Source organism: Collinsella sp. An7 (genome assembly GCF_002159335.1).
In the GTDB taxonomy this organism is placed as follows: domain Bacteria; phylum Actinomycetota; class Coriobacteriia; order Coriobacteriales; family Coriobacteriaceae; genus Coprousia.
In genome coordinates this window covers 115,343-230,685 of the sequence record NZ_NFHP01000005.1, presented here as the reverse complement: position 1 = coordinate 230,685, position 115,343 = coordinate 115,343, and the positions used below count along the sequence as shown (strand labels likewise).

The following is a 115,343-nucleotide window of genomic DNA, read 5'->3' as shown; positions in this document are numbered from 1 at the left end:
AGTTCGAGCTCGAACGACGCGGTCGCGAGCGCGGCGTGGGTGGCGTGGGCCTCGAGCTTACGCTTAGAAACAACCTCGACCAGCGGGCCATCGCTCGCGAGTGCGCTGAGTGGATCCGGGGCAAGGGCTCGTTCCGGTCGGCGCGGCAGAGGGGCATGATCCAGCCGGGCGGCACCTACGTCGTCGAGAACCCCGACGGGAGCATGCAGGGCTTTAACGGGATGATGGCGAACTTCACCCAGGAGGGACTCGGCTACGAGCACCGTCCTGGCACCATCACGCTCGTCAACAACTATGAGGGGGCGTCCGAGACCGCCCAGCTCAAGACCATCTTCGATTTCGTCTGGGATAACCCCGACATGGTCGAGGGCGTGACCGAGCACGTCGCCGAGCAGGTTGAGACGCTCTACCGCGAGAACCCGCCCGAGTTCATCTACTTCCTGACGCTCTACCACCTTTTCCGCGATTACATGGAAGACGAGGAGGACAACGGCATCCGCTCCGGCCTCAACTTCGAGGAGTCGGTGGTGTGGAGCAAGCTCTACGACTTCCAGAAGGACGCCGTGGTGGGCGCCATCCGCAAGCTCGAGAAGTACAAGGGCTGCATCATCGCCGACTCAGTTGGCCTGGGCAAGACCTACGAGGCTCTGGCAGTCATCAAGTACTACCAGGAGCGCAACGACCGCATCCTCGTGCTGTGCCCCAAGCGCCTGCGCGAAAACTGGACGCTGTGGACCAACGACAACGACGACCGCAACCCGCTCGCCGACGACCGCTTCAGCTACACGGTGCTCAACCACACCGACCTCTCGCGCTATTCCGGCATGAGCGGCGAGGTGGACCTCGAGCACCTGAGGTGGGGCAACTTCGACCTGCTGGTCATCGATGAATCCCACAACTTCCGCAACAAGAGCACGGACGCCGAGAAGAAGGACCGCTACACGCGCCTCATCGAGGACGTGATCAAGAGCGGGCGGCGTACCAAGGTGCTCATGCTCTCGGCGACGCCGGTCAACAACAGGCTGCTCGACCTGCGAAACCAGATCGAGCTCATCACCGAGGGCGACGACGCCTACCTCGCCGACACCGACGGCATCCCCTCCATCACGCAGGTGACGCGCGTCGCGCAGCAGCGCTTCAACGAGTGGAGCAAGCTGCCCGACGAAGAGCGCACCACCGAGAGCTTCGCCGAGACGGTGAACGCCGACTACTTCAAGCTGCTCGACGTGCTCACCATCGCGCGCAGCCGCAAGCACATCACGAAGTACTACGGAGCGGAGAGCGGCACCTTCCCCACGAGGCGGCCGCCGATTTCGTTCCAGACGCCGATCGACCTTTTGGGCGAGCTGCCGCCCATTGCCGAGCTCAACGACATGATCGCGCAGCTCACCTTCGCCCAGTACCAGCTGCTGGGCTACGTGAGGCACAACCTGCGGAAGAAGTACGAGGACCGCTACGGCGACACCTGGGGCAAGGACTTCGACAGCCAGGTGCACCGCACCGCCGCCGTGGCGAACCTCATGCGGGTGAACGTGCTCAAGCGCATGGAGTCCTCGGTGAACAGCTTCCGTATCACGCTGCGCCGCATCCTCGAGGGCTGCGAGAGCCTGCTCGCCCAGCTCGACGCGCTCGACAGCGGAGGGGCGGCATCCGCCGGGACGACCGGCTGGGACGGCGGCTTCGACGACGATGACGACGCCGCCGAGGAGTTCGAGGCTGGCTCCAAGGTGCAGGTGGATCTTCGCGACGTCGACCGGCTCAAGCTCCGTCCCGACCTCGAGTTCGACGTGACCGTGCTGCGGGCGCTGCTCGAGTACGCCGACGCCGTGACGCCCGAGCGCGACGCCAAGCTCGCCAAGCTCAAGGAGTTCATCGCCGAGAAGGTCTCGCACCCGTACAACCCCGACAACCGCAAGGTGCTCGTGTTCAGCGCGTTCTCCGACACGACGACCTACCTCTTCGACCAGCTCGCCCCGTGGCTCAAGGACGAGCTCGGCATGGAGTGCGCCGAGGTGAGCGGCGACCGCAACCGCACCTATTCGCTCAAGCTCAGGCGCACCTCGTTCGAGAACATCCTCGCCCGCTTCTCGCCGGTCTCCAAGGAGCTGCCCGACGCGCAGCGCGCGCAGGGCGAGATCGACGTCGTGCTCGCCACGGACTGCATCTCCGAGGGCCAGAACCTGCAGGACTGCGACTGCCTGGTGAACTACGACATCCACTGGAACCCCGTGCGCATCATCCAGCGCTTCGGCCGCATCGACCGCCTGGGGTCGCGCAACACCCAGATCCAGCTCGTCAACTTCTGGCCCGACATCGCGCTCGACGAGTACATCCAGCTCGAGGGGCGCGTGAAGGGGCGCATGGCTCTTCTCGACGCATCCGCCACCGGCGAGGAGAACGTGCTCGAGTCGAAGGCCTCGGGCGAGATGAACGACCTCAAGTACCGCCGCCAGCAGCTCAAGCAGCTGCAGGAGGAGGTGCTCGACCTCGAGGATATCTCGGGCGGCATCTCCATCACCGACCTGCAGTTCGACGACTTCCGCGTGGAGCTCCAGCGCTACGCTAAGGAGCACCCGGGCCTGCTGGAGAACGCGCCCATGGGCGTGCACGCCGTGGCGCCCATCCCCGACGAGCTGCGCGGCGAGGTTGAGCCCGGCGTCATCTTCTGCCTCATGCAGAACGACGACGCGCGAAACCCCATGGACGCCAACCCTACCTTCCCGTACTACGTGGCTTACGTCACCGCCGACGGCACGTGCGTCACCAAGCACACGCAGCCGAAGACCGCGCTCGACATCATGCGGGCGGCATGCGCCGGCCACGCAGAGCCCATTGCCGACCTCTGCCGCGCGTTCAACCGCGAGACGAAGGACGGCCTCCGCATGGGCGCATACACCGACCTGCTCAACACCGTGGTCTCCTCGATCACAGGCGTGCAGGAGGAGAAGGGCGTCGACTCGCTGTTCAGCCTGGGCGAGGTCGGGGGCGGCGCGGTCTCCGGGTTCGACGACTACTCGCTCGTGAGCTTCGTGGTGCTGCGATGAGCGTTGAGTGGAACGACATATTCCGGCTGCCGTCTGCCGCTCTCGCCGGCAGGCGCGTCCCCAAGACAACGCTCACGAAGAACGCCCACCTCACTCGGCTCGAGCAGAAGGCGCTGGACAAGGTCTCCTTTATCGAGCACTGGGCCACCGTCCAGAAGTCCTCGACGCGCATACCGCCGCACGTCGACGAGGAGCGCGACATCCAGGCAGTCGTGTTCCTGCGCTGCGAGCTCACGGGCCGCTCCGCCGCCTACGCCGAGCTGGCGCGCGTCATCCATCCGTGCTTCCCCAACCCCACGGTGTTGCTGCTCGAGAACGGCGGCGAGGTGTGCCTGAGCTGCGCCGTCACAAGGATGAGTCAGGCGGAGCGCGGCGCGACCGTGGTGGAGGACGTCACGTCGACGGGAGGGTTCGACCCGGCCGACCCGCTCTACGCGTCGCTCCTCGCTGACCTGGCGCTCAATCGGATGCCGCAGGGCGACCTCTACGAGTGCGTGCGGGAGCTCTCGTGGCTCCTACGTTTGGGGCGCCTCACGGGCTCGCTCGGCTTCTACCCGAGCTGCGCACCCGCGCAGCGGGTGCGCCTGCTCGAGCTCTCCTCCGAGCGCGACGAGCTTGTGGCGAGGCGAAACACCATCGCCGAGCAGCGCCGCAGCCGAGACCTCACGCTCAACGAGACAGCAAAGTTGCGCATGGAGCAGCACGAGGTCGAAGGAATGGCCGAGCGTTTGTTTGAAGAAATCAACGAGATTTGCTCGAAGGGAGCTACGTCTTGAGCATTATCGATACTTACCTTTCCGAAGCTAGGAGCGCGCTTGCGACGGGCGACCCCCGCGAGGTCGACCGGATCGCCCGGGAGATCGTCTCGGCGTTCCATGGCGAGATCCCTCACCTCTCCTCGTACAGGGGCGCCCGGATCATCGGTGACGGACGCGACATGCACAGCCCCGATGACCTTAGGAAGCTCGTCGGAAAGCTCCGCGTCCTCAGGGAGGAAAAGGACAGGGAGCTCTACGGCCCTTATGGCCTTGATACCATCTCTGAGCATATCCGCCTTCTTGAGGACGCGATGGATACCGGCATAGAGGGCGATGAACTAAAGGCACTATACGAGCGCGTTGACCACGTGTATGCAAACTACTACAAATCGTATGTTAGCGGGCTTTGCGGTTGGAAATATCAGGACGATGACCCCAGCGACGAGCAGACTGAACTCAGGATTGAGAAGCTCAAGCATTTTCGTGATGACGAGCTGAGAAAGATAAGGATAGCCGAGGCACAAGGTGCGAACCTTAGCGTCAGCGCCACAAGCGAGAGTTCGTCAACCTCGAGTGCGAGCATCCAGATGTCTGTTGCCATCGAGCAGATCGACAACCTTCCCGACTCCAGTCTCGCCGAAGACGAGAAGATCGTGTTGAAAGGCATGATGGCTGACCTGCAGACGAAAGACGCAGGGAAGCGGGAAGGGAAGCTGCAGAAGATATTGGGTTGGCTCGCGAACAAGGGTACCGACGTCTTCATTGCTGCCATGCCCTATATCGTTCAGGCAGTTCAGTCGCAAATGTGATAATAGGAGTGCAACTATGGCTGAAATCGAGAAAATGAACCTTGTGTCCCTTGACGTCATCGACGAGCGTCTCGAGCGTATGCGCGAGCTGTTCCCTGAGATCTTTACTGAGGGAGGCATCGACTTCAATAAGCTGAGGCTCGAGCTGGGTGACGAGGTCGATGACGGCGACGAACGCTACGCGTTCTCCTGGAAAGGCAAGCACGATGCGATTCGGCTCTCCCAAACACCGAGCGCCGGGACGCTTAGGCCATGCCCAGAGCTGAGCACGAACTGGGAGGCTACGGGGAACCTCTTCATCGAGGGAGAGAACCTCGAGGTCCTGAAACTCCTCCAGCGTTCGTATCACGGCTCAATAAAGCAGATATACATTGATCCCCCTTACAACACCGGAGGCGACTTCGTTTACTCCGACTCCTACAGCGATCCAATCAGGCACTACCTAGAGCTTGCCAACTTGCAGGAGCAATCGAACCCCGACACCAGTGGGGCGAACCACACCCGTTGGTGTAACCTGATGTATCCGCGCCTCAGGCTGGCTAGAGAGCTCCTTTCGAATGACGGTGCGATCTTTATTAGCATCGATGACCATGAGTATAAGAACGCCATCGAAATATGCCACGAGATCTTCGGGGAGGCGAACTACATCGCCACCATCGTTCGCAACACCAACAGTTCGAAGAACCAGAGTCTCTTCGTGTCCGTCAGCCATGAGTACTGCCTCGTCTACGCCAAGAACATTGACGTCCTGAAGGAGAAGCACGCGGACAACAAGTGGGCAGTCGAGAAGAACAACGTTGACGAGTACGTCGCCAAGGTGAAGCAGCTCCAGAAGATGGGGCTCTCCGCGGAAGAGATCACTGAGGAGCTCAAGACCCTCACGAAGTACCCCCGCTTCACCGACTTCGTCAACTACTGGTACTTTGACGAGCGCGGGCTTTACCGTAAGGGAGATATGGGCGGCGTTCCAAACGGAAACCCAGAGCCCATTTTCAATCCCTTGACCGAAAAAAACGACCCTGTTCCTCCTGGTGGCTTTCGCTACAAGCCCGATACAATGAAAAAACTAATCGATGAGGGTCGCATTCACTTCCACACGGACGGAAGCCTCCCCACCGTTAAGCGTTATCTTTCCGAGAACATGGCCCAGAGACCAAAGTCCATCATGTCGGATGACCAACGTCCCGACGTCAACATGCTGAACAAGGAGTTCGAGACTCCGTTCGACAACCCCAAGCAGCTCAGCTTCATCGAGCGAATTGTGAGCATTTCGGATCCTGACGCCATCGTGCTCGACTTCTTCGCGGGGTCGGCAACCACCGCGCATGCCGTCATGAAGCTGAATGCGGAAAAGGGGGCCGAGCGCAGGTTCATCATGGTGCAGATCCCCCAGCCGTGCCCCGCCAAATCGGACGCATCGAAGCTCGGCTTTCACAACATCTGCGAGATTGGGGAGGAGCGCCTTCGCAAGGCGGCGAGCAAGATTGCCTCCGAGTGCGCGGGCTCCAGCGAATCAGACATGGGTTTCAAGGTATTTAGGCTCGACTACTCGGGAATCGAGAAGCCCAAGCCCGGGCAGCTCACCCTTAACGTGATGAAACCGGATCGATCGGAACTGGATATCGTCTACGAGATGATGCTCAAGTGGGGGCTCGAGCTCACCCTTCCCGTCGAGCAGGAGGAGCTGGCTGGCTACCCCTGCTACACCGTCGCCTACGGCGAACTCGTGTGCTGCCTGGCCCCCGGCCTCGCCATCGACGTGCTCGAGGCGATCGCGAAGATCGAGCCGCGCCGTGTACTCATGCTCGACAGCATCCTGGACGATTCGCTCAAGCTGAACGCCGTCCAGATATTCAAGCGCGTCGAGGAGCGCACCGGACGCGAAGTCGAGCTGAGGACGGTTTAGCATGGCTACACTCGAGCTTAAATTCTCCGCTGACCAGCAGTACCAGATCGACGCCGTGGGCAGCATCTGCGACCTGTTCCGCGGGCAGGAGTTCATGAATGGTGAGTTCCTGGCGGAGGCGGCCGGCGAGCGAGGCCTCTTCGACACCGTCGGCCACTCCAACGGCATGCGGCTGTCCGCCCAGCAGCTCGAGGCGAACCTCCACGGCGTCCAGGAAGAGAACGCTCTCGCGCCCACCGACGTCCTCACCGACGGCAGGCTGCGGGACTTCACCGTCGAGATGGAGACCGGCACCGGCAAGACGTACGTGTACACCCGTACCATCTTCGAGCTGAACCGTCGCTACGGACTCACGAAGTTCATCATCGTTGTGCCCTCCGTTGCCATCCGTGAGGGCGTTCTCAAGAGCTTCCGGAGTACGAAGAGCCACTTCGCGACGCTCTACGACAACGCGCCCATGGACGTGTTCATCTACGATTCCAAGAACATGGGGCCAGTTGGCAACTTCGCAACCTCGAGCACGATTCAGGTTATGATCATCAACATCGGCAATTTCAACAAGGGCTTCCAGAACGATGGCGACGCTGATGAAGGGAACATCTTCCACCGCCCGAGCGAGGATCTCCCCAGCGGGCGCAGCCCGCGCGAGCTCGTCGCGGAGTGCCGACCGATCGTCATCATCGACGAGCCCCAAAGTGTCGACAATACCGCGAAGGCCAAGGCCGCAATCCGCAGCCTGAACCCGCTGTTCGTGCTGCGCTACTCCGCCACGCACAAGGAGGAGTACAACAAGGTCTACACGCTCACCCCGACGGACGCCTTCCAGCAGGGGCTCGTCAAGGGCATCTGCGTCGACTCGGTCCTCACGCAGGAGGACCTCAACGGCTCCTACGTGCGCCTCGAGTCGACCAAGAAGGATCCGTTCTCCGCCCGCCTGACCATCGACGTGAAGCAGAGGGACGGAAGTCAGAAGCGCAAGGCGGTGACCGTGAAGCCCGGGCGCAGCCTCTACGACGCCAGCAACGAGAACCCCGACTACGAGTCCGGCTGGATCGTGAGCAACATCTCCGCCGCCGAGGACGACCAGTTCGTCGAGTTCCTCAACGGAGAGCGCATCGAACTCGGGCAGGCCGTCGGCGACGTCGCCGAGGAGGCTATCAAGCGCGCCCAGATCCGCCGCACCATCGAGGACCACCTCCAGAAGCAGCTCGAGCTCTACCCACGGGGCATCAAGGTCCTGTCGCTGTTCTTCATCGACAAGGTCGAGCGGTACCGCCTCTACGACCCAGTCCGCAGCGGCGAGTACGCGCAGATGTTCGAGGAGGAGTACGCCGACGCCGTCGAGAAGTGGCGACCGCGCTACGAGAAGGCTGGCGTCCCCCTCGACAACGACCCGGCGGCCGTCCACACCGGCTACTTCGCTCGGGACGGTAAGAAGCGGTTCAAGAACTCCACCGCCTCGGCGAGCACCGCGGCGGACGTCGAGACCTTCTCCCTCATCATGGAGGAGAAGGAGACGCTGCTCTCCTTCCCTGCTGCGATGGACACCGAGGAGGAGCGCGCGAAGAAGCGCGTCCAGTTCATCTGGTCGCACTCCGCGCTCAAGGAGGGATGGGACAACCCAAACGTCTTCCAGATCTGCACCCTCGTGGAGACCAAGGACACCATGACCAAGCGCCAGAAGGTCGGGCGCGGCCTCAGGCTCTGCGTCGACCAGAACGGCGAGAGATGCTACGACGAAGACGTCAACGTGCTCACGGTCGTCGCCAACGAGAGCTACGACACCTTCGCGCGGCAGCTCCAGAACGAACTCGAGAAGGACGGCGTGAGATTCGGCATCATCACGCCCGAGACCTTCACCGCCGTCACCATCGAGAGGGACGGTTCCGAGGAGCGCATCGGCTACGCCGGGTCCAAGGCGATATTCGACTCCTTCCAGCAGGCGGGTCTCATCGACAAAAAGGGCAACGTCTCGCCCGAGCTCAAGCTCGCCGCCGAGCTCGGCACGGTCGAGCTGCCGGCCGAGCTCGAGGGCGCCAAGGAGCAGGTCGAGGCGCTGATCGTGCATAAGGCCCAGAAACTTCAGATCAAGGACAAGTCCAACGAGGTCACCGTCGAGCTCCGCAAGGACGTCAGCGAGGACCCCGCCTTCCAGGAGCTCTGGGAACGCATCAGGAAGAGGACGCGCTTCGAGGTCGACGTGGACTCCGACAAGCTCGTCTCCGACGCCATCGAGTCGGTGCGGGGCATGCCCCGCGTCGAGGCGCCTCAGGTCCTCTCTACGCGCGCCGACATCAGCGTCGACGACACGGGCGTGGGCGCCGAGGCGACGGCAACCTCAATCGTCCAGATAGGGGGCCGGCGGGTCTACGACCTCCCTGACCCGATTGCCGAGCTGCAGGACGCTGTGGGGCTCACCCGGGCAACCATCAAGCGGATCCTCGAGGGCTGCGGGCGCTTCGATGAGTTCTCCGTCAACCCGGCGCAGTTCCTCGCACAGGTCGCGACCAAGATCAACAAGGCGAAGAACGAGGCGGTTGCCGAGGGAATCAAGTACACCAAGCTGCCAGATGACGAGTGGTACACGATGGAGGACCTGGAACCCGGCGAGCTGAAGGCATACCTCGGACAGAACGCATGGGAGCCCCGGAACGGCAAGAGCCTCTACACTTATGTCGTCTACGACTCGTCGAGTGTGGAGAAGCCCTTTGCGGTTGAGCTTGACCAGGCAGAGGAGGTCAAGGTTTTCGCCAAGCTTCCCTCCCGCTTCAAGATTGACACGCCTTTGGGCGGCTATAACCCCGACTGGGCCTACGTCGTTGAGAAAGATGGCGAGCACCGCGTCTACTTCGTCACCGAGACGAAGGGCGGCGGCAACAACGACATCCGCGTCAGCAAGAAGGAGGACACGAAGATCAGATGCGCGAGGAGGCACTTTGAGGCGATCGGTTCGCCCGACCTCGAGTACAACGTGAGGACCACGTATCACTCCATCGGCTTCTAGGGCTGCTTCGAAACGAACGTGGCAGACCGACTCTGAAAAGCAAACTTGCGACATGCCTGCGCCCTGCCCGAGACGTCAGGGCGCAGGCCTTTTCGTTGCCCACCAGTTGGGGGTCGGTGCGCGCATTAAGTAGGGTGGGGGCCAGGGTGAACGGGGCGCGACAAGGGTGGGGCTCGCCGCTTCGTCACGCGGCCGCAGCGCGCGCAGCAATGTTCCCATCCCCCGAGGATTACTCAATTGAAAAAAGAGAGAGGGTGCTTCGCCGCTGCGGCTGCTGCGGCGAAGCACCCAATCACTAGAGGGCGGGCTCTTATAGCTCCGGGCCCGAGCAAGCCCTTGAGCGAGGCTTGACTGCAACGTCTTCGTCCTCGGCGAGCTCGAGATACATGCGGGAGACCTCGAGATGTCGCGCGTTGCGAGACTCGCTCTCGTGGAGCCTGACCGCGGCGTTCGGGCAGACCGATTCGTCGGCGCCCCCCCCGCGGTCTCGCCACCGGCCCGGGTCTCGCCGCTCTCATGCGCATCGCGTCGAGTGGCCTCGAGCCTCTTCAGCAGGAGCAGTCGCTCGCGGCGCCCCGCGCGATCGGCGTCCTCGTCCGGCGGCGTCGCCGCGCACCGCCGCTCGTGGGCGCGCATCCGGGTCACTCCGAGCCGACGGGGAGCGCCGCGGGGTCGTCCTCGTCGGCGAGCTGCGCCTCTGCCTCGGCGATGTTGCGGCGCAGGCTGCGGTACGCGCGCAGAGCGTCCTCCGTCCCCGGGGTGGGCCCGGCGACCATGAGCCCCTCGCGGCGCGGCTTGAGCTCGGCGAGCAGCAGCACGAGCTCGTCAGGGTCGAGCGCGTGCCAGTCCCCAAACCAGGCGAGCACGAGCTCTCCGAGCGTCGTGCACGCGCAGGCACGGGCAGAGCGCTCGCGCCGTTCGTGTTTCGCGATCTCGTCGCGGCGCTGCGCGCGGAGCTGCTCGATGCGCGCGTCCAGGCTCTCGATGGACTCCTCGTACGTCATCTTCGACATGGGCTACTCCGACCAGACGATACCGTTTACCTGCCTATATTCTAGCACTTTACTTGACTAAAGTACATAAGAAAGGTAGCATATCAGGTGGGGGTAAAGCGCACTTATATGTCACCGCTGCGTGGCGACGTGCGGCCTCCCGGCGGGCCCTGCGGGGCTGGCCGATGACGGCGAGGGGTGCGGCGGTGCACGCTTACATGGATTACAAAAGGTCGTGTAACCAACGTTTCCGCAGTTCAGAGGGCATGTTCCCGGAAAAAGACCCAAAAAGCCGTGTAACTAATAAAACCGCAGCTCAAAGGGCGTTTTTTTCGGATAATTACACGGGTTACACGTTTTCGGCCGTTATTCCCTTCCACGTTAACAAACGGTCTTTTGCTTTCGCGCACGTCTAAAACCTTCGAAAACGTGTAACTTGTGTAATATTCGGACTTTTTAGCCTGTTTACCTGCGGTTTTGTTAGTTACATGAACACTTGTTCGCTTTTAGGGTAAAAGTGCTGTTTACCTGCGGAAACGTTGGTTACACTGCGATTTGTAACTTGTGTAATCAGATGTGCGGAAAGGGCCGTTCGGAGACGTCTCCCCGGAACGCCGCTTCGCAGCCCCGCCCTCACCCGCACCACCTTGCGTCATCCCTCACCGGCGGCCCGCCCGCGCAGCGGGCGGCGGCCGCAGCCCCCGGAGACGGGCCGCCGCGACCGCCCCAGCGACGCCACGGAAAAGGGCGCCCGCCCCGGTCTCCCGGAACGGTCGCCCCGCCGCGTCCGCCTCGATCGTCGCTATGCCAGAAACTCGCCCGTATCGAGGTCGACGAAGTCCGCGAGACAGGTTTTCGCGTGGAAGTCGTCGCCGTACTCGCCGGCCCTCGTCTGCTCGTCGAACTTGAACGAGACGTTATAGAGCCGCCCCGCCTTAGTTCGCCTGACGAGTCCGTGGCCCAGCAGGAACCCGATCGCGCGGCGGTGCGCCTCGGCGTCGTCTCCGTTGAGGTAGAAGCAGCAAACGCCGGTACCGGCGCGCGACAGGGCGACGTGCTTCGCCGTGCTGCGCTTCGCCTCGATGACCGCGCCCGTGACGACGGCCTCGCGCACCAGCTCGTCGGCGCGCTCGAGGTCGGCCGTCATGTACATCCACTTGCCGCAGCGCTTCGGGTCGAGCTCGCCCACGCGCGCGGCGTCGATGTAGTAGACCCAATGTGGGTTCTCGTCGCGGACGACGCCGTCTGCGATGACCTCGATTCCCATGTAAATCACTCCAATCCAAAGATGGCTGCCTGTCTACCGAGCCGCGCCCGTCGTCCGTCATGAACGTCCCGCCTCCTGCTCGACTCGAGCGCGGTCCTCGCGCATGAGCAGCTTCACGTACCCCGACCGCGTGAGCCCGAGCTCGCGCGATCGGCGGTCGAGCCACCTGCGCTCGTCGACCGTCAGCGACATCTGCCAGCGGGTGCGCTCGGCCCTCGGCTCCGGCATCGGCGCGCCGTCGCGTATCGCGTCGGCGACCGTCTCCTGCTCGTCGCGGTTCCGCTTACCGAAACGCTTGACTCCGTCCGTCATGCCAGCACCTCCCCGACGACGACCCCGCACAGCTCGTCGACCGCCACGGACACCCGAGCGCGCCGGTTGAGCTCGACGACGCTCTTGCGCGTCTCCTCGGCCTGGACGACCAGCTCGGCCTGCGGCACGTGGAACACGTTCCAGCCCCGGGCGTCCCACTCGTCCTCGTGGCGCCTGAACGAGCGCGCCGTGCGGAAGCGGTTCCAGCAGTTGACCACGAGGAAGCCCGCAGCGCCCTCGCAGACGTCCTCGACGAGCCCGAGCATGCGCTCGGTGGCCGTGACGCCGCGCTCGCTCGGCCTCACCGGCACGACGACCGCGTCGGCCTCGGTGAGCACGTCGCGCAGCTCGGCGCGCAGCGCGCCCGGCGTGTCGATGATGCGCACGCGGGCGCCCTCGACGTCGTCCGAGGCGTGGGACATGCCGCCCTGCGGGTCCAGCTCCACGAGCTCGCAGGGGACGTCGTTGCGGTCGCACCAGAACGCGAGCTCGTCGGCGATGAAGCTCTTGCCGACGCCGCCCTTCTGGTTCACGACGGCGATGGTGGGGATGTGGTTCGTCTTGGTCATATTCACCCCGTATCAACTGCTATTATGCGATTTAATTATACCACTGGCTAATATATTCCCATTCAGCATGTCATGACTTTTTCAGCATTTTTTTCGCACTAAAAGCGCTGTAAGTCAGCTGTTACTCCGCCGATTTTCCGCCGCGTCCCGTCAAACGCCCCGCAAACGGCCCTTCATCGTCCACCGCTCCTCAAAGCGCCATCGAGCGTCCCTCAAAGCGCCCATCATCGGACACCCCCCGCCCTGCGCGCCCCGTATCCGTTCAGCGTCCCGTCAAACGCCTCGCAAACGACCATTGAGCGGACGCGCCCGCCCCGCGCCGCCGCCGCGTCCATTCAACGGCTCCCAATCGTCCCTTTAACGTCCACGAGGGCCCCGCGTGCCCGCGCGGCCACGGACGGCCCCTCGACGGCAATCGGAGAGAGGAGCCAGCCATGCTCACGTTCACCACGATTCAGATCCGGGTCCCGGGCGCCCCCGCGCTCACGCCCGCGCTCGGCCGCTACGAGGCCAACGGCCGCCCTGCGGTCCTGCTCTACGAGCTCGAGCCCGAGGACGAGTTCGACGACGGCCTGTGGTGCGACCTGACAGTCAACCTGCCCGAGCAGGCGCTTCCCGGAGACGACTGGGCGTTCGTCCCCACGGACAACCTCATGTACCTGCGCGAGCTCGAGCGCCTGGGCCTCGCCGAGGTGGGCACTGCCGTGCGCTACGGCAACTTCGGCCAGATGGCGGTCATGGCGCGCCTCGCGCCCGCGCTCATCGCCGAGGAGGGGTGAAGATGCAGGCGCGGGCCTGCTTCCAGGCGGCGCACCGCATCAAGAGAATCGTCTCACGAGGTCAGGAGGGATGACCATGGGCAACGCAATCGGATCCGAGGCCATGAGCCGGGTCCTCGACGTGACCGACGAGCTCAGGGCGTGCGTCCGCGACGAGTTCGAGCCGTACGAGGGCGTCTACCGCCTGAATGACATGGGCGAGTACGTCGCCGAGGAGGACTGGCTGAACGTCTGGGCCGCCTACCCGAGCTGGTGGCCCCATGCGTGGATACTCGCCGACAACGGGCAGTTCACATCCGACGAGGTCAGCCGCATGAGCGTCAAGGAGATCGAGGCCGCCTACGGTGACCCGGCCTTCGAGCCGGAGTACGCCTTCTACACGGAGGCGGGCGAGGACGGCCTGATGTAAACCATGGTTTCACCTCGGCCGCGCCCGGGGCGCTACGCTCGTGCGCGACCGAGGGGAGGTGAGACCATGGACGCGAGGACCTACGTTCTGCACCTGCTCGAGGACCTGGCGCACGTCACGAGCGGCGAGGAGCGCGACGCTTTCGACCCCGCGTGGCTGCGCGGCTATGTCGCCGGCGTCGCCACGGCGGCGCAGTACGCGCTCGAGGGGGGGGGATAACGAGAAAGTAGACGAATAGACGAAACCCCTGCCCAGACGTAGCGTCTGGACAGGGGTTTCGTAATTGCTCGAACATATCAGACGACTGACAATGCTTCTGACCAATCGTCGGGAATACTTGCCGCTGGATAATACTGAAGGGGGGATTCGTTGATTTCTGTGACAACCGACCCCGAAATACCACCGCGTTTTATCCAGCTTTTTCCATCTGCCTGAAATGCCACTTCATATAATCGACATCTATCGTCATTTCCAGCCTGCAAACATATTGTCTCAATCAAAGAAGACCAGCTGTCTGGAACCTTCATTTGATAAGAACCACGGTTAAGGAACCTAATCTTGATTCGCTTGTTTTTATCATTAATCATCTCTCCGGCACTTGTGTTTGCATATGTGCCTGTGCGTAGTTGCTCAGCAACATAGGTGATTACAACGTTTTCAATTCGATCAAACGAAAAGTTGTTGATTTGAATGCAATCTGTCTTATCTTTAGCCCGGCAGATAGTAATATTGCGAACTTTGTCAGTAACTGCATCACGTGATCGAATATACCATCTCAAAATTAGCATCACACCAGCTAGGAAAAGCAAGGAAATGCTGGACATGGGAAGGGCTATCTCTCGGCCAACACGCACATCCGCAAGCACAGAGATGATGAGAAGAATGAATGCACCACCGATAATGAGTCCGGAATATGTTCGAACGAAGTATTCCAAATAATCGAGAAAGAAATGGAGAATCGCCCAAACAACTATTGGGAGGCCAAGAATCGCTCCAAATATGCCCAGGTCAAGATTGTCTGTATCAATCCCCATAAGTCTTGCGACGATGAAAATAACGAAAACGATGGCGACTGCAACGACTGATAGTCCTCCCGCTATTTCTTTGATATCTCTGAGCGTGTTGCTTTTCTCGTTCTTCTTCTCCATTAGGCTTTTCTCCTCAACTTTTCTCCTCAAACCTTAACGGATTCCTTAAGTCAAATCTTACCTTCCGCGCGCGAAACGGAAAAGTCCGCGGTCCCTGACTATCGCCCAGCTAGGGGCCGCAAAGCTCGCGTCCAGCAATCGGCCGCCCAGCATCGGCCTACTCGCCTGCATCCGCAACGTAAGCCTCGTCGATGCCGATCATCGCCTCGCGAAGCTGCACGGCGGCGTGGAGCTGCCATGCGATGTAGTCGCCCCACATCTCGGGCTTTCCCTTGACGTCGCAGTTCTCGCGGTAGAAGCGTATGCCGCACGACTTCTTGGCGTCGTAGGGCTCGCCTTTTGCGCCGAGCAGCTGTTCGAGCTCCTGCCGGTGGTCGAACACCACTTTGCCGAAGTCCTTGTCGTTCGATATGCAGACCTCGACGCCGATGCGCCGCCCCTGCACGACGGCGAGCATGCACAGGTGGTACCTCGACGAGCCGACGTTGACGTCTGACCAGTGCTGAGCACGCGCCTTCCGCGGGCGCATGACCTTGGAGAAGTCCGGGTCGGAAAGGGCTGCCTCGCGATATGCCTGCCAGTAGCCGAGCTGGGCCGATTTCGTGTCGCTGAGCCCGTCCTTCGCCTTCTCGGCGCGTGCCCACTCGTTCGGCGACTCGACCACGTTGAACCTCGGCGCCATCGGAGAGTCGCCGATACGCCACACCTCGATCTCGACGAGGAAGAATGAGCACTCGTCGTCGGTGTGCTCGTTCAGCCACTCAATCGCCCTCCGGTGCTCGTCGCGGGCGCGGGCGACGACCCAGATGACCACGTCAGCGCCTTTGCCCGCAGCGTAGGTGATGATTTTGCCGAGGTGGTCGTGGTTGGTGTCCTCGAGTTGGTTCTCGATGACGACGCGGCGGTCGGAGCCGGTCTCCTTCGCGAAGATGTCGACGGCGAACGACCCCACGGCGCTTTCCGTGTCCACGAGCTCGAGGTCAATCGAGCAGGCATCCCCGAGCTGCGCGAGGTTTTCCTCTTCGGCGAGCCACTTCGTGAAGTTAAGCGCCTCGTGCGGCCATACCTCGCGGACGGGCACCGGCTCGATTTTCCCGAGTTTTACCTGTGGCATCTGCATCAACTCCCTCGACGTTTATTGAAGGCATTATCTCACGTCGCATATAAACGCGCATTTGCGCAGCGCTTACACCATGTGAGGGCTCTGCAGGCACGTAGAAAGCCCGCGAGCCCCCGGCACTAGCACAGGGGGGCACGCGGGCTCAATCACGCCGTCAGCGGGCTGTGAATCCGTCCAGACGCTACAGCCAGTCCTTATGCGCGGCCACTTTCAGACCGTCCGGGCCGCCGGTGACGTGACCCGGCCCGTCGTCGCGGGAGCGGCCCGCCTGCGCCGCGTCGTCGACCTCGCGGACGGCCGCGTCGCGGCGGGCGTCGCGCGCGAATGCCCGCGCGAACGACCTCGCGACGCGCTCCTGCACGCGCCCGGACAGCGTCTGGCCGAACGGGCGGCCGACCGCGTCCTCGCTCATCTCGTTGATCGCGTCCATGCAGACGCGCGCCGCCGAGGCGAACCGCTCGCCGCCGACGCCCATCTCGACCATCACGCTGAGCGTGCGGTAGGCGATGTAGCCCACGTCGCCCACGACCCGACTCAGGAAGCCCGTGATGCGCTCCTCGGCGCGGTCCGTGATGCCTCGCAAGGCCTCCTCGCGCTCGGCGCGGGCCTCAGCGCGCGTGCGCTCGGCGTCGGCCTCGGCCTCCCTGCGCGTAGCCTCGGCATCCGCTTTCACCTGCGCGACGTAGGCGTCGGCCTCCCTGACGTGCTCGACGGCGCCCTCGAGCCAGCGGGCCTTCTCGTCGGCCTCGGCGCCGAGGCGGGCCGCCTCGGCGCGCCTGGCCTCGATCTCGGCGTCGAGCGCGTCGACCACGCTACGGCGCTTCCCCGCCAGGCGCTCGAAGGCCGCCTCGCGCTCGCCGACGACCCGGTCGCGGCGCTCGACGTCGGCGCGGGCGGCCTCCACGGCGGCCTCGCGCTCGTCGATGCCGGGGTGCGGCACGGTCGGGTCGAGCCCGAGGACCTGGGCGTCGGCGATGCGGAGGCTCGCCTCGTCCCACCACTTCTCCGACCAGTAGAGCCTGTCGTCGTCGGTGAGCTCGTCGACGCTCTCGACGTCCTCGTAGCCGTCCTGCTGGCGCATGAACTCGAGCGGCGGAGTGACGAGCCACACGCCGTCCCCGTCAACATAGGCCTGGGCATAGCCGCGCTCACGGGCGAACTCGTCGGCGAGGTCGTCCACGCGCTCGTTGGCCGCGTCCAGGTCGGGCTCGCCGTCCTCGCCCAAGAGGTCGCCGGGGATGTCGCCGATCGCGTCGTCGCCCTCGTCGCCGTCGGTGAGGCGCCACAGCGCGCGCAGCTCAGGCGGCATGGCGGCGGGCGGCACGAGCTCCACGCCCGCCGGGGGCTCGTAGCCGTGGAGCGCGACCTCGGCGCGGGCGCGCATGCGGTCGGCCTCGCGCTTCGCACGGTGGACCCGCTCGAGGTCGCGGTCGGCCTCGCGCCTCGTGTCGGCCGCCTCGCGCCTCGCCTCGTCGGCGTCGGCGCGCGCGGCCTCCACGGCGTCCTCGACCTCGTGGAGCTCGCGACGGACGCCCGCGAGCTCGCCGCGCGCCCTCTCCGCGCGCTCGGCGGCGCGCTCGCGGTCGCGCCGCGCCTGGAACTCGTCGACCGCGAGGTGGCGCTCGTGGTTGCCCTTGAACTCGCGCCCGACGTCGTGCGCCTTCATGATCGGCACCATCACGTCTTGCCTGATGTGCTCGTAGAGCTCGGGCATGGCGCCCTTGCCCTTGTAGCCGCCCTGCTCGAGCGCCTTGGTGAGCCCGATGCGCCGGCGCATGCCGCGCGTGTAGCCCTCCGCGATCGGGCACACGGCGACGTGCAGGTGCGGCGTGCCGCACGGCTCGTCGTCGTGCAGCACGACCATCATGACCTTGAACCCCTTCGGGATCGGACGCCTGCCCGTCCTCGGGTCGGGCCTGTTCTCGATCAGCGCGCGGGCGACGTCCTTGAGGATCGCGACCGCCTTGTCGTGCGCCTCGGCCTTGAGGCCCTTGGCGAGGTGCGCGGCGACGTAGTCGCTCGCCTCGTCCTCGCGCCCGTCCTTCTTCATCTGCGACCAGCGGCGGCCGTCGAAGTGAGTCGCCTCGTAGTCGTCGGCCCGGTGGCCGCCGTCGGCGCGGTCGGCCGCCTGCGCGGCCTCGAACTCCTCGTCGTCGAACGGGTCGTCGCACACGCCGCACGTCTCGCGGCTGCCGACGCCGATCACGAACTCGTAGACGGGCTCCTGCTGCGCGCTCGAGGCGACCTCGCCGTAGTAGTCGAGCGACTTGTGCCGCTCGACGCGCCTCTGCGCGGCATTGTACGCGAGGACGTCCTCGCGGAACTCGGCGTTGATCGCCTCGCGGTAGTCGCCGACGTCATGGATGATGACGTTGCGGCCGCCGAGCGACCGGTCGGCGTTCTTGGGCGTATACTCGCGCCTGTCGTGGCGCTCGGCGACGTCCCCCGAGGAGACGTGCGCGCTCGCCTTGCTCAGTGCCTGCGCCATGTCGGCGCACCCCCTTTCTGTCAATCTATCCGGCGCGAACCTGCGCGCCGTGTGCCTGCGGCCTGATGGCCTCGGTTTCCGAGTTCCGACGCGGAGCGGCGGAACTCGCCCAAAGGTGGTTTTGGCGGAGCCAAAACCCCTTTGGGCCCATTCGGGGGAGCGGGGCCTCCGGCCCCGCGCTTGCGCCGCCGCCCGGCCTCGCGCATGCGCGCTCGCCGGTCGCGGCTGGGCCGGGTGCGCCCGCCCGCGAGGGCGGGGCGGCACCCTGCCTAGCGCAGGATGCCCCCGTCCCCGACGACGGGTCCGGGCGCTCCCGCCCCCTGCGGGCGCGCGGTCGCGGTCTCGGCGGGAGCCTCGTCCGCGCCCTCGCCGCCCGCAGGCCCGCCCGCCGCGTCCCGGCCGCCTGACGCGCCCGGGACCGGCTCGGAGCCGACCGCGAGGTCGACGCCGGCGAGCTTCGCGGTCATCGCCAGCTCGAGCGCGAGCTCGTCGCGCGCCCTGACCGCGGCGGCGTAGCGGGCGCGGGCCCGCCTCGCCTTCGCCTCGGCGGCCGCCTTGCGCTCGAGCATGAGCTCGACCTCCGCTTCGGCCTCGGCGACCCTGCCGCTCAGCTCGCCCACGCGCTCGGGCGTCGCCGCCTCGAGCATCTGCGCGAGCTTCGCGCCCGCCGCGCCCTCGATCCTGATCTCGGCCATCTCTCGCTCACCCTCCAATGCGTCGCTTGCCTTGGCCACCGGGGCCTGTGCTCAGGCCTTCGAGAGGTCGTAGCGCACGCAGCCCCTGCTCAGGCCGAGCCGCAGCCTCTCGGCCTCGGCCTCGTCGCCTCGTGCCGCGCGGGCGCAAAACTCCGCCTCGCTCTCGGCCATCACGAGCATGCACTGCGGCGCGCGAGGCTCGTCGCCCACCAGCCACAGCCATTCGTCAACGTCCAGGTCGGCGGGGTCGCCGACGTCGATGATGAAGGTGAGGTCGCTGAAGTCGCGACCGGTGGCGAGGAGGTCACGCAGCATGCAGGAGCTCAGAGACAGGATCGGGCCCTTGCGAATCTTAGTCATGGCTCTTCATTCCTTTCATCCAATGCCCGCGGCGGCGTTTTCCGCCGTGGGCTCCCGGTTGGCTTGCGCGCTCGACTTGTCTTTGTCGCGAGCTTCCAACCACTTCCAACGTTCCCCGAGTCCGGGCCGGGGCGTAAGCGCGCGCCCCAGGCCCGGCCACGGGCATATCGACACGCAGGGAGAGCCTGCGGGGTCGTCGTCACTCGATCAGCGGCAGGCGCTCGCCGTCGATCACGACCGTCCCGCGAAGGCTCGTCGGCCCCCCATAGGCGGCCCACTCGTCCTCGTCGATCACCTCGCGGCAGACCGTCGTGCCCTCGGGCCCGCCGTCGAGGACGACGTAGCCGCCCGAGTGCTCCACGGCGCCCTCGGCGTGGCGAACAAACGCCTCGTAGCCCGGATCGGGCGCGCCCGGGGCCTCCTCGGCCGCGTCACCGCCCTCCACGGTCGCAGGCGCGGCCGAAACGGGCGCCTCAGCGGGCGCTGACGGCCCGTTCGCGGCCGGGGCCCTGTCCGAGGGCGCGGGGGCCTCGTGCGCGCCGTCAGCGGGCGCTGAGGCACCGCACGTGCCCTGAGCTGCGGTTTCGTCGGGCGTTTTCACGCCCTCGGGGGCGTCCGACGAGGTCGGCGCGGCGCCGGGGCCGGGCGTCGGGTCGTCGTCGGGGTCGTCAAGCCCGTCCGGGTCGTCATCGGGGAGGTAAACCCCGAAAAGGACGCGGTCGTCGCGGACGATGAAGCGGGAACGTGTGCGGCCGACGAGGGCCCCCAGCTCCTTCAGGTGGCCGTACGAGAAGGCGCCCTCGGGCACGACCCCGGTGGGACATCCCTGCAAGACCCACTCACCGTAGGTCGGCACCGGATAGGGCAGGCCGGTCTCCGACAGCGCCTCCCCGTAGGTGGCCCTGGCCTCACCGTCTCCGTTGGCGCCGAAGGAGCCGAAGTCACCGAAATCCGGGCCGTAAGAGCCGGTGCCGCAGAAAACCAGGCTGTGCACGAAGTTCCCGTAGGCCTCCTTGCCCGAGTCGGCGGCGTCGGCCCAGTGGCGGGCATGCTCCTCGGCGCGCGCGGCGAGGTGGGCCTGAGCGGGGGTGACGCCGTCCTCCTCGTAGCGCTCGAGCGCCGAGCGTCGGTAGAGCACGCCGCGCACGGAGCGGCGGAGCAGACCCTTCGAGCCGTTCAGGGCGTCGCCCGCGAGTTCCTGACCGTTCACCCAGCGCATGAGCCGCTGGTTTGAGTAGATGACCTGGCCGTCGCGGTCGTGGCCGCGCGTGGTGGTGTAGCGCGCGAGCACGCCGTGCAGGCGCTCCGGCTCGAAGAAGCCCCGGCGCAGCGTCGAGGTCTTCCATTGGCCGTGCTCGTCCAGCTCGGCCTCCCAGCCCAGCTCGTCGGCGATCTGGACGAGCGAGAGCTTGAACTCGCCGTCGAAGGAGGCAGACGCGCCCCGCTGGGAGATCTTCTCTCGGAAGTAGTCTTTGAACGCCTCGTGGAGCGCCGGCATCGGCACGCAGTCCACGTCGGCCTCGTCGAGCTCGGCGGCGAACTGCCGCATGAACAGGCGCACGTAGTCGTTGGCGTCCACGAACTCGTCGTGGGCTTGCTTGAGGACGCGGTTGCCCTCGATGTCGTAGTGGCCGAACAGGCCGTTGCAGCGGATGGCCGACTGCTGGGTGGCCCAGCGCTTCCATTCGGGGTCGTCCGGGAGTTCGCCGGTGACGTGCTCGTTGTGCGTCTTGTCCTGGTAGAAGCTCTTCGTAAACGGGCAGATGACGAGGCGCGACGCCACGGCGCCGGAGCGGTCGTCCGTGCGCGGCCTCTGGTTGCCAGCCTGGATGAACGAGGCGTGGGTCACGAACTTCTTGCGGGTCTCGTAGAGCGGGTCGACCGAGACGGTGCCCTGGTCGACGGCGTTCTTGAAGCGACGCGTGCCCGTGCCCTTGATCTTCTCGTCGGGCGCGTTGTCCTCGCCAATGACGGCTGCCTTGCCCGGGATCGTCGCCACGGCCTTGTCGTTCCCGAAGTCGCCGAGCGAGAGCTCGGCGAAGTCGCCGCCGCAGAGGCTCTGGCACGTGCGCACGATGAACGACTTGCCCGCGCCCGCCGGCCCGAACAGGTAGGGGCTCGTGCGGTCCGTGAACGACCTGTTGACGAACTGCTCGAGGACCTGCCAGACCATGGCAACGCCGTCCTCGCGGTCACGCTCCTCAAACATGTTCGCGAAAAGCTCGCTCGCGCGGATGTGCTGCATGTTGCCCTCGGAGTCGGGGAAGTCCCACTCCGGCTCGTCCACGACGACCGCATGACCCGTGCCGTCATCCTCCATGTGGACGCCGAAGGCCGTCTTTTTGTACGCGAGCTCGCGGACGTCGCCCGTCGGGTCGAAGAGCCCGAAGGTCCTGCGGTGCCAGATCTTCGCGCCCTCGTTCGTGATCGAAAGGTACGGATCGACCTCGCCGGCCTTGATCATGGCCTCGATGTTCACGACCTCGACGTGGTTTCGCACGTACGCGCGAAACTCCTTGAACTGCCTGTCGCCCTTGCCGAAGCACAGCTCGTCGAAGGCACGGCGGATGTAGCCGATCACGTTCGGGCCGTCGGCGTGCTCGGCCATCTCCCAGCGGTGGGTCTCAGGATCAAAGTGCCAGAGGTAGCCCTGCGCGGCGGCGTCCTCGGAGATCTCGTCGGAGCCCTGCGTGGGCGCCGCGACCATGACGAGCTTGCCGTTCTCGGGGTTGGCGTGCCAGCCCAGGAGCATGATGGCGCCCTCGATGCCGTTGGGGCCGGTGTAGTCGTACTTCCAGCGGCGGCGGGACCTCTCGGCGTTGCTCCCGACGCTCACGAGCCGCCGGTCGTTGCAGATCTCGGTCCAGCGCTCGAGCTCGCTCGTGAACGCGGAGGCCACGAGGGCGAGGCTGTTCGTCAAGTCAGCGGGGGACGCCACGCCGTCGGGGCCGCCGAACTCGCCCGGCTCCGCCCCGATGAGCTCGTCGAAGACCCTCACGCCCGGCCTCGCGACGACCGTCGCGATGTGGCTCGCGACGGCGCGCCTGAGCTCGGGCAGGGAACGCGCGAACATCATCGCGTGGCGGTCGCGGTCGACCGACACCACGCGCGGGGGCGCGACGGGGACCTGGTCCCCGGCTCCGCCATCGGGCGCTGCCACGCCCTCCTGAGCCGGAATTTCGTCGATATTCGCTTCGGTAATAAGTTGCGTGTCACCATGCGGCATGGTGATATCGTTGGTGACATCGTTGGAAGTTGTGGCCGTCCCGAGGGCGCTGGCAGGCGCTGGGGCGGCCTCTTCCTTCTCCGGGGGCCTCTCCGGCGTCGTCATCTTCTCGTCAGACATGAGAATCACCCGCCTCCCTAGTCGCTCAGGATCGCGACGAGGTCGCGGCGCTGCTCGGGCGTCATCGCCGGGGCGAAGGACGCCGCGCGCTGGACAAGGTCCTCGTAGACGTCGGCGATGCGCACGCCGTTCTTACGCCCGTTCACGTAGTCGCGCAGGTCCGTCGCGCAGACGTAGAGATTGGGGCCGACGTGGACCGCGCGCACGCGGCCGTTGCCCACCAGCCGGGTGATGGTCGAGCGCGAGGCGAGCGCCTTCGCGGCGTCGCAGCCAGCTGGGATGTAGTCGTAGGGAACGGGCTCAGGGGTAACGTCCGGCGCGAGCGGGTTCTCGACCTTGACGGTGCCGACGGCGCCGGCAGCCTCGTCGAGCAGGGCTTCTGCCATGATGGCCTCCTAACAGTTCAAATTAACGTGACTGGTGTAGGAGGTCTCTTTTTTTTGAAAATGAATCGAAAGCGAAAGAGACCTGTGGGGAGGCATGCGCGAAAATCGCGCCCGAAAACGTCGGGCGAGGGCTCATGCTTCTGGTGTAGGTGAAGGCCTCTTAGATCGGAGACCCGCCGCCGAAGCGAAAGGGGCGGCTGGTGTAGTTCGCATCCGCCCTCCGGGGGCGACGCGCGTCGGCACGGTGGCCGACGAAAGGTGTAGAGGGCGTTGGACCCTAGGCGTCTGAGGCGACGCGATGTGAACGACCACGCGAAGTGATCATATCAGTATCATAACACGTTCAGAACCGGGAGGCCCCCGGATTTTTTGACCACCTTTTTCGCTTGTTCAAGCTCGTCACGGCTGTATCAACTTGTTCAGTCGCAGGTGGTCATCGGGCGTCAGTCGGTATCGTAGTCGCCCCTCTGCGGGCCGCAGGCGACGTCGAACGGAGCTGCGACGTACTGGCGCTCGCGGTCCACATAGGGGCGCCCGAGGCGCGCGACGTAGGCGCCGGCTCCGAGGCCGTCGGTCTGGGTTTCGGTCTCGGTGATAGCCCAGGGGGTGTCCTGGTGAGGCGGCACGACGGGGCCGCCATGGGCTACAATAGCCATAGCTGTTCCTCTCTATCTAATGCGTGTGACGGGAACCGGCTCGGCGGCTCCTTGATGCCGGTCAGTGGGCCGCCCTATCTATATTTCGCTGTGGCGGTCCCCGACCCCGATGAGCATGCGTCCCGTGGCTCATCCTGTGCCTCCCTAGGCGATCCCGAACTGCTTAAGCAGCTCGTCGCGATTCACCCTCCACTGTCCGCCCACTTGGACGGCGCGTATCTTCCCCTTCTTGCAGAGCCGAGTGATGGTGCGCGGGCTCACGTTGAGCAGCTCCGCGGTCTGATCGCTGTCGAGCAGCAGGGGGAGATGCAGAAGGGTGGGGAGAGGAAGACGGGCTTCGGCGTCAGTACTGATTGCTTCGCTCACTTCTTGCTCCTTTCGATCCTCTTTTTGCGCTAACGATGGTTCTAGCTCGAGACTGGTCCTCTCTGCTGTTCGCCATGCGCGCCCTTCCGGACAACATGGACTATACCCAGCGCAAATATGCCTGTCCACCTGCGGTTTTGAGGAGAACTTGATTGATTTTGGGAAAACGAAATCATCTCGTTGGTTCGGTTTCTGATCTTTTCGATGCGGAGTCATTTGACATGAAGAAAAGGAAAACGGCGCAACTTTTTGAGCAGTTGCGCCGCTAAGTTTTCCCGAGTATATATGATGAGATTGTGTAGACCCGGCTCTATTCGTGAATCTCCGTGTACGCATTGAGAAGCGCGACCGTGGATGGATCCCACTCCGCGCCCGTGTGGAGCCCCAGGGCATCGAAGCTTACGGAACTGGCCGCTCGCCTTACGTTCTCTTCGAGATCATCGCCTTCGACGAAGCGGGCTGCATTTGGGTCGAACTCGCTTTCTGGCTTTGCCTTCCGCTGGCGGAGCGCGAGTTTAAAATCGTATTCCTTCTCAGGGTCTGCCAGCAAGCGACATAGATCGTGCTCGCTCACCTCGTCTCCGAAGTTTGTTTTGGACAGGCTCATGGCAAGATTCTTCGCCGCAACAATACTTTTCTCAAGAGCCGGAGCGGCATCGCCGGATCTTTTCCTAGCGCTCGGTGAATCATTCCTATAGGCGTACTCATCGAGTAGGAGGGCGAGGGTGCGCAGGAGGTATCGCCTGTCTTCTTCCTCTAGCAGATCGATCGCCTCGACGGTCGCCCTTGCGGAGTACTCTTTCGCGAGTTCCCTCTCGAACGTTTCCCGCTCCGGGCGTCGAAGCATGAGCTCTCGAAGCTTTTCGTAGGCGACCAGCTTCTTTCTCTCGTGGTCTATGTCAGTCTGGGGCGTGCCGTCGTCAGCAACTAGCGCATCGCTTGTGTTGGGTGCCCGGTTTTCTTCTGGGTGATGTTCCGTGAGGCGGATCTCCGTCTCACGAATCTCGTTCGATGATTTGAAGGCCTCCTTATCGAGCCATTTCAGCAGAAGCTCGAAGCTTGAGATCGACATAGTCTTTGGGTGGTAGAAGATATTTTGGACAGTCTTCAACGATATGAAAGGTTCGGGTTTGAAGTCTGCCAAAGCGGCGTTGCGCTCGGTGCTCACCCCAAAGTTCTCCCGGTAGTCTGGGTCTAAAAGGCATCCGAGGTATATCTGGAGAGCCTTTGTCAGCCTCATCTCTTTCTTCTCACCAGAGCAGGCGGAAACCGCGTCCTTGAGCGCCTCTAAAAACTCGTCGTCGGATACGCCCTCGAGTACCCTGAAGCCTTTCGGCTTGTTTCTGCTGGATGACTGACCATTCTTGAATGTGTCGCGGTAGGAGCGATATGCGTCAGCGAAGCTTCCATACAGCGAGTGCATGTCATCACGCTTGAATACGGACATTGCTTAGCCCTCCTCTTCATCTTCGGTCTCTTTAGCAAGCTCAAGAATCTTTCTCGGCTTCTGCCCGCTGGAGATCTCCTGTGACGCCCTCTCCATCGCGCGGCGCTTCGCTTCGGCATCGGCGCTCGCATAGATGTTTAGGGTCATGGCGGCGTTGGCATGTCCGAGGATGCTCGAAACGCTCTTGACGTCAGCGCCGGACGCGATTGCGGCGGTCGCGAAGGTGTGCCGCAGGTCGTGGAACACGGGGACCTTCCCTTCGGTGCCTACAAGCCCGAGCGATTTGGCGATGGCCTTCCACTCCCTCCACAGCGTGTGGGGGTTCATGTATCTACCATCGATGCTTCCTACGACGTGATGACCGGAGGTCATGGCGATGCCGGCGCCCATGCATTCCTCCATCATCTGCGCTCGGCGCTCGCGAAGCGCCGTATTGATTTCAGGGGGTACCGGTATGTCCCGGCGACTTCCGCCCGTCTTCGGCTCCTTCTCGTAAGTTTTGCCTTCGACACGCCCTATCACGTTGCGCACGTGCAGGACGCCCGCCTTGAGATCCACGTCCTTCCATCTCAGTCCGCAGATTTCCTGCTCCCTCATGCCGGTGTTGAGCGCGATTCTGATGGCGAGGTTCACGGGGGTCTTGCTCGCGATATCGAGGTAGGCGAGGAGCTTGGCGCGCTGTTCGGCATCGAGAGCGTTGGGCTCCGCCTTCTTGAGCTTGGGGGACTTGACACCGACGATTGGGTTATACGGTATGGTGTGACGGTTAAGGGCGTCTGCATATGCCGCCTTGAGTAGATTGAGCGCCTTGCGGATGGTTGACGGCGCGTATCCTTTCTCAACCATCCCGTTCACCCATGCCTGAGTCGTGTCGCTGTCCAGCTTCTCAAATGCTACGCTTCCGAGCCCGGCAGCAATATGCTTCTGCATGGCACGGTATGGGGTAAGCGTGGAGGGTTCCACCGCCTGAGAGTGCTCGAGCGTATCGATGTACTGGGCCACGAACTCGCCGACGTTTCCTGGGCGCTTCGCACCGGGTGCATTCCACGACGCTTCCGTCTCCATCTTGGTACGCCATGCTTCAAGCTCTTTCTGTGCCTCGCGCTTTCCCGTCGCTTCTAGCTTTTTTTGGCGTTGTCGCCAAGTGCCGCTCTCGTCCTTGTACTTGAGGACCCCGCTCCAGCCTTTCGAGGTGCTCCCCCTGAGAAAAGAAGATTCATATTTCATGCTCTAGGTCACTTCCTTGTTTTCCTTCAATGCCACCAATTCCACCACCAAGTCGCCACCAAATATCGTTGTCTATATTGTACTACCGAGTCTCTCGTGTCTCAACTGACCGAAAAATAGCAGGTAAGATGTCTGTATAATCTTTACTGTCTGAATAGACTTGCTGATAAAATGACTGACACGGAAGAGGTCACAAGTTCAAATCTTGTAACGCCCACCACGAACTTTGAGGTCAACGGCTTGGTCCGTTGGCCTTTTTCTTTTTCATAGAATGCGGTTCGCCCAAACAAACGGCGTTTTGAGAGCGAGAAACGTTGTTAGGGTGAGTGAACGACATAATTAAAACGCGAATCACTCCTCAAAACGGCGTTTTAGCCGGGACTGCATGTCGTCCAGTCACTGCGTTGTCCAAGAATGGATGCGCCATGCAGCGCTCATCTTTAACACTTGAAAGCACGCGATGTCGCACATTTTCTCACCCGATGCGCCCGGTGCGGAGCGTGCGGGTGACGGTTTGGAAGCCATGGCGTTCGTAGAAGGCGAGGGCGGAGTCGTTCCCCTCTGAGACCGTGAGCTCCACCTCCTTGATTCCGCGTGCGTCGAATTCGCGCTGCGCCCATGCGAGGAGTGAGGTGCCGATACCCTTGCCCCGCGCGCGGGGCAGGACCACAAGGTCGTCGATGGTGCCAGAGCTCCCCTCCACGCTCACCTTGATAAAGCCAACGGGCGAACCGCCGTCTTCCGCAATCGTCGCCCAGCTGTGGTCAGCTGCGAGCTCGCGGCAGCACGCCTCCGTCCAGTCGTCCACCGTGCGCTCGGTATAGCGCGCCGCATAGGACGCAGAGACCGCGCGCTGATGGTCGGCAAGCTCTTGGAGAAACATGCGAACGAGGTCGCGCTCCTTGGCGGAGACAGTACGGATTGTTGCCTGCATGGTCATGGATGCCTCCCGGATGATCAGCGCGAGAAGAGCGCGGCATCCGCCTCGCGCCAGGGGCGCAGGCGGGTCGGGTCGACCGTGGTGTGAGCGCGTGCGGGCACGTCTTGCCAGGGGACGGTGTGGCCCGCGCCGTGGCTGCAGAAGACCGAGTCGGGCGTGTTGGGCAGGTCTGCTTCGGGGTTGTAGGCGGCCGCCTCGATCACCTCCTCAGCGTTGTGGCACGGCCAGTACCCGGCAAATTCGAGCGAGAGCCGTCCGCGGCCGCTCGTGTAGCGCGCCACCTCGAGCGCGTACGAGCCGACCTCCGACGCGGGTACCTCGCCCTCGATGCGTGAAAGCTCGCCCGCGTCGAGGGGCGCCCCAAAGACGGCCGCCATGCGTGTAAGGTCGGCGAGCGCCCGGCCCACGCGCTCGGCGGGCACCGCGAGGCGAAAGCGATACCACGGCTCCAACAGCTCGCAGGAGCCCTGCTCGCGCGCCGTCATGAGCGCCTGCCGCACGGCGCGGTACGTTGCCTGTCGAAAGTCGCCGCCCTCGGTGTGCTTGGCGTGCGCTCGCCCGGCGAGGAGCGTGATGCGCGCGTCGGTGAGCGGGGCGCCCGTGAGCACGCCCGCATGGTCGCGCTCGCCGAGGTGGGTGAGGATGAGGCGCTGCCAGTTGCGGTCGAGGTCATCCTCGGAGCAGCGCGTGCCGAGGACGACGCCCGCGCCCCGCGGCAGCGGCTCAAGCAGCAGGCGCACCTCGGCGTAGTGGCGAAGCGGCTCAAAATGGCCCACGCCCTCCACGGCCTCGGTCACGGTCTCGCGGTAGAGGATGCCGCCCGGCCCAAAGGTGACCTCCATGCCGTAGCGCTCGCGCAGAAGCTCGGCGATCACATCTTGCTGGACCTCGCCCATGAGCTGCACGTGCACCTCTTGCAGCTGCTCGTGCCAGGTGACGCCGAGGAGCGGGTCCTCGTCTGCCAGCTCGCGGAGCGCGCGGACGAGGGCGGTTGTGTCCACGCCCTCTCCGGGGATGACCTGGTAGGAGAGAACGGGTGCAAGCGAGGGGCGCTCGCCGGCCGGCTCAGCGCCGAGGCTGCTCCCGGGCAGCACGTGGGTGAGGCCCGTAACGGCGCAGATCTGCCCTGCCGGCACCTCGGCAACGGTCTGATAGCTTGCTCCTTGGTAGAGCCGAACCTCGTTGACCTTCTCGGTCCACGGCTCGCCCCGGTCGGTGCCCTCGAGCACCATTTTGGCGCGGAGTACGCCGCCCGTAACCTTGAGCCACGCTAGGCGTTCGCCCCGGTCGGAGCGGCTTATGCGCCAAACGCGCGCGGCAAACTCCTCGGGCCAGGTGCGCTCCTCGGCAAGCAGGGCGAGGGCGCCGAGCAGCTCGTCTACGCCTTCCTCCTTGAGCGCCGCCCCAAAGAGTACGGGGTGGATGCGCCGCGCGCGGACGAGCCGGGCGACGGTGGCGGGGGAGAGTGCGCTGCAATCGAGGTACTCGTCGAGCGCGGTCTCGTCGGTTGCGGCCGCGTCTTCTGTGGCGGCGGGGTCGCCGGCAAGGAGCGCGGCGAGGTCGATGCAGGCGGGGGAGAGGCGGGCCTGGAGCTCCTTCATAAGGACGGCTCGCCCTGGGTTCTCGAGGTCGCATTTGCTTACAAAGACAATCGCGGGCGTACCGTGTCGCTCAAGCAGGTCCCAGAGCGTCTCGGTGTGACCCTGCACGCCGTCGCCTGCGCCCACCACCACAAGGGCGAGGTCGAGCGCGGCGATGGTCCGCTCCGCTTCGGCCGAGAAGTCAACGTGTCCCGGGGCGTCCACGAGCATGAGGTGCGCGCCCGACCAGTCGAGCGCGGCGGCGGAGGAGAAGATGGTAATGCCGCGCTCGCGCTCCATGGCGTTAGTGTCGAGGTGGGAGTTGCCGCGGTCCACGCGCCCGGCAGTGCGGATCGCGCCGGCCCGGTGGAGCATCGCCTCGGCGAGTGTGGTCTTGCCCGCGTCGACGTGCGCCAAAAGCCCCACGACCGCCTGCCTCATCTGCCGCTCCTCTCCGTTGCGTCGACCTTGCGCGAGCGCGGCCGCTCGTGCCGCGCGCCGTCTGTCCGAAATCATAGCAGGCGGACGATGGTGCGGTTGCAGGCGCGCGCCGGGGCCTCGTGAGGAAGCTGCGAGGGAGCTGGCGAGAGCCCGCGTCGGCGCGGACTTGCCGCCAGAAGGCTACCTTTGCCGCATACAAAATAGGGGACAAAAACGGTCACAATTCTTAGGGTCAGCGGCGTCTGCGTTGTGCTAAGCTAGGCACGCGTCACAGAGGGTCCGTTTGGGACAGGCGCATCGCTGGTACCTGCTACGAGAAGGAGTACGTCATGAAGTTCGTTTGCCCTGTTTGCGGTTACGTCGAGGAATACGACGGTGAGGAGCTCCCCGCCGATTTCAAGTGCCCGCAGTGCGGCGTTTCCGGTGACCGCTTTATCAAGCAGTCCGACACCGAGATGACCTGGGCCGCCGAGCACGTCGTGGGCGTGGGCAAGCTCCCCGAGGTCCCCGAGGACATCATCTGCGACCTTCGCTCCAACTTTGAGGGCGAGTGCTCCGAGGTTGGCATGTACCTCGCCATGAGTCGCGTCGCCTTCCGCGAGGGCTACCCCGAGATCGGCCTCTATTGGGAGAAGGCCGCTCACGAGGAGGCCGAGCATGCCGCCAAGTTCGCTGAGCTCCTCGGCGAGGTCGTGACCGACTCCACCAAGAAGAACCTCGAGATGCGCGTTGAGGCCGAGAACGGCGCCACCGCCGGCAAGACCGACCTCGCCAAGCGCGCCAAGGCCGCCGGCCTCGACGCCATCCACGACACCGTGCACGAGATGGCTCGCGACGAGGCCCGTCACGGCCGTGCCTTCAAGGGCCTGCTCGACCGCTACTTCGGCTAAGCCGCATCCGCGTCAACGCGGATTCCGGAATCTCCGGTATCGAAGAGGCGTCCCGACTCCGGTCGGGGCGCCTTTCTGCGTATTATGGGTGCAGAAAAAGGGCCGCGAGAGGGCCCCGGAGCAACTCGACCCCCGATGTGAGTGTATCTTTTGCAACCCAGCGAGTAGACCTCACGAAAAGCCGGGTTATGAGCAACAAAAGGCCAGTTGAGCACTTTAGTGTAATGGAGTGTACTTCGGCACCATCAAAAGATGCACTCACTTCGGGGGTCGAGTTTTTCTGGCGCCGGTTAGTTATTGCTCGGAGCTCACGTAGCTCTCGTCCACCGTAATGACGCAGCGCGTATTGGGGTAATGGTCGCGCACAATCTGGCCGACGCGCCGCGCGAGGGCCGCCTCGTCGAGCTCGAGGTCAGTGGGGCGCACGCAGTCAAAGATCACGTTGGTGTGCGTAGGGCCGGGGACGGTGCGCAGGTCGTGGATCGAGATGCGCGGGTCGATGATCTTAACAGCCTGGTTGATCCAGTTGCGCATGTCTGCGACCTCGGGGTCATCGGTGACGATGGGGTCGTAGTGGAGCGTCACGATGAGGTGGTCTTCAGTCTTAAAGTCCTGCTCGATGTTGTCGATGAGGTCGTGGCTCTGCATGGGATCGGCCTCGGCGGCCATCTCCACGTGCGCGCTCGCAAACTGCCGGCCCGGGCCGTAGTCGTGCACCATGAGGTCGTGCGTGCCGAGCACCCCGGGGTAGCTCATGATTTTGGAGCGGATGTGCTCTACGAGTTCAGAGCTCGGCGCCTCGCCGAGCAGCGGGCTCACCGCTTCGCGCACAAGCCCAAAGCCGCTCCAGAGGATAAAGAGGCCCACCGCCGCGCCAACCCAGCCGTCGAGGTTGAGGCCGGTTAACTGTGCCACAATGGCAGAGATGAGCACCGCCGCGGTGGAGATGACGTCGTTGCGGGAGTCGACGGCCGTGGCCTCGAGGGTCTCGGAGCCGATGCGCCGCCCCACGGTGCGGTTGAAGACGGCCATCCAGAGCTTGACGCAAATGGAGAGCAGAAGCACCACCACGAGCGCCGCCGAGAACTCCACGGGCGTGGGGACGAGAATCTTCTCGACGGACGACTTGACAAGCTCGATGCCAATGGCAAGCACGAGCGCGGCGACGATGAGCCCCGCAAGGTACTCGTAGCGGCCGTGCCCGTAGGGATGGCCGGGATCGGCCGGCTTGCTCGCGAGCTTAAAGCCGAGCAGACTGATGATGTTGGACGAGGCGTCCGACAGGTTGTTGACGGCGTCTGCCACGATGGAGACCGAGCCCGAGAGCAGGCCGATCGCGCCCTTGGAGAGACAGAGCACGAGGTTGCAGATAATGCAGACAACGCCGGCAAACTGCCCATAGCGGGTGCGGACGGTGGGGTTGTCGGTGTTCTGGGCGTCGCGGACAAAGTGCTGGATGAGCCACTCGGTCATGGGGTCTCCTCTGGTATCGGCGGCTCCGGCGGGCGCGCGGCGGCTGCCGGAGCGATGTGGTATGCAGCCAGGCAGGTCGGCGAGCTGCCGGGGCAGCAACCGGCCCATGCTGGGCAAGTTGCCCTACTCTAGCACGTCGCGCGGGCGGTGCAAGCGCTTTGCGTCGCTGTTGCCTGCGTGTTGCTCAGGCGTGATGCTGCGCCGTTACTCCTCGCGCAGAAAGACGAGCGTCCGCTCGTGCACGCCGTCCCGCCGGATGCGCTCCGCAGAGAGCTCGGGGGCGTAACGGTAGCCCACGTTAAAGTGCTCGAGCTCGCTGAGGTCGCTTGCTCCGCGTTCCGCCAGCCACCGCACCATCGAGCCTCGGGCGATCTTGGAGGCGGTGGCGCGCTGCACGGGCTTGCTTCCTCGGAGCTCCTCGCCAAAGAGGCAGGTTGCAACCGTAGCTCCCGCGCTCAGGTGGGGGAGCACCGCCTTGGCGTACTCAACGCTCGCAAGGTTCACGATGGTCGGCTCCTCGCCCTCGGCGGCGCAGATCTGGCGCGCCAGGGCATCGCCCCAGAAGATGTAGAGGTCGCGTGCCCCGTCGACGGAGAGGCGCGCCCCCATCTCGAGCCGGTAGGGCTCAACCGCGTCAAAGGGGCGCACGCATCCGTACCAGCCGGAAAGGACCCACAGGTGGTGCTGGAGCCAATCGAGCGCCGCTCCGTCGAGCACCGCGGGCGCCATGCTGCGGTACTGGATTCCCACGTACGAAAAGATCGCGGGCGCAGCGAGGCGGCTGAGTTCGGGGTCGGCAAGGTCGCCCGCGCACATGATCGGCCGGTACGCATGCAGACGCTCGAGGTTCTCGGCAAGGAGCTTGTCATTGACCTTCCAGAGCTTCTGGAGGCCAGCCGCCCCCTCTGCCCGCTCAAGGTCGAGGAGCGCGCGCCACAGTCGCTCGGTCCGTTCGGGGAGGGGCGGGATCCCCTGCGGCGAAAAGCCGTCCGCGGCGACCTGCATCTGCTTGGCGGGAGAGATGATGACCTGCATGGGGGCTCCTTGCGTGAGGGTTTGGCGGTATCGCGGCGACTTGTTGCGCGTGTGTACGGCGCGCCGTCGCGTTTTGGTTCCAACCATCACTATATACTGGTAAGCGTTCGCCGGGCGCCACGGCCGCGCCTCGCGCGCAGCTGGGCGCGCGGTCGTTTAGGGGGCAAGAAGCATCGCACCCGTTGTGTCCGCGGGTACGTTCGCCCGCCCGATCAGCTTGCCGCACGCGTTACGGTCCCGCGCCTGCCTCGATGCTGCACCGAGCGCTCCCGGCAAAAGTATGGACGCTGCGTGCACGGTGTACCCAGAGCTCAGCTGTCGCTTGACAGCTCGCCGCAGCTTGGCGATACTACCAGACGCACAAGCACGATTCCGCTGCCAGAGACAGCCGGTGCCAATGCCGCCGCGAGGCGCGCGAGGCTCAAAGGGGAGACCCGCCAGCCGAGGTGGTGAGTTGCCGCAAGACTTCTCGCCCCCGTCGCTCTCGCAGCACGGGGGTTTCTTTTTCAGGCATCCCCGTCACGTCCTGCACGGGGTCGTGCCCGGAAAAGACGAGAAGGAGGTGTAACCATGCCAGCACAGTACAAGATCGAGAAGGTTGCCGAGATCGAGAAGCGCATCGAGGACAACAACGGTGTCTTTGTGGTCAACTACCGCGGCCTCACCGTTAAGCAGTCCGAGGACCTGCGTCATCAGCTCCGCGAAGCCGGTGCCGAGATGAAGGTTTACAAGAACAACCTCGCCCGTCTCGCTCTCAAGAACCAGAATCAGCCCGAGATCGACGAGATTCTCGTCGGCCCCGTTGCCTACGTGTTCTATGAGAACGAGCCCGTCGAGGCTGCCAAGTGCCTCAAGGAGTTCGCTCAGAAGTCCAAGGGCGCGCTCGAGATCAAGGGCGGTATCTCCGAGGGTAAGGCTGTGACGGCCGAGGAGGTCAACGCTATCGCCGACCTGCCGACCAAGGATCAGCTGCTCGGCCAGATCGCCGGCCTCATCAACGGCTTCGCTCGCGATATCGCCGTTTGCGTCAACGGTGTCTCTTCGGGTCTGGCCCGCTCCATCCAGCAGGTCTCCGAGCAGAAGGCTGCCTAAGACGTGCCGCGCGGCCCGTCCGCGCATGGTGCCCTGCGCACCGACCGTAATTTCAGCTCCGCGCCGCCCGGTGCGGAAACCGAAAGGATTTTCAAAATGGCTAAGCTTACCAACGATGAGATCATCGAGGCTCTTAAGGAAATGACCCTTCTCGAGGCTTCCGAGCTCGTGAAGGCAATCGAGGACACCTTCGGCGTGTCCGCCGCTGCTCCGGCTGCCGTCGTGGCTGCCCCGGCTGCTGGCGCTGGCGCTGCCGAGGAGGAGAAGACCGAGTTTGACGTCGTGCTCGAGGGCTTCGGCGACAACAAGATCCAGGTCATCAAGGTCGTCCGTGAGCTCACCAGCCTTGGCCTCAAGGAGGCCAAGGAGGTCGTCGAGAGCGCCCCGAAGGCCGTTCTCGAGGGTGTCAAGAAGGAGGACGCCGACGCTGCCAAGGAGAAGCTCGAGGCTGCCGGCGCTGCCGTCTCCATCAAGTAACTCCCGGCAGGTCTGGTACCTGCTTATGGCGGCGTGAGCGCACACGCGCGGTGCCGCCCGCGAATATGCTTCGCATGGGGCTCGGGAAACCGGGCCCCTTTTTTGTTACCGATGGAGCGGGGTGTCGCGGGACAGGGCGGGTGACGCTGGCGTGGTCTTAGGTGACGATCTGCGGCAACCGCGGCGCTGACGTTCACCGTTGCCGCGCGCTGTTACGTAAGACGGTGCCAACCGCCTTCTTAGGCGCCCGGGCGGCGCTGGATCGCCGTGTAGGGGATCGACTGCTGCAGAAAGGCCATGCTCCGGGCGTAGTCGCGCGCAAAGACGCGGCAGAAGAGCGAGTCGAGCACAAACTGCACGGCGATGTGGCTCGCAAACTGGGTGATGCGGTTCTGCAGGTTCTCGCGGTCGCTCACCATGAGGTAGGCGTCGAGCCCGGGGTGCATCCGCCGCGCCCGCTCGGACCCCACGAGGACGATGGGAGTCTTGCGCTCGCGCAGCAGGGCGATGTAGCGCTTGTAGGTGGGGGAGAGCCCCGCGTAGGTGATGATGATTGCCGCGTGTGTGGCGTCCGAGGCGAGGACGAGCCGCGCCTGGCGCTCGGGCGAGACGGGGCAGACGGCGCGCTTGCCGGCCGAGAGCAGGCGCTCCTCAAACATCTGCGCAGGGTAGAGGTTGTGCGAGCCGGTGTAGATCTCGATCCCCGCAGCCTGGTCGATAAACCGCGCGGCGCGCTCGAGATGGGTGGGGTCGAGTCGCTTGGCGGTGTCGGTGATGGTCGTGGCGTAGAGCGATGACATGCTGCCCACGATGGCGCGCGCGCCGTCGCCGGGGCCAAAGGGAAAGTTGACGTCTACGGGTGCGATGGCCTCGGGACGGGATGCCGGGGTGCGGGCCAGCTCGACCTTGAGCTCGCGAAAGCCCGAGAGACCGAGCTTTTTGCAGAGGCGCTGGATGCTCGCGATGGAGGTCGACGTGGCGTGGGCAAGCTCGCGCGCCGTAAAGCCTTGCACGCGGTCGCCGAGGTCGAGCAGCGCCTGGGCGAGCTGCGCCTCGGTGGGGGTGAGGTCGGGGGCGAGTTTGATGCGGTCCTCGATGGTCATACTTCCTCCCTAGGCTGGGTGGACGATGGGTGGGTGCGGGCGACGGGCACGCGGCGGGCGCGCCGCGTGCGGCAGGCGGGCGACAGACGGCGGGTGGGCACGACCCCTCCCACGATGCGTTGCCCGGGGTGCGGCTCGCTTTGCACCTCGACCCAGACGCGCCCGAACCCTGTCTGTGCCAGGTTGCCGCCCGCCACACCAGACGGCCCGTACAATAAATGCACCCCCTGAGTCGTTGACCGGCACATTTCGATCCAAAACGAATCAGAACGATTCAATCGCATTGTAAATCAGACCGTTCACCGAAAGAAAGCTTTCAGAACGTATCAGAATACTTCCGCTTCTTGACCGGCTCGTCCACACTGTGGGACAGCAGGCGACCCGCACAACCCGGATGGGCCGCGCAACGAAAGGAGTGCCGGAAATGGCAGACCAGCAGGGTGTCAAGATCGTCACCATCGGCGGCGGCTCGAGCTACACGCCCGAGCTCATGGAGGGCTTCATCAAGCGCTATGACCGCCTGCCGGTGCGTGAGATCTGGCTCGTCGACATTGAGGACGGCCGCGAGAAGGTCGAGACCGTGGGCGCCATGGCCCAGCGCATGTGGGACGCGAGCCCCTACGACGTTACGGTCCATATCTCCTTCGACCGCCGCGAGGCCCTGCCCGGCGCCGACTTTGTGACCACGCAGTTCCGCGTGGGCCTGCTCTACGCGCGCATCAAGGACGAGCGCATTCCGCTCTCCTACGGCATGCTCGGCCAGGAGACCAACGGTGCCGGCGGCATGTTCAAGGCCTTCCGCACCATCCCGGTTATCGGCCAGATCATCGACGACATGCGCGAGCTCTGCCCGGACGCCTGGCTCATCAACTTCACCAACCCCTCCGGCATGGTGACCGAGGCCGCGATCAAGCACTTTGGTTGGAAGAAGACCATCGGCCTTTGCAATGTGCCCGTGGGCTCCATGATCAACGAGCCCAAGCTCATTGGCTACGAGGAGAACGACCCGCGCCTCACCTTCCGCTTTGCCGGCCTTAACCACTTCCACTGGCATCGCGTGTGGGACGAGGACGGCCGCGAGGTCACCCACGACATTATCAGCCACCTGAACGACCGCGACAACGGTATGCCCGCCAACATCGACGAGGTCGAGCTGCCGCTCGAGATGCTCCACTCCATGGGCATGATCCCCTGCGGGTACCATCGTTACTACTACATGCACGAGGAGATGCTCGCGCAGGAGGTCAAGGATTTCGGCAAGGGCGAGTGTCGCGCCGAGGTCGTGAAGAAGACTGAGGACGAGCTTTTTGAGCTGTATAAGAATCCCGAGCTCGACCACAAGCCCGAGCAGCTCGCCAAGCGCGGCGGCGCCCACTACTCCGACGCCGCCTGCGAGACCATCGCCTCCATCTACGGCGACACCAACACCCATATGGTCGTCTCCACGCAGAACAACGGCGCGGTGCCCGACCTCGCCCCCGATTCGATCGTCGAGGTCTCCGCGCTCATCGGCCGTCACGGCGCCGAGCCGCTCGCCTGGGGCCCCATGCCCAGCCAGGAGCGCGGTTGGCTGCAGTGCATGAAGGCCATGGAGGAGTGCGTCATCGAGGCCGCCCTCACGGGCGACTACGGCAAGGCGCTCGAGGCGTTCTGCCTGAACCCGCAGGTGGAGAACGGCAAGAAGGCTCAGCGTGTGCTCGATGAGCTCCTCGTTGCGCACGAGAAGTACCTGCCGCAGTTTGCCGAGAAGATCGCCGAGCTCAAGGCCGCCGGCGTGATGGTGACCGACCCGACCGCCGCCCGCCTGGTTGCCGAGGGCAAGTAGCAAGAACTGCCGGCCAGCAGCGCCCGTCGCCGCGGGCCGTGCGGCGGGCGCAGCCGGGGCCGCCGGTGGCGCTCGTGCCGCCGGCTGAGGCCCTGCCCAATAGCCGTCCTAACGGGGCGCATCCGCGCGTGCGTGCGGGTGCGCCCCGTTTTTGCGGAGCGGCCGGGACGCTGCAGAGGCGGGCGCGCGAACGGTGCGCAGGCGGCCGCGAACGGTTGCGGCGGACGTCGAGCTTACCGTTTCCTGACTTTCACTTCACGTGGGGTTGCTCTTTGCGGGGTATTCCTGTGGTGAAGGCGATGCGTCCAAAGGGATTTTGGGCGGCGCGTACGGAAAGGCGGGCGACGGCTATGAGCATGATCGATAACGTGGTCGGCGAGCGCGAGAGCGAGTTCACCGGGCTCAAGGGCGCGATTCTGCGCTATGTGGGGAACATCTACACGCTGTTGCTGGCGGCACTCTTTCTGGCGGCCTTCGCCGACGCCTATCCCGCGGTGGCGTGGCTGCTCGACCCGCTCTCGTGGGTAACGTTTGCGGCGGCGATCGTGGTGCATCCGGTTAAGAAGTGGTTTCTGGCGCGGCACGCGTCCACGCATCCCGCGGCGTAGCGCGCTACCTTGGCCGGGCTGGGGCCGGCGGACCGAGATACGGGGCGACCGCGATGGCTGTTCGCGGCAGGGCTCCGATTAAGATCAATCCAGAATGCTGCAAAAGGCGCACGGTCAGACGTGCGCCTTTTGTGCGTGCCGAGGTTCTTGGGCGGTACGCGGCGCGTGAGCGCATAAACTGGTTGGTCGCCGTCGGAAGGCGGCTTGTTTGAGACGGCCGGAAGGCCCAGGATGGCGCGGAAGCGCCGAGGAGCGCCAAGGTGGCGCAGAAATGGTGGAAAAGATGGACGAGAAGATCGACACGACGAACCTGACCGACGAGAACGAGACCGTGGCCGTCGAGCCCGAGGTTGTCCCGGAGACCGCTCCGGTTGCCGAGGCCGAGGTTGAGGTCGCAACCGAGGTTGCTCCGGCTGAGACGGAGGTCGCTGAGGTTGAGGAGGCCGTTGTGGCCGAGGAGGCTGCCGAGTCCGACGAGGCTCCGGCTGCCGAGAAGAAGGATGTTCCCGAGGACCTGGACGCCCAGCTCCTCGACAAGCTTAACCGCGCCGCGCGCCTCATGCGCAACCGTCGCAGCGCCCTCGAGCAGGAGGCCGAGGCCGATCGCGAGCGCAACAACAACCTGCTCCGTGCCCTTAAGCTCCTCGAGCTCAAGCCGCGCATGGAGCAGAAGGAGATGGCCGACCTCATGGGCATGCGCCTGCGCGAGCTCAACGGGATCCTGGCCGAGGCTGAGAAGCACGACATCGTGGGCCGCATCGAGCCCGAGGATAACGACATGCGCCACGTGGTGGTCTTTGCGAGCGAGGACGCCGAGGAGCTGGCCGTTGCGCAGGGCGAGAAGCGCAAGAAGTACATCCCCACGCTCTCCGCTGAGGATGCGACCGGCCTGCTCGAGCTGCTCGACAAGGTGATCGACCCGCTCGTGGCCATGGGTCTTGACGAGGACCGCGGCCCGCGCGGCGGCTTTGGTCACGATCGCGGTGGCCGTGGCGGCAACGACCGCGGTGGCCGTGGCGGTTACGGTGACCGTCCGCGTGGCGGCGACCGTGGCGGCCGCGGTAACTTTGGCGACCGTGGCGACCGCGGCGGCCGCGGCGGCTTTGGCGGCCGTGGCGGCAACGACCGCGGCGGGCGCGGCGGCTTTGGTGGCCGCGGTGGCGACCGCGGTGGTCGTGGCGGTTTTGGTGACCGTGGCGGTTCGCGCGGCGGCTTTGGCGGCCGTGGCAACGACCGCGGTGGCCGTGGCGGCTTTGGCGATCGCGGCGGGTTCCGCGGCTAAGCCGGTGCCGTAGGTACGGTAGCGTGCGCACGAGAGCGCCGCTCTGTTGGACAGGAATCCAGCAGAGCGGCGCTCTTTTTCTATGTGTGGGGTCGGCTACTCGCCGCCAAAGATCTCCATGAGGTCTGAGAGCGCGGAGAGTGGGCTCTCCTTCTTCTTGCGCTTGGCGGTGACGTGCTGGCCGTCGTGGTTGTGGCGCTGGCCGAGTCCGTCGCGTGTTCGCTCGCGGGGCTCTTCGTAGTAGCCCTCCTGCGCGCCACGGGCGCGGTCGACGATCTTGTCAAGCTCGCCGCGGTCGAGCCAGATGCCGCGGCATTCGGGGCAGTAGTCGATCTCGACGCCGTGCTTTTCGGTCATGAGCAACGTGACGTCCTTGCAAACGGGGCATTTCATGGGTCGCTCCTTTCGGGGCTGGCTACATGGTTGTCGGTATGCCCCTGTGGGGGTGTCGATATGCCCAACCGCTGGGGGTTAGTCGCCCAGCGGCCGGTTTGGCGTGGGGAACGGATGGTATCGTGTGTGGTGGCATGACGGGGCCGACCGGGGCTGCCGGCCGGCTTGGACGGGGGGAGAGGACCGTGCGGACGTTTGTTGCCCTTGAGCTGCCTGATACAATGCGCGCCGAGATTGTGGACCTTGCACGCTGCCTTGCGGGTCGCGTGACTGGGCGCTTTGTCCCCGGCGAGAACTACCATCTTACGCTTGCGTTTCTGGGCGAGATTGGCGAGGCCGAGTCGCGCGATGCCATCGCGGCGATGGACGAGGTTGCGGCGGGGCGCGGCCCGGTGCGCCTGCACCCGACCGGTCTGGGAACCTTTGGCAAGCCGAGCGACTGCACGCTCTGGCTTGGCGTCGAGCCAGTGCCCGAGCTAGTCGTCCTTGCCGAGGAGCTGCGCGCCGCCCTCGCCGACCGTGGCATTGCCTTTGACGGCAAGCCCTTCCGCCCGCACATCACGCTGGCACGCCGCGTGCGCCTCCCCAAGGGAGAGCTCGCCCCGCTCGCCTTTCCCGAGCCGGCGCATGCCACCCGCATGACGCTCTTCAAGAGTACCCTCACCCCCGAAGGAGCCATCTACAAGCCGCTCTACCGGGCGGAGCTCGGGGGAGCGGAGAACTAGAGGGGCGCCTGGTATTACGCCTGCTGCGTATGAAACTGATGCGTCAAACAGTCTAATGTGAAGAGCGCGCTAGAGCCCGTACACTTCGACCATCGCTTTGCCGATGCGATGCGGGATGCCCGTCACCAGGGCATTTCCCATGCAGAAAGCGCGCTGCATATCAGTCATGCCCGTGTTAGTCCATCCGCGGGGGAATCCTTGCAGCTGGTCGAGCTCATCGGGGACGAGTCGGCGGAACCTCCCATCAGGAAGCTCGATGACATGCTTGAAGCGCGATGCGCCTCGTCCTCCCTCACCGGTGAGGATGGTGCGCGAGGGCTTGTTTACCGGGTCAGGGAACGCCATGGCGCCCTCTGAGTAGGTATAGGTAAATCCAGTGCGTTTGTTAACGCGCTCCTCATGTTTGGAACCTTTGAGATAGCGCCACTTGTCGAGTTTCGAGGGCTCGATGTAGAACTCTGGGGGAACGTCGGACTCGGGGACGAGTACGTCGCCGAGACAACCGAAGGGGCCGTCAAAAGCCTCTTCAAAATCAGCGGTTAGCACTTGCTTGTCACGCATAACACCGGCGGCCTTGAAGGGTGAGACCTTGCAGCCTGTCCCGAAGCGCTCGGAGTTCTCGTAGGGATCAGCCGCAAGAGAAAACGCACTGGGTTCGTTGGGCCATGTCGCCGGGAAGGCGCGCGCCATCACACCATCGCGCAAGAGGTCCTCGAGACTTTGTTCTGTGTCTTTGCGGTCGCAGAAGATGTAGACGCGCTTACGGCGCTGTGAGAAACCATAGGCGGCACTATTGACCACCCGCCACTCGACGGTGTAGCCGTATGAAGCAAGACATGAGAGGATGATGGCAAAGTCGCGTCCACGCTGGCGGGCTGGGCTCTTGAGCAGCCGATCAACGTTTTCAAAGAGGGCAAAACGAGGGTGCTTCAGCTCGAGGAAACGACAAATTTCCCACCAAAGCACGCCCTTTTTGCCATCGATGCCGCTTGCTTGCGAGAGCGGGCGCGCTACCGAGTAGTCCTGACATGGGAAGCCTCCCACGACCATTTCGACGTCAGGTATGGTGCGCTCGCCGTGCTCGGCTTCATCGAGTACGATGGCAATGTCTTTGTTGATGAGTTCCGGCTCGGAAAAGCGCTCGCTGTAGCAGCGTGCGGCAAACTGACGAGCAGGACTGCCCTGCGGTTCCCACTGGTTGGCCCAGACGGTTTTAAAGGAACCGGCTGCTTCCATTGCAAACTGCGGGTAACGCGAGTCGTGATACCCCTCGAGCCCTAGCCTAAATCCGCCGACGCCCGCAAAGAGCTCGGCAAGGTGAATGGTGTTTGACACGTTTCTCCTATCGCTTGCTGTGTCAAATGCTGTCATTGTAGGGCGAGGCTGATGCTCGACCAAGATGTGAGTCGTCGCCCCTCCGTTTTTCCAGATGGCCCGTGTCAGTCTTACGAGAGAAGCCCCTTCTCTCTTAGAGATACTCGTAGCGGGAGAGTTGCTCGGCAATCCAGATGCCCTTGACCCAAACGTTCTGTCGATACATGCGTACGCCGTTGATCGAAACGGTCTTGTCGCGAGCATTTCTGCCCGAGCCCCTCAAAAACAGCACCCCATCGCGTGATTTGGGCCAGTTGGGCGCCGAACTAGGGAGGCCGGTTATTCTTGAGAGCTTTGGCTTGCCGTTTCGGTCAAGGACCGGTACGTCGACCAGCTTGTTATTGAAGACGAGATCGCGGATGGTTTCCCAGAGGCGTTGGGCATCTTGAGAAAGCTCGCCGAGCCAGAGACGCTTGAATCCGAGGAAGCGATTGTTCATGCGGTCGGTCTCATGCGGCGACTCCTCAAAGACGGCGCAGATGATAGAGGTCCCGATAAACTGGGAAGCGAGTGTGGAATCCTCGAAGGAGGCTTCCGGATCGAGCAGGTCGTCGAAGTCGAGTGAAGGTTCCACCTTCATGTCCTCGGTGCGTTTTCCGGAAGTGGTGATGGTCACCGAGGAGCACGTGATGGACGCCTTGGTAAACAGTTCGACGTTTCGGAGCTTTCCTGGATGCCCCGTGAGCATCTGGACAATCGCCTGCTCGGTGAGCGATTTTGCCGGTTTTCCTTGCGCGAGCTTGAGTCCAAGGGCCTCTGCGATTTGAGCGATGGTCTTCCAGGCAAATCGCTCTCGACAGGTGGCGAGGTGATTGTCGATATCCTTCATCGAAGTGATGGCAGTAGCGTCGATTCCCGCGGTGCCAAAATGCTCTTCGGCGATGGCCGTCACGAACGAGTTCTTGAAGCGAAAACGCGGAGGATTGGGATACTTGGGTGAGGTGTCAAGGTAAAGTAGCTCGCGGTTGATGAGGCTCGAAAGCTCCGGGAGCCACCGTTCGCGATTTTGCTTGAGGGCGAAGTCGACAAAGTCGCGTACGAGCGTCCAGTCCGCCTTAAGTCGCTTCACGTCAAGCTCGCTCCAGATGTGAAAGTCGTATCCTTTGACCTCAAACGTGGCGTACTGGGCAAACTATATCCCTTTGCCAGGGCGAACATAGAGGTAATACACGATGAGTAGGTGCTCGGCCTTCTCCCAAAATGCCGAGGTGAAGAACTCCTCTTTAACGATGTCGTCGGGGGTGACTGCGGTGATAGACATCGGCTCCTTCGCGCGCCATCCGCGGCTGCTTTTGGGAGATGCGACGAGACCGGTCACCTTGAGCTCGGTGGGTACGCCGTCGACGATGAGGTCGGGGCGCTTATCTGAGTCTGCCGGGTACCCGAGCACGCTCTGCTCGAAGACGGCTCCGGCATTTCCTTTGTTGCGCTCGGAGCGTCCGAGCACGTTGGCCGAGTCAATTTCTCCAAGCGTGTGGCCTATGGTGCCATCAAGAAGACGGACAAGCTCTTTGCGAGAGAAGCGGTGTGCAGATTGGGCCATAGTCCCTCCTCCAAGTTGCTGGCTGCCGGCGAAGCGTCAGCTTATCCATTGTGCCAGACTGTGCGGACAAAGTTTGCAAGGGGTGCCGCCGACGGCAACGGAAAGATGACCCACTGCAGCAAATCATTTTCGTGGTTAAGGGGCCACTTTCGTGTTTTCAGAATGCGGTTCGCCCACCTGAACGGCAAAATCGGGGCTGATTTTTGCCGTTTAGATGGATGAACCGCATTTCCTTTAGGTGGGGCCTGTTGTAAGGGCGGCCGGCATGCGACAGCGCTGCGCTCTGCGCCCTTACCAAATCCCCAGCACGTGCTGCATACCGAGGCTCACGAGGGCGATGCCGATCCAGCAGCAGAGCCCCATGAGGATGGGCTTGCCGCCCGTGCGCACGAGCTTGACGAGGTCGGTGTTGAGGCCGATGGCTGCCATGGCCATTACGATGAAGAACTTCGAGAGCTCCTTGAGCGGGGTGGTCACGGCCACGGGCAGCGCAAAGACGGTGGTCACGATGCTGGCGAGCACAAAGAGCAGCACGAAGTACGGGAAGATCTTCTTGAGGTCAAAGCTGCCCGCGCCCTCGGCAGCTCCCGCCTCGGCGGCACGGCGCGCACGCCGGGCCTGATAGAGGGCGAGCACGAGCGTGATGGGGATGATGGCGAGCGTGCGGGTGAGCTTGACGATGGTCGCCGTGTCGAGCGTGTTGGCGCCCGGGTGCATGCCGTCCCACGCCGCCGCGGCCGCCGTTACGGAGGAGGTGTCGTTCACCGCCGTGCCGGCAAAGAGGCCAAAGCCCTCGTTGGAGAGGCCGAGCGCCGCGCCGAGCGCGGGAAAGACGAGTGCGGCGATGATGTTAAAGAGAAAGATCACGCTGATGGCCTGGGCGATTTCCTCGTCGTCGGCGTCGATGACCGGTGCCGTGGCCGCGATGGCGGACCCGCCGCAGATGGACGACCCCACGCCCACGAGGGTCGAGATCTTGCCGGGGATCTTGAGCGCGCGGCAGAGCACGAACGCGATGACGAGCGATACGCCGATGGTGGATACGATGATGGGGAGCGACGTGGCGCCCACCTGGGCGATCTGGGCGAGGTTGAGGCCAAAGCCGAGAAGAATAACCGCGTATTGGAGGATCTTCTTGGAGGTGTAGGTGATCCCCGGTGCAAGCGGGGCGAGGTCGCGCCCGCGGAGCAGCAGGGCGGCCGCCATGCCGATGAGGATGGCAAAGACCGGGCCGCCGATGACGTCGAACTGCTTGCCGAGCAGCCAGGCGGGGAGGGCGATCAAGAGGCAGAGGACGATGCCCGGCGCGATGCGGCGGACGGTTTGAGCGAGTTCCACGGGTTCCTCCTTGTGCGGGACGGGTGCGCGCTGTTGTGCGGCGTTACTGGCATGGTAGTTCCGTCAATCTATAAAGAACAGTAGCGGTATACTTATATAACTATCGCAATCTGTTATAGACGGAGGGCAGATGCTCGACTACCGCGTTCAGAGCTTTCTTGCCGTGTGCCAGACGGGGAGCTATACCCGGGCGGCGGCGAGGCTCCACATCACCCAGCCCGCCATCACCCAGCATGTTCATGCGCTCGAGGCTCACTACGGCTGCCCCCTGTTTGAGCGCGAGGGTCGCTCGATGCGCCTGACCGCGGCGGGGGAGGTGGCGCGATGCCGCCTGCAGACCATGACAAACGACGAGCTGCGGCTGCGGCGCGAGGTCGCGGCGGCGAGTGCGGGGGATGCCGCCCGCCCGCTCCGGCTCGGTTGCACCCTCACCATCGCGGACTACGTGGCGCCGCGCATCGTCGCGCGCGTGGCCGAGAGTCTCTCCGTGGTGACGGATGCCGCTCCAAACGGCGTGGCCCCCGCGGCGCCGGGTTGCCCTCCCGCCGGTCTCTCGCTCACCGTGGGCAACACCGCGGAGCTTACCCGTGCCTTGGAGGAGGGGCGACTCGACGTAGCGCTTGTGGAGGGCTCGTTCGACCGCAAGCGCTTTGATGCCGAGGTTCTTTCCCGCGAGCCGTTTGTGGCGGTGACCGGCGCAGCAGGTGGGGAGATAACTCGCTCGGCAACGCTTGCCGGGCTGACGGGGCGGGCGCTGGTGGTGCGCGAGCGGGGTTCGGGTTCGCGCGAGATTCTCGAGCGGCTGCTCGCGGCGCACGACCTTGCGCTCGCAGATTTTGCCTCCGTTGTGGAGCTTGGGGGCATCCCTGCCATCAAATCGTATGTGGTGGCAGGAGACGCGGTGACGTTTCTCTACCGAATCGCCGCGGCTGAGGAGCTTGCGGCGGGCTCTCTCGTTGACGTGACCCCGCGCGACGCCGTGCTTATGCACGATCTCTCGGGCATCTGGCAACAGGGGAGCATCTACACCCCCGAGCTGCGCGAAACCGTGCGCACGTGGCGCGATTGGTTGGCGAGCGCTGCGGCCTAGAGCGGGTTTGAGGTGCCTGGGGGTGGCCGCGCGGCGGGCGCCCGCATGTGGTTGAAGGCTCCGGCCCGTGCGACACCCTTTTGCCCCTTGGCACATTTTGTGTCCGCACGAAGCGGTATCGTGGGAGACGTTCCAGCGGCAGCCGGCCGGAGCCGGCGGAGAGTGAGGTTGATCATGAGCGAGATTATCTGCCCCCACTGCGGACGGGCGTTTACGGTGGACGAGTCGGGCTATGCCGATATCGTGCGGCAGGTTCGCGACGAGCAGTTCGCCCGCGACCTGCATGAGCGCGAGGAGCTCATGGCGCGCGAGAAGGAGCAGGAGCTCGCCCTCGCCCGCGAGACGGCGCAGCGCGAGCTGCAGGCGGGCATGGCGGAGCGCGACACGCAGATCGCCGAGCTCAAAGCCCAGCTCGCCGCGGCTGACGAGCAGCGCGACCTCGCGCGCGAGCAGGCGGCGGCCGAGGCCCGCGAGCAGGTCCGTGCTGAGGCGGCCGACGAGCGCGAGCGCGCCCAGAAGGACGCGGCGGCCCTCCAGCGTCAGGTGGACGCCCTCACCGCCGAGCTTGAGCGGCAGAAGGACGCCGCAAAGCTCGCCGACGCCTCCACCCGTCAGGAGCTCGCCCACGACGTTGCCGCCCGCGATGCCCAGATCGCCGAGCTCAAGGCTCAGCTTGCCGCGGCCGACGACCGTCAGGCGCTCGCGCTCGACAAGGCGGCGGCCGAGGCGGAGCGGAGGCTGGGCGAGCAAGTTGCCAAGGCGCGCGAGGAGGCCGAGCGGCTCCGCTCGCAGCTTCGCGAGCAGGAGGGCGCGGCCAAGCTTGCCCAGGCCGAGGCGGTCGCCGCTGTGGAACGCGAGCGCGACGAGGCCCGCTCGGCGCTCGTGCGCGAGCAGGCCGTCCGCGACTCGGAGAAGCGTCAGATGGAGGCCACGCACACCCTCGAGCTCGAGCAGGCGCGCAAATCGGCCGAGTCGCTCATCCGCTACAAGGATGAGGAGATCGAGCGCCTGCGCGACATGAAGGCGCGCCTCTCCACCAAGATGGTCGGCGAGACGCTCGAGCAGCACTGCGAGACCGAGTTCAACCGCCTGCGCATGACGGCCTTCCCGCGCGCGTACTTCGAGAAGGACAACGACGCCTCGGACGGCACCAAGGGCGACTTCATCTTCCGCGAGTGCGACGAGGCGGGCAACGAGGTCGTCTCCATCATGTTCGAGATGAAGAACGAGAACGACGAGACCGCGACCAAACACAAGAACGAGGACTTCTTCAAGAAGCTCGATGCCGACCGCACCAAGAAGGGCTGCGAGTACGCCGTGCTGGTGACGCTTCTGGAGCCCGAGAGCGAGCTCTACAACACGGGGATCGTGGACGTGTCGTACCGCTATCCCAAGATGTACGTCATCCGCCCGCAGTTCTTCATCCCGCTCATCACGCTGCTGCGCAACGCCGCGATGAACGCCCTCGCCTACAAGCAGGAGCTCGCGATCGTGCGGCAGCAGAACATCGACGTGACGCACTTCGAGGAGAAGCTCCTCAAGTTCCAAGGCGGGTTCTCGCGGAACTTCGAGCTGGCGAGCCGGAAGTTCCAGACCGCCATCGACGAGATCGACGCTACCATCAAGCACCTGCAGAAGGTCAAGGACAACCTCATCTCGTCGGAGAACAACCTCAGGCTCGCCAACGACAAGGCGCAGGACCTCACCATCCGCAAGCTCACCTGGGGCAACAAGACCATGAAGGAGGCGTTTGACGCGGCGCGCGCCGAGCGGGCGGCGGAAGATGCCGAAGCGTTTGAGGCGGTGGATGCCGAGGTGACGGCGGATGCCGACGCTGCGGAGCCTGGGGCGCCCAAGGCGGAGGCGGGGGAGTAGCCGCTGCGTGCGCGGGTGCCTCTCGCGCGCCGCGCACGTTCACGCTCTGGAAACATTGGGTGCCACTTTGTGCGAGAACTGAGAAACTCCCCGTGACGGCTCTGGAATCGTGTAATATACAGAGAAGCGATTCGAAGGCCAACAATTATGCAGTTTTACGCATAATCACGAGAGCGCAACAGAGAAAGGAACGCACCATGGAGAAGGAGAAGGTAGTCCTCGCATACTCCGGCGGGCTCGATACCTCGGTCTGCATTAAATGGTTGCAGGTGGAGAAGAACCTCGACGTCATCGCCATCTGCGGCAATGTCGGCCAGGACGAGAAGGACCTCGAGTGGATCCGCCAGAAGGCGCTCGACATGGGCGCCATCGCGAGCGAGGCGGTGGACATGCGCGCCGAGTACGCGCGGGACTTCCTCTCTAAGGCAATCTGGGCCAACGGCAAGTACGAGGGCGTCTACCCGCTGCTCTCGGCGCTCTCGCGCCCGCTTATCTCCAAGCACCTCGTGGACCTCGCCCATAAGTACGGCGCCAAGTACGTGGCGCACGGCTGCACGGGCAAGGGCAACGACCAGGTGCGCTTCGAGACCTCGATCCGCGCGCTCGACCCCGACCTCACCATCATCGCACCGGTGCGCGAGTGGGACCTCACGAGCCGTGAGTCCGAGATGGAGTGGGCCGCGGCGCACGACGTGCCGGTGCCCACCACCAAGAAGAAGCCCTACTCCATCGACGACAACCTCTGGGGCCGCGCCATCGAGTGCGGCGTGCTCGAGGACACCTGGAACACCCCGCCGGCGGACATCTGGACGATGACCGCGGCGCCCGAGGATGCCCCCGCCGAGCCCGAAACCGTGGTCATCGGGTTTGAGGGCGGCGTGCCGACCTCCATCAACGGCGAGGAGATGCCGCTGCTCGACCTCATCATCAAGGCCAACGAGATCGCCGGGCGCAACGGCTACGGCCGCCTCGACATGATCGAGGACCGCGTGGTGGGCATCAAGAGCCGCGAGTGCTACGAGTGCCCGGCGGCCCTGCTCCTCATCGAGGCGCACAAGACCCTCGAGACGCTCTGCCTCGACTACGAGACGCTCAAGGAGAAGGCCAAGCTCGACGTGGAATGGGCAAGCGCCGTGTATCGTGGCCTGTGGTACTCGCAGAACCGCCACGCCATCGACGCCTACAACGCCTACACCCAGAAGTACGTGACGGGTGAGGTGCGCTTCAAGCTCTGCCGCGGCGGCCTGTTTATGGATGGCGTGCGTTCGCCGTACAGCCTCTACTCCAAGCCGCTGGCGACCTACGACGAGGGCGATACCTTCCCGCACGAGGCGGCGCCCGGGTTTATCGAGCTGCACAGCCTGCAGTCGCGCACGTGGTCACGCATGCAGGGGCCGGGCTCGGGTCTCGCGTAGAGAGCCGCGGGCGCCGTGCAGCGCCAGCGAGATTTCGCATATAGTTAAAGAGCGCGGCCCGCTTGTCCCGCGGGCCGCGCTTTGCGTAGAGAAGGGGGTTTCCATGGCGCTCTGGGGCGGTCGGTTTGAGGAGAACGTATCGGAGGCGACGCAGGAGTTCGGGGCGTCGCTCCCGGTGGACAAGGCGCTCTACCGGCAGGATATCGCCGGGAGCATCGCGCACGCCGCCATGCTCGCCCACCAGGGAATCATTTCTGAGGAGGACGCTCGGGCCATCGAGCGCGGCCTGCGCGGCATCGAGGCCGATATCGATGCCGGGCGCTTTGCCTTCGACATCAACGACGAGGACATCCACATGGCCATCGAGGCCGAGCTCACGCGGCGCACCGGCGAGGCGGGGGCGCGCCTGCACACCGGGCGCAGCCGCAACGACCAGGTAGCCACCGACACGCGCCTTGCCGCCAAGGCGCTCGCACGCGACCTCATGGAGGCCAACCTGGGGCTCCGTCGTGCGCTCGTGCAGGCGGCGCGCGAGGCGGGCGACACTGTGCTCCCGGGCATGACGCACCTTCAGCACGCCCAGCCCGTGCTCTTCTCGCACCACCTGCTCGCCTACGCGTGGATGCTCGCGCGCGACTTTGCACGCCTCGCCGCCGCCTTTGATGCGGCGGACGCCTCGCCGCTCGGCGCCGCGGCGCTGGCGGGGACGAGCTACCCGCTCGACCGCCAGATGACCGCCGAGCGCTTGGGGTTCTCGCGCGTGATCGAGAACTCGCTCGACGCCGTCTCGGACCGTGACTTTCTCCTCGACCTTGAGTACGCCTGCAGCGTGCAGGCCGTGCACCTCTCGCGCCTCTCGGAAGAGATCGTGCTCTGGTCGAGCCAGGAGTTTGGCTTCATCACCCTCTCCGACGCGTTCTCCACGGGCTCGTCCATCATGCCGCAGAAGAAAAACCCCGACTTTGCCGAGCTCATCCGCGGCAAGACGGGACGCGTGGTGGGCGATCTTGTGCAGCTGCTCGTTACGGTCAAGGGGCTGCCCCTCGCCTATAACAAGGACCTCCAGGAGGACAAGGAGGGTGCGCTCGACGCGGCGCACACGCTGCTGGCGTGCCTCGGGGTCATGAAGGGCATGGTGAGCACCTGGACCGTCAACGCCGACCGCATGCGCGCCGTGATGGCGCGTGGGCATCTGGCCGCGACCGACGTGGCCGACTACCTCGCCAAACGGGGCATGCCCTTCCGCGAGGCGCACGCTGTGGTGGGGCACCTTGTGCTCGAGGCCGAGAGGCGCGGCGTGGACATCGCCGAGCTCCCGCTCGAGGTGTTCCAGCAGGCGAGCGACCTCTTTGATGCTGATATCGTGGGCGCGCTCGACCTCGACGCCGTCGTCGCGGCGCGCACCACGCGGGGCGGCACGGCCCCCTCGGCGGTTGTGGAGCAGATGCAGCTGGTGGAGGCCGGCATCGAGGCCGATAGTGCAGCGGTGGAGGAGCTTTCGCCCGTGGTGGCGATGGGCGAGGGCGCTGCGTAGGATGCGCTGAGTGGGGCGCCCCGCTTCGGTGTGCGGCGCTGCGCTGCGCCGCGCCGTCGAGCATCCGGGTAGAAAAGCTGCCCTGTCGCCGCCGCTTCGGCGGGGGCGCATGCTGCTTTGGTGTGCCGCCGGCGCGGTATGCCATACTGAAGCGAGGAGAGCGGCTGCCTACCGTGCGGCTGCATAACGAAAGGAGCATCATGCCCCAGATCGAGAAGACCTACATCATGATCAAGCCCGACGCTGTGCGCGACCGCAAGATCGGCGAGATCATCACCCGCATTGAGCGCTCCGGGCTCACGATCGAGCGCCTCGACATGGCCGTGCTCGAGCCCGATGTGGTTCGCGAGCACTACGCGCACCTCGCCGACAAGCCGTTCTTCGAGAACCTCGTGGCCTTCATGACGAGCGGTCCGGTGGTGAAGATGGTGGTTTCGGGCCTGGGCGCCATCGGCAAGATGCGCACCCTCATGGGCGCCACCAACCCGCTCGACGCTGCGCCGGGGACCATCCGCGGCGACTTTGCCGTCGACGTGAACTCCAACGTCATCCACGGCTCCGACGGCCCCGATACCGCCAAGATCGAGATCGAGCGCTTCTTCGGCGAGGCGTAGGGCGGTAAAAATATAACCTTATATAACGTCTGCCGTCCGTTTTCTACCGTTCACCGGAAGTATGATGTTATAAGACGTTTCATTCTCGAGTTCTTGCTATAGTCCATATCGTCATATAACGACTTGTTCCAAGGAGGGAACACTATGGCAGAACTCGAGACCATCCAGCTGTCCAAGTTCGACATCGACGAGTACCTGCGCGATGGTGACGCCACGGTCGCGGCCTGCGCCGAGGCCAAGGCCGTCGCCGACGAGGTGAACGCCGAGGGGTACGAGAACATCTTCCTGCTCGGCATCGGCGGCACCTACGACGAGCTCGATATGGTGCGCTACTTCATGAACAAGTACTCTGAGGTCGAGGTTCACCTGGTAAACGCCGCCGAGCTCAACGTGCTCGGTCATCGTCGCCTCAAGAAGAACTCCCTTGTGGTGACGGCCTCCGCGTCGGGCGACACCAAGGAGATCGTCAAGGCGGTCGACAACCTGGTGGCGCAGGGCATCCGCGTCGTCGCCTTCACGCGCAAGGAGACCCCGCTCGGCCAGCTTGCCACTAAGGTCATCTCCGCCCCGGTCGCCACGGGCCGCTGCGACTTTACCTATCTGCTCTTCGACGCCTTCGCGCTGCGCCTTCTCAACCTGCGCGGAGACTTTGACCGCTACGATGACTTCATGGCCCAGACCAAGAACATCTTCCACGACCTCGTGGACATCCGCATCAAGTTCGAGCCGCGCGCCGAGGAGATCGCCCGCGCCTTCGCGCACGAGCCCTACACCATCTTCATCGCCTCTGGCGCCCTCTGGGGCGAGAACGTGCTCTTCTCCATGTGCGTGCTGGAGGAGATGCAGTGGATTCGCACCCGCGCCGTCACCTCGGCCGAGTTCTTCCACGGAACGCTCGAGCTGGTGGAGCCCGGCGTTCCCGTGATTCTCACCAAGGGCGAGGACGAGTGCCGCGAGCTCGACAACCGCGTCGAGAAGTTCTGCCGCGAGTACACGGACAAGTTTGCCGTGATCGATACGGCCGAGTTCGCCATCGACGGCCTCGATCCCGAGTTCCGTCCGCTCGTGTCGCCCATGATCGCCGCCGCGACGCTGCATGAGCGCCTGTCCAAGCACTACGAGACCGAGACCAAGCACAATCTCGCCTATCGCCGCTACTATCGTCAGTTCTCGTACTAGCGGGTAGGGGAGGTGTCCGGCATGCGGCATTTCATCCTGGCCACCCATGGGCATTTCGCGGCGGGTATCCGCGAGAGCCTCGAGTTGGTTTTCGGCGCTCAGGAGGGTGTCCAGGCGGTATGCGCCTTCGTTGACGGCGCGAACGATGTCCACGCGCTTGTTAGGGATGCCCTCGATCGGGAGCCCGCGGATGTGGATATCGTGGTGTGCACCGATATCTTCGGTGGCAGCGTGAACAACGAGTTCCTCAACGCGCTGCCCGCCCACCCGCGGGTCCATCTCATCGCCGGCATGAACCTGCCGATGCTCATCGCCCTGTTTCTCTCTCCCGAGCCGGATACCGCCGCCTTGATTCGCACGGTGCTCGCCTCGGACGATATCAGGCCCCGTTATTGCAACGACGAGTTGAGCGCCGCTGCAGATGAGGATGAGGAATTCTAGACGAAAGGAGGGTCCTCATGATCAAACTCGTGCGTGTCGACCATCGCCTGCTGCACGGCCAGGTCGCCGTCTCGTGGGTGAACGGCATCGGTGCCGACTGCATCCTGGTGGCGAGCGACACAGTGGTGAACGACCCGGTGTGGAAGACCACCCTCAAGCTCGGCAAGCCGGCGGGCTGCAAGCTCGTCATGAAGAACATCGACGATTCGATTGCGGCCATCAACAGCGGTGTCACCGACAAGTACAAGCTCATCGTGGTCGTGCAGACCATTGCCGACGCCAAGCGCCTCGCAGACGGCTGCCCGGCGATCACGAGCATCAACCTGGGCAACACCAAGGAGAGCGCCACCACCAAGCAGGTGAGCCGCCAGATCTTCCTGGAGCCCGATGAGATCGAGATGCTGCGCGAGCTCGATGCGCGCGGCGTTGAATGCGAGATCCGCCCCATGGCGGCGGACAGCAAGACCAACGTGATCCCGTTGCTCTAGCCTTCCGGAGCGGCCGGGTCGCGCAATCTCCCCGCGCCCGGCCGCGTCTCGCCTACCACGGTTCTGTTCCCCGCGTTGAAACCAATCGATAGAGAGGAGAAGCCATGCTGATGCAGGCATTGCTGGTCGGCCTGGTCGCGGCGTTCGGCACGCTCGACACCGCGCTCGGTACCAGCTATATCCAGCGTCCCATCGTACTCGGTCCGCTCGTGGGCCTGGTGCTGGGCGATTTTCAAACGGGCCTCGTTATCGGGGCGAATCTCGAGCTGCTGTTCATGGGCGCCATCTCGGTCGGTGCCTACATTCCGCCCGATGTCATCACCGGCGGCGTGCTCGCGACCGCGTTTGCCATCTCCACCGGCTCCGGTCTCGAGGCGGCCTATGCGCTCGCCATGCCCATCGGCCTTGCGGCCCTCGGCATCAAGAACGTGTTCTATGCGGTGCTGCCGCTCATCCTGCCCCTGGCCGATCGTGGCGCCGAGGAGGGCGACGACGGCAAGATCAAGCTCACCTACGTGCTGCTCGGCCTCTTTGGCAAGACCATCTGGACCTTCACACTGACGTTCTTTGCGTTCTACCTCGGGTCCGACGCGGTTACCGCGGCCCTCAACTCCGTGCCGTCGTTTGTGTTCGACGGGCTCGGCATCGCCGCCGGTATCCTTCCCGCCATGGGCTTCGCTATGCTCATGCGCATGATCGTCAACAAGAAGCTCATCCCGTTCTTCGTGGCGGGCTTCGCGCTGGCGGCCTACCTCAACCTTTCCGTTCTCGCTGTCGCCATCTTCGCCGTCGTCATCGCGATCGAGAAGCTCGACTTCCTCGATGAGCGCCCGATGGTTGCCGGTGCGGCCGCGGGTGTAGATGGAGGCGATGACGATGACTTCTAAGATGAACGACCAGGCGATACAGGACTCCGCCCGGGAGACTATCACCAAACAGGACCTCACCCGCATGGCGGTGAATCCGGGCGCCCTCGGCATGGAGTACTCCTGGAACTACCCGAAGCAGATGAGCGTGCCCTTCTGCCTCATGCTCAACCCGCTGCTGAAGAAGATCTACAAGAACGATCCCAAGGGATATTCGGAGGCACTCAAGCGTCACCTGGAGTTCTTCAACATCACCATGTACTTTGCCCCGTTCGTGGGCGGCGTGGTGGCGTCGATGGAGGAGCGCGTTGCCAAGGGGGAGATGCAGCCCGAGGCCATCAACCAGGTCAAGGCCGCGCTCATGGGCCCGCTCTCGGGCATCGGCGACTCGCTCTTCCTGGGTACGCTTCGCGTGATCGCCGCCGCGGTGGGTATCAGCCTCTCGATTGCCGGCAACCCGTTCGGCCCCATCGCGTTCCTGCTCATCTACAACATCCCGACCTTCCTTACGCGCATCGTCGGCGCGCACAAGGGCTACGAGCTCGGCGTCTCCTTCCTCACCAAGGCGCAGGAGAGCGGCCTCATGGACAAGGTCATCTATGCGGCGGGCATCATCGGCGTGATGGTCATCGGCGCCATGACGGTCACCATGACCTCGGTCTCCATTCCGATCGAGTTTGGTCAGGGTGACAGCGTCCAGACGATCCAGAGCGTTCTCGACGGCATTCTGCCCGGCACGTTGGCCCTCGTGGCGCTTGGCCTCTACTACGGTGCGCTCAGCAAGAAGGTGAGCCCCATGGTGCTCATCGTGATCACGATGGTGGTCGGCGTGCTCGGCGCCTTTACGGGCGTGCTCGCCTAGCGGGCGGCTGACAGATCAGCCAAGATGAACGTGCGGCGGTGGGGTGCGACCATTTGGGTGCCCCGCCGCCGCTATGGGCAAATCGTCATATAATGTATCAGTCAGAGTTGATCGTCACCGAGGGAGGTTGCGGAGATGTCCGCCAAGATTCAGGGGGATTCTTCCGTTCCGCTGTACCAGCAGGTTGCAAACGATCTGCGCGCGTCCATCGAGAACGATGTCTACCACGTGGGTCAGCGCATCCCGCCCGAGCCGGAGCTGAGCCAGCTCTACGCGGTCTCCCGAATCACCGTGCGCAAGGCCATCGAACTTCTGGTTGAGGAGGGTCTTCTCGCCAAGCGTCAGGGCAAGGGAACGTTTGTGTGCCATCCGGGGCCGCCGTGCAAGATTCGCGACGACCGCAGCACGCGCGTGATGGGGTTCTCGGAATCGTGCCGGGTCAACGGGCTCGTGCCGGGGGCGGTGCTTCTGTCGCGCTCGTGCGAGGAGGTGCCCGACGAGGAGCGGGCCTTCTTTGACGGGGCGTGCAGCAAGGTCATTGCCGTGGAACGGGTTCGCACGGCCGACGGCGCGCCGATTATGGTGGAGTCGAACCTCTTCCCCTTCGAGGGCCTTGAGTTTCTCGAAACCGAGGAGCTCGATAACCGCTCGCTCTTTGAGGTGATCGTGGAGCGCACGGGGCGACACGCCGTGCGCGAGAGCCCGCAGTCGCTCTCGATCATGCTCGCCGACGAACGTCTGGCGTCGCTGCTCAAGGTGCCGGTGGGGGAGCCCCTGTTCTATCTTCTCGGGCGCTACCACGACCAGGCGGGTCGTCCGCTCTACGTCGGCCGGCAGTACATCATCGGCTCGCGGTACACGTTCGCGATGTAGCTGCCGGAGCCCTCTGGTTGCCGGGTGCGCCGGCAATCTCCATCTCGGTGCGAACGGCTCTCGGTGCACTCCGCGCGTGCGGGGTGGAAGGGTATCGAGACCATGGCTACAGCTTTTCCCTTTGCGGCCGTAATCTTCGACATGGATGGCGTGATCGTCGACTCCGAGGCGTTTTACCAAGAGGTGCTCGCTCGCTTCGTGCGCGAGCACGGCCTCGACGTCTCCGACGATGAGCTGCGCGGGCTCATCGGGTGCGCGCAGCAGCATTTTGACAAGACGCTCGTCGCTTGGTACGAGGCGCTGGGGGCGGGCACGCTCTCGGTGGCCGAGGCGAAGCGTCGCTACCGGTTGTGGCGAGACCGTATTCCGTGCGACTACCGCTCGCTTCTTTTCTCTGGGGTGCGCGAGGCGGTGCAGGGCCTTGCCGACCGCGGCGTGCGCCTCGCGCTGGCCTCCTCGTCGCCGAGGTCCAACATTCGCGAGGTCCTTGGCGCGTGCTGCCTCTCGCGCGCCTTCGAGGTGGTGGTCTCGGGGGCGGAACTTGTTGCGAGCAAGCCGGACCCCGCGATCTATCGGCACGCGCTGCACCTGCTTGGCCTTCCTGCCGAGGCGTGCTGCTGCATCGAGGACTCGGTACCGGGCATCACGGCGGGTCGTCGCGCCGGCCTGACCGTGGTGGCGCGCCGCGAGGAGCGCTTCGGCTTCTCGCAAGAGGAGGCCGATATCATCGTGGACCGCGTTGACGAGCTCTTGGACGAGGGCTTTGCGCAGCGCTTGGCGCGGTCGCGCTCCGCGCGGGGGCGAGGGCGCGCGGAGTGAGCCCTGCGCTCGGTGACTTGTGGGGTGTCGGATGCGCCTGCGTGGCCGATGGGGCCGCGCTACGCCGTTTGCCCGTCTGTCACCCGCGGCCGCTCTCGTGTCTTATGCATGTCTCGCGCATTTGATGCAGGATGGTCCATGATGGGGCTGAACACGGCCCCATCATGGACCATCCTGCATCAAATGAGAGGAGGGTGCCCGCCGGGATGCGTCGACCGCGGCTCTCCGCATATCGTGCATCCTCTTTCCCTCGTCTCGCTTCGCCGCTTGCCCGGGCGGTGGCATGCGCCGGCGCCGCATCCCTTACGGTGTCGTGACCTTCTCGTGGTACCATGGCAGCCGTGTGCACCTGCAACAGAGGGGAAACGGCATGGCCATCAAGGCGATCGCACTCGATATCGACGGCACGCTCACCAACGACGAGAAGGTGGTGACGCCCCGCACCCGCGAAGCGCTCATGCGCGCGCAGGAGAGGGGCATCCGCGTTATCCTGGCGTCGGGGCGGCCGGTGCAGGGGCTGCGCAAGCTCGCCCACGAGCTCGAGCTCGACCGCTACCACGGCATGCTCGTTGCCTTCAACGGCGCGCACGTGGTCGACGCCGAGACCGACGAGGTGCTCTTCGACCAGCCCATGGCGGTCGACGACATGCGCGACCTCATCGCCCACCTGCGAAACTTCGACGTCATCACCTGGGTGACCGACGGCCCCTACCTCTACGTGGAGGACGCCTTTCGCTGCGACATCACCTTCAAGGGCGCGCCCTTCAACATCGTGAAGTACGAGCGCGACGCCTGCGACCTCATGATCCGCGAGGTGCGAGACCTCACCGAGGTGTGCGAGAGGCCCCAGGACAAGATCCTCACCGCGGCGAGCGGCGACTACCTTCAGGCGCACTGGGAGGAGATGTACGCCCCCTTCCGCGACCGTCTCTCGGGGATGTTCACTGCGGAGTTCTACTTCGAGTTCATGGCGCCGGGCATCAACAAGGCCCGCGCGCTCGCCGGCGCGCTCCCCAAGCTCGGTATCGACGCGTCCGAGGTGATGGCCTTCGGCGACGGCCAGAACGACGCCGCCATGATCGAGTGGGCCGGGACGGGCGTCGCCATGGCAAACGCCGTGGACGAGACCAAGGCAGTGGCGAATCGCGTCACGGCCTCCAACAACGAGGATGGCATCGCGCTGGTGGTCGAGGAGCTGCTCGACTAGAGAGCGGACGGATGCCCCGCGCCGCCGCGCCGTGCGCAAGCGAGAACCAAGGAGGACCCGTGACCGAGAGCTTTCCCTTTCAGGCGGTCATCTTCGACATGGACGGCGTTCTGGTTGATACCGAGCGCCACTACTGGGACGAGCTGCGCGCGTTTGCCGACGAGCTCGACATCGGCGTGACCGACGAGGAGCTGAACGCGCAGGTCGGTCAGTCGACGCAGGCGTTTCTCCGCATGATGGTGGACTGGCTCGAGCGTGCGGGCAAGGGGCGCCTCTCCATCCCCGAGGCGTCTCGCGCCTACAACGCGTGGGCGGCCGAGCACCCGTGCGACTACGGCGCGCTTCTGAACCCCGGGGTGCACGCGTGCCTTGCCGGCCTTGCCGAGCGCGGGGTGCGCGTGGCGCTCGCCTCCTCGTCGCCCCTGGATAACATCCGCGAGGTGCTCGCGGCCTGCGACCTCGCGGGCGCCTTCGAGGTGATCGTCTCGGGGGCGGACTTTACCGAGAGCAAGCCCGACCCCCAGATCTACCTGCACACCTTGCGCAAGCTCGGCCTTCCCGCCGAGGCGTGCTGCTGCGTGGAGGACTCCGTGCCGGGCATCACCGCCGGTAAGCGCGCCGGGCTCACCGTGTTCGCCAAGCGCGAGGAGCGCTTCGGCTTCTCCCAGGATGCGGCCGACGCCATCATCGACCGGGTTGACGACCTGCTCACCGTCGCCCCCGAGCGGTTCGGGACGGCGCGGTAGCGGCGCCGCGCAGGTCGCTCTCCAAGCGCGGCGCACGGCGGCCCCTGTCTTGGGGCGTCGCGGGGCGCCACCGGTCCGCTGCCCGCGCGGCGCGGGTGCTGGTTACGCCCAACCCGTCAACTCGAGGAGCGCGAGGCTGTTGCGCGCGATGAGCGGGCCCAGCTCCGCCGCGTTGATGCCCCGAAGCTCCGCGATGCCCGCAAGCGCCCGCGTGAGCGATGCCTCGAGGGCCTCGGCGCTGTAGGGGGCGTCAAGACCGGGCGGCGCGTCCGTTTCCAGCAGCAGGCGGTCTAGAGGGAGTTGACGGGCGTACTCTCGTCCGCGCTTGCTCTTGAGCATGTGCTCGCTCACCGAGAAACAGCAGCCGAGCTTTCGCGCGCGGGCGAGCTCGTCCGAAGTCCCCGAGAACCAGTGGAAGATGCAACAGGTGCCTGCGGGAGCGCCCGGTCCGGCTGCCCCCGTCTCTTCGAGTATGTCGAGCACCGCGCAAGCAGAGCGGATCGCGTGGATCGAGGCAACGCGCCGTCGGAGCGGGTGCTCGGCTATCGCACGCACGATGCGTCCAAACGCTTCCAGCTGGATTGCCTGTGTGACGGCACCGCGCTTGCCAAAGTCGAGCCCGACTTCTCCGATGTACGGGCTAGTCGCAGCGAGCTGGGAGACACGCTCGATATCCGCCGCTCCGCAGCGCCCGTCGGAGAGCCACCACGGATGGAGGCCGACCCCCACGCGGACGTTCGGCATATCGGACAGAAAGCCTCTTGCCAGCTCGGCATCGTGCGGCGTGACCGTGGTGCAGAAGATGGCGATGTTGCGTTTCGCTGCGCCGCGTGCGACATCTCGGGCATTTGTCATGCGGTCGAGATGGCAGTGCATATCCACGAGGGGGAACTGCCGAGTACCCGCGTCCATCAGAGCTCTCCATCAACAACGGCGCTCACAAGCGTGCGGATGACGTGCCCCGCGATTACCTGCCCCATGATCGGCGGCAGGTAGGAGGCTGTTCCAAGCACCGGCCGGCGTCCTTCGGCGTCGGGCTCGCCCATTGTGGCTCCGCTCACGGGTAGTGTGCGCGGCTGCTCAAACGAGGAGAGCACGGTGAGCTTGCAAATGCCCCGCTTGCGGCATTCTTTGCGCATGGTGCGGGCCAGTGGGTCGTTTGCTGTGTCAAAGATGCTGCAGATGCGCAGCTGGCTGGGGTCGAGCTTGTTGGCTCCTCCCATGCTCGCAATGAACGGCGTTGCCGTGTGTTCCGCCCATTGGGCGAGGGCGAGCTTGGCAGAGACGGTGTCGATGGCGTCCACCACAAAGTCGAGCTGTCCGTCCACCGCATCGAGCGCCTCGCTCATGAGGCCTTCGACGTCCTCAGCGCGCACAAAGCGGTCAAAGGCCACCACCTCCGCAACGGGGTTGATGGCCCGCACCATCTCGGTCATGACCTCCACCTTGCGCCGCCCGACGGTTGCGGGAAAGGCGATGGCCTGCCGATTGATGTTGCTCGGTGCAACCTCGTCTCCATCAACGAGGATGAGCCGCCCGATACCGCCGCGCGTAAGCGCCTCAACGCAGTTGGAACCCACGCCGCCGCAACCGAGTACCATCACGGTCGCGGCACGCAGGCGCTCGAGGGCAGGGGTGCCCCACACCAGCTCAAGGCGTGAATAGGCCGTCTCTGCCGTTGTGCTCTCATGACCCATGTCGGCCACCTCCCGTCTCGAATGCCGTGACCCGATTCTATCAGACCTGCAATCCAAAATCTCCGAAAATCGAACTTGTGTTTGACGAATATACGTTCTATCATGAGAGGGGGTCGAAGTGGTGGTTTCGCGATGGAAACATGCGCGAAGCTCTCGCCTTACCGCCTGCTACCTGAGACGATGAAGCGCAGCAAGACGCATACGGCGCGCTGCGGGGGAGGGCCCGCGGCGATGGAGGGAGTTCTACATGGCAGAGTTCATCTACCAGATGTACCAGGCGCGCAAGGCCCATGGTGACAAGGTCATCCTGGACGACGTGACGCTCTCGTTCTATCCGGGCGCCAAGATTGGCGTTGTCGGCCCCAACGGCATGGGCAAGTCAACCCTGCTCAAGATCATGGCGGGCAAGGAGGAGGTCTCTAATGGCGAGGCACGCCTCACGCCCGGCTACACGGTAGGTCTGCTCGAGCAGGAGCCGCCGCTCGACGACAGCAAGACGGTGATCGAGAACGTGCGCATGGCCTTTGGGGACCTGCTTGCCAAGGTCGAGCGTTTCAACCAGATCGGCGAGGAGATGGCCGCGCCCGACGCGGACTTTGACGCGCTCATGGCAGAGATGGGCCGCCTGCAGGATGAGATTGACGCGGCTGACGGATGGGATATCGATTCCAAGCTCGGCCAGGCGATGGACGCGCTGCAGCTGCCCGACTCCGATATGCCGGTTTCGGTGCTTTCCGGCGGCGAGCGTCGCCGCGTGGCCCTCTGCAAGCTGTTGCTCGAGGCCCCCGACCTGCTGCTGCTCGACGAGCCCACCAACCACCTCGATGCCGAGTCGGTGCTCTGGCTCGAGCACTTCCTCAAGAATTACCAGGGTGCTGTGCTTGCTGTCACGCACGACCGCTACTTCCTCGATAACGTGGCGGAGTGGATCTGCGAGGTCGACCGCGGGCACCTCTACCCCTACAAGGGCAACTACTCCACCTATCTCGAGACCAAGGCCGCGCGCATCGAGGCGCAGGGCCAGCGCGACGCCAAGCTCGCCAAGCGTATGGCGTCTGAGCTCGAGTGGGTTCGCTCGAGCCCCAAGGCGCGCCAGGCCAAGAACAAGGCGCGTCTCGCCCGCTACGAGGAGATGGAGGCGGAGGCCCGCGCGAGCCAGAAGCTCGACTGGACGGACATCCGCATTCCGGTGGGGCCGCGCCTGGGCGCCAAGGTGCTCGAGGTGGAGCATCTGCACAAGGAGTTCGACGGCCGCGTGCTCATCGACGACCTCTCCTTTACGCTGCCGCGCGCGGGCATCGTGGGCGTCATCGGCCCCAACGGCGTGGGCAAGTCGACGCTCTTCAAGATGATCATCGGCGAGGAGCAGCCCACGTCGGGCACCATCGAGCTCGGCGAGACGGTCAAGATCTCGTACGTCGACCAGGGGCGAGCGGGCATCGATCCCGATAAGTCCCTCTGGGAGGTCGTGTCGGGCGGCACCGACAAGATGCTCGTGGGCGAGACCGAGGTCCCGAGCCGCGCGTACGTGGCGAGCTTTGGCTTTAAGGGTTCCGACCAGCAGAAGCGCGCCGGCGTGCTCTCGGGCGGCGAGCGCAACCGCCTGAACCTCGCCCTTACCCTCAAGCAGGGAGGCAACCTCTTGCTGCTCGACGAGCCGACGAACGACCTCGACGTCGAGACGCTCTCCTCGCTCGAGGCGGCGCTGCTGGAGTTCCCGGGCTGCAGCGTGGTCATCAGCCACGACCGCATGTTCCTCGACCGCGTGGCGACGCACATCCTCGCGTGGGAGGGGACCGATGAGAACCCGGGCAACTGGTACTGGTTTGAGGGCAACTTTGCCGCCTATCAGGAGAACCGCGTGGCCCGTCTGGGCGAGGACGCGGCCCGTCCGCACCGCATCCACCGTAAGCTTACGCGCGACTAGCGGGTCGGCGGCGTAAGGGGCGGCAGGCGTCGGGCAGCCTACACGCGCTTGCGTGGCGTCTGCTGCCCAGGGATGCTCGGTCGTCGCCTACCTCCCAGTCTTTGCGCACGCTGCGCTTGGGCGATAAATGCAGCAAGATGCCACTTTGTCCCAAGCGCCGCAGGTAGCTGCGGTCGGCTGTGCTATCCTGAGAACGATTTCACAATCCTGCGGCGTCGAGGGGAGCAGAGATGTCCGATCAGGTTCTGTTGGGTTCGCTCGAGGCGGGCGGAACCAAAATGGTTTGTGCAACGGGCTATGCGGACGGGACGATCGTCGAGCGCGGGCGCTTTGACACCACCACGCCCGAGGAGACCGTGCGCGCGTGCGCAGAGTGGTTTGCCGATCGGGGAATCAAGGCGCTCGGTGTGGGTGCCTTTGGCCCGACAGCAGTCGATCCGGCCTCTCCGCGTTTTGGCCAGATTCTCACGACGCCCAAGCTCGCCTGGCGCGACTTTGACCTGCTGGGTACGCTCAAGTCGAGCTTTGATATTCCCATGGGGTACGACACCGACGTCAACATCGCCTGCTTGGGTGAGGTCACCTTCGGTTGTGCCAAGGGCCTTGAGGACGTGCTCTACCTCACCATCGGCACCGGCGTGGGTGCGGGCGTGATGGTGGGCGGCAAGCTCATCCACGGTATGCTGCACCCCGAGGCGGGGCATATTCTGCTGACCCGCGACCCGCGCGACCCCATGCCCGAGGGCGAGTCGGGCTGCCCCTTCCACGCCAACTGCCTCGAGGGGCTCGTTGCCGGGCCGGGCGTGGCAAAGCGCTGGGGCGGCAAGAGTGCCGGCGAGCTTGCCGATGACGACTTTGCCATGGACCTGCTGGGTGGCTATCTCGGTCAGGCGCTCATGGACTTTATCCTCTGCTATGCGCCCAAGAAGGTCATCATCGGCGGCGGCGTGGCCGACCACACGCCCATCGTTCAGGTCGCGCGCAAGAAGGTCGCCGAGTACCTCAACGGGTACCTCGTAACGCCCGAGATGGATGACCTCGATTCCTACATCGTGAACAATTCGCTCGAGGGCAACCAGGGCATCCTGGGCGGGCTTGAGCTCGCCCGTCGTGCGCTGGAGGAGTAGGACGAGGGTCTGCGCGAGTAAAAAGTTCGGCGAATAGAGGCCGGGCGGCACATCCTCTGTGGAGTGCCGCCCGGCTTTGTTTGGTATCGGTGTCGTGTGCTACTCGGCGTCGTGCTCGACTGCCGCGATCGCCCACGTCTGACATCCGGCTGCCGCTTTGCCGGTGCGCTTCTTGATGGTGACGCCCACCTCGTGCCGCTCACCGTCGCGGATGTAGCCCGCCGGGAAGGTCGCGCGGGTGCGGCCGCCCTCGATCGTCCCCGCGAGCTTGGCGATGTCAAAGTACGCGCTCAGGATGCCTAGGACATCGGCGCCATAGGGGAGTAGGTGTGTGAGCGCAACGAGCAGGTCGCCGGGGCAATAGACCTCGCGCGCGAAGTCGACCGGGTAGTCGGCGACGGGAGCGCTCGGGCGTGCCGCTCGGGCGGGAGCCTCGCGTTGGGCGGGCTCGGGCGCGGGCTCGGGACGGGGCGCCGCAGGCTCCGGCTCCGCGGTGGTTGTTGGCGCTGCTGCCTGTGGGGACGGCTTGTCGGATGTCGGCGCGCTTGCCGGTGCGTTCGCAGCGGCGGGATTGACCGTCGGCTGCGGCACGGGGTGCGTGGCGGTTTTGGGTGTATCAGTAGGCGAGGCAGTGCCCGAATCGGTATGCTCCATTGTCTCGCGGTGCGCGTTACGTTCGTTCGCTTTGCCAGCCGTTTGCTCGGCTTCCGGCGCATCCGGCTTCTGCTCATCTTGCGCAAGCTCGGTATCGTCCTCGGCGCCCGGGTCGTAGACCACGGTGAGGGAGATGTGCGGGGTCGAGATGGGGTATACCGCGGTGGGCTCGTCGGACGTGTTGTCGCCTTGTGCATCGGAGGGGAGAGGGGGTTCTTTGTTGGCCTCAGCCGCGAGGGGCTCGGGTGCCGGTTCCGTCATGGCAGGCGACGGCACGGCCGGCACGTCCTCTGTCTCAGTGGTGGCTACCTCCACGCCGTCGGCGTTACCCTTGGTCGGCTCCACGCCGGTAGACGCGGCCTCTTCTGCAGCTGGTTTGGGCTTCGCGGGCGTAACGGGTTGCGCGGCGTCGTTCGCGGCAGCGTCCTCGGGAGCTACCGGTTCCTCGGCTACCGCCTCAATCTCTTTGTCGGCCTCGGGCTCTGCCCGCTTAACGCGGCGCGGCCTGACCGGGCGCAGGCTCTTATCGGACTTCTTGCGCTTCCAAGACTTGCCGCCTACCTTTGCGCTCTCCTTCTCGGTGCTGCTCGCCGCTGCGAGTGCCTCATCCCACGCCGGCTGCGCCACGACGGTGGCGTAGATGCGCCCGCCCTTAAAGACCTTAAGGTCGATGAAGTCGCTCAGCTCCTCAAGGAGCGCTCGCGTGTCGGCAAGCCCAAGATCTTCGGCGGTGAACTGCTCGGCCGCAAGCGCCTCCTCAACAGCGGGGAGAAACGTCTGCTTGCCGGTGCCGAGGGCCGTTTTGAGAAGCTGGTAGAGGTAGATATGGTTGCCCAGAGAAAGTGCGGGGCGATTGATGCGCTGGTTCATGGCTTCCTTTCTGCTGCGTTTCTCCCTATCTTACCATCGGCCCCGCGGCCAGGATTACCCTAGGGGGTCATGGTGGCTGGCCACAGGCGTGCGCCTTTTCGTTTGTCCCGGCTAACGCCGGAGCTCATGCGGCGAAGGGGAGGATAGGCTCCGACCTGCGCATCTCGGTTTGCCCGGCTGCCGATTAGCCCGGCGCGGCAACGATATCCCTTCTTTGGGGACCGCCTCGGCCGAACGGCTACTGGCCTGAGCTGCTCGAGGACGCCGAGCTCGTCCCGGTGCCCGCGCCGCCGGTGCCGTCCGTTCCGCTGATGGCGCCGGATGTGTTGCCTGCCGTCGAGTTGTTGGAGGTTGCACCGCTGCCGCTGGAGGTTCCGTCGCTAGCAGCCCCACTGTTTCCCGTGCCTGTATCGGTGCCGGGGGTCCCTCCCATGCCGGCCGAGCTGTTGGAATCGGACGAGCCGGTGCCGGAGTCCCCTGTCGTGCCCGTTGACGTGCCAGAATTCACCGCGCCGTTCGATGGGGTACTGCTGTCAGCGCTCGGCGACTGGGGCTTTGCCGTATCCGGCGACGTCGTCTCGGGTGCGGGCGCGGTGCCCGCGGTTTCAGTGTCGTTTGAGTTGGCCGCCGGCTCGTCAACGGTCGCCTGCGGGGCAAAGAGCGGCTCGGTCTTGGTACCAATGCCCGCGCCGCCCGTAAATACGAGGATAGCGATGGTACAGATGGCAACGGCAGCGGCTGCTGCTGCGACGGAGAAGAGAACCACCTTGCGCTGGCTCTCACTCCGCTCGGCCGCTGCTCGCGCGCGGAGCTTGGCTGGTGCCACACGGGCGCCGTGGATGGGCTGACCGTTCACTCCCGGGGTGGTCATAAGTCGCGTGGCGTCCGCTGCGTCGGAGGCTCTCCCCAGGCACGTATCGCTCGGGTGCACGCTGCCGGTCGTTTGCGGGTAATCGCTTGCCCCCGCATGAGAGAAGGCGGCGTCTTTGAGCGCATCGCTCCCGCGCTTGAGCTTCTCGGCGCTCGCGTCGAGGAAGCGCCGGTAGAGCTGCGACGATATGACGGTAACAGCCGAGCTCATCGCGGCGCCGATCACCGAGCCGGCGATACCGATCTGCGAGGCGAGCACCATCGAGGTCGCGGCGGCAGCGGCACCGGCGATGACCTGTGGGATGGAGATATCGTCTAGCAGTCTGCGTTTAACCTGCATGGGCTGGGTGTAGCCGACAGCCTTTGAGGCGGGCAGTACCGTCGAGGTGGGGGAGTCGTCGCGCGTGACCACGCGCGTGCGCTGCTGCTGGTCGGGATCGATATACGTAGAAGCCATGGTTCGAGTGCCTCCGTTCATGGCAGGAATGTTCGGGCTTTCACGGTAGCGCGCCCGCGGTGCGCCGGCGCGCTCGTGAGGCCGATTCCACAGAGGTGATACCCGCCGGGGGCATCCGGCGGGGCGGCATGCAAGAAGAGCGCGGGATGGACAGATACGGCACGGGGCGCCGCGGGGCCGCAGCGGCGCGGCGCATCGCGAGGGCGCCGCGGCGCGAGGGCCGGGACGGCGCCCCGCCCGTCGGCAACGCCCGGGCTCCCCGTCGCGCCCACGCGCGCACGCGGCGGTACAATGGGGGCCGTGAATCACAGCCGGGCAGGGCCCGCGGCGAGAGGAGACGAGATGGACGAGCTGGTGTACGCCGGCGTTGGCAACGGTGCCGGCGCGGGCGGCGGGGACGGGTTCTTCCGCGTGGCGGCGGCGACGCCCCGTATCCGCGTGGCGGATGTGGAGGGCAACGCGGATGCCATCATCGCCACCGTACGCGCTGCGGCCGAGCGCGGCGTAAGCGCGCTGGCGCTCCCCGAGCTCTGCCTTACGGGCTACACCTGCGCGGACCTCTTTTTGGACCGCACACTCCTGCGCTCGTGTGAGCGCGAGCTCTCTCGCATCCTTGCCGAGACGGCCGAACTGCCGGTCTTCTTTACGGTCGGCGTGCCCGTTGCGCACGGTTCTGCGCTCTACAATTGCGCCGCCGCGTGCTGCGCCGGCCGGCTCATCGGCCTGACCGCCAAGGCCTACCTTCCCAACTACGGCGAGTTCTACGAGCGCCGCTGGTTTACCCCCGCGCCGTTGAGGGGCGGCAGCTTCGTGAGCTTTGCCGGCGGGATGGTTCCGCTGGGTTCGGGCCTTGTCTACCGTTGTACCGACCCGGGAATGGGCGCCGTGGCGATAGGCGTGGAGGTCTGCGAGGACCTCTGGGTCGCCGATCCGCCGAGTGTGGCCATGGCGCTCGAGCAGGACGCAACGGTCATCATGAACGCCTCCGCTTCTGACGAGGTCATCGGCAAGACGGCCTATCGCCACAGCCTCGTGTCGCAGCAGTCGGCGCGGCTCTTCTGCGCTTACCTTTACGCCGACGCGGGGGAGGGCGAGTCCACGACCGACCTCGTGTTTGCCGGGGAGAACCTTGTGGCCGAGAACGGCTCGATTCTTGCCCGCACGCCGCTCTTTAGCTGCGATATGGCGGTCGCCGACGTCGACCTCGACCGCCTTGTAGCCGAGCGGCGGCGTTCCACCACTTGGCAGCGTCCGCTCTTCTCCCGCGGCGGCACGCAGGAGGTCGGCTTCTCGTTTGCGGGCGCGCCCGAGGAGCGTGCTGAGGCCACGGTCGTTCTGCGCTCTGCCCTTGAAGCGGACCGGGTCTTTCCGCAGGCGCCCTTCGTTCCGGAGGATAGGGGCGACCTTGCCGAGCGCTGCGAGGAGATCTTGAACCTGCAGGCTCATGGCCTCGCCACGCGCCTCGCGCACACGAGCACCCGCCACGCCGTCATCGGCCTCTCGGGCGGGCTCGATTCCACACTCGCCCTGCTCGTGACGGTCCGCGCCTTCGACCTGCTGAGCCTTCCGCGCAAGGGGATCACTGCGGTCTCGATGCCAGGCTTTGGCACGACGGTGCGCACCAAGACCAACGCCCAGACGCTTGCCGAGGCGCTCGGCTGCGACTTCCGCGAGATCTCGATCCACGCGGCTGTGGAGCAGCATTTTGCCGATATCGGGCACGATTCCGCCAAGACCGACGTCACCTATGAGAACAGCCAGGCGCGCGAGCGCACCCAGATTCTCATGGACCTCGCCAACCAGCAGGGCGGCTTTGTGATCGGCACGGGCGACCTCTCCGAGCTTGCGCTCGGTTGGGCCACCTACAACGGCGACCATATGAGCATGTACGCCGTCAACGCGAGCGTGCCCAAGACCCTCGTGCGGCACCTCGTGCGCTACGCGGCAGGCGTCTTTGGCGGACAGATCGAGGAGACGCTGCTCGACATCCTCGACACCCCCGTCTCGCCGGAGCTGCTGCCGCCGACGGGCGACGGCCAGATTGCCCAGAAGACCGAGGACCTGGTGGGCCCCTACGAGCTCCACGATTACTTCCTCTACTACCTGCTGCGCTTTGGCTTTACGCCGGGCAAGATCTTCCGCATGGCGTGCCGCTCGTTTGCGGGCGACTATGACCGCGAGACGATCCTCTCCTGGCTGCGCGTGTTCTACCGGCGCTTCTTTGCCCAGCAGTTCAAGCGGAGCTGCCTGCCCGACGGGCCCAAGGTGGGGTCGGTAACGCTCTCGCCCCGCGGCGACTGGCGCATGCCGAGCGACGCGAGCGCGAGGGTGTGGCTAGCGGAAATCGACGACCTCTTCTAACTGCCGGCCTTCTGTAGCACCCGACCTTGGCCTTCAATCGTCGGTCGCCGCACGCAAGGCGTGCTCCCTCCTCTTTCAGGCCAATCCCGGGCACTACAGAAGCCCGGCGCCGGCTCGTTGTAGCACGCCACCTTGGTCTTCGAAAGGCCGTGGCCGTTGCTGTGGGTCAGTTGGGGACGTGTTCCGTTTGACCCCTTTGCGGCACGTGGGAAAGCTGGGCTTTCCGACACCGTTGCTTTTATTCGCTCCTCTCGAGAAAGGAACCATCATGCAGTTCTCTAAGCGGCTCGATCTTTTTGGCGAGGAGGTCTTTGCCTCGCTCAACAAGCGGCGCCTCGCGCTGGAGGCCGAGGGGCGGACCATCTACAACCTCTCGGTGGGCACGCCCGACTTCCATCCCTACGACCACGTGGTGCTGGCGCTCATCGACTCCGCCCGCAACCCGGACAACTGGAAGTACAGCCTCGGCGACCTTCCCGAGCTCAAGCAGGCGGTCTGCGCGTACTACAAGCGGCGCTTCGGGGTTGAGGACATCACGCCCGAGATGGTGACCTCGTGCACCGGCACCCAGGAGGGCATGGGCCAGCTCGCGCTTGCACTCCTCGATCCGGGCGACACCGCGCTCGTGCCCGACCCGTGCTACCCGGTTTTTGCCGGTGGGGTCAAGATCGCGGGCGGAGAGTGCGTCTACTATCCGCTCGCCGCCGAGCACGACTTTCGTCCGTACGTTGCGGGCATCGACCCTGCGGTGGCCGATCGCGCCAAGTATATGGTGGTGTCGCTGCCGGCCAACCCCGTGGGGAGCGTGGCCACGCCCGAGCTCTACGACGAGATCATCGCCTTCGCTCGCGAGCACGACCTCCTCATCGTCCATGACAACGCCTACTCCGACATCGTCTACGACGGCCCGCGCGGTGGGAGCTTCCTTGCGCGTCCCGGTGCGCTCGAGGTGGGCGTGGAGTTCTTCTCGCTCTCCAAGTCGTTTAACGTCACGGGCGCGCGCGTGAGCTTCTTGGTGGGCCGGCCCGACGTGGTCGCTGCCTTCGCCAAGCTCCGCGGACAGACCGACTTCGGCATGTTCTATCCCATCCAGCGTGCCACGATCGCCGCGCTCGAGGGGCCGCTCGACGAGGTCGAGCACCAGCGCCACCTCTACCAGGAGCGTCGAGACGCCCTCTGTGACGGGCTCGAGCGCATCGGCTGGGAGCGCCCCAACGCGCACGGCACGATGTTTGTGTGGGCCAAGCTCCCGGGCGGGCGCACCGACAGCCTTGCCTTCTGCGAGGAGCTCATGGAGCGCGCGGGCGTGGTGGTAACCCCGGGGGCGAGCTTTGGGCCGCACGGCGAGGGCTACGTGCGCATGGCGCTCGTGCTGCCGCCCGAGGGGCTGCGCGCCGCCGTCGACGCCATCGAGGCGGCGGGCATTCGCTGAGTCCGCGGACGGTCGTCCGCGACGCCCGTCGCGCCGCCCGTTTTGCCGTATGCGGAATGTGATGGTTGGGATATCGCAATTTGGGAGATAATCTGTCGTGTCAGTTGACCCCGTGCACCCGGCTCCCGCCGGGGATGCAAAAGGAGGAAAGATGATCAACGATCGCAAGGTTGCCATCGTGGGATGCGGCTTCGTGGGCTCGTCCTCGGCGTTTGCGCTCATGCAGAGCGGACTCTTCTCCGAGATGGTGCTCATCGACGTCGACCGCAACCGCGCCGAGGGCGAGGCCCTCGACATCGCGCACGGCGTGCCGTTTGCAAGCCCCATGAAGATCTACGCCGGCGACTACTCCGATGTTGCCGACGCCGCCATCGTCGTGGTTACGGCCGGTGCGGCGCAGAAGCCCGGCGAGACCCGCCTCGACCTCGTCAACAAGAACGTCGCCATCTTTAAGACGATTATCCCCGAGATTCGCAAGAGCGGCTTCTCGGGCGTGCTGCTCATCGTCTCCAACCCGGTTGACGTGCTCACCTATGCGGCCATCCGCATGTCGGGCCTACCCGAGGGCCAGGTTATCGGCTCGGGCACCGTGCTCGACACCGCCCGCCTCAAGTACATGCTCGGCGAGCACGTCGATGTTGATCCGCGCGACGTGCACGCCTACGTTATGGGCGAGCACGGCGACTCTGAGTTTGTAGCGTGGTCGAGCGCGCAGGTGGCCGGCGTGCCGCTCAGCACCTTCTGCGAGCTCCACGGGCACCTCGATCATCGTGCGGCCGAGGTGCGCATCGCCGAGGAGGTAAAGAACAGCGCCTACGAGATCATCGAGAAGAAGCGCGCCACCTACTACGGCATCGCCATGAGCGTAAAGCGCATCTGCACGGCCATCCTGCACGATGAGGACTGCGTGCTGCCCGTCTCGAGCCTCATGGTGGGCGAGTACGGCCTCGAGGACCTCTGCATCTCGCTGCCGACGGTCGTGGGCCGCGACGGTGTGGTCTGCCGCGTGCCCGTCTCGCTCGATGAGGGTGAGATGGCCCAGCTCCAGAAGTCGGCGACCGCCCTTAAGGAGATCATCTCCCAGGTCGATTTCGAGGCGTAGGAGACCTCTGTGGCACAGCGCGGGGGACGCGCGACGCGCCCTCTTCTTGCGCTACCGGCCGGTCGTGCCGGTAGCGCCCGTGGGTCCGGTGCGGATGATTCGTCTGCGCCGGACCGCGCGCATCGGGAGGGGAACTTCGTAACCTACGTCCAAACGCAATTGGATACGTTGGACTCGCGGCCGCTTTGTGCCGTCGACAGCTTGGTGCTCTCGTGGATCTCCTACTTCCGCCTGCCCGAGGACGGCCCGCTCTATGCGGGGTTCTGCAGCTGGGAGGGGCTGTCCGTGCGCGAGCTCCTGCGCGCGGAGGACTTTCCGGCGATGTTCGGTGACAGCTGGGACCCCGAGGGCAGCCGTGAGCTCCTCATGGCGGTGTGCGCGAGCCCGCGCTTTCGCGACATGCGGGTGGCGGGCTACCGCACGTGCTTCTCAGAGGTCGCGGAGGAGCAGTTTGCCGCGATGACCTTCCTTCTGCCCGACGGGGGTGTCTACGTGGCCTTCCGCGGCACAGACTCGACGCTCGTGGGCTGGAAGGAAGACTTTAACATGGCCTTCCAGAGCCCCGTGCCGGCGCAGGTCTCGGCGGCGGCGTATCTTGAGGAGGCCGCGCTCGCTTGCCCTGGTCCGCTCTTCGTGGGCGGTCACTCCAAGGGCGGCAACCTTGCCGTCTATGCGGCCATCATGTGCCCGCACCGGCTGCAAGACCGCATCGTCCGCGCCTTTTCGCACGATGGACCCGGTTTTAACGAGAAGTTCCTGCGTGGAGCGGGGTTTGCGCGTATGCGCGAGCGCATCGACAAAACGCTCCCGCGCTCCTCGATCTTTGGCATGATCTTTGAAGACCAAGAGGACTACGCCATCGTCGACAGCACGAGCTTCTCGCTCATGCAGCACAACCCCTTCTCGTGGGTAGTGGAGGGCGATGACTTTAGGCGGGTCGAGCGTATCTCGGCTGGCGCCCGCTACCTCGATTCCACCCTCGCTGCCTGGATGGCGCGCATCTCGCCCGAGGAGCGCGGCCGGGTGATCGATGCTGCGTTCTCGATCTTTGGGGCTACGGATGCCACCTACTTTGCCGAGATTCGCGACAACTGGCAGGAGAGCCTGCCCAAGATGCTCGCGGCGGCGAGTGAGGTGACGCCCGAGACGCGTGACCTCATCAAGCGTACCGTGGCGGCGCTTGTTAGGGTGGCGACGGTGGGGAAGGTCTCCGACTCTGCCCGGCGTGCCGCGGGGCGCGCGGCAGATGCCGCCGGGCAGCTCGCCGAGTCGGCGCGCTCGGCAGGTGAGGCGGCGGTCTCCGCTGCCCGTGCAGCGGGTGACGCGCGCGAGGACGCAGCATCGGAGCACGCCACGCTCGGCGAGCCCGTTGACGTGGACGCGCTCGACGAGCTCGCGCATCTCTTGGACCGTACGGAGGGCGGGGCGTAGGCGCCGCGTGTCGCTTTGGCGCCCACGGGGCGAGTCGCGCTATACTGTCTGAGCTTTCGGCGCCCTATGACGTTGCCCGTGTATGGCAACGGCTTGCGCGGTGCGCCACGCTACCCGACCCAAGGAGCCTTCATGCAGATCAACCATGCTGTGCTGCACGTTCTCGACTTTGACTCGGCGGTGAACATCTTCTCGGAGCGCGAGCTTGCCCTCGACACGCGGGCGGTGCGTTCGTTTGTGACCAAGCACCTCGGTCGCGCCCGCATGGCGGCCGACAACCGGCGCGGCGCCTTTGCGCCCGAGAGTGCTTTTGCCGAGGAGCTCAAGCGCTACTTCTTTGGCGAGCGGGAGTTTCTCGACCTCTCGCAGCAGGTAGCGGAGTTTCTTGCCGGCGAGCTCTCGCGCGCCGATAAGCTCGTGTCGACCGACGTGCTCGTGGCGGACTTTGACGACGATGACGACATCCGGTGGTTCGCCGTGCTCCTCCTCACGAGCCGTATGGCCTTTATGCACGAGGTCGACAACGCCCAAGGTGGCACCACCTGCGACATCGCACGCCACTACGCCATCCTGCCCGCGCCCTCGCAGAAGCTCACGAGCTATGCCCTCGTGCGGGCGAGCTCGCTCGAGGTGCTCTACCAGGACAAGGCGCGCAGCATCGCCGGCGAGGACCGGATGCTCATCCCCGACGGGCTGCTCCAGTGCTCGGAGGGCGTCTCTTCCAAGGAGGTTATCGACACCGTCGCCCGCGTGGTAGCCGAGGTTGCCGAGGAGCACGGGGCCAACACCGTCACGGCGCTCGCTGCCGCAAAAGCCGCGATGGTCGAGGCGGTTGAGGAGGACGAGGAGCTGCCGCCGTGGGATGTGGTGGACGAGGCGTTTGAGGACGAGCCCGTGCTCCGCGACGCCGTCAAGCAGGCACTTCGCGAAGAGCAGGTGCCCGAGCGCGTACCTGTTGAGCGCGCTCAGGTGCAGCGTGCCGCGGTGCGCAACCTCAAGATCCGCACCGACACGGGCATCGAGATCACCATTCCGGCCGAGATGGCCAACAATGCCGAGTACGTGCAGTTTGTGAATGAGCCTAACGGGTTGATCTCGATTGAGCTCAAGAATATCGGCAGCATAGAGAACCGATAGGGTTCGGCTCCCGTACGTCCGGCCTCCGCCGGTGCGCGGGCTGAGGTTCGAGGCTCGGCGGCCTTTGATCTCGCTTTGCGACTCGCCTCGCACCTCAGCCGGCGCCCCGGCGGAGGCCGGACGCGCCGTGCCCCTATGGGCGGTTGGGAGGGGAAGGAGCTCGGTGGTCCCCGGGCTCGTTTCCTTGATCGTCCGGAGTAGAGGCACTGGTGGTGTCGGTGGGGCGTGCTGTGCCCTGGGAGGCGGTTGGGCAGGGGAGAGGGTGCGGGTCGATTGGGGTTGAGGCACTGCTCGTCCTATGGCGACGATTCGATCCGCGGCATTCTGTCCGATTCTTTCTACCTAGCCCTCGCGTCGGCCGATTCTTTCTGTCTTGTCCCTTCTGGTAGAACGAATCGGTCAAAAATGGGGTTCATTCTGACCGATCTGTTCTACTAGAAGGAATGGGACACTCCGGGGCGGCTCATCCGCCTTGGCGTGGCGCTCAAAAGGGTAACGCCCTGACCTGCTGCTTTTCTAGGCGGGTCAGGGCGTATGTTGTTGGAGTGGTTGTTTTTTACCGGGGGCGTTGCGCTACAGCTGGCGCAGGCTCTCCTCGAGGCCCGTCTTGCTGTCGGTCTTTTCGTCGCGCTGCTTGATGACGCGTGCCGGCACGCCGGCTACTACGGCTCCGTCGGGCACGTCCTCCACTACCACGGCGCCGGCAGCCACCACGGCGCGGGTGCCCACGTGAACGCCCTCGAGGACCACGGCGTTCGCGCCGATCATGACGTCGTCCTCAATGATCACGGGCGTGGCGCTTGCGGGCTCAACCACGCCGGCGAGCACTGTGCCGGCGCCGATGTGGCAGTTCTTGCCCACCGTGGCGCGCCCGCCCAGGACTGCACCCATGTCGATCATGGTGCCCTCGCCGATCACGGCGCCGATGTTGATGATGGCGCCCATCATGATGACGGCGTTGTCGCCAATCTCCACCTGGTCGCGGATGATGGCGCCCGGCTCGATGCGGGCGTTCACGCCCTTGAGGTCGAGCATCGGCACGGCGGAGTTGCGGCAGTCGTTCTCGATGTCGACGTAGTCAAAGGCCTCGGTATTAGCCTCGAGGATGGGCTTGAGCTCCGCCCAGTCGCCAAAGACGATCTTGCCCTTACGCCCACCATACACGTGCGCGTTACCCCATGTGACCTTCTGACCGGGCTTCTCGCGCACATACAGCTTAACCGGCGTCTTCTTAGGCGCCGAAGCAATAAAATCAATAATCTCCTGAGCGTTCATCAACAACCGTTCCTTTCCGTCACCGTACCAACTAAGTAACCTTTGCATTATTTGATCTAAAGCGAGCGCAACACGGAAACCCTTGCAGGTGAGAGCGGGCTCCAACTATGACGCATCAACCAGGTAGACATCCTGCGGGGCGAGGGGCCTGCCAACCGGACGCTTCGCCGATCGCGAGTTCCGCAGATTCCCGCGCAAAGCGCGCGGAAATCGAGGACTGTCCGAGCAGGCGGCGAAGCGTCCGGTCGGCAGGCCCCTCGCCCTCGCCCAGACACCTACCCGAACATGACCTCGTCAAACGTATAGAACCCGGGCGCCATACCTACGAGTTTCCGCGTTGCGGCGAGCGCCCCGTTGACGAAGATCTCGCGGCTCTCGGCCCGGTGCGTGAGCGTAACCTCCTCGCACGGCCCAAAGAAATGCACCTCGTGCACGCCTGCCACGGTGCCGCCACGAAGCGAGTGCATGCCCACCTCGTGGGGGTCGCGCGCGCCGCAGAGGCCCGAGCGGCCATAGATCGGCTCGTACGTGCCGGCACCGACCTCCGCCTCGGTGGCCACGACCTCGTCGAGGAGCATCTTGGCGGTGCCGCTCGGGGCGTCGACCTTCTGGTTGTGGTGGCACTCCACGATCTCGACGTCAAAGCCGGGCAGCTCGCGGGTTGCTTGCGCCACGAGGTGCCGCAGGGCCGCGATGCCGATGGAGTAGTTGCCGCTCCACAGCACCGGCGCATCCTCGCCGAGCGCGCGGAGCGTCGCGAGCTGCTCCTCGGAATAGCCCGTGGTGCCCGATACAAGGGCGGCCCCGGTGCGGCGCACGTAGGCGGCCACGGCATCGAGCGTGGCAACGTTGGAGAAGTCCACGATTGCGTCGGCCGCGGGTGCGCCCTCGAGCTCGGACAGGTCGAACCCGATCTGCGCGACCACCTCAAAGGCGGGCTCTCCCGCCTCGGTGCGCGCAGCCTCGGCAACGGTGCGGATGAGCGTGCCCATGCGGCCCGCGCCCATCACGACGATCTTAATCAAGCAGACCAGCTCCCTTCATGGTCTCGGTCAGGTGCTCCCGCGTGGCGTCGGCCATGGGGCAGAGCGGCAGGCGGTAGTTGGCCTCGAGCATTCCTATCTGGGCGAGCGCCTCCTTAACGGGAATGGGGTTCACCTCGCTAAAGAGCGCGTGCACGAGCGGCAGCCCCTCGATTTGGATCTGGCGGGCGCGCGCCACGTCTCCGGCAAACCAGGCTGCCACCATCTCGTGTACGAGCGCAGGCTGGACATTCGCCCAAACCGAGATAACGCCCGACGCGCCGAGCGAGAGCAGGGGCACCACCATGTCGTCGTTGCCGGAGTACATGCGAAAGTCCGGCCCCAGCACGTGCGCGATGTCTGAGGCGTAGGAGATCGAGCCGCTTGCCTCCTTGATGCCCATGATGTTGCCGTGTTCTGCCAGGCGCTCAACGTTTCGTACGCTCACCGAGCAGCCGGTGCGCCCGGGGATGTTGTAGACGATGCACGGCACGTCCACCGCGTCGGCCACGGTGGCGAGGTGGCGGTAGATGCCCTCCTCGTTGGCCTTGTTGTAGTAGGGGGTGATGATGAGGAGTCCGTCGGCGCCGAGGCGCTGGTACGAGAGGCTCTTGGCGAGCATCGTGGCGGTGGAGTTGGAGCCTGAGCCGGCGATGACCGGCACGCGCCCGGCCACGCGCTCCACCACAAAGGCGCAGACGGCGTCGTCTTCCTCGTCGGTCATGGTGGACGACTCGCCGGTGGTGCCGAGGGTGAGAATGCCGTCGGTGCCCTGGGCGATGTGGAAGTCCACGAGGCGCCCGAGTGCGTCAAAGTCGACGTTCCCCTCCGCGTCAAAGGGCGTGACGAGGGCAACGATCGAGCCCTCCAGGTTGCGGATGTCCATGCCTACTCCTTTCCGGTGGTAGTGGCGTGTTGGTGCGTGTCGGCGCTGGCGGCCGCCGCGTCGTCGGTGGCGCGCGATGCGGTGGCCGCTGCCCCCGCCGACTGCGGTGCGCCACCATCTGGGCCGTCTGCAAGGGTGTCCCACGGACCCGCGAGCTCGCCCGTCTCGAGCGCGCGGGTGGCCCGCGCGATGACCTCGCGCCCCGCCTCGGTCACATTGAGCGTGGCGAGGTAGTCGAGCGGCGTCTCGGCGCGGCGGATGAGCTCGGTCGTGCCGTCCTCGTGCAGCAGCACCTCCGCAGAGCGCAGGCGCGCGTTGTAGTTGTAGCCCATCGAGTGACCGTGGGCGCCCGTGTCGTGGATAACGAGGAGGTCGCCGATCTCTACCTCAGGCAGCGCTCGGTCGCGGGCGAACTTGTCGTTGTTCTCGCAGAGGCCGCCCGTCACATCGTAGACGTGCGTGGCGGGCAGGTCGGACTTGTCGGGACCGCCCGCCTGGCCCATCACGGTGACGTGGTGGTAGGCGCCGTACATCGCCGGGCGCATGAGGTCGGCGGCGCAGGCGTCCACGCCGAGGTAGTCCTTGTAGATGCGCTTCTCGTGCAGCACGCGCGTCACCAGGCAGCCGTAGGGACCCATCACAAAGCGGCCCATCTCGGTCGCGATGGCCACGTCGCCCATGCCGGCCGGTACGAGAATCTCCTCGTAAGCGCGCCGCACGCCCTCGCCGATGGCGCGGATATCGTTGGGCTCCTGGCCGGGCTCGTAGGGAATGCCCACGCCACCCGAGAGGTTGATGAAGGCCACGTGTGCGCCGGTCTCGCGCTCAAGGCGCACCGCAAGCTCAAAGAGGATGCGGGCAAGGGCGGGATAGTACTCGTTGGTGACCGTGTTGCTCGCGAGGAAGGCGTGGAGGCCAAACTGCTCGGCACCGCGCGCGAGGAGCATCCGGTAGGCCTCAAAGAGCTGCTCCTCCGTCATGCCGTACTTGGAGTCGCCGGGGTTATCCATGATGCCGTTGGCCAGCCTAAAGAGCCCGCCGGGGTTAAAGCGGCAGCTCACGGTTTTGGGAATGGTCCCCGCGACCTCCTCAAAGAAGGGGATGTGCGTGATGTCGTCAAAGTTGACGATGGCGCCGAGCTCGCGCGCGAGCTTAAAGTCAGCGGCCGGGGTGTCGTTGGACGAGAACATGATGCCGTGCCCCGAGACGCCCACGCCGTCGGCGATGAGGAGCTCGGTGGCGCTTGAGCAGTCGAGGCCGCAGCCGTACTCGGTCAGGATCTTGATGAGCGAGGGGTTGGGGTTGGCCTTGACGGCAAAGTACTCGCGGAATCCGGGATTCCAGGCAAAAGCCTCGTGGATGGCCTCGATGTTGCGTCGGATACCCGCCTCGTCGTAGAGATGGAAGGGGGTGGGGTAGCGCTCGGCGATGCGCACGAGCTGGTCTTTGGTAACAAAGGGCTGCTTGGTCGCCGGCCGCGCGGACGTGCCTCGCGCGGTGGCGTCGGACGGTGCAGAATCGTGCTGCGACATATGCGTCTCCCTCTCGAGTAGCGCTCCTGCGGACGTGCAGACAGTCCAGCGGGTCTTTCCCGCGGGCCCACCCGGTGCCCGTGCCCGGGCGGCCGAGTTCGGCGGACTCGCCTCTCCGCGGGGTCGCTGCCTGCCGGCTCGCCCGCGGACCATCTCGCCCGCTCCTCTATCGAGTGGGTTCACTGTAACATAGGCGGCTGCATTTCCGCCTGCGCGGGAAGTCTTAACATAATGAGTAGTATGAGTTTCAGCCGGCGTGGTGCCCGCCGCATTAACGTGGCGCCCGCCGCACCATCACGGCATCCGCCGTACCGCGATGAGGGAGAGACGATGACCATGACAAACCAGGATGCCGACCGCTCGACGCTCAACGAGCTCACGCGCTATCGGCGCGACCTGCACCGTATCCCGGAGCTCGATGACGACCTGCCCCAGACCCTCGCCTACGTGCGCGGGGTGCTCGAGGGGCTCAGCTGCGAGGTCTCGACGCCGTGCCATAGCGCGCTTGCAGCCTATTTTGACCTTGGCCGTGCGCACACGGTAGCCATTCGCTCCGATATGGACGCTCTCCCCGTGACCGAGGCGACGGGCCTGCCCTTTGCGAGCGGCCACGCGGGATGCATGCACGCCTGCGGGCACGACGGACACATGGCGATGACACTTGCGGCGGCAACGTGGGTCGACCGGGTGATCGCCGGCGCGGTGCCCGGCATGAGCGTGGCGTCGTTCCCGCGGAACATCCTTTTTCTGTTTCAGCCGGCCGAGGAGACCACGGGCGGAGCGGCGCGCGTCTGCGCGAGCGGGATCTTTGAGCAGACGGCAACCGAGCGCATCTTTGGGTTCCACCTGTGGCCCGACCTGCCGGCGGGCGAGGTGGCATCGCGGCCGGGTGCGCTCTTGGCGCGCTCGAGTGAGACGACGCTCGCCTTTCACGGGCGCTCGAGCCATATCGCCAAGTGGCGTGAGGGGCGCGATGCGCTCGGGGCCGCGGCGCGTTTTGTGGTGGGGTCCAAGTGGCTCAGCCGTCGGCTCGAGCAGGATGAACCCATGGCGCTGCGCTTTGGCAAGCTCGAGGCGGGGACGGTCCGCAACGCCGTGGCCGCCGAGGCGCGCCTCGAGGGGAGCCTCCGCGTGTTCTCCGAGGAGATGTTCAATCGCGCGCGCCGCGAGGTCCGCGACCTCGCCCAGACCGCGGCCGACGAGGAGGGCGTGACCGTTGAGGTCAACTTCTCTGAGGGCTATCCGCCGGTGGTGAACAACGAGGAGCTGTATAAGGTGGTCGAGCGGACGCTGCCCGGGCTCGGGCGTATCCCCGAGCCACTCCTCATCGCCGAGGACTTTGCCTTTTACCAGCAGCACCTCCCGGGCGTCTTCCTCTTGCTCGGTACGGGGACGGGTATTCCGCTCCATGCTGACACCTTTACCTTTGACGAACGCGTGCTCACGAGCGGGCTCGCCGCCTACCAGCGCCTCCTCCAGGCCGACTGAGAATATGGGGACGGGTGCGTTTTTCTCACTATGGTCCCAAACGACCCCTTGGGTTTCTCTGTGAGATGGCGGTACCGGTGGGCGCGCGCGGCGCAAACCGCGTATGATGGAGGGCGTTTGCGAACCGTCGAGGGTTTGGGTGATGCGGATATGGGACGTCTGCGCAGATGCGATTGCGGCCGCGGGGGCGTCCGCTGCCCCGTCGCTTGGCGCCGGGTGGGCGTCGGTACCACCGCCGCGCATGCGGGGTGGTGCGCATGGTGATGCGCCTCGCCGCCCTCGTGATCTCGGGCATCTTCCGCATCTTCAGCCTCTTTCCACAGCGCCGGTGCATCGCCCTGCTCTCGCGCCAGTCTGCCCGCCCCTTTGACTTTGAGCTTCTGGAGCCCGCGCTCCGTCGCGCGTTCCCCGATTACAAACTCGTCTGGTGCTGCGTGGCGCATGGCGGCGAGATGACCGTCCCGCTGATGCTCAAGCAGCTCTGGTATGTCGCCACGGCCGAGGTCTGCCTGGTCGACGGCTATGTGCCCGCGGTTTCCATCCCGCGCGGGTCCAGGCGCTCCGCCTGCATTCAGTTGTGGCACGCCCTCGGCGCCATCAAGAAGTTCGGCTTCCAGTCGCTCCACACGGCGGCCGGCCGCTCGCCCGAGGCGGCCCGCGCGTTCTCTATGCACGCGGGCTACGACTGCATCGTTGCCGGGCTTTCGGGCGCGGTGCCCGCGTTTGCCGAGGCGTTCGGCTACCCCGAGAGCGCCTTTTTGCCGCTCGGCCTGCCGCGCTGCGACTACCTGCTGCGTCCGGAGTACGCCGGGATGCGTGCCGAGCGGAGCGCTGCGCTCGCAGCCGAGATAGCCGCACTGCCGGCGGTGGGGGAGGGCGACGCCTCCGTTGCGCACGATGGGCCGGCCCTGGATGAGTCGCGGGGCGATCAGCGGGAGGGCGTAGGCGCCGACTGTACCACCCGCACCCGCACCAACCGCCCGGTCGTGCTCTACGCGCCCACCTTCCGCAAGAACAACGCCAACCCCGCGTGGCTCGCCGACGCGGTCTGCGCGCTCGATGCCTCGCTCCCTGCCGAAGTCGCGCTTCTCATCTCGGCCCATCCGCTCGACGTTGAGCACCTCGAGGGTCGCGTGCTCACCCCGCGCGTGCGCGTGGTGCACCGCACCGCCACGATCGATGCCCTCGCCGTGGCCGACTACGTGGTGACCGATTACTCGGCCGTGGCGTTTGAGGCCATGCTCGCAGGCGTAAAAACCTATTTCTACGTGCCCGATATCGAGGAGTACCGCAACTCGCCCGGGCTCAACGTCGACCCGCTGCGCGACGCGCCGGGCATCTCCACCGCAGACGCCGAGGCGCTCGCCCACCTTGTTGCAGACGACCTTGCCTGCGGCTCGTACGACCGCACGTGCGAGACGGCCTTTGCGCGCGGGTACGGCATCGACCCGGACCCCGCGGCGTGCGCCGTTGACGCCATCGTGGACGTGGTCCGCGGCTACCTCAAACGCTAAGGCCAGGGAGGCCATCATGACGGAGCAGGACAAGCTGAACATGCAGACGGCCGGCGCGGCATCATCGCCCATCGTGCCCGCCTCGCCCGAGGACGCCGGTCGCGGCGTGCTCATCCGGCAGGCGCCCGGCTTTGCCGAGGCGCACCCGCACGTCGGCGTGCGGCGGGTCCTCACCTACGGCACTTTCGACCTTCTGCACTACGGGCACATACGCCTGCTCCAACGGGCGGCGGCACTCGGCGACTACCTCATCGTGGCGCTCTCCACCGACGAGTTCAACGCGAGCAAGGGAAAGCGCAGCTTCTACCCCTACGAGGTGCGCCGCGAGATGCTCGAAGCCATCCGCTATGTGGACCTCGTCATTCCCGAGAGCTGCTGGGAGCAGAAGCGCTCGGATGTGGAGACCTACCGCGTGGACGTGGTCTGCATGGGGAGCGACTGGGCGGGCGATGAGCGCTTCGAGGCGCTGCGCGACCTCTGCGACGTGGTCTACCTCGACCGCACCGACGGCATCTCCACCACCGAGGTCAAGGACCGCCTGAATAGGTTTTCCTAACAAAGCGGCCTCCCAGGCACTGCACCTAGCCGCCCGATCGTCGGTCGCCGCCTAAGGCGCGTCTCCTCCTCTTTCGCGGCAATCTGCGGCACCTGGAAAGGCCGTCATCGCGGATATGATGGCATGGCCGCGTGACAGTGGGGACAGGTTGATCTGTCACGTGACAAAATAACCTGTCCCCATTGTCACATCCGGGCGTATCAAAACGTGTCAGGCACGTGCAGGCAAAACGGTAAGAGGCTTGAAAAGAAGTGTCCGTTGGCCGATTTCCACCTCGATTGACCTCCTCACGCAGGCATACTGGAACCATGCCTGTATCAATCAACCGAGAGGAGATCTCATGGCATTTCCCGAAGGATTCCTGTGGGGCGGCGCTACGGCGGCCAACCAGTGCGAGGGCGCGTGGGACGTTGACGGCCGCGGTCCGGCCAAGACCGATGTGACCACCGGCGGCACGGTCGATACGCCGCGCATGATCACCTACCGCATGCCCGACGGTACCGAGGGGGCCATGCCGCAGTGGGGCGCCAAGCTCCCCGAGGGCGCCAAGTACGCGGTGCTCGACAACTACCTCTATCCCAACCACGACGGCATCGACTTCTACCATCACTACAAGGAGGACATCGCCCTCTTTGCCGAGATGGGCTTCAAGCAGTTCCGCATGTCCATCTCGTGGAGCCGCATCTTCCCCAAGGGCATCGAGGACGAGCCCAACCAGGCGGGTCTCGACTTCTACCGCAGCGTGTTCGAAGAGCTCAAGAAGTACGACATCGAGCCGCTCGTGACCATGTGGCACTTCGACACGCCCCTCTACATCGAGGAGGAGCTCGGCGACTGGAAGAACCGCGAGACCATCGCGCTCTTTGACAAGTACGCCCGCACGATCCTCACCGAGTACAAGGGCCTCGTTAAGAACTGGCTCACCTTTAACGAGATCAACAACACCGTCTCGTTCCTCGGCATGATGGTCCCCGCAAGCGACGAGGAGTTCCAGGACGCCTACCAGCACCTGCACAACCAGTTTGTCGCGAGCGCGCACGCCGTCAAGATGGCGCACGAGATCGACCCCGAGTACCGCGTGGGCTGCATGATCTGCGGCGTGGTGGACTACCCGCTCACCCCCGACCCCGACGACATCCTCGCCAACCGCTACATGTGGGAGAAGAGCCTCTTCTACTGCGGCGACGTGCAGTGCAAGGGCAAGTACGGCACCTACGCCAAGCGCCTGTGGGACGAGCACAACGTGCACCTCGACATCACCGAGCAGGACCTCATCGACCTCGCCGAGGGCCCGGTGGACTTCTACACGTTCAGCTACTATCAGTCGAGCTGCGTGACCACGCACCAGGGCGCCGAGACCACGGCCGGCAACATGACCATCGGCGCCAAGAACCCCTACCTCGAGGCGAGCGACTGGGGCTGGCAGATCGACCCCAAGGGCCTGCGTTACATCCTCGAGGTCATGTACGACCGCTACGAGAAGCCGATGATGATCGTGGAGAACGGCTTGGGCGCCTTTGACGAGCTCGTTGAGGGCGAGGACGGCCAGCTGACGGTGCACGACCCGTACCGCATCGACTACCTGCGCGAGCACATCAAGGAGATGGAGATCGCCATCGAGCATGGTGTGGACCTCATCGGCTACACCACTTGGGGCTGCATCGACCTCGTGTCGGCCGGAACCGGCGAGATGCGCAAGCGCTACGGCTTTATCTATGTCGACAAGAACGACGACGGCACCGGCTCGTACGCGCGCTACAAGAAGGACTCCTTCGACTGGTACAAGAAGGTCATCGCCACCAACGGCGCCGACCTCGACTAACGCACATCGCGGGGGTAGCCCGCCCGCACGGCTTTGCCTGGGAGCCGCCGGTCGCCCGTATGGTGACCGGCGGCTTTTGCTTTATGGTTAGAGCTCGCGCGCCGCGGCGGATGGCGCGTGCCCGGCGGCTTGCCGGCCTCTCGGGGTGTCGCGGGGTCTGGACCGGCTCCGGAAACTCCGCGAGACCACTCGCATACCGCCATAACGAGGCTGACGGGGGGTCAGAATAAAAAACTTCGCGTCAATGTAAGGATGAAAATCGCCTTCTCAAAGTAGCCGCAATATGAGCAAGTTCTCTACCTGCATCTTTTCCGGCGCGTGTTGCCCGTCTACGTGCAATACCGTCATTCCATCCTTACATTGACGCGAAGTTTTTATTACTGACCCCTCTTGTGCGTCGAATAGGGCGGTCTCGCGCTGCCCCGTCTGCTGCCGTGCCCGCCCTCCCGCATGTCAGCGGGCCCTTCGAGAAAGGTAGCGACCATGCTCTTCAACAACCTCATGCACGTCTCGTTCTATACCGATCGGCTCGAGGCTATGGAGGACTTCTACATCAACAAGCTCGGTGGCGAGCTCAAGATCGTCACGCGCGCAAAGGCCTATCTCGACCGTCCACAGTCGGGCTACCACGCGCTGGCGCTCGCAGACCCCGAGAAGGTCATCATCGTCTACATCGAGCTCGCACCGGGCCAGTTTGTCGAGCTCTTTCCCAAGAACGAGGGGCAGGGGCCGGCGCCGCGCATGGGGGAGAATCTGGGTTACGCGCACTTTGCGCTCACGGTGGACGACATCTTTGCCGCGCGCGAGGAGCTCGAGCGCCGCGGGGTGGTCTTTGACACCGAGATCTCCAAGGGACCGTCCGAGACCTACCAGATGTGGGTGCACGACCCGGACGGCAACGCCTTTGAGATCATGCAGTACACGAGCAGGAGCTTTCAGGTGGTCGGTCACATCATGTAGCGCAGGTAGTGCCGTGGCGGGGCCGGTCTCCCAAGGCACGGGTCCCGCAAGCCCCATCGTCGTATACCAAAAGAGGCGCCCCGCGGGGCGCCTCCTGCCGAGTCGTTGCGTGCGCGGCGCGTGCCGCGCGGTCGAGCGTGTTTAGAGCTTACGGACGTTGGAAGCCTGGAGCTTGCCGTTCTGGCCCGTGGTGATGTCGAACTCAACGGCCTGGCCCTCGTCGAGGGTCTTGTAACCGTCCATCTGAATCTCGGAGAAGTGGACGAACAGGTCGTCGCCGTCCTCGCGAGAGATGAAGCCGTAACCCTTGTCGGGGTTGAACCACTTAACCGTACCCTGTGCCATGACGTGCCTTTCTTTCGTGCCGTTTCCGGCAGCTGCGCTTGCGCGCGAAACCTTGGCGGCGATTGCCGCGAGGGATATGGTACCCCATGCGCCCGTGCTTCAAGCAGACATCTTCGCGCGTTTCCAAATGACAAATGTGCTCCTCGGGTCCCCGCGCGCGGGTTTGTCTGCTAAGGGGTGGAACGTCTTGGCGGGCGGGCGTCCGGAGGTTTCGTTGACGCCCCGAGGCTCCGCTATACTGGCAAGCGCAAGAAGAAGCGATGGCGGCCGACGCCGGAAGGAGCGCCCATGCGCGAGGGGTTTAGCAACGACACGTACATCGAGCAGCAGGCTGCGCGGATCCGCGAGCGCATCGCGCAGTTTGGCGGCAAGCTCTACCTGGAGTTTGGCGGCAAGCTCTTTGACGACTACCACGCGAGTCGCGTGCTGCCCGGCTTTGCCCCCGACTCCAAGTTTCGCATGCTCAAGAGCCTCTCGGACGACGTCGAGGTCATCATAGCCATCAACGCCAACGACATCGAGAAGAACAAGGCCCGCGGCGACCTCGGCATCACCTACGACGAGGACGTGCTGCGCCTGGCTGACGTCTTTCGCTCCAACGGGCTCGCTGTGGCGGCAGTCGTGCTCACCCAGTTTGCCGGGCAGCCGGCTGCCGAGGCGTTCCGCCGCCGTCTTGCCATGCTCGGCATAACCTGCAAGCTTCACTATCCCATCGAGGGGTACCCGCACGATATCGACCTCATCGTGTCGGAGGAGGGTTACGGCCGAAACGAATTTGTAGAGACCACGCGCCCGCTCGTGGTGGTAACGGCCCCCGGCCCCGGTTCGGGCAAACTCGCGACCTGCCTCTCGCAGCTCTACCACGAGCACAAACGCGGCGTGGCGGCGGGTTACGCCAAGTTCGAGACCTTCCCGGTGTGGAACCTCCCACTCGCGCACCCCGTCAACATCGCCTACGAGGCCGCCACGGTCGACCTTGACGACTCCAACATCATCGACTCCTTCCACCTGGAGGCCTACGGCAAGACGACCGTCAACTACAACCGCGACGTCGAGGCGTTCCCCGTGGTCAAGGCGCTCATGGAGAAGATCCTGGGCGAGAGCCCCTATCAGAGCCCGACGGACATGGGCGTCAACATGGTGGGCTTTGCCATCACCGACGACGACGCTTGCCGCGAGGCCGCCAAGATGGAGATTGTGCGGCGCTACTTTACCGCTGCGGTGCACGTCAAGCGCACCGGCACGGGGCAGGAGTACGTGGACAAGCTCAAGATGATCATGAAGAAGGCCGGGGTCTCCAAGGACTTCTCGCCGGCGCGATCGGCGGCGCTGCTCAAGGAGGAGACGACGGGCGCGCCCGTGGGGGCGATGGTTTTGCCCGACGGCCAGGTGGTGACGGGCAAGACATCCGAGCGCCTCGGCGCGGCGAGCTCGCTCATGATGAACGCGCTCAAGTGCGTGACGGGCGTGGACCTGGAGCTCGAGGTGATCAGCAACGAGGCGATCGAGCCCATCAGCCGCCTCAAGACCCAGCAGCTGGGGAGCAAGAACCCGCGTCTCCACCCGGACGAGACGCTCATTGCGCTCTCCATCACCTCGGCGACGAGCGAGGTGGCGGCGCGAGTGCTCGCGGGGCTGCCGAAGCTGCGTGGCTGCGACGCGTTCTTCTCGGTGATCATCTCGGCGACTGACGAGGCGCTCCTCAAGAAGCTCGGCATCAACGTGTGCTGCGAGCCCAAGTTTGAGCGGAGCGGGTATTACCATAAGTGACGAAGTTAAAGAATGAAAAAGCTGGGTGCCCCGGATCATGCAGGAAAGCTTTACCGGTTAAGCTTCCATACTACGAAGATGGAAGTCTCTGATTGCCAATGTGCAGCGTTCGGAGGAGGCCACGACAATGTCATTTATCGACGAGTTGCGCCAAGTACAAAGCGAGGCTGATAGTACGACTGCGCGACAGGCCGACCAACTACAGCGGGCGCGGGACTCCGTAACGACGGAAGAGGTGGATGAGTTCGCGATGTGCTTCGTGACGTACATCAAGGACAATTTGACATCCAGCATCAGCACTCGCTCTTTCTACTTTCGTGAGGGTATATTCGGTCGGAAGAGCAATTGTCGATACATTGCCGAGTTGTCATTTAACCTTGAACAGCATGATTACACCTCATTCAAGTTCTGGTCGGACTGTGCGGACCAGGGGATTCTGCGGCCGTCTGGGGATATTCTTGACTACGTGAAGAGCAACAAATACTTTTGTCCATACGAGAGCGACAAGTCATCTGCTATCCTCTGCTGGGACATCCCAATCGTTAAAAGGTTCTTGTATAGGGCAGTCGACATGCTCAAAGCGGAGGGTCTGAAGGTCGACTACACAATCCCTGATACGGATTCCAAGTGGGTGCACATTGAGATCGTGGCAACGTTGCCCTGCGATGCCCAGGGTAACATCTAGGGCGACCAGGGTGGGATTGGGGCTTAACATTCCAGTCCATGTTTTCGCTGCCTTTTGAAATCTTGCAAAGAATCCCATGTCACTTACGGTGAAAGCGGTCGAGCTCGCTGAGTATAGGCATCGCCGCTCGCAACTTATCGCATGGTGACTCAAGGGGGTCGGATGCGGGGCTGGTGATGGGGGCGGGCACTCCGGTTGCCCCGCCCCGACGCCGCCTCCGTTTGTCACCGCTGCGTTAACGAGAAAACGTCGCCGCGCGCCGCGGGCGCGAGTGCTACGATAAAGACCCGTAAGGACTCACAGTTCCAAGCGGGAAAGCGCAGGTACAAACTTATGACCAAGCACATCTTCGTGACCGGTGGCGTCGTCTCGTCCCTCGGCAAGGGCATCACGGCCGCCTCGCTGGGGCGTCTGCTCAAGAGCCGCGGCTACAAGGTCACCATGCAGAAGGCGGATCCGTACCTCAACGTCGACCCGGGCACCATGAGCCCCTTCCAGCACGGTGAGGTCTTTGTAACCGAGGACGGCTACGAGTCCGACCTCGACCTCGGCCACTATGAGCGCTTTATCGACGAGAATCTCACCCGTGACTCCAACTTCACCACGGGCGCCATCTACAAGAACCTCATCGCGCGTGAGCGCCGCGGCGACTTTCTGGGCGGCACCGTGCAGGTGATTCCGCACGTCACCGGCGCCATTAAGGACAAGTTCCGCCGCGTTGAGGAGCAGACTGGCTCCGACGTGGTCATCACCGAGCTCGGCGGCACCATCGGTGACATCGAGAGCCAGGCCTTCCTTGAGGCCATTCGCCAGTACAAGAAGGACGCCGGCCCCGAGAACGTGCTCTACATCCACGTGTCGCTCGTGCCCTACATCGCCGCCGCGCACGAGGTCAAGACCAAGCCCACGCAGCACAGCGTCAAGGAGCTCCGCTCGCTCGGCATTCAGCCCGACATCATCGTGCTGCGAAGCGACCACGAGATCGATGATGGGATCCGCGCCAAGATCGCGAGCTTCTGCGACGTGGACGTGGACTGCGTCTTTACCAACGAGGACTGCGCCTCGATCTACGACGTGCCCCGCATGCTCGCCGACCAGGACTTTGACCTGCGCGTTTGCGAGCGCCTCGGCCTGGAGCCGCGCGAGCGCCACATGGAGGACTGGTACCGCTTCCTCGAGAAGCAGGACCACGCCAACCGCCACGCCGACAAGGTCAAGATCGCCGTGGTGGGCAAGTACACCCAGCTGCCGGACGCCTACCTCTCGGTGATCGAGGCGCTCCGCCACTCGGGGATTTTCTTCGACCGCCATGTGGACGTGCAGCTCGTGGACGGCGAGGAGCTCAGCTGGGAGACGGCCCCCGAGGTGCTCGGCGACGCGTCGGGCATCGTGGTGCCGGGTGGCTTTGGCATCCGCGGTCTTGAGGGCAAGATCGCCGCGGCCCGCTATGCGCGCGAGAACAAGATTCCCTACCTGGGTCTCTGCCTTGGCATGCAGGTGGCCGTGTGCGAGTTTGCTCGTCACGTCGCGGGGCTTACCGATGCCAACTCCACGGAGTTTGTGTCCGACTGCACCTATCCCGTCATTGACCTCATGAGCTCGCAGGAGGACGTGACCGACAAGGGCGGCACCATGCGCCTCGGCGCTTACCCGGCGCGTCTTGCGGAGGGCACGCTCACGCGCGAGGCCTATGGTGAGGAGCTCGTGTACGAGCGCCACCGTCATCGCTACGAGTTCAACAACGCCTATCGCGAGACGCTCGAGCAGGCCGGCCTGGTGATCGCGGGCGTCTCGCCCGACGAGCGCCTCGTTGAGATGGTTGAGCTCCCCGAGGACGCGCACCCGTGGTTTGTGGCCACGCAGGCGCACCCCGAGTTCAAGAGCCGCCCGACGAAGCCCCAGCCGCTCTTCCGCGAGTTTATGCGCGCCGCGATCGCGCGGCACGAGGGCGTGGACCGTCACGAGGTCACGCCGATGAATGCCCCGGCCGATTGCGACTGCTAAGTTTGGGGCAGCTGACAGACATAGCTGAGCGCGAGGGCGCGTCGGGCGCGGGGGCTTCCCGCTCCGGCGCGCCCTGCGCGCATGGGGCGCGCGCCGGCGCGATGGCGGAGCGCGCGGGCGTTGCTTCCGAATTGCCTGCTGCCGGGGGTGGCCGGGCTGCGCGTGCCGGTGTTTCCGCTGCGGCGGGCGGTACGGGTGAGGCTGCTCTCGGCTCGGTGCCGGCCCCGTCTCCGACCCCGCTGGAGCAGGCGGTGCGGGCCTACCTCGACTACCTGACCGTTGAGCGCGGGCTTGCCGCCAACACGATCGCCGCGTATCGGCGCGACCTTGCCACGTACGCGGCCTTTCTCGTGGAGCGAGGTATCACCGCGCCGGACGATGTGGTGCGCACCGACATCGAGGCCTTTGTGGCCGCCCGTCGCGATGGCGGGTACGCCGACTCGTCTATCGAGCGAGCTCTCTCGGCGGTGAAGGGCCTGCACGCGTTCATGTTGCGTGAGGGCTTTTCCACCGCGACCCCGGCTGCTGCGGTGGCACTCCCCAAGAAGGAGGAGCGCCTGCCCGATGCGATCTCGGTCGAGGCGGCGACGCGCCTGCTGGAGCAGCCGTTTCCGCCCACGGCCGCCGGCGCGCGCGACCGAGCCGTGCTCGAGGCGCTCTACGGCTGCGGCCTGCGCGTGAGTGAGCTCGTGGGGCTCGACCTGCGCGACCTCTATCTTGACGAGGAATTTGCCCGGGTTTTTGGCAAGGGGTCGAAGGAGCGGCTCGTGCCACTTGTGGGCTCGGCGCGCTCGGCGCTCGCAGCCTACCTCGACGGCCCGCGTGCCGAGCTTGCGGCTCATGCGCGCCGTGCGGTGCCGGGCGATGCGGTCTTTCTCAACAAGAACGGCGGGCGTCTCTCGCGTCAGGCGGTGCACACCATTTGTGAGCGCTATGGGCGCGCGGTGGGAATCGAGGGGTTGCACCCCCATACGCTCCGCCACTCGTTTGCGACCCACATGCTCGCCGGCGGCGCCGACCTGCGCGTGCTGCAGGAGATTTTGGGCCACCGCGACATCTCGACGACCCAGATCTACACCCACCTCGACCGCACGCAGTTGGAGGAAGTCTATCTTTCCGCTCATCCACGGGCCGGCCTCCCGTAGCACCCAAAATGGGTCATTTGGGGACGTGTTCCGTTTGACCCATGTTGTGACAGTGGGGACAGGTTTTTTTGTTGCGTGACAACATAGCCTGTCCCCACTGTCACGCCACCCTGCACTGACCTGCGGGTTCTCTGTTTCGACACAAACTCGCAGGTACGAACAGAAATTCGATTCAATCTCACCTTGAAGGTTTAGGTTTGCCTCCCACGCTCGACCGGTGGGGGCGCTGCCGCACGTAAACCCAATATCTTGTGTTGCCCGCGGGGTCCGTGTGGGGCCGCTTGGGGGTCTGCGGGGGCTGGTGGGGGAGCCAGTGGGAAAAAATGGGGCCACAGGGGAGCTTCTCCCGCTACAATGGGAAGCGTCGACAGCGGGGTGGCTCCCGCACCTGCCCACGAGAAGCCTAAGGGGGTGCACGCGGTGTATCTGACCGGTACCTATGATCGAAATCTCGATGCAAAGGGCCGTCTCTCCATACCGCCTGCACTTCGCAACGAGCTTCCCGAGCGGGTGCGCGTCATCTACGCTCCTGAGAAGGAGGTCGACGCCGTGTACGTGTTCACCGAGGACACGTTCCGTGCCTGGCTCGATTCGGTGTTTGTCGCCAAGGGCGGGTTTGACCCGACCAACGAAGAGCACCGCGTCGTTCGGGAATGGCTGAACGGGGAGGCAATCGAACTCAAAATAGACTCCGCCTCCCGGATCAGCATCCCCGAGAGCTGCCGTGCCGACGCGCATCTCACGGGCGAGGTCACGGTCGTGGGCAACGACGACCGTCTCGTGATCTGGGACCGCGCTACGCACGAGGCCCGCCGCGCCGAGGCGCGCAAGACCGTCGCGAACTTCTTCGGCTAGGCGCCGGCGTTGCTCGAGGAGGATACGTACATGGGTGAGGGAACGTTGACACCTGAATATCGGCATGAACCCGTCATGCTCCAGGAAGTGCTGGATGCACTTTCGCTCGCACCGGGCAACACCGTGTGCGACTGCACGCTCGGCGGCGCGGGCCATTCCGTAAAGATGGCCGCGGCCGTGGGCGGAGAGGGGCTCCTCATCGGGATCGACCAGGACGACATGGCGCTCGAGGCCGCCTCGGCGCGCTTGAAGCGCGAGGTGCCGGACACTCCGGTGAAGCTCCTCAAGGGGAACTTCGGCGATCTGGACGAGCTGCTCTGCCGCGCCGAGATTCCCGGCGTCGACGGCTTCCTCTTTGACCTGGGCGTCTCGAGCCCGCAACTCGATATCCCGGAGCGGGGCTTCTCGTACAACGAGGATGCCCCCCTTGATATGCGGATGGATCCGAGGAACAATACCTTAACCGCAGCTGATGTCATAAACTCACCATCAAATACCGAAGCCGACATCGCTCGGATCCTCCGTTTCTACGGCGACGAGCGCTACGCTCGAGAAATCGCCCGGGAGATCGTGCGGCGGCGCAAGGTCAAGCCCATCGAGACGACGACCGAGCTCGTCGACGCGATCAAGGCGGCCATTCCCGCCGCGGCGCGCCGGCATGGGCATCACCCCGCGCGGAAGACCTTCCAGGCCATCCGCATCGAGGTGAACCACGAGCTCGAGGTGTTCGAGCGCGGGCTCGACGCCGCCATCCGCTGGCTCAACCCCGGCGGAAGGGTGTGCGTCATCTCGTACCACTCGCTTGAGGACCGCATCGCCAAGCATACCTTCCAGGAGCTGAGCCGGGGCTGCACGTGCCCGCCGGATATTCCGGTCTGCGTGTGCGGCAACGTGCCGAGAGTCAGAGTCATAACCAAAAAACCGCTGGTCGCGAGCGCCGAAGAGGTCGCACGCAACCCGCGGGCGAGATCGGCCAAGATCCGCGTTGCCGAGCGTCTGTAAAGGTGCCGGCAAAGCGCTTCGAGGTCTGTCCCGTAGCAGCAGAAACGAAGCGTAAACGTACTACCATCGCAAGGACGGGAGGCCGGCATATCATGGGTTACCACACCTCAAACGCAGCATATGCCTATGATATGCGGGCCGCCGCGCCCGCGCCGCGCCCGGCGGCGCCTGCACCGGCGCCCGAGGCCAGGCCGCGGTTTGACGTCTACACGGGTGCCGGCCGCGAGGCCGACCAGGTGGTGAGCCCGGTCTTTACCCATGTGGTAAAGGTCTTCTGCGTGCTCGCAGCCCTGGTCTTTGTCATCGGCCTGGCGCGCGTTGGTTTGGCGAGCCTCACTGCCGCCGAGCTCAACGCCAACGCCACGACCTCCAACGAGCTCTCTACCGCCCGCGACCAGACGGGTGACCTCGAGGTCATGCGCTCGGTCTACGGGGCCGACTCGCGTATCCGCGACCTTGCGGAGGACACGCTCAGCATGGTCGAGCCCAAGGACACGATCACCCTCGACTTGAGCGATACGGCGGCCGCATCCGCCGATGCCGCCACCGGTGCGGCAGACGGTGCGACGGCTGCGGCGCAGTAAGGAGTCCTGCGTGGCACGAGACGGATACACGGGCCGCGGCGGGGGAAGCCGTCGCGGCGCAAACAGACGCAGCGATCGATACGGCGACGGTCGCCCTGAGGCTCGGGGCGGCCGTTCGCGCGCTCAGGGCGCCGGGCGGACCGGCGGCAGGGGCGGATACCGCGCAAGCGGCAGCGCCTACGGTTCGGGCCGCTATGGTGGCGGCTCGGGCTCCGGCAACGGCGGCTCCGGGCGCACGCCGGGCCGCGGGCGGGGCACTGCGCCGCGCGTTGACCTGCTCCACAGCGATATGGACCACGAGAACATTCCGCGCCGCACGGTGGTGGCCGGCCTTTTGGGCGCCGGCGTGCTCGCCGCGGTGGGACAGCTCCTCGACTACCAGGTCGTCAACGCCCAAACCTACCGCGACCGCGCCGACGAGCGCCGCGTCTCGAGCCAGACCCTTTTTGCAAAGCGTGGGACCATCTACGACCGCAACGGCAACGTCATCGCGCAGAGCGTGGAGTGCGAGAACGTCTACGCTAACCCCAAGCTCGTGGAGGATGTGGACAAAGCCGCCAAGGCGCTCGTAACGGTGCTCGGCATGGACGAGGCCGACGCGCGCGAGAAGCTCACGCGCGACAAGACCTTCGTCTACCTTAAGCGCCAGGTCAACGAGGACCTCGCCACCGAGCTCGCCGGCTATAAGCTCAAGGGGATCGAGTTCGAACCCTCCATCATGCGCGTCTACCCCTACGGCAACCTCGCCTCGCAGATCCTCGGCGTGGTGAACATCGATAACGAGGGCATAAGCGGGCTCGAGGCCCAGTACAACGACATCCTCACCGGCACCAACGGCTACCTCGTGCGCGAGCGCGCCCGCGACGGCTCGTTCATCGCCGGGGGCGCCTACGAGAAGGTCGAGGCCGAGGACGGCGCCGACCTGGTGCTCACGCTCGACATGGACATCCAGCAGGCAGCCGAGGAGGCTCTTGCCGAGGCGGTGGAGGGTGCGCACGCGGTGAGCGGCTCGGTCATCGTGACCGACCCGCGCTCGGGAGAGATCCTTGCGTGCTGCTCATGCCCCACCTACGACCAGACCGACCTCGCCAACGCGTCGTCGTCCGACATGAACCTGCGCGTGGTGACCGACTCCTACGAGCCGGGCTCGGTCTTTAAGACACTCGTCTCGGGTATGGCGCTCGATTTGGGGCTCGTGACGCCCGACACTGAGTTTGCCGTGCCCGCCCAGATCAAGGTGGGCGACGACATGGTGGGCGACGCCGACGACCGCGACTACGGCCTCACCATGACGCTCCGCGAAATCATGCGCCGCTCGTCCAACACTGGCATGGTTATGGTGGGCGAGAAGATCGGAGCCGACCGCTTTGCCGAGTACCTTGACACCTACCAGATCACCGGCGACTCGGGGATAGACTTTCCCGGCGAGAACCAGGGTACCATCCGTGCCCGCAAGGACTACGACGGCTCGAGCTTGGGCTCGATGTCCTTTGGCCAGGGCATCGCCGTGGCGCCTATCCGCGTGGCGCGCGCCGTAGGCAGCATCGCCAACGGCGGCATCATGACGACCCCGCACTTTGTGCAGGCCAAGGGCGGCGAGCGCGTGGACTGGTCGGGAGACGAGGTGCGCACCATCGGCGCGGAGGCGGCCGAGCAGGTGACCTCGATGATGGTGACCGTCGTGGATGAGGGCACGGGCGAGGACGCTCAGATTGACGGCTACGATGTGGCCGGCAAGACCGGCACCGCCCAGCGCGCGACCGAGGAGGGCGGCTACGCGGCCGACATCTACATGTCGTCGTTCTTGGGCTTTGCCCCCGCCTCGGACCCGGAGGCGCTCTGCTACGTGACGCTCGACGGCACCCCGCGCGGCTCCAACGCCGCCTGCGAGCCTTTTGTGCCGATCATGTCCAAGGCACTCTCGGTCCTCGGGGTGGCGCGCACGCGCTAACTGCGCTGCTGGCGAAGATGCACCTGGCAGGCCCGGTTGCATCGCTGTGGGGTTCTGCGCCGGCCGCAACGGAACATAGGGCCTGCACCACCCGTGCGCGGGCGTCGGGTACAATGGGCGACTGCAGGGAAGGGCCGCTTGAGCCAAGGAGTGTTCATGGTAGAGATCGCCGTGAAGTATATCGAGAGTGTCACGGGGGCCCGTGGCGTTGCAGGCAATGGCGAGCGCCTGTGCCGGGGCGTGTTCATCGACTCGCGCCTTGTGGAGCCTGATGGCATCTTTGTTGCCTTTGCGGGCGAGCGGGTCGACGGCAACGACTACGCCGAGCGCGCGCTCGAGGCGGGTGCGGGGGCCGTGGTGCTCACGCGCGAGCCCACCGAGGACGAGCGGGCGGTCGCCACGCGTCATGGGGCGGCGATCTTTGTGACCGACGACCCCGAGGAGTTTCTGCTGCGCCTCGCCCAAGGCTACCGCGCGCGCCTGCGCTCGACGGTCATCGCGGTGACGGGCTCCATCGGCAAGACCACCACCAAGGACATCCTCGCCGCCACGCTCTCTAAGCGCTACCGCGTGCATGCCACTGCGGGCAACTACAACAACCTCATCGGCATGCCGCTCACCATCCTCTCGGCACCCAAGGACACGCAGGTCATGGTGCTCGAGATGGGTATGGACGGCCCGGGGCAGATCGAGCGGATGAGCCGCTGCGCCCAGCCCGCCTACGCCGTGATCACCAAGATCGGCACCTCGCACGTGGGGATGCTCGGCAGCCGCGAGAACATCGCGCGCGCCAAGGCGGAGGTCCTCGCCGGCATGCCCGCGAGCTCCGTCAACTTTGAGGGGAGCCATACCGCGCTCATGCTCTCGGGCGAGGACGACTTCACCCCCTATATCATCGAGAACTTTGCCCGCCCCGCCGGGGTGGACGTGGTGCTCTGCGGCATGAGCGCGGACGACGACGTCTCGGCCCGCAACATCGAGCTCGACGCCACCGGCTGCGCGAGCTTTGACATCATGCTCGAGAACGGCTCCCAGTACCGCACGGGGCTCTCCATCCCCGGGCGGCCCGCAGTGCAGAACGCCCTCTTTGCCGCGGCGATCGCGCAGCGCATGGGCGTTCCGCAGTACGAGATTGACGAAGCCTTCCACGAGCTCAAGATCACGGGGCACCGTCAGGAGCTCCGAGGTGCCCCGTGCGGCGCGCGGCTCATCGACGACTGCTACAACGCGAGCCCCGAGTCGATGGCGGCAGGGCTCGACCTGCTGAGCAGCCTCCCGGCCGCGGGCGACCGCGTGGCGGTGCTCGGCGAGATGGGCGAGCTCGGCGAGGAGAGCGAGCGGCTCCACGGCCTTGTGGGCGCCTACGCTGCGGCCAAGAAGCTCGACCTCCTCATCTGCGTGGGCGGTCCGCACGCCGAGGCCATCGCCCGCTCGGCCCGCCTCATGGGCATGAGCGCCGAGAGCATCTTCTGCGTGCCGACCCCCGAGGCCGCGCTCGAGCGGTGGGGATCGACGCTTGCCGCTGGTGACCTTGTGCTCGTTAAGGGGTCGCATGCCGTCGGCCTCGAGCGTTTTGTGGAAGGGGTGATGGGCGATGCTCGGTAACCCCGCGTATCCCACGTACCAGACGTTTATCGCCTTTGGCATTGCCGCGGTGGTGGCGCTTATCCTCATGCCGGCTTGGATTCGCCTCATGAAGGTCGAGCACTTTGGCCAGCAGGTCCGCGCCGACGGCCCCAAGCGCCACCTTATCAAGCAGGGCACGCCCACCATGGGCGGCGTGGTCATCCTGCTTGCCATCGTGGTAACGTGCCTTATCATGGGGCGGCTTACCGCCGAGCTCGTGCTCGTGCTCGCGGCGACCGTGGCCACGGGGCTCCTTGGGCTCATCGACGATGTCACCTCCGTTACACACGGCCGCTCGCTCGGCCTTACGCCGCACGCCAAGATGATCGGCCTCACGCTCATCTGCGTGACATTCTGCCTGCTCTCGGTCAACCTCTGCGGCGTGGCACCCGAGGTACGCTTCCCCGGGGGCTTTGCCATCGACCTCGGTGTGCTCACCACCACGCTTTCCATCGGCGGCGCGCCCTTCCAGATTCCGTGGCTCTACGTGGCCTTTACGTGGCTCCTCATCGCGGGCCTCTCCAACGCCGTCAACCTCACCGACGGCCTCGACGGCCTTGCGGGCGGCACGTCCATGATCGCGATGCTCATCATGGCAGCGATCACGTTTGTGCACGGCGACCCCAACCTCGCCATCTTCTCTGCCTCGTGTTCGGGTGCCTGCCTGGGCTTTCTGTGGTTCAACTGCTATCCGGCGAGCATCTTCATGGGCGACACGGGGTCGCTCGCGCTCGGCTCGGCCTTTGCCTGCGTGGCGATCGTGACCAACACCGAGGTCGTGTCGCTCGTGATCGGCGGGCTCTTCATCGCCGAGGCGCTCTCGGTGATGATTCAGGTCGTGAGCTTTAAGGCCACGGGCAAGCGCGTCTTTCTCATGGCACCCATCCACCATCACTTTGAGAAGCTCGGTTGGGCCGAGACCAAGGTCGTGATCCGCTTTTGGATCGTGTCGGCGGCCTTTGGTGCGCTCGGGCTCGCGCTCTTCTTCCAGCTCGGTTAGCCTCGGCGCCGGCCGCACGGTCGGCTGCCGCAACGTTTCGCTGCCTGCGCGGGGCGCAGCAGCCTGAAGGGGTCCTTCGTCATGCCGTTACCTCACACGATGAACCTGCTCATCCTCGGCCGGGGAACCTCCGGCCTCGACGTGGCCCGTTGGGCGCTTGCGCACCCTGAGCGCGTGAGCTCCATCACGCTCTATGGAGGTGCCCAGAGCGGCCCCACGCCCGAGACGTTCGAGCTCGAGCGCGCGGGCGTTACCTGCGTCTTTGGAACCGAGGACGTTGAGGGATCCTACGACGTGTGCGTGGCGAGCCCGGGGATCTCGGAGTTCTCGCCGTTCTTTGCGAGCGCGCGGGCGCACGCCACGCAGGTGATGGGTGAGCCGGAGTTTGCCTGGAGGCTCTCGCCCGAGCGCTGGATCGGCATAACGGGCACCAACGGCAAGACCACCACGACGGCACTTACGGCGCATCTGCTGGAGTCCGCCGGAATCGACGCCGAGCCGGTGGGCAACATCGGCGACACCCCCACGAGCCGCGTGGACCATCGCGCGCCCGACGGCTGGTTTGTGGCCGAGCTCTCGAGCTACCAGCTCGCTACCACCGAGGAGCTGCACCCGCGGGTAGGGGTGCTCCTCAACATCACCCCCGACCACCTCTCGTGGCACCGCAGCCATGAGGCCTACGCGCGCGCCAAGTGCCGGCTCTTCCGCAACATGGGGCCCCGCGACCTCGCGATCGTGGACGTGGAGGATGAGGGGGCGCGGCAGGTACTCCCGCTTGTTGAGGACGGGGGCCGGCGCGTGCTCTCGCTCGGCCTTGCCGACGCCGGCGGCGCGGACGCGGCCTTTGTGCGCGACGGCGTGCTCACGGTGCGCCTCGCGGGCGCGGAGACCGCCCTTGTGCGGACCGACGAGCTCAAGATCCAGGGTGCCCATAACTGGCTGAACGCCCTTGCCGCGGCCGCGGCCGCGCTCTTTGTGGGGGCCGATGCCTCCGGCGTGCGCGCGGGGCTTGCGAGTTTTGCCGCCCTGCCGCACCGTATCGAGCCGGTGGGCTGCGTGGACGGCGTGCGCTACTTCAACGATTCCAAGGCAACCAACACCGATGCGGTGGAGAAAGCGCTTACCGCCTTCCCGACTGAGCGCGTGGTGCTTCTCATCGGCGGCTCCGACAAGGGCACGCCGCTCGAGGAGTTTGCCCGCACGGTCATGGGCTCAACCGTGGGCGCCATCGTGTGCTTTGGGGCGGCGCGCGGGCGCTTTCTCGAGGCGTTCCGCGCTGCGGAGGGTGCCTCGGCGGTAGACCTTGCCGAGGCGGAGAACCTGCGCGACGCCGTGGACGTGGCGCACACGCTCGCCGAGTCGGGCGACGTGGTACTGCTCTCGCCGGCGTGCGCATCGTTTGACGAGTTCTCGGGCTTTGAGGAGCGCGGCGACCGCTTCCGCTCCTACGTGTCCGAGCTCGCCGCGTCCGACCCCTCAGAACGGTAGGGGGTCTTAATGGCGGGCGAGTACCGGCGCGACGCGGGTATGGCTCCCGCGGGCGCACCCGAGACAACGCAGCGGGGCCGGCGTGCAGCCGGCGAGGGCGAGGCGAGCGCTGCGGCGTCTGAGCGCGGCGGTGTGCGCCGGCTCTTCTCGCGCCGGCGCGACCGTGCAGGCGAGCACTCCTCGCTCGGCGAGCAGCTCATCGCCGGCGTGCCCGCGCGCATCATGCGCCCGCGCCTCATCTTTATCGTCACGCTCGTGGCGATCCTCGCGTTTGGCCTTCTGATGGTCTACTCAGCCTCGGCAGTGGAGGCCCTCAAGGAGTACGAGAGCTCCACGTACTTCCTCACGCGCCAGGCGATGTTCATCGGGGTGGGACTCGTGCTCATGGTGGTGGTGAGCGTGGGCGTGCCGCTCGAGTTCATGCGCTCCAGCGCCATGTGGGTCATCTGGGGCTGCTCGCTTCTGCTCCTGCTCGCCGTGCTTGTGGTGGGCGAGGAGCACGGCGGCGCCACGCGTTGGATCGTCATCGCCGGCCAGCAGCTCCAACCCTCGGAGTTTGTCAAACCGGTTGTTATCGTCACCGCGGCCAAGATCTTCCACGAGTACTACGAGATGGAGGCCATCGACACCGCGACCTTCATCGTCATGCTCGGTGCCTGCGTGGCACTGCCGCTTGTGCTCATCATCGCCGAGCCCGACCTCGGCAGCTGCCTCATCATCGCGGGCACCGTCTTTGCCATGTGCTTTTTTGCGGGCTTCTCGTACAAGGTGATCCTCGCGGTGCTGGGCGTGGGCCTGGCGGCGACGGCGATCTTTATCGTTACGGCCGACTACCGCATGGCGCGCATGTCCTCCGACCCGTGGGCCGACCCGTACGATACGGGCTACCAGGCCGTGCTCGCCATCATGGCGTTTGCTTCGGGCGGGCTCTTTGGCCGGGGTATCGGCAACTCCACCATGAAGTACAACTACCTCCCCGAGGCCCATAACGACTACATCCTCGCCATCATCGGCGAGGAGCTGGGCTTTGTGGGGATGCTCATCTTCTTTGCCGTGTATGCGCTTATGGTGTGGTCGATCTTTAAGATTGCGTCGCAGTCTCCCACGGTGCAGGGACGGCTCATCGCCTACGGGTGCGGCGTGCTCATCATGCTGCAGTTTTTGGTCAACGCCCTCGGCATTCTGGGAGTCACACCCATGACGGGCAAGACCATGCCCTTTATCTCGTACGGCGGGTCGTCGATGATCGCCATGCTCGGCGTGGCGGGGCTCGTGATGCGCGTGTCGCTCGAGAGCAACCAGCGCACGGTGCACGACGAGCGCCGGTCGCGGATGGCCGTGGTGGGCGAGGGGGGTGCTGCGCGCGCGGCGGGTGGCGACCTGTGGGGTGCCGAGGGCGCTCCGCAGGGCGGCTACGCCGTTAACCCGTCCGAGACCACGGCGGGATCGGTGCACGTGCGCACTGGCCGGCGCTCGGGCTTTACCGTGGTGGACGGCGCGGGTGCCTCGGGCGCGGCCCCCGGGGCCGGCGCGGCCGGTGGCTACACCGGCGCTGCGCGACCCGGCGGTTCGGCTCCCCTGAGCGGTACCCGTCGCGCACGGGGGACGCGCGCAGAGGCGGATGCCGGGCGCGGTGCGGCCGATGCGTGGCTTGCGGGGCGCTCAGCTCCCTCGGGCGGCTACGACCGTATAAACTTGGACTACGACCCGGCGGAGCGCCTGCGCACGCGCGACGCGTACCCGGGTGACTCGGGGAGCGGGTATGGCTCGCGCGGGCGCGGGCCGCGCGGAAGGAGTCGAGATGGCAGATAGGATGCGGATCGCGATTGCGGCGGGTGGCACCGCCGGGCATGTCAACCCGGCCCTCGCGCTTGCCGAGTGTCTGCGCGACCGGGGCCACGAGGTTCGGTTCTTTGGCGAGGAGCGTCGTCTCGAGGGGCGGCTCGTCCCCGAGGCGGGCTTTGACTTCTTCCCCGTAAACGTGACGGGCTTTGACCGGCAGCACCCCTGGACGCTCGTCACGGCGCTCGGCCACCTTGCGCACGAGGAGCGCCGCATCGCTCGGGCGTTCCGCGCCGAGCCCGCCCTCAAGCCCGACGTGGCCATCGGCTTTGGCGCGTACGTGGAGTTGCCGCTTTTGCGTGCGGCTAAGCGCCTTAAGATTCCTATCGCCCTCCACGAGCAGAACTCTGTGCCGGGGCTCGCCAACAAGCAGTCGGCGCGCGATGCCGCGCTCATCGCCATCGGGCACCCGAGTGTGGCCGATGTCTTCCGCCGCGCGGGTGCGCGCGAGGGGGTTATCCACTTTACGGGGAATCCCGTGCGCCGTCAGGTGCTCGAGGGGAGTCGCGTGCGCGGCCGCACGGCGCTCGCGGTGCCCGAGGACGGCACGCTCCTTGTGGTCTTTGGTGGCTCGCTCGGGGCGCATCACCTCAACACGCGCATGGCCTCGCTCAAGCGCGACCTGCTGGCGATCCCGGGGCTGCATGTGCTCCACGCTACGGGTGCCGATGACCTCGAGGCTACGCGCGAGGCGCTCGCGCTCACGCCCACGGAGGCGGCGCGCTACCGCGTGCAGGGCTATATCGACGATATGGGGGACGTGCTCGCCGCGGCCGACCTCGTGCTGTCGCGCGCCGGTGCCTCCTCCATCGCCGAGATTGCGGCGCTTGCCGTGCCGGCCGTGCTCGTGCCGTACCCCTTTGCCACGGCCGACCATCAAACCACCAATGCCCACACGCTGGTGGATGCCGGCGCAGCGGTGATGTTTGCCGACGCCGATATCGATTCTCCGGCGTTTGCCGATGAGCTCTTGGGGCTTTTGCGCGACCCGGCGCGCCGGGCACGGATGCGCGAGGCGTCCGCCGGGCTCGGGCAGGCACAGGCAGCCGAGCGCTTGGCCGACGAGTTGGAGTGCCTCGTCTAGAGAAAATGGGGACGGGTGCGTTTTTCTCATTTTTGCGAAAAACGCACCCGTCCCCATTTTCTCTGAAAACAACCTCGTCCCAAAATGAGTCTTGCTTCGGGCTAGCCCTCGAGCTGCTCGCTCGCCTCGAGCCAGGCGCCCTCGAGCTCGTCGAGGGCGGCGCGCGCCTCGGCGATGCGCCCCTGCTGAGCCTCGAGCGCCTGGTAGTCGGTGGGGTCGATCTCTCCCATGCCGCGCTCGAGCTCGTCGATTCTGCCCTGCTGAGTTTCCATGCGCCGTTCGAGTGAGGCGACCTCACGGCGGAGCCGCTGACGCTCGGCGTTACTGAGGCTGCTCGCCGGGGCGCTGGCAGTCGTGCCGTCCCCGGACTTCGCGGGCACGCTCGCCCCACTCGGCCCCTCGAGCAGCGCCTCGACCGATCCCGGGCGCGCCGTGCCGTGGTGCCCGCTCACAAGGCGCAGGTACTCATCCACGCCGCCCGGCACGTGACGCAGGTGCCCGTCGATGATCGCGTACTGCTGGTCGGTCACGCGCTCCATGAGGTAGCGGTCGTGCGTGACGAGGATGAGCGTGCCCGGCCAGCCGTCGAGCAGGTCCTCCACGATGGCGAGCATGTCGGTGTCGAGATCGTTGCCCGGCTCGTCCAAGATGAGCACGTTGGGCTCGTCGAGGATGGTGAGCAGGAGCATGAGCCGGCGCCGCTGGCCACCCGAGAGGTCGCCGATGCGGCTCATGAGCTGCTGCGTGGTAAAGCCGAGCCGCTCGAGGAGCTTCTCGGGGCTCGTCTCCTTGCCGTCGATGATGTAGCTGCGCTTGTAGTGCGAGAGCACCTCGCGGATCGTGCTCGAAAGGTAAGGGGCGAGCTCCACGAGCTGCTGCGAGAGCACGCCAAAGCGCACGGTCTGCCCGATCTTTACGCGGCCGCGCAGTGGCTCAAGTTTGCCACGTATGATGTCGATGAGGGTCGACTTGCCGGCACCGTTCTCGCCGAGCAGGCCAAAGCGGTCACCCGCGCCGATGAGCCAGGTGACGTCCTCAAGAACCGGGTGACTCGTTTTGGGACGGGGTTGTTTTTCGTCATCCGGGTAGCCAGCTGTGACGTCGAGAACGTCGATCACCTGCTTGCCGAGGCGCGCCACCGCGAGCCGCTTGAGCTCGAGCTCGTTTCTGAGCGGCGGAACATCGGCGATGAGCTCGCGCGCGGCCTCGACGCGGAACTTGGGCTTGGTGCTTCGCGCCTGCGCTCCGCGCGAGAGCCAGGCGAGCTCTTTGCGGGCCATGTTGCGCCGGCGCTCCTCGGCCACCGCCGCGAGCCGGTCGCGCTCCACGCGCTGCAGGATGTAGGCCGAGTAGCCGCCCTCAAAGGGGTCGACGCGCGTGTCGTGCACCTCCCACATCTCGATGGCCACCTCGTCGAGGAACCACCGGTCGTGCGTTACCACGAGGAGCGCCCCCGAGCCCGCCTGCCAGCGGGTCTTGAGGTGTCCGGCAAGCCAGTTGATGGTCCGCATGTCGAGGTGGTTAGTAGGCTCGTCCAGCGCGAGCACGTCCCAGTCGCCGATGAGGAGCCGCGCGAGGTCCACGCGCCGGCGCTGGCCACCCGAGAGCTCGCCCACGCGGGCCTCCCACGGCACGTCGGCGATGAGCCCCTCGAGGATCGAGCGGATGCGCGGGCTCGCGGCCCATTCGTACTCGGGGGTGTCGCCCACTACGGCCTCGTGAACCGTTTGGGCGTCGTTGAGGGAGTCACGCTGGCCGAGGAGCCCCACCGTGAGGCCGCGCCGGTGCGTGACGCGCCCGGCGTCGGGCTCGAGGGCGCCCGCGAGGAGTGCGAGCAGAGTCGACTTGCCGCCGCCGTTCTTGCCGACGATGCCGATACGGTCGCCCTCGTTTACACCGAGGGTCACGTTGCGAAAGACCTCCTTGGTGGGGAAGTCGAGCGAGATGCTGTCGCAGCCGAGGAGAACCGCCATGAAACATCCTTTCTGTGGTGTAGGAAAGCGCGGGCCGTCTGCGCTGCGCCGGGGCTCGCCGTGGTGAGGTGGGCGCGGGTGGCAGCGAGAGCGGTGCCGCAAGGCTGCCGGGGCAGCCTAAGCCCATGAGCGCCCAGCAGCGTGCCCGGTGCAGAGCGAGGTGGTCTGTGTTTCCCTAGGGTATCCTAGCACGCCTGTCCCTCGTCGCCCGCCGCACCTGCGCTTGCGCTACACTTGAGCGCGGCGCGCCCTGGCCCCCGAGGCCGCGAGGCGCAGCAGAAATCGACCAAGGGAGGCCCACGTGATCAAGGCGGCGTTTTTCGACATCGACGGCACGCTCCTGAGCTTCACGACGCACCATATGCCCGCCTCGACGGTGGAGGCCCTGCACCGCCTGCGCGCGGCCGGCGTAAAGACCGTCGTTGCCTCCGGGCGCTCCACGCTTGAGCTGCCGCCTGAGCTCGCCACGGGCTTTGACGCCTACATCACCCTCAATGGGCAGCGCTGCTACGACGGCGAGGGCGCCTACCGCGACGCGCCCATCGCCGCGGCCGACGCGCGGACCATCCTGGAGCAGGCTTATCTCGAGCACAGCTACGACGTGCTCGTGCAGCAGCTCGACCGCAGCTTTGTGAGCAGGTTGAGCGAACGGGTGCGCCGGACGGGCGCAAACGTGGGACTCGAGTATCACGAGGGAACGTTCGAGGAGGCGCTCGAGGGCCCGATCTATCAGTTCTGCGCCTTTGTTGACCCCGGCGAGGAGCACATCTTCCTCGACCGCACGACCGAGGTGACGGCAACGCGCTGGTGCGACCTCTTCTGCGACGTGGTGCCCCGCGAGGGCGGCAAGGCCATGGGCGTGGCGGCAACGCTTGAGCGCTTTGGCCTTGAGCCAGAGGAAGCGGTGGCCTTTGGCGACGGCGAGAACGACCTCAGCATGTTCGGCGCGGTGGGCACGAGCATCGCCATGGGCAACGCCTGGGACGCGGTAAAGGAGCGCGCGACGCTCGTCACCGACGATGTGGACTCCGACGGCATCTGGAACGCCTGCGAGCGTTTGGGCATCTGGTAGGACCGATGTGCACTTGCCGTGCGGTTACGGGCCCATCAGCGGTCTTGAGGGAAGTTCGGGCCGTAAGTGAGAGCTTAAAACGCAAACTTCTGAGTAGACGCGTTTAGAATCAAGCAAAACCCGAGGTCGCAGAGCGCTGAAAACGGGGCCTACTCTGTAAAACCAAAAGCAGGCTCTCACTTAGGGCTCGAACATCCCGTAGGGGTCGGCGAGCCCGCCCGTCAGTTGATTCAGACGCTAAATGTGCCCACTCGTCGTGGCGCTTTGCGCGAAACAACGCGCCGCCTGCGGTTGAGCTGCAGGCGGCGCGTTTTGTTCTGAGCCTAGGCGTTTTGGGCGTCTGGCGTTTAGCGCATGTGCTTGGGCGTGTGCCCCGTCTCCGAGGCATCCTTGGCGGCGTTGCGCTCCTGGCGCAGGTTGGGGATGATGCGCTTGACGATCCAGAAGACGGCGACCACCGCCACGATCGCGATGATAACGTACTTGACGATGTCCGAGACCCACTCGGCCTGTTCCGAGACGGTCATCCACGCGCTGCCAGCTGCGGCGCCGAGCGAGCAGAGCACCGTGTTCCACACGGCGGAGCCCACGAGGGTAAAGAGCGTGAATTTGACGGGGTTCATGCGCGCGGTGCCGGCCGGGATGGAGATGAGGCTCCGCACCACGGGGATGCAGCGGCAGATGAGCACGGTAAACTGCCCCTTGCGGTCGAACCAGTCGATGGCGCTCGCGATGTCGGTGTCCTTAAAGCCGAGCAGCCGCATGGGCCGCGTGTTGAAGAAGCGCATGAGGCGCTCGCGCGAGAGCACCCAGCCGATTCCGTAGAGGATAAACGCGCCGAGCACCGAGCCGCAGGTGGCGGCGATGATCACGCCGGGCAGCACCATGTCGGTCGTGGTGGTGAAGAAGCCGCCGAGGGGCAGGATCACCTCGCTCGGGATGGGTGGAAAGACGTTCTCGATAAAGATGAGCGCGCCGATGGCAACATAGCCAAACTGGTTGATGAAGTTGAAGAACAGCTCTTCCATGGGTTGGATTTCTCCCTTCGCGAGCCGGGGGCGTCACGTGCGGATGGGGTTCGTCCCGGCATTCGCACCAGTGTAGCGGATGGCCCCGGCGCCCGCGCGCCCACCCGCGCGCCTGCAGGGACATTCCATGAAGGCGGTATGCGGGCTCCGGCCGCTCCGGGACGGCCCCGGACTCCTCACGGAGCTCGGCGGCCTGCGGCCTCGCTTCGCGACTCGCCCCGCGAGGAGTCCGGGGCCGTCCCGGAGCTGGGTAATCCCCACTTACGCCGCGCCGAGCCAAGAAACAATCAAGAACGATATTCCGTCTCGTCGCGACGCTCGGGGAGCCAGCGGATGGCGAGGAAGCGCGAGAACGGCCGGGAGAACACGGGCAGCGCGGTCACGGCGGTGATGACGGCACTCAGCCCGAGGATGATGAGAAGCCCCGGAACCGGTTCAAGGAGGAGCGGCCAGCTGTAGAACGGCGTGTGGAAGGTGAGCCAGGCGCGGATGATGCGGTGGAGCACGTAGACCTGGAGCGTGCGCTCGCCCAGGGTGGTGAGCCAAAAGCGGCGTTTCGGCGCCAGCTTGAGCGCGGCGAGCGAGCACACCCCGGCGAGCCCGAGCGTAAGGAGCTTCTGCACCGCGCCCGAGAGGGGCTCGGCAAGGGCGGCCGGCATGGTCTCGGCGATGGTGAGGAGCTCGAGGTCGTCGTAGGGGTTGTCGCCGTAGACAAGCGGAAAGAACGCGTCGTAGGCGTGCTCGTCCACGATGCGCGCGAGCATGATGAGCGCCGCGGCGGCGACGGCGAGCCACAAGGTTGGGCGCTGTCGCAGGCGCATGAGCCGCTCGGTGGTGAGGTAGTAGCCGAGCGCAAAGCACGGCAGAAAAGCAAAGGTTCGACTAAGGGCGAGAAACCCGCGCGACATGTCCACGCATCCCCAGGCGAGCGAGGGCGCAAGCGCCACCGCCATGCCCCGCGCGGGGCCGAGCTTGGCGAGCGCGGGCGTCATGAGGTACCACCACGCCATGGCGATGAGATACCACGGCGCCGACGAGAAGAGCAGGATGCGCCCGGGTTGTTCGAGCAGCACGCCGTTGATGGCGAGCAGTGCCACCTGGTAGGCAAGCCCGAGCACCACGAAGGAGATGATGCGGTTGACGTTGAGGCGGCCGTGCCCGCCGTCTGCCGCGGGTCTCCAGGCGCCCTTGGCAAAGAGCCCGGAGAGCAGCACGAACAGCGGCATGTGGAAGAGGTAGATCAGGTCGAAAAGCGTGCTCAGGGCGGGGTTCTCGCTGTGCACGGGGTGCATCACGTGGCCCACGACCACGAGGATGATGAGCATTCCCTTGAGGTTGTCAAAGAGGGCGATGCGGCCACCGCCCGCCTGCGTGCGCGCTCCCATGGCTCCCCATCCACCTGAGTTTTCGCCGCGAATCCGGTAGGCGCCGCAGCGCGCTCGACCGGCAAGTCGGTATCATAGCAAGCACGATGGCGTTGGCAAGGGCTGCAACCCCTCGGTGTCACTGGGGGACGGGTGCAAACTGCGCCATGGGGGCACGGGCGCCCATGGCGCAGCTTGCACCCGTCCCCCAGTGACACAACATGCTTGCTTGCTCCGCCGCGCACAACCTCTGGAACCAGAAAGGCACCCGCATGGACACCATGGATAAGATCGCGAGCTTTACCGTCGACCACCTCACGCTGGAGCCGGGCGTCTACGTCTCGCGCGTGGACCGCGATCTGGCTACGGGCGCGGTCGTCACCACCTTTGACCTGCGCCTCACGGCACCCAACCGGGAGCCCGTCATGAACACGGCGGAGGTCCATACCATCGAGCATCTCGGCGCCACCTATGTGCGCAACGACCCCGCATGGGCGAGCCGCGTGGTTTACTTTGGGCCGATGGGCTGCCGCACGGGCTTCTATCTTGTGGTCTTTGGTGAGGTGCCGTCGCGCGACGTGTTGCCGCTCGTGCGCGGGCTCTTTGAGTTCGTGGCGGAGTTTGCGGGGGACATTCCCGGTGCGCGGCCCGAGGAGTGCGGGAACTACCTCGACCAGAATCTGCCGGCCGCCCAGTGGTGGGCGCGGCGCTACCTCGAGCGCACGCTCAACAACATCGACGAGGCGCACCTGGCCTACGCCTAGCGCGGCACAAGGGGACGGGTGCAAATATGCCGCTGAAAATGGCACAATTTGCACCCGTCCCCCTGTGATAACCCCGTACCGGACCTGCTGAAGGACGCGTCGTTAGCGGTCCTCGACCTCCGGTCCGGGGACAAACGAGATGAGCGCTGACGTCCCCTCGCCCACAAGGTCGGGCACGAGGATGAGCGCGGCGGCGCCGGGCGAGAAGCTGACCGACTCACCCGTGAGCCAGCCGGTCAGGTGGTTCATAAAGGGAATGTGCCCCACCGCGATGACGGTTGCGGCGTCGCTCTGGTCGAGCGCCGCCATAAAGGCTTGCGCATCCTGCTCCCAGAGCGCCTCGCACGCCTGCGGTGCGGTGACGGGCTGGTGGATGCGCTCGAGAGCGGCCGCGGCCTCGAGCGCCGTCTGCTGAGCGCGGACCGCGGGGCTTGTCCAGAGCTCAAGTGGAGCGCCGGCGGGGGAGAGCGTGAATCCCGCCTCCGCGGCATTGGCCGCAAGCTGGGTAAACGTGTGTACAAAGCCGGACGGCGCGGCAAGGGCGGCGCGACCGGCCGGCGTGAGCTCGCGCAGGGCGTCGGGCTCGCCGTCACGGCCGGGCTCGGGCTTGCCGTGGCGGATGAGGATGAGCTGCTTCATGGGTGCCTCCAGAAGAGACGGAGCGTGAGGGCTGAGCGGCCACGGCGTCGCGCCGACGTTAGCGTGAGGGTGCAACGCCACTCGAGCTCAGGCTAGAGCGTACCGAAGATGCGGTCGCCCGCGTCACCCAGACCGGGGACGATGTAGGCGTTCTCGTTCAGGCTCTCGTCGATCGCGCAGGTGTAGATGTGCACGTCGGGGTCGCCCTCGAGGACGGCCTTGAGGCCCTCAGGCGCCGAGATGAGGACGGCGAGCTTGATGTCGCGCGCACCGCGGCTGCGCAGGGCGTGGATGGCGTCGAGCGCCGAGCCGCCGGTGGCGAGCATGGGGTCGACGATGAGGCAGGTGCGCTCGGAAATGTCGCGCGGCAGCTTGCAGTAGTACTCGTGCGGCTCGTGCGTCACCTCGTCGCGCTCCATGCCGATGTGCCCCACGCGCGCCGATGGGATGAGATCGAGCATGCCCTCGACCATGCCCAGCCCGGCCCGGAGGATGGGGACAATCGCGACCTTGCGGCCGGCGATGCGCTTGCCCACGGTGGGGCAGATGGGCGTCTCGACCGGGACGTCCTCGAGCGGGAAGTCGCGCGTGGCCTCGTAGCCCTCGAAGAGCGCGAGCTCGCGCACGATCTCGCGGAACTGCTTGGTGCCGGTCGTGCGGTCGCGCATGATGGTGAGCTTGTGCTGGACGAGCGGGTGGTCGACGAGCGTCACGCGGCTCGTGTCGTAGGTGATGGCCATGGCAACTCCTTAGGGTGCGGCCGCGCCGCCTCGGCACGGCATCATCTCCATCATCGCACACCGTGCGAGGCGGTGTCTGCGGCGATTGCAGCAAACCGGCCGAGCGGTTGCCGGTGGGGTGCGGCGGTCTCCGCCCGACCATCTGCCTCGGCGGTTCCGTGTCCGCGGAGCAGCCCCCGATTGCAGCTGAGTCTACAATGTCCACAGATCGTCAGGCTAATAGATTAAGACTTCCAAAATATGGAAACGCTGGCACCTCCCATGTGAGATGCCAGCGTTGCGTTGTTGCCCCCCAAGATGCCGCGTGGCATATTTCTTGAGACAAGGGATGATGCTCTAGAACGATTTGCTCAATCCAGATGGGGCTCGTGTTCATTCGGACCCAAGAGCGAGCTTCGCCTCAGTTCTGCTTGTTGTACGAAAAGCCTTTTGCGGGCATTTCCCTCTCGTCAGGAATGTGAATTCTCTCATAACGGGTCAAGCAATGGGTTGAGCGCCGAACAAGCATTGGTTTCAGGCGATGGCGGGGGAGGGTTGCGCTGCTGCTCCCTCCTTGTTGAAATGAAACTCTGCATCTTCGGGATTGAATCCAATGAGTCGCGTGGCGATGAAACCGCAGATAATGCCGGCAACGATAGAAACGCATGCGACGATGAAGTTCTCCATTCCTCCGGGAAGGTATGCGGGCAGCGAGAAAATTCCGTTTACCAAACCATAGCACTTGATCTGGAAGACCCCGGGAATGATAGCCGCAACGGCCGATCCAACCATGACGGCAAAGAACGTGCGCTTGAGTTTATAGTGTACTGTGAAAATGATCGGCTCAGTTGTGCCAAACAGTGCCACCAGCGCGCCGTCAAGCGCGAGGTGCTTGAGTTCGCTGTTTTTGGTCATCGTGGCGATGGCGATGCCGGAGCCGACCTGTGCGGCGTTGCCTGCAAGCGCGGCGGGGAGAATGAGGTTCTCGTAGCCGTTGGCAACAAACGTGGTCATCATAATGGGGAAGTTTGCAGATCCAAGTCCGGTACCGAGCATGAACGGATTGATGAAGGCGATGACTGGGATGGCGACCCACCCAAGGCTATCGACTACGAAATACACGATGGTGTTCATGCCTTGCGTTAGCAAAGAGCCAATCGGTCCAAACAGCGTGATGGCAAGAAGAGCACAGATGGTGAGCGTGAGACCAGAGGCAACCATGGTCTTGAGCTGTTTTGGGATGATGCGATAGATAAACGGTTCGATTACAGCTTGTGCCGCGACAGCGAAGAGCGTGGGAAAGATCTGCTTGGAATAACTTCCGTACATAATTGGAATGCCAAAGACCGCAACTTCGGTCTCGCCATTGTTGAACAAGGCAAGAAAGTCGGGGAACAGCAGCATGCAGGATACCGCCATGGCGATCGTGGTGTCCACGTGGAGCTGCTGGGCTGCAGTGTAGGCAATGAGCACCGGGAAAAAGTAATACACGCAGCTCGTGATGGCGTTTAGCACCTGATACGTTTGGGAGTCTGATGCCAGAATCCCCAGCTGGCTCAGGATGGTGAGCACGATCGTAATGAACGCTGCGCCCATGATGACGGGGATAAGTGGGGACAGCGAGGCGCTCAAGAAATCAAGTACAGCAGAAACGGGGTTACGTCGCTTTGCGGGTTTCTGCGTCGACTGTTCGGCATCTCCTGATGCCGAACGTTGAATTGCTAGAAGCTCCTTAGTTTTCTTATACAGCAGGTCAACGTCTGCCCCGATGATGACCTGGAATTCGTTTCCTTGGAGAACGGTGCCCATTACTCCATCGATGGCTTTTACCGCCTCGCTGTTCACCAAATCGGTGTCACGCAAAGAGAGCCTCAGGCGAGTCATACAGTGCGTGACGTTGACGATATTCCCTGCCCCGCCAACGTTGTCGATAATCTTGCTCGATACAATTTCGAAATCCATGGTATTCCTTTCAGATAAGGAACACGCCGGCCTATTCCGTCACGTTTCCCACGGCACACAATCTCCCAGCTCGCTGTTTATTCATCACCCCCTGCATCATTAAGCGCGCTGAGTAGCTTCTGAATGTGGATAGTTAGGTATAACAAATCCGAGTCGTCGCAGGTAAAACCATATTCTTGCTCGATAAACGAGCAGAGTTGTCGTGCATAGGAGAACGGACGTGCATAGTTATCTCGAATCAAGGCGAGTAGATCACGAGATTCGGGGTCCGCATCGTTGCGCTTGTCTTCCGAAGCAGCGATGACGCGCCTGCCGAGATACTTCAAATGGGTGACATATCGAAAAAACGGCAGTGACTCGCGTGCAAGGCTTCTGTGAAGGAGTCGCTCAGTTTCTGAGACCATGCGCGTGATGAATCGGGTGATTTCCACGGCGGCGCCATCGGGAGTTTCGTGACTGGCATTTACGATATGTAGGGCGATGAATGCAGCTTCATCCTCCCCAAGAGATACGGAGAAGCGCCTGTTCACCGCCTCGATCACCACAGACCCTATCTCGAATTCTTTGGCAAAAAAGCTTTTCACGTCCCAGAGCATCATATTGCTTACGCTGAGACCTTCGTGATACAGGTTAATGGCGCTATTGATATGGTCGGGAATAGTGGTATAGAGGTTGTCGCTAAGCGGAGTGCCCATGGAAGATTTGATGAGCGTGACAAGCTCCATGCTAAATTGCATGATGTCGCCGGGGATTTGCTCAAACAGTTGATTCAGTCTTTGGTAGAGGCTACTGTCATGAAGGACGTAGAACCGTTCGACGGTGTCTGAGCCGATTGCCTCACCTGCGTGCTTGCCCCAACCGATAGATAACCCCATGAGCAGATAGTCGGTCCCGGATTGCGAGGCGATGACAGCGTTGTTGTTCAACACTCGCTTTAGAACATATGTCTTCATCGCACACCCCCGAAACAAAAAAAGACCAACCGATCGCCGGAACGGCAATCAGTTGGTCAAGCCTGCAAATGAGTCACTTACCGTTTTTAACATAGTCAAAAACGAATATCGTGTCAAGGAGAAGTGGGTGGTACGGTTTGAGAATAGAGCGTTCAGCGAAGGTCTTCGCCGTTTGAAGCAATCACCTTCTTATACCAATAAAACGAGTCCTTACGGATTCTGCTGAATGTTCCCGATCCATCCTCTTGACGGTCTACGTACACGAATCCGTACCTCTTCTTCATCTCGCCGCCTGCAGAAACCAAGTCGATGCAGCCCCAAGAGGTGTAGCCAATCAAGTTCACACCGTTTTCGACCGCTTGCTTCATCTCGAGAATGTGGTCGCGCAAATAGTTGATTCGGTAGCTATCGTGCACCCTGCCGTCTTCCACGGTGTCGACAGCGCCGAGCCCGTTTTCTACGATCATCATGGGAAGCTTATATTGCGCGTATACCTTCTCTAGGAAATACCTGAGACCCAAGGGGTCGTGCGCCCAGCCCCATTCGGAATAGTCTAGATAGGGATTGCGTACGCCGGTGGTGCAGTTGCCGCCAACGATGTCATTGCTGCTATGAGTGGTTACTGCAGAGGACATATAGTACGAGAACGTGTAGATATCCACGGAACCTGCCTTTATCGTGGCCAGGTCTTCGGGAGTGATATCTAATTGAACGCCATGTTCCCGCCATAAGCGCTTTGCGAACGTTGGGTATTCGCCCTTGCAGAGTACGTCGCTGCTATAGAGAATTCCCTTTTCCCACATAGCGTGGCTGAGCATGATGTCTTTCGGATCGCATGTGGCGGGGTAGAACGGTACGCCGCAAATCATGCAGCCCACTTGGTTGTTTGCGTCAGCGTGGTGGGCAGCGATTACGGCTCGGGCACTGGCGACAAACTTGTAGTGCATTTCTTGGTATGCGGCTCGGAACATCTCGTCTGTAGGATTTTGGCCAAACATGTCCAAGAACATCAGGACGTTATTGATTTCGTTGAACGGTAGCCAATAGTTCACCAGTCCCTTGAATTCCTCGAAGCAGGTGTTGGCATAATGCTCAAAGAAGTCAATTAGCTTGCGGTTTTGCCATCCGCCATAGACCTCGTCTAAATAGAGCGGGGTGTCATCGTGCCACAGCGTCACGAGCGGCTCAATGTTTGCCTTGCGCAGCTCAGTAAACACGTCTTTGTAAAACGCGATACCTTCACGATTTGGCTCGGCCTCATTGCCGTGGGGGAATAGTCGAGACCAGGCGATGGACATGCGAAAGACCTTGAACCCCATCTCTTTGAGCAGGGCGATATCCTCTTTATAGCGGTTGTAAAACTGAACACCTTCTTGGTCAGGGTAAAGACAATCGTCAAAGACAGCGTAATGGGCACCTTCAGGCAACTGCGAACCCGACCCAAGTGGCATGAAACAATGGTTGCCGGCGTCATCGATATAAGTCAGAAGACGGTTCTTGTTCTCGTCCAGCGTCATGTAGTCTCGTTTACAGGGACCGCGTCCGCCAGCGTTCCAACCGCCTTCGCACTGATGTGCAGAAGTAGCGCCGCCCCATAGAAAAGTAGCCGGAAGGCCCATGGTAGCTCCTTACCTAGATTTGGCGTGTGCGCATCCGCACCGCCTATTCGTGAATGTGGTTTTTGAAACAAGAATAATTTCCGGCCGAATCCCAGTTCAGGATGAGGCTGGTTTTGATGAAGCTGATGATATGAGTGCCGTTAGTGCCAATCATAACGGACGCGGCGATGGAGTTGCAAGCAATCTTAATGAGGTTGTTTCTGCCTGCTGTGGCGAGGGCGGCGGGGTTGCGAGGTGACGGGGTCGGGACCGCTTGCTCTCGTACGGGGCTCATGCCGTAAGTGAGAGCCAAATACCTCACTCGCGGAGTAGACGCCGATTCCTGACAAGCGCGACCTGCGGAAATGAGCGCTCGGCGGGCCGTCTACTCGACAAATCGGGAATAAGGCTCACACTTAGGACTCGAACACGACGCGAGGAGGGAATCCCATGGCCATCGAACGGGTTAGGGCATTTTTTGCAGAAGGGGGAATCGCGGACCGGATTTTGGAGTTCGACACGTCGAGCGCCACGGTTGAGCTCGCGGCGGCTGC

At 64.7% G+C, this 115,343-nt stretch carries 99 protein-coding genes and 1 riboswitch (2 of these 100 running past the window's edge); of the genes, 57 read left to right on the top strand and 42 right to left on the bottom strand.

The window, feature by feature from the left end; all coding sequences use genetic code 11:
• The 5 genes in view from B5G20_RS07485 to B5G20_RS07465 are tightly spaced (at most 16 nt apart) and all read left to right on the top strand, a layout consistent with a single transcriptional unit that may run on beyond the window.
• On the top strand, positions 1–3,044 hold the 3' portion of the coding sequence (locus tag B5G20_RS07485; protein WP_087356284.1) for a helicase-related protein. 214 nt of this gene lie to the left of the window's left edge; only the last 3,044 of its 3,258 coding nucleotides appear in the window; its start codon lies beyond the left edge, outside the window; the stop codon is at positions 3,042–3,044.
• Positions 3,041–3,820, top strand: coding sequence for a DUF4391 domain-containing protein (locus B5G20_RS07480; protein WP_087356283.1), 780 nt, complete (start codon positions 3,041–3,043; stop codon positions 3,818–3,820). Before B5G20_RS07485 ends, B5G20_RS07480 begins: the two co-directional genes overlap by 4 nt.
• The gene (locus B5G20_RS07475; RefSeq protein WP_087356282.1) at positions 3,817–4,611 is read left to right on the top strand and encodes a hypothetical protein; all 795 of its coding nucleotides are present in this window, start codon (positions 3,817–3,819) and stop codon (positions 4,609–4,611) included. Before B5G20_RS07480 ends, B5G20_RS07475 begins: the two co-directional genes overlap by 4 nt.
• A 16-nt stretch (positions 4,612–4,627) precedes the next feature.
• A complete protein-coding gene (locus B5G20_RS07470; RefSeq protein WP_087356281.1) occupies positions 4,628–6,517 on the top strand; it encodes a site-specific DNA-methyltransferase in 1,890 nt (629 codons plus the stop codon).
• A gap of 1 nt (position 6,518) precedes the next feature.
• Positions 6,519–9,521, top strand: a complete 3,003-nt coding sequence (locus tag B5G20_RS07465) for a DEAD/DEAH box helicase family protein (RefSeq protein WP_087356280.1) — start codon at positions 6,519–6,521, stop codon at positions 9,519–9,521.
• A gap of 641 nt (positions 9,522–10,162) precedes the next feature.
• Here B5G20_RS07465 and B5G20_RS07460 read toward each other — a convergent pair.
• The 4 genes from B5G20_RS07460 to B5G20_RS07445 all read right to left on the bottom strand — a co-directional run bounded on the left by B5G20_RS07460 (position 10,163) and on the right by B5G20_RS07445 (position 12,661).
• Complete coding sequence (locus tag B5G20_RS07460; protein WP_087356279.1) at positions 10,163–10,534, bottom strand: hypothetical protein; 372 nt, start codon at positions 10,532–10,534, stop codon at positions 10,163–10,165.
• Between the two features lie 781 nt (positions 10,535–11,315).
• Positions 11,316–11,789: a hypothetical protein gene (locus B5G20_RS07455; RefSeq protein WP_143750245.1), complete on the bottom strand. Its 474-nt coding sequence runs from the start codon at positions 11,787–11,789 to the stop codon at positions 11,316–11,318.
• A gap of 48 nt (positions 11,790–11,837) precedes the next feature.
• Positions 11,838–12,092 (bottom strand): hypothetical protein, encoded by a 255-nt coding sequence (locus B5G20_RS07450; RefSeq protein WP_087356277.1) that lies wholly within the window; start codon positions 12,090–12,092, stop codon positions 11,838–11,840.
• Positions 12,089–12,661 carry a ParA family protein gene (locus B5G20_RS07445; RefSeq protein WP_087356276.1) on the bottom strand — a complete coding sequence of 191 codons (573 nt, stop codon included), beginning with the start codon at positions 12,659–12,661 and terminating at the stop codon, positions 12,089–12,091. Before B5G20_RS07445 ends, B5G20_RS07450 begins: the two co-directional genes overlap by 4 nt.
• A 434-nt stretch (positions 12,662–13,095) precedes the next feature.
• Here B5G20_RS07445 and B5G20_RS07440 point away from each other — a divergent pair, with 434 nt between their 5' ends.
• The 3 genes from B5G20_RS07440 to B5G20_RS10370 all read left to right on the top strand — a co-directional run bounded on the left by B5G20_RS07440 (position 13,096) and on the right by B5G20_RS10370 (position 14,068).
• Positions 13,096–13,440: a hypothetical protein gene (locus B5G20_RS07440; protein ID WP_087356275.1), complete on the top strand. Its 345-nt coding sequence runs from the start codon at positions 13,096–13,098 to the stop codon at positions 13,438–13,440.
• Positions 13,441–13,516: 76 nt separating this feature from the next.
• Complete coding sequence (locus tag B5G20_RS07435; RefSeq protein ID WP_239286921.1) at positions 13,517–13,849, top strand: hypothetical protein; 333 nt, start codon at positions 13,517–13,519, stop codon at positions 13,847–13,849.
• A gap of 66 nt (positions 13,850–13,915) precedes the next feature.
• Positions 13,916–14,068 (top strand): hypothetical protein, encoded by a 153-nt coding sequence (locus tag B5G20_RS10370; protein ID WP_158094421.1) that lies wholly within the window; start codon positions 13,916–13,918, stop codon positions 14,066–14,068.
• Between the two features lie 77 nt (positions 14,069–14,145).
• Here the strand turns inward: B5G20_RS10370 and B5G20_RS10165 are convergent, their stop codons facing one another.
• The 13 genes from B5G20_RS10165 to B5G20_RS07375 all read right to left on the bottom strand — a co-directional run bounded on the left by B5G20_RS10165 (position 14,146) and on the right by B5G20_RS07375 (position 30,049).
• Positions 14,146–14,997, bottom strand: coding sequence for a hypothetical protein (locus tag B5G20_RS10165; RefSeq protein WP_143750244.1), 852 nt, complete (start codon positions 14,995–14,997; stop codon positions 14,146–14,148).
• Positions 14,998–15,154: 157 nt separating this feature from the next.
• On the bottom strand, positions 15,155–16,111 hold the full coding sequence (locus B5G20_RS07430; protein WP_087356313.1) for a DUF4268 domain-containing protein: 957 nt from the start codon (positions 16,109–16,111) through the stop codon (positions 15,155–15,157).
• 187 nt (positions 16,112–16,298) lie between these two features.
• Positions 16,299–18,605 (bottom strand): hypothetical protein, encoded by a 2,307-nt coding sequence (locus tag B5G20_RS07425; RefSeq protein WP_087356274.1) that lies wholly within the window; start codon positions 18,603–18,605, stop codon positions 16,299–16,301.
• A 269-nt stretch (positions 18,606–18,874) separates the two neighbouring features.
• On the bottom strand, positions 18,875–19,318 hold the full coding sequence (locus B5G20_RS07420) for a hypothetical protein (protein ID WP_143750243.1): 444 nt from the start codon (positions 19,316–19,318) through the stop codon (positions 18,875–18,877).
• 33 nt (positions 19,319–19,351) lie between these two features.
• Positions 19,352–19,660 carry a hypothetical protein gene (locus B5G20_RS07415; protein ID WP_087356272.1) on the bottom strand — a complete coding sequence of 103 codons (309 nt, stop codon included), beginning with the start codon at positions 19,658–19,660 and terminating at the stop codon, positions 19,352–19,354.
• 199 nt (positions 19,661–19,859) lie between these two features.
• Positions 19,860–23,006, bottom strand: coding sequence for a DUF5906 domain-containing protein (locus B5G20_RS07410; RefSeq protein ID WP_143750242.1), 3,147 nt, complete (start codon positions 23,004–23,006; stop codon positions 19,860–19,862).
• A gap of 17 nt (positions 23,007–23,023) precedes the next feature.
• Positions 23,024–23,392 carry a hypothetical protein gene (locus B5G20_RS07405; protein WP_087356270.1) on the bottom strand — a complete coding sequence of 123 codons (369 nt, stop codon included), beginning with the start codon at positions 23,390–23,392 and terminating at the stop codon, positions 23,024–23,026.
• A gap of 443 nt (positions 23,393–23,835) precedes the next feature.
• Positions 23,836–24,048, bottom strand: a complete 213-nt coding sequence (locus B5G20_RS07400) for a hypothetical protein (RefSeq protein WP_087356269.1) — start codon at positions 24,046–24,048, stop codon at positions 23,836–23,838.
• A gap of 144 nt (positions 24,049–24,192) precedes the next feature.
• Positions 24,193–24,414 carry a helix-turn-helix domain-containing protein gene (locus B5G20_RS10365; RefSeq protein ID WP_158094420.1) on the bottom strand — a complete coding sequence of 74 codons (222 nt, stop codon included), beginning with the start codon at positions 24,412–24,414 and terminating at the stop codon, positions 24,193–24,195.
• 310 nt (positions 24,415–24,724) lie between these two features.
• The gene (locus tag B5G20_RS07390; protein ID WP_087356267.1) at positions 24,725–25,861 is read right to left on the bottom strand and encodes a hypothetical protein; all 1,137 of its coding nucleotides are present in this window, start codon (positions 25,859–25,861) and stop codon (positions 24,725–24,727) included.
• 3 nt (positions 25,862–25,864) lie between these two features.
• On the bottom strand, positions 25,865–27,088 hold the full coding sequence (locus B5G20_RS07385; RefSeq protein ID WP_087356266.1) for a tyrosine-type recombinase/integrase: 1,224 nt from the start codon (positions 27,086–27,088) through the stop codon (positions 25,865–25,867).
• Between the two features lie 475 nt (positions 27,089–27,563).
• On the bottom strand, positions 27,564–28,022 hold the full coding sequence (locus tag B5G20_RS07380; protein WP_158094419.1) for a GNAT family N-acetyltransferase: 459 nt from the start codon (positions 28,020–28,022) through the stop codon (positions 27,564–27,566).
• Positions 28,023–28,045: 23 nt separating this feature from the next.
• On the bottom strand, positions 28,046–30,049 hold the full coding sequence (locus tag B5G20_RS07375) for a TetM/TetW/TetO/TetS family tetracycline resistance ribosomal protection protein (protein WP_087356264.1): 2,004 nt from the start codon (positions 30,047–30,049) through the stop codon (positions 28,046–28,048).
• 329 nt (positions 30,050–30,378) lie between these two features.
• Between B5G20_RS07375 and B5G20_RS07370 the strand changes: the two genes are divergently transcribed.
• Positions 30,379–30,939 carry a ferritin family protein gene (locus B5G20_RS07370; protein ID WP_087356263.1) on the top strand — a complete coding sequence of 187 codons (561 nt, stop codon included), beginning with the start codon at positions 30,379–30,381 and terminating at the stop codon, positions 30,937–30,939.
• Positions 30,940–31,233: 294 nt separating this feature from the next.
• Here B5G20_RS07370 and B5G20_RS07365 read toward each other — a convergent pair whose 3' ends face one another.
• Together B5G20_RS07365 and B5G20_RS07360 are read right to left on the bottom strand one after the other, a co-directional pair.
• Positions 31,234–32,412 carry a cation diffusion facilitator family transporter gene (locus B5G20_RS07365; protein WP_087356262.1) on the bottom strand — a complete coding sequence of 393 codons (1,179 nt, stop codon included), beginning with the start codon at positions 32,410–32,412 and terminating at the stop codon, positions 31,234–31,236.
• A 204-nt stretch (positions 32,413–32,616) separates the two neighbouring features.
• Positions 32,617–33,447: a YaaA family protein gene (locus B5G20_RS07360; protein ID WP_087356261.1), complete on the bottom strand. Its 831-nt coding sequence runs from the start codon at positions 33,445–33,447 to the stop codon at positions 32,617–32,619.
• A gap of 570 nt (positions 33,448–34,017) precedes the next feature.
• Here B5G20_RS07360 and rplJ point away from each other — a divergent pair.
• Together rplJ and rplL are read left to right on the top strand one after the other, a co-directional pair.
• Positions 34,018–34,539: a 50S ribosomal protein L10 gene (gene rplJ / locus B5G20_RS07355; protein WP_087356260.1), complete on the top strand. Its 522-nt coding sequence runs from the start codon at positions 34,018–34,020 to the stop codon at positions 34,537–34,539.
• Positions 34,540–34,635: 96 nt separating this feature from the next.
• Positions 34,636–35,016, top strand: coding sequence for a 50S ribosomal protein L7/L12 (gene rplL / locus B5G20_RS07350; protein WP_087356259.1), 381 nt, complete (start codon positions 34,636–34,638; stop codon positions 35,014–35,016).
• 239 nt (positions 35,017–35,255) lie between these two features.
• Here the strand turns inward: rplL and B5G20_RS07345 are convergent, their stop codons facing one another.
• Positions 35,256–36,119 (bottom strand): MurR/RpiR family transcriptional regulator, encoded by an 864-nt coding sequence (locus B5G20_RS07345; RefSeq protein ID WP_087356258.1) that lies wholly within the window; start codon positions 36,117–36,119, stop codon positions 35,256–35,258.
• Positions 36,120–36,543: 424 nt separating this feature from the next.
• On the opposite strand from B5G20_RS07345, the gene B5G20_RS07340 reads away from it, so the two are divergent.
• The 3 genes from B5G20_RS07340 to B5G20_RS07330 all read left to right on the top strand — a co-directional run bounded on the left by B5G20_RS07340 (position 36,544) and on the right by B5G20_RS07330 (position 39,834).
• A complete protein-coding gene (locus tag B5G20_RS07340; protein ID WP_087356257.1) occupies positions 36,544–37,944 on the top strand; it encodes a 6-phospho-beta-glucosidase in 1,401 nt (466 codons plus the stop codon).
• A 350-nt stretch (positions 37,945–38,294) separates the two neighbouring features.
• The gene (locus B5G20_RS07335; protein WP_087356256.1) at positions 38,295–38,552 is read left to right on the top strand and encodes a hypothetical protein; all 258 of its coding nucleotides are present in this window, start codon (positions 38,295–38,297) and stop codon (positions 38,550–38,552) included.
• Between the two features lie 271 nt (positions 38,553–38,823).
• The gene (locus B5G20_RS07330; protein WP_239286920.1) at positions 38,824–39,834 is read left to right on the top strand and encodes a hypothetical protein; all 1,011 of its coding nucleotides are present in this window, start codon (positions 38,824–38,826) and stop codon (positions 39,832–39,834) included.
• 96 nt (positions 39,835–39,930) lie between these two features.
• Here B5G20_RS07330 and B5G20_RS07325 read toward each other — a convergent pair whose 3' ends face one another.
• Positions 39,931–40,227 carry a zf-TFIIB domain-containing protein gene (locus B5G20_RS07325; RefSeq protein WP_087356255.1) on the bottom strand — a complete coding sequence of 99 codons (297 nt, stop codon included), beginning with the start codon at positions 40,225–40,227 and terminating at the stop codon, positions 39,931–39,933.
• Between the two features lie 185 nt (positions 40,228–40,412).
• On the opposite strand from B5G20_RS07325, the gene thpR reads away from it, so the two are divergent.
• Positions 40,413–40,952 (top strand): RNA 2',3'-cyclic phosphodiesterase, encoded by a 540-nt coding sequence (gene thpR, locus B5G20_RS07320; RefSeq protein ID WP_087356254.1) that lies wholly within the window; start codon positions 40,413–40,415, stop codon positions 40,950–40,952.
• Positions 40,953–41,021: 69 nt separating this feature from the next.
• Here thpR and dcm read toward each other — a convergent pair whose 3' ends face one another.
• The 4 genes from dcm to B5G20_RS07300 all read right to left on the bottom strand — a co-directional run bounded on the left by dcm (position 41,022) and on the right by B5G20_RS07300 (position 45,207).
• Entirely contained in the window at positions 41,022–42,287 is a 1,266-nt protein-coding gene (dcm, locus tag B5G20_RS07315) for a DNA (cytosine-5-)-methyltransferase (RefSeq protein WP_239286919.1), read from the bottom strand.
• 133 nt (positions 42,288–42,420) lie between these two features.
• Complete coding sequence (locus B5G20_RS07310) at positions 42,421–43,395, bottom strand: hypothetical protein (RefSeq protein WP_087356252.1); 975 nt, start codon at positions 43,393–43,395, stop codon at positions 42,421–42,423.
• Positions 43,396–43,458: 63 nt separating this feature from the next.
• On the bottom strand, positions 43,459–43,869 hold the full coding sequence (locus B5G20_RS07305; RefSeq protein ID WP_087356251.1) for a MutH/Sau3AI family endonuclease: 411 nt from the start codon (positions 43,867–43,869) through the stop codon (positions 43,459–43,461).
• 291 nt (positions 43,870–44,160) lie between these two features.
• Complete coding sequence (locus B5G20_RS07300) at positions 44,161–45,207, bottom strand: YeiH family protein (RefSeq protein WP_087356250.1); 1,047 nt, start codon at positions 45,205–45,207, stop codon at positions 44,161–44,163.
• 130 nt (positions 45,208–45,337) lie between these two features.
• Here B5G20_RS07300 and B5G20_RS07295 point away from each other — a divergent pair, with 130 nt between their 5' ends.
• The 14 genes from B5G20_RS07295 to B5G20_RS07230 all read left to right on the top strand — a co-directional run bounded on the left by B5G20_RS07295 (position 45,338) and on the right by B5G20_RS07230 (position 59,216).
• The gene (locus B5G20_RS07295; RefSeq protein WP_087356249.1) at positions 45,338–46,297 is read left to right on the top strand and encodes a LysR family transcriptional regulator; all 960 of its coding nucleotides are present in this window, start codon (positions 45,338–45,340) and stop codon (positions 46,295–46,297) included.
• 174 nt (positions 46,298–46,471) lie between these two features.
• The gene (locus B5G20_RS07290; RefSeq protein ID WP_087356311.1) at positions 46,472–48,172 is read left to right on the top strand and encodes a DUF2130 domain-containing protein; all 1,701 of its coding nucleotides are present in this window, start codon (positions 46,472–46,474) and stop codon (positions 48,170–48,172) included.
• A 197-nt stretch (positions 48,173–48,369) separates the two neighbouring features.
• Positions 48,370–49,587 (top strand): argininosuccinate synthase, encoded by a 1,218-nt coding sequence (locus B5G20_RS07285; protein WP_143750241.1) that lies wholly within the window; start codon positions 48,370–48,372, stop codon positions 49,585–49,587.
• A gap of 103 nt (positions 49,588–49,690) precedes the next feature.
• Positions 49,691–51,121, top strand: coding sequence for an argininosuccinate lyase (gene argH / locus B5G20_RS07280; RefSeq protein WP_087356310.1), 1,431 nt, complete (start codon positions 49,691–49,693; stop codon positions 51,119–51,121).
• A gap of 200 nt (positions 51,122–51,321) precedes the next feature.
• Positions 51,322–51,735, top strand: coding sequence for a nucleoside-diphosphate kinase (gene ndk, locus B5G20_RS07275; protein ID WP_087356248.1), 414 nt, complete (start codon positions 51,322–51,324; stop codon positions 51,733–51,735).
• 144 nt (positions 51,736–51,879) lie between these two features.
• Positions 51,880–52,914, top strand: coding sequence for an SIS domain-containing protein (locus B5G20_RS07270; protein WP_087356247.1), 1,035 nt, complete (start codon positions 51,880–51,882; stop codon positions 52,912–52,914).
• 21 nt (positions 52,915–52,935) lie between these two features.
• Positions 52,936–53,355 carry a PTS sugar transporter subunit IIA gene (locus tag B5G20_RS07265; RefSeq protein WP_087356246.1) on the top strand — a complete coding sequence of 140 codons (420 nt, stop codon included), beginning with the start codon at positions 52,936–52,938 and terminating at the stop codon, positions 53,353–53,355.
• 17 nt (positions 53,356–53,372) lie between these two features.
• Positions 53,373–53,843 carry a PTS sugar transporter subunit IIB gene (locus tag B5G20_RS07260; RefSeq protein ID WP_087356245.1) on the top strand — a complete coding sequence of 157 codons (471 nt, stop codon included), beginning with the start codon at positions 53,373–53,375 and terminating at the stop codon, positions 53,841–53,843.
• A 104-nt stretch (positions 53,844–53,947) separates the two neighbouring features.
• Entirely contained in the window at positions 53,948–54,730 is a 783-nt protein-coding gene (locus tag B5G20_RS07255; RefSeq protein ID WP_087356244.1) for a PTS sugar transporter subunit IIC, read from the top strand.
• Positions 54,714–55,571, top strand: a complete 858-nt coding sequence (locus B5G20_RS07250; protein ID WP_087356243.1) for a PTS system mannose/fructose/sorbose family transporter subunit IID — start codon at positions 54,714–54,716, stop codon at positions 55,569–55,571. Before B5G20_RS07255 ends, B5G20_RS07250 begins: the two co-directional genes overlap by 17 nt.
• A gap of 135 nt (positions 55,572–55,706) precedes the next feature.
• Entirely contained in the window at positions 55,707–56,444 is a 738-nt protein-coding gene (locus B5G20_RS07245; protein WP_087356242.1) for a GntR family transcriptional regulator, read from the top strand.
• A 102-nt stretch (positions 56,445–56,546) separates the two neighbouring features.
• Positions 56,547–57,263 (top strand): HAD family phosphatase, encoded by a 717-nt coding sequence (locus B5G20_RS07240; protein ID WP_087356241.1) that lies wholly within the window; start codon positions 56,547–56,549, stop codon positions 57,261–57,263.
• A gap of 370 nt (positions 57,264–57,633) precedes the next feature.
• On the top strand, positions 57,634–58,470 hold the full coding sequence (locus B5G20_RS07235) for a Cof-type HAD-IIB family hydrolase (RefSeq protein ID WP_087356240.1): 837 nt from the start codon (positions 57,634–57,636) through the stop codon (positions 58,468–58,470).
• Positions 58,471–58,529: 59 nt separating this feature from the next.
• A complete protein-coding gene (locus tag B5G20_RS07230; protein WP_087356239.1) occupies positions 58,530–59,216 on the top strand; it encodes an HAD family phosphatase in 687 nt (228 codons plus the stop codon).
• 102 nt (positions 59,217–59,318) lie between these two features.
• Here B5G20_RS07230 and B5G20_RS07225 read toward each other — a convergent pair whose 3' ends face one another.
• The gene (locus B5G20_RS07225) at positions 59,319–60,128 is read right to left on the bottom strand and encodes a TatD family hydrolase (RefSeq protein ID WP_087356238.1); all 810 of its coding nucleotides are present in this window, start codon (positions 60,126–60,128) and stop codon (positions 59,319–59,321) included.
• Positions 60,128–60,913: a tRNA threonylcarbamoyladenosine dehydratase gene (locus B5G20_RS07220; protein ID WP_087356237.1), complete on the bottom strand. Its 786-nt coding sequence runs from the start codon at positions 60,911–60,913 to the stop codon at positions 60,128–60,130. Before B5G20_RS07220 ends, B5G20_RS07225 begins: the two co-directional genes overlap by 1 nt.
• Before the next feature lie 247 nt (positions 60,914–61,160).
• Between B5G20_RS07220 and ettA the strand changes: the two genes are divergently transcribed.
• Complete coding sequence (ettA, locus tag B5G20_RS07215; RefSeq protein ID WP_087356236.1) at positions 61,161–62,840, top strand: energy-dependent translational throttle protein EttA; 1,680 nt, start codon at positions 61,161–61,163, stop codon at positions 62,838–62,840.
• A gap of 230 nt (positions 62,841–63,070) precedes the next feature.
• Complete coding sequence (locus tag B5G20_RS07210) at positions 63,071–63,967, top strand: ROK family protein (protein ID WP_087356235.1); 897 nt, start codon at positions 63,071–63,073, stop codon at positions 63,965–63,967.
• Positions 63,968–64,066: 99 nt separating this feature from the next.
• Here B5G20_RS07210 and B5G20_RS07205 read toward each other — a convergent pair whose 3' ends face one another.
• Positions 64,067–65,491 carry a hypothetical protein gene (locus B5G20_RS07205; RefSeq protein WP_087356234.1) on the bottom strand — a complete coding sequence of 475 codons (1,425 nt, stop codon included), beginning with the start codon at positions 65,489–65,491 and terminating at the stop codon, positions 64,067–64,069.
• A 238-nt stretch (positions 65,492–65,729) separates the two neighbouring features.
• Positions 65,730–66,818: a hypothetical protein gene (locus B5G20_RS07200; protein ID WP_087356233.1), complete on the bottom strand. Its 1,089-nt coding sequence runs from the start codon at positions 66,816–66,818 to the stop codon at positions 65,730–65,732.
• Positions 66,819–67,160: 342 nt separating this feature from the next.
• Between B5G20_RS07200 and B5G20_RS07195 the strand changes: the two genes are divergently transcribed.
• The 5 genes from B5G20_RS07195 (at position 67,161) to B5G20_RS07175 (ending at position 74,281) form a co-directional block, all read left to right on the top strand.
• Positions 67,161–69,179: an NAD(+) synthase gene (locus tag B5G20_RS07195; RefSeq protein ID WP_087356232.1), complete on the top strand. Its 2,019-nt coding sequence runs from the start codon at positions 67,161–67,163 to the stop codon at positions 69,177–69,179.
• Positions 69,180–69,447: 268 nt separating this feature from the next.
• Complete coding sequence (locus B5G20_RS07190) at positions 69,448–70,611, top strand: aminotransferase class I/II-fold pyridoxal phosphate-dependent enzyme (protein ID WP_087356231.1); 1,164 nt, start codon at positions 69,448–69,450, stop codon at positions 70,609–70,611.
• Positions 70,612–70,762: 151 nt separating this feature from the next.
• Entirely contained in the window at positions 70,763–71,713 is a 951-nt protein-coding gene (locus tag B5G20_RS07185) for an L-lactate dehydrogenase (RefSeq protein ID WP_087356230.1), read from the top strand.
• Between the two features lie 159 nt (positions 71,714–71,872).
• Positions 71,873–73,144 (top strand): Mbeg1-like protein, encoded by a 1,272-nt coding sequence (locus tag B5G20_RS07180; RefSeq protein ID WP_239286918.1) that lies wholly within the window; start codon positions 71,873–71,875, stop codon positions 73,142–73,144.
• A gap of 132 nt (positions 73,145–73,276) precedes the next feature.
• Positions 73,277–74,281 (top strand): nucleoid-associated protein, encoded by a 1,005-nt coding sequence (locus tag B5G20_RS07175; protein ID WP_087356228.1) that lies wholly within the window; start codon positions 73,277–73,279, stop codon positions 74,279–74,281.
• Between the two features lie 573 nt (positions 74,282–74,854).
• On the opposite strand, the gene dapD is transcribed toward B5G20_RS07175, so the two are convergent.
• The 4 genes from dapD to B5G20_RS07155 form a co-directional block, all read right to left on the bottom strand.
• Entirely contained in the window at positions 74,855–75,556 is a 702-nt protein-coding gene (gene dapD / locus B5G20_RS07170) for a 2,3,4,5-tetrahydropyridine-2,6-dicarboxylate N-acetyltransferase (RefSeq protein ID WP_087356227.1), read from the bottom strand.
• Positions 75,557–75,831: 275 nt separating this feature from the next.
• On the bottom strand, positions 75,832–76,581 hold the full coding sequence (gene dapB, locus B5G20_RS07165; protein WP_239286917.1) for a 4-hydroxy-tetrahydrodipicolinate reductase: 750 nt from the start codon (positions 76,579–76,581) through the stop codon (positions 75,832–75,834).
• Positions 76,574–77,464 (bottom strand): 4-hydroxy-tetrahydrodipicolinate synthase, encoded by an 891-nt coding sequence (dapA, locus tag B5G20_RS07160; protein ID WP_087356226.1) that lies wholly within the window; start codon positions 77,462–77,464, stop codon positions 76,574–76,576. The genes dapB and dapA overlap by 8 nt, the downstream gene beginning before the upstream one ends.
• Before the next feature lie 2 nt (positions 77,465–77,466).
• Complete coding sequence (locus B5G20_RS07155) at positions 77,467–78,996, bottom strand: diaminopimelate decarboxylase (RefSeq protein ID WP_087356225.1); 1,530 nt, start codon at positions 78,994–78,996, stop codon at positions 77,467–77,469.
• Positions 78,997–79,006: 10 nt separating this feature from the next.
• A riboswitch (Lysine riboswitch) is annotated at positions 79,007–79,173 on the bottom strand.
• A 153-nt stretch (positions 79,174–79,326) separates the two neighbouring features.
• On the opposite strand from B5G20_RS07155, the gene B5G20_RS07150 reads away from it, so the two are divergent.
• The 5 genes from B5G20_RS07150 (at position 79,327) to B5G20_RS07130 (ending at position 85,336) form a co-directional block, all read left to right on the top strand.
• Complete coding sequence (locus B5G20_RS07150) at positions 79,327–80,484, top strand: amidohydrolase (RefSeq protein WP_204207705.1); 1,158 nt, start codon at positions 79,327–79,329, stop codon at positions 80,482–80,484.
• Positions 80,485–80,741: 257 nt separating this feature from the next.
• The gene (locus B5G20_RS07145; protein ID WP_158094418.1) at positions 80,742–81,998 is read left to right on the top strand and encodes a CDP-glycerol glycerophosphotransferase family protein; all 1,257 of its coding nucleotides are present in this window, start codon (positions 80,742–80,744) and stop codon (positions 81,996–81,998) included.
• Positions 81,999–82,014: 16 nt separating this feature from the next.
• On the top strand, positions 82,015–82,554 hold the full coding sequence (tagD, locus tag B5G20_RS07140) for a glycerol-3-phosphate cytidylyltransferase (protein WP_342636430.1): 540 nt from the start codon (positions 82,015–82,017) through the stop codon (positions 82,552–82,554).
• 340 nt (positions 82,555–82,894) lie between these two features.
• Positions 82,895–84,376 (top strand): family 1 glycosylhydrolase, encoded by a 1,482-nt coding sequence (locus tag B5G20_RS07135; protein WP_087356223.1) that lies wholly within the window; start codon positions 82,895–82,897, stop codon positions 84,374–84,376.
• Between the two features lie 483 nt (positions 84,377–84,859).
• Positions 84,860–85,336: a VOC family protein gene (locus B5G20_RS07130; RefSeq protein ID WP_087356222.1), complete on the top strand. Its 477-nt coding sequence runs from the start codon at positions 84,860–84,862 to the stop codon at positions 85,334–85,336.
• A gap of 141 nt (positions 85,337–85,477) precedes the next feature.
• Here the strand turns inward: B5G20_RS07130 and B5G20_RS07125 are convergent, their stop codons facing one another.
• Positions 85,478–85,681 (bottom strand): cold-shock protein, encoded by a 204-nt coding sequence (locus tag B5G20_RS07125; protein WP_087356221.1) that lies wholly within the window; start codon positions 85,679–85,681, stop codon positions 85,478–85,480.
• Between the two features lie 288 nt (positions 85,682–85,969).
• On the opposite strand from B5G20_RS07125, the gene B5G20_RS07120 reads away from it, so the two are divergent.
• From B5G20_RS07120 to murG, 13 genes are all read left to right on the top strand, one after another.
• Positions 85,970–87,451, top strand: coding sequence for a DUF1846 domain-containing protein (locus B5G20_RS07120; protein ID WP_087356220.1), 1,482 nt, complete (start codon positions 85,970–85,972; stop codon positions 87,449–87,451).
• A gap of 127 nt (positions 87,452–87,578) precedes the next feature.
• Positions 87,579–88,136: a hypothetical protein gene (locus B5G20_RS07115; RefSeq protein ID WP_087356219.1), complete on the top strand. Its 558-nt coding sequence runs from the start codon at positions 87,579–87,581 to the stop codon at positions 88,134–88,136.
• 333 nt (positions 88,137–88,469) lie between these two features.
• On the top strand, positions 88,470–90,140 hold the full coding sequence (locus B5G20_RS07110) for a CTP synthase (protein ID WP_087356218.1): 1,671 nt from the start codon (positions 88,470–88,472) through the stop codon (positions 90,138–90,140).
• Positions 90,141–90,241: 101 nt separating this feature from the next.
• The gene (locus B5G20_RS07105) at positions 90,242–91,285 is read left to right on the top strand and encodes a site-specific tyrosine recombinase (protein WP_087356216.1); all 1,044 of its coding nucleotides are present in this window, start codon (positions 90,242–90,244) and stop codon (positions 91,283–91,285) included.
• A 354-nt stretch (positions 91,286–91,639) separates the two neighbouring features.
• Entirely contained in the window at positions 91,640–92,140 is a 501-nt protein-coding gene (locus B5G20_RS07100) for a division/cell wall cluster transcriptional repressor MraZ (protein ID WP_239286916.1), read from the top strand.
• 30 nt (positions 92,141–92,170) lie between these two features.
• Positions 92,171–93,142: a 16S rRNA (cytosine(1402)-N(4))-methyltransferase RsmH gene (rsmH, locus tag B5G20_RS07095; RefSeq protein ID WP_087356212.1), complete on the top strand. Its 972-nt coding sequence runs from the start codon at positions 92,171–92,173 to the stop codon at positions 93,140–93,142.
• Positions 93,143–93,234: 92 nt separating this feature from the next.
• The gene (locus B5G20_RS07090; protein WP_087356210.1) at positions 93,235–93,726 is read left to right on the top strand and encodes a hypothetical protein; all 492 of its coding nucleotides are present in this window, start codon (positions 93,235–93,237) and stop codon (positions 93,724–93,726) included.
• 289 nt (positions 93,727–94,015) lie between these two features.
• On the top strand, positions 94,016–95,677 hold the full coding sequence (locus B5G20_RS07085; protein WP_087356306.1) for a penicillin-binding protein 2: 1,662 nt from the start codon (positions 94,016–94,018) through the stop codon (positions 95,675–95,677).
• A 156-nt stretch (positions 95,678–95,833) separates the two neighbouring features.
• Complete coding sequence (gene murF / locus B5G20_RS07080) at positions 95,834–97,282, top strand: UDP-N-acetylmuramoyl-tripeptide--D-alanyl-D-alanine ligase (RefSeq protein WP_087356208.1); 1,449 nt, start codon at positions 95,834–95,836, stop codon at positions 97,280–97,282.
• Entirely contained in the window at positions 97,272–98,303 is a 1,032-nt protein-coding gene (mraY, locus tag B5G20_RS07075) for a phospho-N-acetylmuramoyl-pentapeptide-transferase (protein ID WP_087356206.1), read from the top strand. Before murF ends, mraY begins: the two co-directional genes overlap by 11 nt.
• An 81-nt stretch (positions 98,304–98,384) precedes the next feature.
• Positions 98,385–99,791 (top strand): UDP-N-acetylmuramoyl-L-alanine--D-glutamate ligase, encoded by a 1,407-nt coding sequence (murD, locus tag B5G20_RS07070; protein ID WP_204207704.1) that lies wholly within the window; start codon positions 98,385–98,387, stop codon positions 99,789–99,791.
• Between the two features lie 9 nt (positions 99,792–99,800).
• Positions 99,801–101,603, top strand: a complete 1,803-nt coding sequence (gene ftsW / locus B5G20_RS07065; protein ID WP_239286914.1) for a putative lipid II flippase FtsW — start codon at positions 99,801–99,803, stop codon at positions 101,601–101,603.
• A complete protein-coding gene (gene murG / locus B5G20_RS07060; RefSeq protein ID WP_087356203.1) occupies positions 101,593–102,717 on the top strand; it encodes an undecaprenyldiphospho-muramoylpentapeptide beta-N-acetylglucosaminyltransferase in 1,125 nt (374 codons plus the stop codon). Before ftsW ends, murG begins: the two co-directional genes overlap by 11 nt.
• Positions 102,718–102,818: 101 nt before the next feature.
• On the opposite strand, the gene B5G20_RS07055 is transcribed toward murG, so the two are convergent.
• Positions 102,819–104,690: an ABC-F family ATP-binding cassette domain-containing protein gene (locus B5G20_RS07055; RefSeq protein WP_087356202.1), complete on the bottom strand. Its 1,872-nt coding sequence runs from the start codon at positions 104,688–104,690 to the stop codon at positions 102,819–102,821.
• 301 nt (positions 104,691–104,991) lie between these two features.
• Between B5G20_RS07055 and B5G20_RS07050 the strand changes: the two genes are divergently transcribed.
• Positions 104,992–105,762, top strand: coding sequence for a Cof-type HAD-IIB family hydrolase (locus B5G20_RS07050; RefSeq protein WP_087356200.1), 771 nt, complete (start codon positions 104,992–104,994; stop codon positions 105,760–105,762).
• A gap of 347 nt (positions 105,763–106,109) precedes the next feature.
• Here B5G20_RS07050 and B5G20_RS07045 read toward each other — a convergent pair whose 3' ends face one another.
• Together B5G20_RS07045 and B5G20_RS07040 are read right to left on the bottom strand one after the other, a co-directional pair.
• Positions 106,110–106,790 (bottom strand): DedA family protein, encoded by a 681-nt coding sequence (locus tag B5G20_RS07045; RefSeq protein ID WP_087356198.1) that lies wholly within the window; start codon positions 106,788–106,790, stop codon positions 106,110–106,112.
• A 287-nt stretch (positions 106,791–107,077) separates the two neighbouring features.
• A complete protein-coding gene (locus tag B5G20_RS07040; RefSeq protein WP_087356197.1) occupies positions 107,078–108,175 on the bottom strand; it encodes an acyltransferase family protein in 1,098 nt (365 codons plus the stop codon).
• 260 nt (positions 108,176–108,435) lie between these two features.
• Here B5G20_RS07040 and B5G20_RS07035 point away from each other — a divergent pair, with 260 nt between their 5' ends.
• Positions 108,436–108,918: an S-ribosylhomocysteine lyase gene (locus tag B5G20_RS07035; RefSeq protein WP_087356304.1), complete on the top strand. Its 483-nt coding sequence runs from the start codon at positions 108,436–108,438 to the stop codon at positions 108,916–108,918.
• A 102-nt stretch (positions 108,919–109,020) separates the two neighbouring features.
• On the opposite strand, the gene B5G20_RS07030 is transcribed toward B5G20_RS07035, so the two are convergent.
• The 5 genes from B5G20_RS07030 to B5G20_RS07010 all read right to left on the bottom strand — a co-directional run bounded on the left by B5G20_RS07030 (position 109,021) and on the right by B5G20_RS07010 (position 114,810).
• Complete coding sequence (locus tag B5G20_RS07030) at positions 109,021–109,557, bottom strand: hypothetical protein (RefSeq protein WP_087356195.1); 537 nt, start codon at positions 109,555–109,557, stop codon at positions 109,021–109,023.
• Between the two features lie 92 nt (positions 109,558–109,649).
• The gene (gene upp / locus B5G20_RS07025; RefSeq protein ID WP_087356194.1) at positions 109,650–110,297 is read right to left on the bottom strand and encodes a uracil phosphoribosyltransferase; all 648 of its coding nucleotides are present in this window, start codon (positions 110,295–110,297) and stop codon (positions 109,650–109,652) included.
• Positions 110,298–110,810: 513 nt separating this feature from the next.
• Complete coding sequence (locus B5G20_RS07020; protein ID WP_087356192.1) at positions 110,811–112,238, bottom strand: PTS transporter subunit EIIC; 1,428 nt, start codon at positions 112,236–112,238, stop codon at positions 110,811–110,813.
• A 77-nt stretch (positions 112,239–112,315) separates the two neighbouring features.
• Positions 112,316–113,191 carry a PRD domain-containing protein gene (locus B5G20_RS07015; RefSeq protein WP_087356190.1) on the bottom strand — a complete coding sequence of 292 codons (876 nt, stop codon included), beginning with the start codon at positions 113,189–113,191 and terminating at the stop codon, positions 112,316–112,318.
• Positions 113,192–113,343: 152 nt separating this feature from the next.
• Positions 113,344–114,810, bottom strand: coding sequence for a glycoside hydrolase family 1 protein (locus B5G20_RS07010; RefSeq protein ID WP_087356188.1), 1,467 nt, complete (start codon positions 114,808–114,810; stop codon positions 113,344–113,346).
• A 429-nt stretch (positions 114,811–115,239) separates the two neighbouring features.
• Here B5G20_RS07010 and B5G20_RS07005 point away from each other — a divergent pair, with 429 nt between their 5' ends.
• A protein-coding gene (locus B5G20_RS07005) for a YbaK/EbsC family protein (RefSeq protein ID WP_087356186.1) crosses the window boundary here: on the top strand, positions 115,240–115,343 show its beginning. 367 nt of this gene lie beyond the right edge of the window; 104 of the gene's 471 nt are visible here — the first part of the coding sequence; its start codon is at positions 115,240–115,242; the stop codon falls past the right edge of the window.

Coding starts and splice junctions, on each gene's coding strand:
- B5G20_RS07480 (WP_087356283.1), top strand. CDS start 3,041: ATGAGCGTTGAGTGGAACGACATATTCCGGCTGCCGTCTGCCGCTCTC.
- B5G20_RS07470 (WP_087356281.1), top strand. CDS start 4,628: ATGGCTGAAATCGAGAAAATGAACCTTGTGTCCCTTGACGTCATCGAC.
- B5G20_RS07465 (WP_087356280.1), top strand. CDS start 6,519: ATGGCTACACTCGAGCTTAAATTCTCCGCTGACCAGCAGTACCAGATC.
- B5G20_RS07460 (WP_087356279.1), bottom strand. CDS start 10,534: ATGTCGAAGATGACGTACGAGGAGTCCATCGAGAGCCTGGACGCGCGC.
- B5G20_RS07450 (WP_087356277.1), bottom strand. CDS start 12,092: ATGACGGACGGAGTCAAGCGTTTCGGTAAGCGGAACCGCGACGAGCAG.
- B5G20_RS07445 (WP_087356276.1), bottom strand. CDS start 12,661: ATGACCAAGACGAACCACATCCCCACCATCGCCGTCGTGAACCAGAAG.
- B5G20_RS07440 (WP_087356275.1), top strand. CDS start 13,096: ATGCTCACGTTCACCACGATTCAGATCCGGGTCCCGGGCGCCCCCGCG.
- B5G20_RS07435 (WP_239286921.1), top strand. CDS start 13,517: ATGGGCAACGCAATCGGATCCGAGGCCATGAGCCGGGTCCTCGACGTG.
- B5G20_RS10370 (WP_158094421.1), top strand. CDS start 13,916: ATGGACGCGAGGACCTACGTTCTGCACCTGCTCGAGGACCTGGCGCAC.
- B5G20_RS10165 (WP_143750244.1), bottom strand. CDS start 14,997: ATGGAGAAGAAGAACGAGAAAAGCAACACGCTCAGAGATATCAAAGAA.
- B5G20_RS07430 (WP_087356313.1), bottom strand. CDS start 16,111: ATGCCACAGGTAAAACTCGGGAAAATCGAGCCGGTGCCCGTCCGCGAG.
- B5G20_RS07425 (WP_087356274.1), bottom strand. CDS start 18,605: ATGGCGCAGGCACTGAGCAAGGCGAGCGCGCACGTCTCCTCGGGGGAC.
- B5G20_RS07415 (WP_087356272.1), bottom strand. CDS start 19,660: ATGACTAAGATTCGCAAGGGCCCGATCCTGTCTCTGAGCTCCTGCATG.
- B5G20_RS07410 (WP_143750242.1), bottom strand. CDS start 23,006: ATGTCTGACGAGAAGATGACGACGCCGGAGAGGCCCCCGGAGAAGGAA.
- B5G20_RS07405 (WP_087356270.1), bottom strand. CDS start 23,392: ATGGCAGAAGCCCTGCTCGACGAGGCTGCCGGCGCCGTCGGCACCGTC.
- B5G20_RS07400 (WP_087356269.1), bottom strand. CDS start 24,048: ATGGCTATTGTAGCCCATGGCGGCCCCGTCGTGCCGCCTCACCAGGAC.
- B5G20_RS07390 (WP_087356267.1), bottom strand. CDS start 25,861: ATGTCCGTATTCAAGCGTGATGACATGCACTCGCTGTATGGAAGCTTC.
- B5G20_RS07385 (WP_087356266.1), bottom strand. CDS start 27,088: ATGAAATATGAATCTTCTTTTCTCAGGGGGAGCACCTCGAAAGGCTGG.
- B5G20_RS07380 (WP_158094419.1), bottom strand. CDS start 28,022: ATGCAGGCAACAATCCGTACTGTCTCCGCCAAGGAGCGCGACCTCGTT.
- B5G20_RS07375 (WP_087356264.1), bottom strand. CDS start 30,049: ATGAGGCAGGCGGTCGTGGGGCTTTTGGCGCACGTCGACGCGGGCAAG.
- B5G20_RS07370 (WP_087356263.1), top strand. CDS start 30,379: ATGAAGTTCGTTTGCCCTGTTTGCGGTTACGTCGAGGAATACGACGGT.
- B5G20_RS07365 (WP_087356262.1), bottom strand. CDS start 32,412: ATGACCGAGTGGCTCATCCAGCACTTTGTCCGCGACGCCCAGAACACC.
- B5G20_RS07360 (WP_087356261.1), bottom strand. CDS start 33,447: ATGCAGGTCATCATCTCTCCCGCCAAGCAGATGCAGGTCGCCGCGGAC.
- rplJ (WP_087356260.1), top strand. CDS start 34,018: ATGCCAGCACAGTACAAGATCGAGAAGGTTGCCGAGATCGAGAAGCGC.
- rplL (WP_087356259.1), top strand. CDS start 34,636: ATGGCTAAGCTTACCAACGATGAGATCATCGAGGCTCTTAAGGAAATG.
- B5G20_RS07345 (WP_087356258.1), bottom strand. CDS start 36,119: ATGACCATCGAGGACCGCATCAAACTCGCCCCCGACCTCACCCCCACC.
- B5G20_RS07340 (WP_087356257.1), top strand. CDS start 36,544: ATGGCAGACCAGCAGGGTGTCAAGATCGTCACCATCGGCGGCGGCTCG.
- B5G20_RS07335 (WP_087356256.1), top strand. CDS start 38,295: ATGAGCATGATCGATAACGTGGTCGGCGAGCGCGAGAGCGAGTTCACC.
- B5G20_RS07330 (WP_239286920.1), top strand. CDS start 38,824: ATGGTGGAAAAGATGGACGAGAAGATCGACACGACGAACCTGACCGAC.
- B5G20_RS07325 (WP_087356255.1), bottom strand. CDS start 40,227: ATGAAATGCCCCGTTTGCAAGGACGTCACGTTGCTCATGACCGAAAAG.
- B5G20_RS07305 (WP_087356251.1), bottom strand. CDS start 43,869: ATGGCCCAATCTGCACACCGCTTCTCTCGCAAAGAGCTTGTCCGTCTT.
- B5G20_RS07295 (WP_087356249.1), top strand. CDS start 45,338: ATGCTCGACTACCGCGTTCAGAGCTTTCTTGCCGTGTGCCAGACGGGG.
- B5G20_RS07290 (WP_087356311.1), top strand. CDS start 46,472: ATGAGCGAGATTATCTGCCCCCACTGCGGACGGGCGTTTACGGTGGAC.
- B5G20_RS07285 (WP_143750241.1), top strand. CDS start 48,370: ATGGAGAAGGAGAAGGTAGTCCTCGCATACTCCGGCGGGCTCGATACC.
- argH (WP_087356310.1), top strand. CDS start 49,691: ATGGCGCTCTGGGGCGGTCGGTTTGAGGAGAACGTATCGGAGGCGACG.
- ndk (WP_087356248.1), top strand. CDS start 51,322: ATGCCCCAGATCGAGAAGACCTACATCATGATCAAGCCCGACGCTGTG.
- B5G20_RS07270 (WP_087356247.1), top strand. CDS start 51,880: ATGGCAGAACTCGAGACCATCCAGCTGTCCAAGTTCGACATCGACGAG.
- B5G20_RS07265 (WP_087356246.1), top strand. CDS start 52,936: ATGCGGCATTTCATCCTGGCCACCCATGGGCATTTCGCGGCGGGTATC.
- B5G20_RS07260 (WP_087356245.1), top strand. CDS start 53,373: ATGATCAAACTCGTGCGTGTCGACCATCGCCTGCTGCACGGCCAGGTC.
- B5G20_RS07255 (WP_087356244.1), top strand. CDS start 53,948: ATGCTGATGCAGGCATTGCTGGTCGGCCTGGTCGCGGCGTTCGGCACG.
- B5G20_RS07250 (WP_087356243.1), top strand. CDS start 54,714: ATGACGATGACTTCTAAGATGAACGACCAGGCGATACAGGACTCCGCC.
- B5G20_RS07245 (WP_087356242.1), top strand. CDS start 55,707: ATGTCCGCCAAGATTCAGGGGGATTCTTCCGTTCCGCTGTACCAGCAG.
- B5G20_RS07240 (WP_087356241.1), top strand. CDS start 56,547: ATGGCTACAGCTTTTCCCTTTGCGGCCGTAATCTTCGACATGGATGGC.
- B5G20_RS07235 (WP_087356240.1), top strand. CDS start 57,634: ATGGCCATCAAGGCGATCGCACTCGATATCGACGGCACGCTCACCAAC.
- B5G20_RS07225 (WP_087356238.1), bottom strand. CDS start 60,128: ATGGACGCGGGTACTCGGCAGTTCCCCCTCGTGGATATGCACTGCCAT.
- B5G20_RS07220 (WP_087356237.1), bottom strand. CDS start 60,913: ATGGGTCATGAGAGCACAACGGCAGAGACGGCCTATTCACGCCTTGAG.
- ettA (WP_087356236.1), top strand. CDS start 61,161: ATGGCAGAGTTCATCTACCAGATGTACCAGGCGCGCAAGGCCCATGGT.
- B5G20_RS07210 (WP_087356235.1), top strand. CDS start 63,071: ATGTCCGATCAGGTTCTGTTGGGTTCGCTCGAGGCGGGCGGAACCAAA.
- B5G20_RS07205 (WP_087356234.1), bottom strand. CDS start 65,491: ATGAACCAGCGCATCAATCGCCCCGCACTTTCTCTGGGCAACCATATC.
- B5G20_RS07200 (WP_087356233.1), bottom strand. CDS start 66,818: ATGGCTTCTACGTATATCGATCCCGACCAGCAGCAGCGCACGCGCGTG.
- B5G20_RS07195 (WP_087356232.1), top strand. CDS start 67,161: ATGGACGAGCTGGTGTACGCCGGCGTTGGCAACGGTGCCGGCGCGGGC.
- B5G20_RS07190 (WP_087356231.1), top strand. CDS start 69,448: ATGCAGTTCTCTAAGCGGCTCGATCTTTTTGGCGAGGAGGTCTTTGCC.
- B5G20_RS07185 (WP_087356230.1), top strand. CDS start 70,763: ATGATCAACGATCGCAAGGTTGCCATCGTGGGATGCGGCTTCGTGGGC.
- B5G20_RS07175 (WP_087356228.1), top strand. CDS start 73,277: ATGCAGATCAACCATGCTGTGCTGCACGTTCTCGACTTTGACTCGGCG.
- dapD (WP_087356227.1), bottom strand. CDS start 75,556: ATGAACGCTCAGGAGATTATTGATTTTATTGCTTCGGCGCCTAAGAAG.
- dapA (WP_087356226.1), bottom strand. CDS start 77,464: ATGGACATCCGCAACCTGGAGGGCTCGATCGTTGCCCTCGTCACGCCC.
- B5G20_RS07155 (WP_087356225.1), bottom strand. CDS start 78,996: ATGTCGCAGCACGATTCTGCACCGTCCGACGCCACCGCGCGAGGCACG.
- B5G20_RS07150 (WP_204207705.1), top strand. CDS start 79,327: ATGACCATGACAAACCAGGATGCCGACCGCTCGACGCTCAACGAGCTC.
- B5G20_RS07145 (WP_158094418.1), top strand. CDS start 80,742: ATGGTGATGCGCCTCGCCGCCCTCGTGATCTCGGGCATCTTCCGCATC.
- tagD (WP_342636430.1), top strand. CDS start 82,015: ATGACGGAGCAGGACAAGCTGAACATGCAGACGGCCGGCGCGGCATCA.
- B5G20_RS07135 (WP_087356223.1), top strand. CDS start 82,895: ATGGCATTTCCCGAAGGATTCCTGTGGGGCGGCGCTACGGCGGCCAAC.
- B5G20_RS07130 (WP_087356222.1), top strand. CDS start 84,860: ATGCTCTTCAACAACCTCATGCACGTCTCGTTCTATACCGATCGGCTC.
- B5G20_RS07125 (WP_087356221.1), bottom strand. CDS start 85,681: ATGGCACAGGGTACGGTTAAGTGGTTCAACCCCGACAAGGGTTACGGC.
- B5G20_RS07120 (WP_087356220.1), top strand. CDS start 85,970: ATGCGCGAGGGGTTTAGCAACGACACGTACATCGAGCAGCAGGCTGCG.
- B5G20_RS07115 (WP_087356219.1), top strand. CDS start 87,579: ATGTCATTTATCGACGAGTTGCGCCAAGTACAAAGCGAGGCTGATAGT.
- B5G20_RS07110 (WP_087356218.1), top strand. CDS start 88,470: ATGACCAAGCACATCTTCGTGACCGGTGGCGTCGTCTCGTCCCTCGGC.
- B5G20_RS07105 (WP_087356216.1), top strand. CDS start 90,242: ATGGCGGAGCGCGCGGGCGTTGCTTCCGAATTGCCTGCTGCCGGGGGT.
- B5G20_RS07100 (WP_239286916.1), top strand. CDS start 91,640: ATGGGAAGCGTCGACAGCGGGGTGGCTCCCGCACCTGCCCACGAGAAG.
- rsmH (WP_087356212.1), top strand. CDS start 92,171: ATGGGTGAGGGAACGTTGACACCTGAATATCGGCATGAACCCGTCATG.
- B5G20_RS07090 (WP_087356210.1), top strand. CDS start 93,235: ATGGGTTACCACACCTCAAACGCAGCATATGCCTATGATATGCGGGCC.
- B5G20_RS07085 (WP_087356306.1), top strand. CDS start 94,016: ATGGACCACGAGAACATTCCGCGCCGCACGGTGGTGGCCGGCCTTTTG.
- murF (WP_087356208.1), top strand. CDS start 95,834: ATGGTAGAGATCGCCGTGAAGTATATCGAGAGTGTCACGGGGGCCCGT.
- mraY (WP_087356206.1), top strand. CDS start 97,272: ATGCTCGGTAACCCCGCGTATCCCACGTACCAGACGTTTATCGCCTTT.
- murD (WP_204207704.1), top strand. CDS start 98,385: ATGCCGTTACCTCACACGATGAACCTGCTCATCCTCGGCCGGGGAACC.
- ftsW (WP_239286914.1), top strand. CDS start 99,801: ATGGCGGGCGAGTACCGGCGCGACGCGGGTATGGCTCCCGCGGGCGCA.
- murG (WP_087356203.1), top strand. CDS start 101,593: ATGGCAGATAGGATGCGGATCGCGATTGCGGCGGGTGGCACCGCCGGG.
- B5G20_RS07055 (WP_087356202.1), bottom strand. CDS start 104,690: ATGGCGGTTCTCCTCGGCTGCGACAGCATCTCGCTCGACTTCCCCACC.
- B5G20_RS07045 (WP_087356198.1), bottom strand. CDS start 106,790: ATGGAAGAGCTGTTCTTCAACTTCATCAACCAGTTTGGCTATGTTGCC.
- B5G20_RS07040 (WP_087356197.1), bottom strand. CDS start 108,175: ATGGGAGCGCGCACGCAGGCGGGCGGTGGCCGCATCGCCCTCTTTGAC.
- B5G20_RS07035 (WP_087356304.1), top strand. CDS start 108,436: ATGGATAAGATCGCGAGCTTTACCGTCGACCACCTCACGCTGGAGCCG.
- B5G20_RS07030 (WP_087356195.1), bottom strand. CDS start 109,557: ATGAAGCAGCTCATCCTCATCCGCCACGGCAAGCCCGAGCCCGGCCGT.
- upp (WP_087356194.1), bottom strand. CDS start 110,297: ATGGCCATCACCTACGACACGAGCCGCGTGACGCTCGTCGACCACCCG.
- B5G20_RS07020 (WP_087356192.1), bottom strand. CDS start 112,238: ATGGATTTCGAAATTGTATCGAGCAAGATTATCGACAACGTTGGCGGG.
- B5G20_RS07015 (WP_087356190.1), bottom strand. CDS start 113,191: ATGAAGACATATGTTCTAAAGCGAGTGTTGAACAACAACGCTGTCATC.
- B5G20_RS07010 (WP_087356188.1), bottom strand. CDS start 114,810: ATGGGCCTTCCGGCTACTTTTCTATGGGGCGGCGCTACTTCTGCACAT.